110 protein-coding genes, 3 tRNA genes and 8 pseudogenes (1 of these 121 only partly in view) are annotated in these 110,991 nt (G+C 64.6%); 60 read left to right on the top strand and 61 right to left on the bottom strand.

All coding sequences use genetic code 11. The features are described 5' to 3' along the window. From mshD to asd, 7 genes are all read left to right on the top strand, one after another. Positions 1 to 7 carry the end of a mycothiol synthase gene (gene mshD, locus DAD99_RS13650; protein ID WP_193341987.1) on the top strand. It extends 965 nt beyond the left edge of the window, so the window shows 7 of its 972 coding nt (coding positions 966-972); the start codon falls outside the window, past its left edge; its stop codon occupies positions 5 to 7. Between the two features lie 148 nt (positions 8 to 155). Then, positions 156 to 2,405: an RNA degradosome polyphosphate kinase gene (locus DAD99_RS13645; protein WP_193341986.1), complete on the top strand. Its 2,250-nt coding sequence runs from the start codon at positions 156 to 158 to the stop codon at positions 2,403 to 2,405. Positions 2,406 to 2,415: 10 nt separating this feature from the next. Beyond that, entirely contained in the window at positions 2,416 to 3,384 is a 969-nt protein-coding gene (locus DAD99_RS13640) for an NUDIX hydrolase (protein ID WP_193341985.1), read from the top strand. A 215-nt stretch (positions 3,385 to 3,599) separates the two neighbouring features. Further along, complete coding sequence (locus DAD99_RS13635; protein ID WP_193341984.1) at positions 3,600 to 4,403, top strand: thymidylate synthase; 804 nt, start codon at positions 3,600 to 3,602, stop codon at positions 4,401 to 4,403. Then, positions 4,400 to 4,984: a dihydrofolate reductase gene (locus DAD99_RS13630; protein WP_193341983.1), complete on the top strand. Its 585-nt coding sequence runs from the start codon at positions 4,400 to 4,402 to the stop codon at positions 4,982 to 4,984. Before DAD99_RS13635 ends, DAD99_RS13630 begins: the two co-directional genes overlap by 4 nt. Position 4,985: 1 nt before the next feature. Continuing rightward, entirely contained in the window at positions 4,986 to 5,204 is a 219-nt protein-coding gene (locus tag DAD99_RS13625) for an NF038396 family protein (RefSeq protein ID WP_193341982.1), read from the top strand. Positions 5,205 to 5,308: 104 nt separating this feature from the next. Beyond that, entirely contained in the window at positions 5,309 to 6,451 is a 1,143-nt protein-coding gene (gene asd / locus DAD99_RS13620) for an aspartate-semialdehyde dehydrogenase (protein ID WP_193341981.1), read from the top strand. A 90-nt stretch (positions 6,452 to 6,541) separates the two neighbouring features. On the opposite strand, the gene DAD99_RS13615 is transcribed toward asd, so the two are convergent. The 6 genes from DAD99_RS13615 to DAD99_RS13590 all read right to left on the bottom strand — a co-directional run bounded on the left by DAD99_RS13615 (position 6,542) and on the right by DAD99_RS13590 (position 12,489). Further along, positions 6,542 to 7,519, bottom strand: a complete 978-nt coding sequence (locus DAD99_RS13615; protein ID WP_193341980.1) for a type IV toxin-antitoxin system AbiEi family antitoxin domain-containing protein — start codon at positions 7,517 to 7,519, stop codon at positions 6,542 to 6,544. A gap of 207 nt (positions 7,520 to 7,726) precedes the next feature. Further along, a complete protein-coding gene (locus DAD99_RS13610; RefSeq protein WP_193341979.1) occupies positions 7,727 to 8,824 on the bottom strand; it encodes a winged helix DNA-binding domain-containing protein in 1,098 nt (365 codons plus the stop codon). A gap of 384 nt (positions 8,825 to 9,208) precedes the next feature. Further along, the gene (locus DAD99_RS13605; RefSeq protein ID WP_193341978.1) at positions 9,209 to 10,276 is read right to left on the bottom strand and encodes a UDP-N-acetylmuramate dehydrogenase; all 1,068 of its coding nucleotides are present in this window, start codon (positions 10,274 to 10,276) and stop codon (positions 9,209 to 9,211) included. A 26-nt stretch (positions 10,277 to 10,302) separates the two neighbouring features. Further along, positions 10,303 to 11,577, bottom strand: a complete 1,275-nt coding sequence (locus tag DAD99_RS13600; RefSeq protein WP_375372236.1) for a sugar MFS transporter — start codon at positions 11,575 to 11,577, stop codon at positions 10,303 to 10,305. A gap of 4 nt (positions 11,578 to 11,581) precedes the next feature. Next, positions 11,582 to 12,019, bottom strand: a complete 438-nt coding sequence (locus DAD99_RS13595; protein WP_193341977.1) for a MaoC family dehydratase — start codon at positions 12,017 to 12,019, stop codon at positions 11,582 to 11,584. 2 nt (positions 12,020 to 12,021) lie between these two features. Next, a complete protein-coding gene (locus DAD99_RS13590; protein ID WP_058931676.1) occupies positions 12,022 to 12,489 on the bottom strand; it encodes a MaoC family dehydratase N-terminal domain-containing protein in 468 nt (155 codons plus the stop codon). Between the two features lie 101 nt (positions 12,490 to 12,590). Here DAD99_RS13590 and DAD99_RS13585 point away from each other — a divergent pair, with 101 nt between their 5' ends. Both DAD99_RS13585 and DAD99_RS13580 read left to right on the top strand, forming a co-directional pair. Continuing rightward, a complete protein-coding gene (locus DAD99_RS13585; protein WP_193341976.1) occupies positions 12,591 to 12,968 on the top strand; it encodes a metalloregulator ArsR/SmtB family transcription factor in 378 nt (125 codons plus the stop codon). After that, positions 12,965 to 14,626, top strand: coding sequence for a SulP family inorganic anion transporter (locus DAD99_RS13580; protein ID WP_193341975.1), 1,662 nt, complete (start codon positions 12,965 to 12,967; stop codon positions 14,624 to 14,626). The genes DAD99_RS13585 and DAD99_RS13580 overlap by 4 nt, the downstream gene beginning before the upstream one ends. Here the strand turns inward: DAD99_RS13580 and DAD99_RS13575 are convergent. The 6 genes from DAD99_RS13575 to DAD99_RS13550 all read right to left on the bottom strand — a co-directional run bounded on the left by DAD99_RS13575 (position 14,616) and on the right by DAD99_RS13550 (position 19,118). After that, entirely contained in the window at positions 14,616 to 14,840 is a 225-nt protein-coding gene (locus DAD99_RS13575; RefSeq protein WP_193341974.1) for a DUF3188 domain-containing protein, read from the bottom strand. The two genes, DAD99_RS13580 and DAD99_RS13575, sit on opposite strands and share 11 nt — an antisense overlap. 258 nt (positions 14,841 to 15,098) lie before the next feature. After that, positions 15,099 to 15,962, bottom strand: coding sequence for a CoA ester lyase (locus DAD99_RS13570; protein WP_185261265.1), 864 nt, complete (start codon positions 15,960 to 15,962; stop codon positions 15,099 to 15,101). 125 nt (positions 15,963 to 16,087) lie between these two features. Then, the gene (locus DAD99_RS13565) at positions 16,088 to 16,510 is read right to left on the bottom strand and encodes a low molecular weight phosphatase family protein (protein ID WP_193341973.1); all 423 of its coding nucleotides are present in this window, start codon (positions 16,508 to 16,510) and stop codon (positions 16,088 to 16,090) included. Next, positions 16,507 to 17,937 carry an FAD-dependent oxidoreductase gene (locus DAD99_RS13560; RefSeq protein ID WP_193341972.1) on the bottom strand — a complete coding sequence of 477 codons (1,431 nt, stop codon included), beginning with the start codon at positions 17,935 to 17,937 and terminating at the stop codon, positions 16,507 to 16,509. Before DAD99_RS13560 ends, DAD99_RS13565 begins: the two co-directional genes overlap by 4 nt. After that, complete coding sequence (locus DAD99_RS13555; RefSeq protein WP_193341971.1) at positions 17,937 to 18,359, bottom strand: arsenate reductase ArsC; 423 nt, start codon at positions 18,357 to 18,359, stop codon at positions 17,937 to 17,939. The genes DAD99_RS13560 and DAD99_RS13555 overlap by 1 nt, the downstream gene beginning before the upstream one ends. A gap of 84 nt (positions 18,360 to 18,443) precedes the next feature. After that, the gene (locus DAD99_RS13550) at positions 18,444 to 19,118 is read right to left on the bottom strand and encodes a helix-turn-helix domain-containing protein (protein WP_185261269.1); all 675 of its coding nucleotides are present in this window, start codon (positions 19,116 to 19,118) and stop codon (positions 18,444 to 18,446) included. 46 nt (positions 19,119 to 19,164) lie between these two features. Between DAD99_RS13550 and DAD99_RS13545 the strand changes: the two genes are divergently transcribed. The 7 genes and pseudogenes from DAD99_RS13545 to DAD99_RS13520 form a co-directional block, all read left to right on the top strand. Continuing rightward, positions 19,165 to 19,905, top strand: coding sequence for an MIP/aquaporin family protein (locus DAD99_RS13545; protein WP_193341970.1), 741 nt, complete (start codon positions 19,165 to 19,167; stop codon positions 19,903 to 19,905). Positions 19,906 to 20,130: 225 nt separating this feature from the next. Continuing rightward, the gene (locus tag DAD99_RS13540) at positions 20,131 to 21,399 is read left to right on the top strand and encodes an IS110 family transposase (protein ID WP_375372233.1); all 1,269 of its coding nucleotides are present in this window, start codon (positions 20,131 to 20,133) and stop codon (positions 21,397 to 21,399) included. A gap of 195 nt (positions 21,400 to 21,594) precedes the next feature. Next, complete coding sequence (locus DAD99_RS13535; protein WP_193341969.1) at positions 21,595 to 21,945, top strand: metalloregulator ArsR/SmtB family transcription factor; 351 nt, start codon at positions 21,595 to 21,597, stop codon at positions 21,943 to 21,945. 47 nt (positions 21,946 to 21,992) lie between these two features. After that, positions 21,993 to 22,184 (top strand): annotated as a pseudogene (locus tag DAD99_RS21800) (GNAT family N-acetyltransferase); the annotation flags it as partial. Between the two features lie 120 nt (positions 22,185 to 22,304). Beyond that, positions 22,305 to 22,643, top strand: coding sequence for a YnfA family protein (locus DAD99_RS13530; RefSeq protein WP_193341968.1), 339 nt, complete (start codon positions 22,305 to 22,307; stop codon positions 22,641 to 22,643). A 55-nt stretch (positions 22,644 to 22,698) separates the two neighbouring features. Further along, complete coding sequence (locus tag DAD99_RS13525) at positions 22,699 to 23,025, top strand: helix-turn-helix transcriptional regulator (RefSeq protein WP_193341967.1); 327 nt, start codon at positions 22,699 to 22,701, stop codon at positions 23,023 to 23,025. Then, positions 23,022 to 23,652 (top strand): annotated as a pseudogene (locus tag DAD99_RS13520) (cation diffusion facilitator family transporter); the annotation flags it as partial. The gene DAD99_RS13525 and the pseudogene DAD99_RS13520, both read left to right, overlap by 4 nt. Positions 23,653 to 24,191: 539 nt before the next feature. Here the strand turns inward: DAD99_RS13520 and DAD99_RS13515 are convergent. Genes DAD99_RS13515 through DAD99_RS22295 form a run of 3 tightly spaced genes read right to left on the bottom strand, consistent with a single transcriptional unit; the run spans position 24,192 to position 28,599 of the window. Then, the gene (locus DAD99_RS13515) at positions 24,192 to 25,133 is read right to left on the bottom strand and encodes an aldo/keto reductase family oxidoreductase (protein WP_193341966.1); all 942 of its coding nucleotides are present in this window, start codon (positions 25,131 to 25,133) and stop codon (positions 24,192 to 24,194) included. Continuing rightward, positions 25,133 to 26,845 carry a glycoside hydrolase family 13 protein gene (locus tag DAD99_RS13510; protein WP_193341965.1) on the bottom strand — a complete coding sequence of 571 codons (1,713 nt, stop codon included), beginning with the start codon at positions 26,843 to 26,845 and terminating at the stop codon, positions 25,133 to 25,135. Before DAD99_RS13510 ends, DAD99_RS13515 begins: the two co-directional genes overlap by 1 nt. A gap of 53 nt (positions 26,846 to 26,898) precedes the next feature. Next, complete coding sequence (locus DAD99_RS22295) at positions 26,899 to 28,599, bottom strand: extracellular solute-binding protein (protein ID WP_375372232.1); 1,701 nt, start codon at positions 28,597 to 28,599, stop codon at positions 26,899 to 26,901. A gap of 133 nt (positions 28,600 to 28,732) precedes the next feature. On the opposite strand from DAD99_RS22295, the gene DAD99_RS13500 reads away from it, so the two are divergent. After that, entirely contained in the window at positions 28,733 to 29,935 is a 1,203-nt protein-coding gene (locus DAD99_RS13500) for an ROK family transcriptional regulator (protein ID WP_193341964.1), read from the top strand. A 142-nt stretch (positions 29,936 to 30,077) separates the two neighbouring features. On the opposite strand, the gene DAD99_RS13495 is transcribed toward DAD99_RS13500, so the two are convergent. Together DAD99_RS13495 and DAD99_RS13490 are read right to left on the bottom strand one after the other, a co-directional pair. Continuing rightward, entirely contained in the window at positions 30,078 to 30,734 is a 657-nt protein-coding gene (locus tag DAD99_RS13495) for an SDR family oxidoreductase (protein ID WP_193341963.1), read from the bottom strand. Positions 30,735 to 30,808: 74 nt separating this feature from the next. Further along, positions 30,809 to 31,366: a dihydrofolate reductase family protein gene (locus tag DAD99_RS13490; protein WP_193341962.1), complete on the bottom strand. Its 558-nt coding sequence runs from the start codon at positions 31,364 to 31,366 to the stop codon at positions 30,809 to 30,811. Between the two features lie 128 nt (positions 31,367 to 31,494). Here DAD99_RS13490 and DAD99_RS13485 point away from each other — a divergent pair, with 128 nt between their 5' ends. From DAD99_RS13485 to DAD99_RS13475, 3 genes are all read left to right on the top strand, one after another. Next, complete coding sequence (locus tag DAD99_RS13485) at positions 31,495 to 32,880, top strand: protein kinase (protein ID WP_193341961.1); 1,386 nt, start codon at positions 31,495 to 31,497, stop codon at positions 32,878 to 32,880. Between the two features lie 972 nt (positions 32,881 to 33,852). Beyond that, positions 33,853 to 34,503 carry an isochorismatase family protein gene (locus DAD99_RS13480; protein ID WP_193341960.1) on the top strand — a complete coding sequence of 217 codons (651 nt, stop codon included), beginning with the start codon at positions 33,853 to 33,855 and terminating at the stop codon, positions 34,501 to 34,503. Between the two features lie 448 nt (positions 34,504 to 34,951). Then, positions 34,952 to 35,341 carry a heavy metal-responsive transcriptional regulator gene (locus tag DAD99_RS13475; RefSeq protein ID WP_193341959.1) on the top strand — a complete coding sequence of 130 codons (390 nt, stop codon included), beginning with the start codon at positions 34,952 to 34,954 and terminating at the stop codon, positions 35,339 to 35,341. Between the two features lie 13 nt (positions 35,342 to 35,354). On the opposite strand, the gene DAD99_RS13470 is transcribed toward DAD99_RS13475, so the two are convergent. Then, complete coding sequence (locus DAD99_RS13470; protein ID WP_193341958.1) at positions 35,355 to 35,639, bottom strand: DUF427 domain-containing protein; 285 nt, start codon at positions 35,637 to 35,639, stop codon at positions 35,355 to 35,357. 453 nt (positions 35,640 to 36,092) lie between these two features. On the opposite strand from DAD99_RS13470, the gene DAD99_RS13465 reads away from it, so the two are divergent. Genes DAD99_RS13465 through DAD99_RS13455 form a run of 3 tightly spaced genes read left to right on the top strand, consistent with a single transcriptional unit; the run spans position 36,093 to position 38,195 of the window. Further along, the gene (locus DAD99_RS13465) at positions 36,093 to 36,539 is read left to right on the top strand and encodes a thioredoxin domain-containing protein (protein ID WP_193341957.1); all 447 of its coding nucleotides are present in this window, start codon (positions 36,093 to 36,095) and stop codon (positions 36,537 to 36,539) included. A 17-nt stretch (positions 36,540 to 36,556) separates the two neighbouring features. After that, entirely contained in the window at positions 36,557 to 37,255 is a 699-nt protein-coding gene (locus DAD99_RS13460; RefSeq protein WP_193341956.1) for a cytochrome c biogenesis CcdA family protein, read from the top strand. After that, a complete protein-coding gene (locus tag DAD99_RS13455; protein ID WP_309233274.1) occupies positions 37,149 to 38,195 on the top strand; it encodes a DUF3179 domain-containing protein in 1,047 nt (348 codons plus the stop codon). Before DAD99_RS13460 ends, DAD99_RS13455 begins: the two co-directional genes overlap by 107 nt. Before the next feature lie 526 nt (positions 38,196 to 38,721). On the opposite strand, the pseudogene DAD99_RS13450 reads toward DAD99_RS13455, so the two are convergent. The 3 genes and pseudogenes from DAD99_RS13450 to DAD99_RS13440 all read right to left on the bottom strand — a co-directional run bounded on the left by DAD99_RS13450 (position 38,722) and on the right by DAD99_RS13440 (position 40,369). Beyond that, positions 38,722 to 39,502, bottom strand: a pseudogene (locus DAD99_RS13450) (ABC transporter substrate-binding protein). Positions 39,503 to 39,523: 21 nt separating this feature from the next. Beyond that, positions 39,524 to 40,205: pseudogene (locus tag DAD99_RS13445) on the bottom strand (ABC transporter permease); the annotation flags it as partial. Continuing rightward, positions 40,202 to 40,369, bottom strand: a complete 168-nt coding sequence (locus tag DAD99_RS13440; RefSeq protein ID WP_193341955.1) for a hypothetical protein — start codon at positions 40,367 to 40,369, stop codon at positions 40,202 to 40,204. The gene DAD99_RS13440 and the pseudogene DAD99_RS13445, both read right to left, overlap by 4 nt. 107 nt (positions 40,370 to 40,476) lie before the next feature. Here DAD99_RS13440 and DAD99_RS13435 point away from each other — a divergent pair, with 107 nt between their 5' ends. Then, positions 40,477 to 40,743 carry a hypothetical protein gene (locus DAD99_RS13435; protein WP_193341954.1) on the top strand — a complete coding sequence of 89 codons (267 nt, stop codon included), beginning with the start codon at positions 40,477 to 40,479 and terminating at the stop codon, positions 40,741 to 40,743. 74 nt (positions 40,744 to 40,817) lie between these two features. Here DAD99_RS13435 and DAD99_RS13430 read toward each other — a convergent pair. The 4 genes from DAD99_RS13430 to DAD99_RS13415 form a co-directional block, all read right to left on the bottom strand. After that, positions 40,818 to 40,891, bottom strand: a tRNA-Met gene (locus DAD99_RS13430). Between the two features lie 62 nt (positions 40,892 to 40,953). Then, positions 40,954 to 41,025 (bottom strand) — tRNA-Thr (locus DAD99_RS13425). Between the two features lie 235 nt (positions 41,026 to 41,260). Beyond that, positions 41,261 to 43,432, bottom strand: a complete 2,172-nt coding sequence (locus DAD99_RS13420; RefSeq protein WP_193341953.1) for a DEAD/DEAH box helicase — start codon at positions 43,430 to 43,432, stop codon at positions 41,261 to 41,263. 405 nt (positions 43,433 to 43,837) lie between these two features. Then, positions 43,838 to 44,494 (bottom strand): MOSC domain-containing protein, encoded by a 657-nt coding sequence (locus tag DAD99_RS13415; protein WP_193341952.1) that lies wholly within the window; start codon positions 44,492 to 44,494, stop codon positions 43,838 to 43,840. 169 nt (positions 44,495 to 44,663) lie between these two features. Between DAD99_RS13415 and DAD99_RS13410 the strand changes: the two genes are divergently transcribed. From DAD99_RS13410 to DAD99_RS13395, 4 genes are read left to right on the top strand one after another with little or no spacing between them, the layout of a single operon-like run. After that, positions 44,664 to 45,257 (top strand): Tat pathway signal protein, encoded by a 594-nt coding sequence (locus DAD99_RS13410; protein WP_185261284.1) that lies wholly within the window; start codon positions 44,664 to 44,666, stop codon positions 45,255 to 45,257. A gap of 2 nt (positions 45,258 to 45,259) precedes the next feature. Then, positions 45,260 to 46,489 (top strand): glutathionylspermidine synthase family protein, encoded by a 1,230-nt coding sequence (locus DAD99_RS13405; RefSeq protein WP_193341951.1) that lies wholly within the window; start codon positions 45,260 to 45,262, stop codon positions 46,487 to 46,489. Between the two features lie 31 nt (positions 46,490 to 46,520). Further along, positions 46,521 to 48,059 (top strand): APC family permease, encoded by a 1,539-nt coding sequence (locus tag DAD99_RS13400; RefSeq protein WP_193341950.1) that lies wholly within the window; start codon positions 46,521 to 46,523, stop codon positions 48,057 to 48,059. 9 nt (positions 48,060 to 48,068) lie between these two features. After that, on the top strand, positions 48,069 to 49,277 hold the full coding sequence (locus DAD99_RS13395) for an acyl-CoA dehydrogenase family protein (RefSeq protein WP_193341949.1): 1,209 nt from the start codon (positions 48,069 to 48,071) through the stop codon (positions 49,275 to 49,277). Between the two features lie 19 nt (positions 49,278 to 49,296). Here DAD99_RS13395 and DAD99_RS13390 read toward each other — a convergent pair whose 3' ends face one another. Then, positions 49,297 to 49,908, bottom strand: coding sequence for a TetR/AcrR family transcriptional regulator (locus DAD99_RS13390; RefSeq protein WP_193341948.1), 612 nt, complete (start codon positions 49,906 to 49,908; stop codon positions 49,297 to 49,299). 162 nt (positions 49,909 to 50,070) lie between these two features. Here DAD99_RS13390 and DAD99_RS13385 point away from each other — a divergent pair, with 162 nt between their 5' ends. Further along, on the top strand, positions 50,071 to 53,202 hold the full coding sequence (locus tag DAD99_RS13385) for a glycoside hydrolase family 2 TIM barrel-domain containing protein (protein ID WP_193341947.1): 3,132 nt from the start codon (positions 50,071 to 50,073) through the stop codon (positions 53,200 to 53,202). Between the two features lie 3 nt (positions 53,203 to 53,205). On the opposite strand, the gene DAD99_RS13380 is transcribed toward DAD99_RS13385, so the two are convergent. The 5 genes from DAD99_RS13380 to DAD99_RS13360 all read right to left on the bottom strand — a co-directional run bounded on the left by DAD99_RS13380 (position 53,206) and on the right by DAD99_RS13360 (position 58,084). Further along, positions 53,206 to 54,528, bottom strand: a complete 1,323-nt coding sequence (locus DAD99_RS13380) for an MFS transporter (RefSeq protein ID WP_193341946.1) — start codon at positions 54,526 to 54,528, stop codon at positions 53,206 to 53,208. Then, on the bottom strand, positions 54,525 to 55,013 hold the full coding sequence (locus DAD99_RS13375) for a helix-turn-helix domain-containing protein (protein WP_193341945.1): 489 nt from the start codon (positions 55,011 to 55,013) through the stop codon (positions 54,525 to 54,527). The genes DAD99_RS13380 and DAD99_RS13375 overlap by 4 nt, the downstream gene beginning before the upstream one ends. Before the next feature lie 72 nt (positions 55,014 to 55,085). Beyond that, positions 55,086 to 56,249 carry a cystathionine gamma-synthase gene (locus DAD99_RS13370; protein WP_193341944.1) on the bottom strand — a complete coding sequence of 388 codons (1,164 nt, stop codon included), beginning with the start codon at positions 56,247 to 56,249 and terminating at the stop codon, positions 55,086 to 55,088. A 13-nt stretch (positions 56,250 to 56,262) separates the two neighbouring features. Then, positions 56,263 to 57,648 carry a cystathionine beta-synthase gene (locus DAD99_RS13365; RefSeq protein ID WP_185261293.1) on the bottom strand — a complete coding sequence of 462 codons (1,386 nt, stop codon included), beginning with the start codon at positions 57,646 to 57,648 and terminating at the stop codon, positions 56,263 to 56,265. Positions 57,649 to 57,691: 43 nt separating this feature from the next. Then, positions 57,692 to 58,084, bottom strand: a complete 393-nt coding sequence (locus DAD99_RS13360; protein ID WP_193341943.1) for a VOC family protein — start codon at positions 58,082 to 58,084, stop codon at positions 57,692 to 57,694. A gap of 132 nt (positions 58,085 to 58,216) precedes the next feature. Between DAD99_RS13360 and DAD99_RS13355 the strand changes: the two genes are divergently transcribed. The 3 genes and pseudogenes from DAD99_RS13355 to DAD99_RS13345 all read left to right on the top strand — a co-directional run bounded on the left by DAD99_RS13355 (position 58,217) and on the right by DAD99_RS13345 (position 61,023). Continuing rightward, complete coding sequence (locus DAD99_RS13355) at positions 58,217 to 59,188, top strand: DNA-3-methyladenine glycosylase (protein ID WP_193341942.1); 972 nt, start codon at positions 58,217 to 58,219, stop codon at positions 59,186 to 59,188. A gap of 167 nt (positions 59,189 to 59,355) precedes the next feature. Beyond that, a pseudogene (locus DAD99_RS13350) lies at positions 59,356 to 60,361 on the top strand (ATP-binding cassette domain-containing protein). A 68-nt stretch (positions 60,362 to 60,429) separates the two neighbouring features. Continuing rightward, positions 60,430 to 61,023, top strand: a complete 594-nt coding sequence (locus DAD99_RS13345; RefSeq protein WP_309233273.1) for an ABC transporter permease — start codon at positions 60,430 to 60,432, stop codon at positions 61,021 to 61,023. Here DAD99_RS13345 and DAD99_RS13340 read toward each other — a convergent pair. Further along, a complete protein-coding gene (locus DAD99_RS13340; RefSeq protein WP_193341941.1) occupies positions 61,016 to 62,698 on the bottom strand; it encodes a helix-turn-helix transcriptional regulator in 1,683 nt (560 codons plus the stop codon). The two genes, DAD99_RS13345 and DAD99_RS13340, sit on opposite strands and share 8 nt — an antisense overlap. Before the next feature lie 194 nt (positions 62,699 to 62,892). Here DAD99_RS13340 and DAD99_RS13335 point away from each other — a divergent pair, with 194 nt between their 5' ends. After that, positions 62,893 to 63,315: an ester cyclase gene (locus DAD99_RS13335; RefSeq protein WP_193341940.1), complete on the top strand. Its 423-nt coding sequence runs from the start codon at positions 62,893 to 62,895 to the stop codon at positions 63,313 to 63,315. A gap of 35 nt (positions 63,316 to 63,350) precedes the next feature. Here DAD99_RS13335 and DAD99_RS13330 read toward each other — a convergent pair whose 3' ends face one another. Continuing rightward, on the bottom strand, positions 63,351 to 65,027 hold the full coding sequence (locus DAD99_RS13330) for an AMP-binding protein (protein ID WP_193341939.1): 1,677 nt from the start codon (positions 65,025 to 65,027) through the stop codon (positions 63,351 to 63,353). 115 nt (positions 65,028 to 65,142) lie between these two features. Here DAD99_RS13330 and DAD99_RS13325 point away from each other — a divergent pair, with 115 nt between their 5' ends. After that, positions 65,143 to 65,421 carry a putative quinol monooxygenase gene (locus tag DAD99_RS13325; RefSeq protein WP_193341938.1) on the top strand — a complete coding sequence of 93 codons (279 nt, stop codon included), beginning with the start codon at positions 65,143 to 65,145 and terminating at the stop codon, positions 65,419 to 65,421. Between the two features lie 82 nt (positions 65,422 to 65,503). On the opposite strand, the gene DAD99_RS13320 is transcribed toward DAD99_RS13325, so the two are convergent. Continuing rightward, positions 65,504 to 65,950: a co-chaperone YbbN gene (locus DAD99_RS13320; RefSeq protein WP_185261299.1), complete on the bottom strand. Its 447-nt coding sequence runs from the start codon at positions 65,948 to 65,950 to the stop codon at positions 65,504 to 65,506. A 160-nt stretch (positions 65,951 to 66,110) separates the two neighbouring features. Here DAD99_RS13320 and DAD99_RS13315 point away from each other — a divergent pair, with 160 nt between their 5' ends. Both DAD99_RS13315 and DAD99_RS13310 read left to right on the top strand, forming a co-directional pair. Then, positions 66,111 to 67,064, top strand: coding sequence for an ABC transporter ATP-binding protein (locus DAD99_RS13315; protein ID WP_193341937.1), 954 nt, complete (start codon positions 66,111 to 66,113; stop codon positions 67,062 to 67,064). Continuing rightward, positions 67,061 to 67,861 carry an ABC transporter permease subunit gene (locus DAD99_RS13310; RefSeq protein ID WP_185261301.1) on the top strand — a complete coding sequence of 267 codons (801 nt, stop codon included), beginning with the start codon at positions 67,061 to 67,063 and terminating at the stop codon, positions 67,859 to 67,861. Before DAD99_RS13315 ends, DAD99_RS13310 begins: the two co-directional genes overlap by 4 nt. 62 nt (positions 67,862 to 67,923) lie before the next feature. Here DAD99_RS13310 and DAD99_RS13305 read toward each other — a convergent pair whose 3' ends face one another. After that, positions 67,924 to 68,478, bottom strand: a complete 555-nt coding sequence (locus DAD99_RS13305) for a thioesterase family protein (protein ID WP_193341936.1) — start codon at positions 68,476 to 68,478, stop codon at positions 67,924 to 67,926. Positions 68,479 to 68,551: 73 nt separating this feature from the next. On the opposite strand from DAD99_RS13305, the pseudogene DAD99_RS13300 reads away from it, so the two are divergent. Together DAD99_RS13300 and DAD99_RS13295 are read left to right on the top strand one after the other, a co-directional pair. Next, positions 68,552 to 69,094: pseudogene (locus DAD99_RS13300) on the top strand (potassium channel family protein); the annotation flags it as partial. Positions 69,095 to 69,474: 380 nt separating this feature from the next. Then, positions 69,475 to 70,458, top strand: a complete 984-nt coding sequence (locus DAD99_RS13295; RefSeq protein WP_193341934.1) for a LysM domain-containing protein — start codon at positions 69,475 to 69,477, stop codon at positions 70,456 to 70,458. Positions 70,459 to 70,563: 105 nt separating this feature from the next. Here DAD99_RS13295 and DAD99_RS13290 read toward each other — a convergent pair whose 3' ends face one another. From DAD99_RS13290 to DAD99_RS13280, 3 genes are all read right to left on the bottom strand, one after another. Further along, the gene (locus DAD99_RS13290; protein ID WP_193341933.1) at positions 70,564 to 70,995 is read right to left on the bottom strand and encodes a CBS domain-containing protein; all 432 of its coding nucleotides are present in this window, start codon (positions 70,993 to 70,995) and stop codon (positions 70,564 to 70,566) included. 166 nt (positions 70,996 to 71,161) lie between these two features. Further along, positions 71,162 to 71,243, bottom strand: a tRNA-Tyr gene (locus tag DAD99_RS13285). Between the two features lie 180 nt (positions 71,244 to 71,423). After that, positions 71,424 to 71,678 carry a hypothetical protein gene (locus DAD99_RS13280; protein WP_193341932.1) on the bottom strand — a complete coding sequence of 85 codons (255 nt, stop codon included), beginning with the start codon at positions 71,676 to 71,678 and terminating at the stop codon, positions 71,424 to 71,426. Positions 71,679 to 71,904: 226 nt separating this feature from the next. On the opposite strand from DAD99_RS13280, the gene DAD99_RS13275 reads away from it, so the two are divergent. Further along, on the top strand, positions 71,905 to 72,396 hold the full coding sequence (locus DAD99_RS13275; RefSeq protein WP_104061835.1) for a YajQ family cyclic di-GMP-binding protein: 492 nt from the start codon (positions 71,905 to 71,907) through the stop codon (positions 72,394 to 72,396). A gap of 9 nt (positions 72,397 to 72,405) precedes the next feature. Here the strand turns inward: DAD99_RS13275 and htpX are convergent, their stop codons facing one another. Both htpX and DAD99_RS13265 read right to left on the bottom strand, forming a co-directional pair. Then, entirely contained in the window at positions 72,406 to 73,272 is an 867-nt protein-coding gene (gene htpX, locus DAD99_RS13270; protein WP_193341931.1) for a zinc metalloprotease HtpX, read from the bottom strand. A gap of 50 nt (positions 73,273 to 73,322) precedes the next feature. Continuing rightward, the gene (locus DAD99_RS13265) at positions 73,323 to 73,550 is read right to left on the bottom strand and encodes a hypothetical protein (protein ID WP_193342003.1); all 228 of its coding nucleotides are present in this window, start codon (positions 73,548 to 73,550) and stop codon (positions 73,323 to 73,325) included. Positions 73,551 to 73,649: 99 nt separating this feature from the next. On the opposite strand from DAD99_RS13265, the gene DAD99_RS13260 reads away from it, so the two are divergent. The 3 genes from DAD99_RS13260 to DAD99_RS13250 are packed head-to-tail and all read left to right on the top strand — an operon-like array spanning position 73,650 to position 76,129. After that, the gene (locus DAD99_RS13260) at positions 73,650 to 74,129 is read left to right on the top strand and encodes a hypothetical protein (protein WP_193341930.1); all 480 of its coding nucleotides are present in this window, start codon (positions 73,650 to 73,652) and stop codon (positions 74,127 to 74,129) included. Positions 74,130 to 74,148: 19 nt separating this feature from the next. Continuing rightward, positions 74,149 to 74,634, top strand: coding sequence for a Fur family transcriptional regulator (locus tag DAD99_RS13255; protein WP_185261308.1), 486 nt, complete (start codon positions 74,149 to 74,151; stop codon positions 74,632 to 74,634). A 7-nt stretch (positions 74,635 to 74,641) separates the two neighbouring features. Next, complete coding sequence (locus DAD99_RS13250) at positions 74,642 to 76,129, top strand: catalase (RefSeq protein WP_193341929.1); 1,488 nt, start codon at positions 74,642 to 74,644, stop codon at positions 76,127 to 76,129. An 85-nt stretch (positions 76,130 to 76,214) separates the two neighbouring features. Here the strand turns inward: DAD99_RS13250 and DAD99_RS13245 are convergent, their stop codons facing one another. The 4 genes from DAD99_RS13245 to DAD99_RS13230 are packed head-to-tail and all read right to left on the bottom strand — an operon-like array spanning position 76,215 to position 79,681. Further along, on the bottom strand, positions 76,215 to 77,093 hold the full coding sequence (locus DAD99_RS13245; protein WP_193341928.1) for an ABC transporter ATP-binding protein: 879 nt from the start codon (positions 77,091 to 77,093) through the stop codon (positions 76,215 to 76,217). Then, positions 77,083 to 77,856 (bottom strand): ABC transporter permease, encoded by a 774-nt coding sequence (locus DAD99_RS13240; RefSeq protein WP_185261311.1) that lies wholly within the window; start codon positions 77,854 to 77,856, stop codon positions 77,083 to 77,085. Before DAD99_RS13240 ends, DAD99_RS13245 begins: the two co-directional genes overlap by 11 nt. Then, positions 77,853 to 78,695, bottom strand: coding sequence for an ABC transporter permease (locus DAD99_RS13235; RefSeq protein ID WP_309233272.1), 843 nt, complete (start codon positions 78,693 to 78,695; stop codon positions 77,853 to 77,855). Before DAD99_RS13235 ends, DAD99_RS13240 begins: the two co-directional genes overlap by 4 nt. Next, on the bottom strand, positions 78,692 to 79,681 hold the full coding sequence (locus tag DAD99_RS13230) for an ABC transporter substrate-binding protein (protein ID WP_193341927.1): 990 nt from the start codon (positions 79,679 to 79,681) through the stop codon (positions 78,692 to 78,694). The genes DAD99_RS13235 and DAD99_RS13230 overlap by 4 nt, the downstream gene beginning before the upstream one ends. Positions 79,682 to 80,034: 353 nt before the next feature. On the opposite strand from DAD99_RS13230, the gene DAD99_RS22290 reads away from it, so the two are divergent. Then, complete coding sequence (locus DAD99_RS22290) at positions 80,035 to 80,508, top strand: helix-turn-helix domain-containing protein (RefSeq protein ID WP_375372237.1); 474 nt, start codon at positions 80,035 to 80,037, stop codon at positions 80,506 to 80,508. Positions 80,509 to 80,615: 107 nt separating this feature from the next. Here the strand turns inward: DAD99_RS22290 and DAD99_RS13220 are convergent. Next, positions 80,616 to 80,828: pseudogene (locus tag DAD99_RS13220) on the bottom strand (helix-turn-helix domain-containing protein); the annotation flags it as partial. A gap of 128 nt (positions 80,829 to 80,956) precedes the next feature. Between DAD99_RS13220 and DAD99_RS13215 the strand changes: the two are divergent. Further along, positions 80,957 to 81,196 (top strand): MFS transporter, encoded by a 240-nt coding sequence (locus DAD99_RS13215; RefSeq protein WP_193341924.1) that lies wholly within the window; start codon positions 80,957 to 80,959, stop codon positions 81,194 to 81,196. A 221-nt stretch (positions 81,197 to 81,417) separates the two neighbouring features. Here DAD99_RS13215 and DAD99_RS13210 read toward each other — a convergent pair whose 3' ends face one another. Next, on the bottom strand, positions 81,418 to 82,623 hold the full coding sequence (locus DAD99_RS13210) for an IS4 family transposase (RefSeq protein WP_193341923.1): 1,206 nt from the start codon (positions 82,621 to 82,623) through the stop codon (positions 81,418 to 81,420). Between the two features lie 30 nt (positions 82,624 to 82,653). Further along, positions 82,654 to 82,789: pseudogene (locus DAD99_RS13205) on the bottom strand (transposase); the annotation flags it as partial. Between the two features lie 365 nt (positions 82,790 to 83,154). On the opposite strand from DAD99_RS13205, the gene DAD99_RS13200 reads away from it, so the two are divergent. From DAD99_RS13200 to DAD99_RS13180, 6 genes are all read left to right on the top strand, one after another. Then, positions 83,155 to 83,535: an ethanolamine utilization protein gene (locus DAD99_RS13200; protein WP_193341922.1), complete on the top strand. Its 381-nt coding sequence runs from the start codon at positions 83,155 to 83,157 to the stop codon at positions 83,533 to 83,535. A gap of 559 nt (positions 83,536 to 84,094) precedes the next feature. Beyond that, positions 84,095 to 85,714: a sodium:solute symporter family protein gene (locus tag DAD99_RS13195; RefSeq protein ID WP_227008012.1), complete on the top strand. Its 1,620-nt coding sequence runs from the start codon at positions 84,095 to 84,097 to the stop codon at positions 85,712 to 85,714. Between the two features lie 10 nt (positions 85,715 to 85,724). Then, positions 85,725 to 85,856 carry a putative transporter small subunit gene (locus tag DAD99_RS21785; RefSeq protein WP_227008008.1) on the top strand — a complete coding sequence of 44 codons (132 nt, stop codon included), beginning with the start codon at positions 85,725 to 85,727 and terminating at the stop codon, positions 85,854 to 85,856. A 70-nt stretch (positions 85,857 to 85,926) separates the two neighbouring features. Then, positions 85,927 to 86,337, top strand: a complete 411-nt coding sequence (locus DAD99_RS13190; RefSeq protein WP_227008007.1) for a cupin domain-containing protein — start codon at positions 85,927 to 85,929, stop codon at positions 86,335 to 86,337. Positions 86,338 to 86,702: 365 nt separating this feature from the next. Then, complete coding sequence (locus DAD99_RS13185) at positions 86,703 to 87,101, top strand: transposase (RefSeq protein ID WP_193341920.1); 399 nt, start codon at positions 86,703 to 86,705, stop codon at positions 87,099 to 87,101. Positions 87,102 to 87,282: 181 nt separating this feature from the next. Continuing rightward, positions 87,283 to 87,867, top strand: a complete 585-nt coding sequence (locus tag DAD99_RS13180; RefSeq protein WP_193341919.1) for a TetR/AcrR family transcriptional regulator — start codon at positions 87,283 to 87,285, stop codon at positions 87,865 to 87,867. Positions 87,868 to 88,227: 360 nt separating this feature from the next. Here the strand turns inward: DAD99_RS13180 and DAD99_RS13175 are convergent, their stop codons facing one another. Further along, complete coding sequence (locus tag DAD99_RS13175) at positions 88,228 to 88,443, bottom strand: hypothetical protein (protein WP_309233271.1); 216 nt, start codon at positions 88,441 to 88,443, stop codon at positions 88,228 to 88,230. A gap of 299 nt (positions 88,444 to 88,742) precedes the next feature. Continuing rightward, positions 88,743 to 88,958: a hypothetical protein gene (locus DAD99_RS13170; protein ID WP_193341918.1), complete on the bottom strand. Its 216-nt coding sequence runs from the start codon at positions 88,956 to 88,958 to the stop codon at positions 88,743 to 88,745. 204 nt (positions 88,959 to 89,162) lie between these two features. Between DAD99_RS13170 and DAD99_RS13165 the strand changes: the two genes are divergently transcribed. From DAD99_RS13165 to DAD99_RS21775, 3 genes are read left to right on the top strand one after another with little or no spacing between them, the layout of a single operon-like run. Next, complete coding sequence (locus DAD99_RS13165; protein ID WP_309233270.1) at positions 89,163 to 89,339, top strand: hypothetical protein; 177 nt, start codon at positions 89,163 to 89,165, stop codon at positions 89,337 to 89,339. After that, the gene (locus DAD99_RS21780; RefSeq protein ID WP_227008006.1) at positions 89,340 to 89,495 is read left to right on the top strand and encodes a hypothetical protein; all 156 of its coding nucleotides are present in this window, start codon (positions 89,340 to 89,342) and stop codon (positions 89,493 to 89,495) included. Between the two features lie 9 nt (positions 89,496 to 89,504). Beyond that, positions 89,505 to 89,702, top strand: coding sequence for a hypothetical protein (locus DAD99_RS21775; protein WP_227008005.1), 198 nt, complete (start codon positions 89,505 to 89,507; stop codon positions 89,700 to 89,702). 58 nt (positions 89,703 to 89,760) lie between these two features. On the opposite strand, the gene DAD99_RS13155 is transcribed toward DAD99_RS21775, so the two are convergent. The 7 genes from DAD99_RS13155 to DAD99_RS13125 all read right to left on the bottom strand — a co-directional run bounded on the left by DAD99_RS13155 (position 89,761) and on the right by DAD99_RS13125 (position 98,722). After that, positions 89,761 to 91,323, bottom strand: coding sequence for an amino acid permease (locus DAD99_RS13155; protein ID WP_193341993.1), 1,563 nt, complete (start codon positions 91,321 to 91,323; stop codon positions 89,761 to 89,763). Positions 91,324 to 91,499: 176 nt separating this feature from the next. After that, complete coding sequence (locus DAD99_RS13150; protein WP_193341917.1) at positions 91,500 to 91,907, bottom strand: DUF779 domain-containing protein; 408 nt, start codon at positions 91,905 to 91,907, stop codon at positions 91,500 to 91,502. Further along, entirely contained in the window at positions 91,907 to 92,929 is a 1,023-nt protein-coding gene (gene adhP / locus DAD99_RS13145; protein WP_185261316.1) for an alcohol dehydrogenase AdhP, read from the bottom strand. Before adhP ends, DAD99_RS13150 begins: the two co-directional genes overlap by 1 nt. Before the next feature lie 105 nt (positions 92,930 to 93,034). Further along, positions 93,035 to 94,558 carry an aldehyde dehydrogenase family protein gene (locus tag DAD99_RS13140; protein WP_193341916.1) on the bottom strand — a complete coding sequence of 508 codons (1,524 nt, stop codon included), beginning with the start codon at positions 94,556 to 94,558 and terminating at the stop codon, positions 93,035 to 93,037. 126 nt (positions 94,559 to 94,684) lie between these two features. Continuing rightward, complete coding sequence (locus DAD99_RS13135) at positions 94,685 to 96,088, bottom strand: GAF domain-containing protein (RefSeq protein ID WP_193341915.1); 1,404 nt, start codon at positions 96,086 to 96,088, stop codon at positions 94,685 to 94,687. A gap of 115 nt (positions 96,089 to 96,203) precedes the next feature. Then, positions 96,204 to 97,658, bottom strand: a complete 1,455-nt coding sequence (locus tag DAD99_RS13130) for an FAD-dependent oxidoreductase (protein WP_193341914.1) — start codon at positions 97,656 to 97,658, stop codon at positions 96,204 to 96,206. Between the two features lie 68 nt (positions 97,659 to 97,726). Further along, positions 97,727 to 98,722: a DNA topoisomerase IB gene (locus DAD99_RS13125; RefSeq protein ID WP_193341913.1), complete on the bottom strand. Its 996-nt coding sequence runs from the start codon at positions 98,720 to 98,722 to the stop codon at positions 97,727 to 97,729. A 93-nt stretch (positions 98,723 to 98,815) separates the two neighbouring features. Between DAD99_RS13125 and rarD the strand changes: the two genes are divergently transcribed. Then, entirely contained in the window at positions 98,816 to 99,802 is a 987-nt protein-coding gene (gene rarD / locus DAD99_RS13120; RefSeq protein ID WP_193341912.1) for an EamA family transporter RarD, read from the top strand. Positions 99,803 to 99,893: 91 nt separating this feature from the next. On the opposite strand, the gene gabT is transcribed toward rarD, so the two are convergent. Both gabT and DAD99_RS13110 read right to left on the bottom strand, forming a co-directional pair. After that, positions 99,894 to 101,264, bottom strand: a complete 1,371-nt coding sequence (gabT, locus tag DAD99_RS13115) for a 4-aminobutyrate--2-oxoglutarate transaminase (protein ID WP_193341911.1) — start codon at positions 101,262 to 101,264, stop codon at positions 99,894 to 99,896. Between the two features lie 111 nt (positions 101,265 to 101,375). Further along, positions 101,376 to 102,806, bottom strand: coding sequence for a gamma-aminobutyraldehyde dehydrogenase (locus tag DAD99_RS13110; protein ID WP_193341910.1), 1,431 nt, complete (start codon positions 102,804 to 102,806; stop codon positions 101,376 to 101,378). A gap of 158 nt (positions 102,807 to 102,964) precedes the next feature. On the opposite strand from DAD99_RS13110, the gene DAD99_RS13105 reads away from it, so the two are divergent. Then, positions 102,965 to 104,398: a PucR family transcriptional regulator gene (locus DAD99_RS13105; protein WP_193341909.1), complete on the top strand. Its 1,434-nt coding sequence runs from the start codon at positions 102,965 to 102,967 to the stop codon at positions 104,396 to 104,398. A gap of 51 nt (positions 104,399 to 104,449) precedes the next feature. On the opposite strand, the gene DAD99_RS13100 is transcribed toward DAD99_RS13105, so the two are convergent. Then, positions 104,450 to 106,057, bottom strand: coding sequence for a CYTH and CHAD domain-containing protein (locus tag DAD99_RS13100; protein WP_193341908.1), 1,608 nt, complete (start codon positions 106,055 to 106,057; stop codon positions 104,450 to 104,452). Between the two features lie 167 nt (positions 106,058 to 106,224). Between DAD99_RS13100 and DAD99_RS13095 the strand changes: the two genes are divergently transcribed. Both DAD99_RS13095 and DAD99_RS13090 read left to right on the top strand, forming a co-directional pair. Continuing rightward, positions 106,225 to 107,448 (top strand): MFS transporter, encoded by a 1,224-nt coding sequence (locus tag DAD99_RS13095; protein WP_193341907.1) that lies wholly within the window; start codon positions 106,225 to 106,227, stop codon positions 107,446 to 107,448. Positions 107,449 to 107,454: 6 nt separating this feature from the next. Continuing rightward, complete coding sequence (locus tag DAD99_RS13090) at positions 107,455 to 108,135, top strand: FadR/GntR family transcriptional regulator (protein WP_193341906.1); 681 nt, start codon at positions 107,455 to 107,457, stop codon at positions 108,133 to 108,135. A gap of 200 nt (positions 108,136 to 108,335) precedes the next feature. Here DAD99_RS13090 and DAD99_RS13085 read toward each other — a convergent pair whose 3' ends face one another. Then, positions 108,336 to 108,872 carry a hypothetical protein gene (locus tag DAD99_RS13085; protein ID WP_185261328.1) on the bottom strand — a complete coding sequence of 179 codons (537 nt, stop codon included), beginning with the start codon at positions 108,870 to 108,872 and terminating at the stop codon, positions 108,336 to 108,338. Positions 108,873 to 109,020: 148 nt separating this feature from the next. Between DAD99_RS13085 and DAD99_RS13080 the strand changes: the two genes are divergently transcribed. The 3 genes from DAD99_RS13080 to DAD99_RS13070 are packed head-to-tail and all read left to right on the top strand — an operon-like array spanning position 109,021 to position 110,601. Next, the gene (locus tag DAD99_RS13080; RefSeq protein WP_193341905.1) at positions 109,021 to 109,308 is read left to right on the top strand and encodes a hypothetical protein; all 288 of its coding nucleotides are present in this window, start codon (positions 109,021 to 109,023) and stop codon (positions 109,306 to 109,308) included. 2 nt (positions 109,309 to 109,310) lie between these two features. Further along, positions 109,311 to 110,138: a DUF1206 domain-containing protein gene (locus DAD99_RS13075; RefSeq protein WP_193341904.1), complete on the top strand. Its 828-nt coding sequence runs from the start codon at positions 109,311 to 109,313 to the stop codon at positions 110,136 to 110,138. Positions 110,139 to 110,160: 22 nt separating this feature from the next. Then, a complete protein-coding gene (locus DAD99_RS13070; protein ID WP_193341903.1) occupies positions 110,161 to 110,601 on the top strand; it encodes an SRPBCC family protein in 441 nt (146 codons plus the stop codon). 124 nt (positions 110,602 to 110,725) lie between these two features. Here DAD99_RS13070 and DAD99_RS13065 read toward each other — a convergent pair. After that, on the bottom strand, positions 110,726 to 110,991 hold a 266-nt coding region (locus DAD99_RS13065; RefSeq protein WP_193339880.1), incomplete at its 5' end, for an IS30 family transposase.

The raw sequence follows: 110,991 nt of genomic DNA, 5'->3' as shown, positions 1-110,991 counted from the left end.
CGTTTAGGGGAGCCCGGGTGAGTTAGCCCACTCGTGTGACTAACAGCTTCGGATAAGCCCAAATCCAGGGCTCGTGGATGCTGATTGATTGTAAGGTTGGTAGAGAACCGCGCCGGCCGAGGGCCAGCATCAAGCGCCAGGTAAGAGGAGAGACCATGAAACCGGAACCCGCCGGAACAGTCACGTCCGAAGGCGCTTCGGTGCCGGTGCGCGCGCGCTTCGGCTCGTCTGAAGTCCCTGCCTCGCGTGCAACGCAGGACCGGATCGACATCCCCGAATTTGCGCCAAACCCTGTGCCCGAAGGGGACATCCGGCCGGACCGGTTCCTGGACCGCGAGCTCAGCTGGCTGGCATTCAACTCCCGCGTCCTGGAACTCGCCGAAGATCCCGCGCTCCACCTCCTGGAACGTGTGGCTTTCCTGTCCATCTTCGCGTCCAACCTGGACGAGTTCTTTATGGTCCGCGTGGCAGGCCTGAAGCGGCGGATCGCCACCAACCTCGCCGTGCCCTCCCCTGCCGGACTTAGCCCGGTGGAGGTCCTGGAGAAGATCGGCGACGAAGCCCACCGCCTCCAGCAGCGCCATGCGCAGGTCTACGCCGAACAGATCCGCCCCGCCTTGGCCTACGAGCACATCCACCTGATGCACTGGGACGAACTGGACGACGCCGCCAAGCAGCAGCTCAGCGCCATGTTCGCCGAAAAGGTCTTCCCCATCCTGACGCCTCTGGCTGTGGACCCGGCGCACCCGTTCCCCTACATTTCGGGGCTGTCCCTGAACCTGGCCGTGGTGGTTCGCAACCCTGTGAGCGACAAGGAGCTCTTCGCCCGCCTCAAGGTTCCGGACCAGCTTCCCCGCCTGATCTCCATCGACGGTCCGCGGGCCGGAGCTGTCGCGGGACGCGTGGCGCGTTTTATTGCGCTTGAGGAAGTCATCGCCGTCCACTTGGACAAGCTCTTCGCCGGCATGGAAGTCCTGGAACACCACATTTTCCGCGTCACCCGCAATGAAGACCTTGAGGTGGAAGAGGACGACGCCGAGAACCTCCTGCAGGCGCTGGAGAAGGAACTGCTGCGCCGCCGGTTCGGCCCTCCCGTACGTCTTGAGGTCACCCACGACATCAACCCGAACATCCGGGCCCTGCTCATCCGTGAGCTCGGCGTGGAAGAGTCCGAGGTGTACTCGCTGCCGGCTCCGTTGGACCTCCGCGGGCTGTCCGTCATTGCCGGAATTGACCGTGCCGACCTTCATTACCCCAAGCAGCTGCCGCACACGTCCCGGTTCCTGAACGAGTCCGAAACGTCCAAGGCCGCCAACGTTTTCTCGGCCATGCGCCGCCGCGACATCCTGCTCCACCACCCGTACGATTCCTTCTCCACCTCGGTGCAGGCGTTTCTGGAACAGGCGGCCGCGGACCCCAAGGTCCAGGCCATCAAGCAGACCCTGTACCGGACTTCGGGCGACTCCCCCATCGTTGACGCCCTGATCGACGCAGCCGAGGCCGGCAAGCAGGTGCTGGCCCTCGTGGAGATCAAGGCCAGGTTCGATGAGCAGGCCAACATCTCCTGGGCCCGGAAGCTGGAACAGGCGGGCGTCCACGTGGTCTACGGCATCGTGGGCCTGAAAACCCACTGCAAGCTGTCGCTGGTGGTTCGCCAGGAAGTGGACGGGCTGCGCCGCTACTGCCACATCGGCACCGGCAACTACCACCCCCGCACGGCCCGCTACTACGAGGACCTTGGCCTGCTGACCGCCAATGACCAGGTGGGCGAGGACCTTTCCAAGCTGTTCAACCAGCTCTCCGGCTACGCGCCGAAGTCCACGTTCAAGCGGCTCCTGGTTGCTCCCCGCTCCGTCCGCTCGGGGCTGATTGACCGCATCGAGACCGAGATCCGCAACGCCCGCGCCGGGCTGGCCGCCAGGGTGCAGATCAAGGTCAACTCCATGGTGGACGAAGCCATCATCGATTCCCTGTACCGCGCCTCCCAGGCCGGCGTGATGGTGGACGTCATTGTGCGCGGCATTTGCTCGCTGCGTCCCGGCGTCCCGGGCCTCAGCGACAACATCACCGTGCGCTCGGTGCTGGGCCGCTTCCTGGAACACTCACGGGTTTTCGCCTTCGCCAACGGCGGCGATCCCGTGGTGTACATCGGCTCGGCCGACATGATGCACCGAAACCTGGACCGCAGGGTCGAGGCCCTGGTCCAGCTGTCCAATCCTGACGACATCGGCTACGTCCTTGACCTGCTGCGGCGCTACATGGACCCGGAAACAGCCAGCTGGCACCTGGATAACGCGGGCATGTGGAACCGTCACCACACTGCCGACGACGGCAGCCCCCTCGACGACATCCAGTCCTGGCTGCTGGCCTCGCGCACCCGCCAGCGCAGCCTGAGCCGGCGGTAGGGCTACGGCGTTGGCGAGCGACATCCTCGTAGCAGACCAGACAGACCATCCCGGCGAGGCAGTTGCCGTCGTTGCGGCCGGGGCGCTGCCCTGGCGGATCAACTCGGACGGTCTTGAAGTCCTGCTGATCCACCGTCCGCGGTATGACGACTGGTCCTGGCCCAAGGGCAAGCTCGACCCCGGCGAGACCATTCCCGAATGCGCGGCGCGTGAGGTGCAAGAGGAAATCGGGCTTGCCGCGCCCCTGGGCATCCCGCTGCCGCCCATCCACTACCACGTGGCGTCCGGGTTGAAAGTGGTCCACTACTGGGCGGTCCACGTCAACGGTGCCCGCCTCGTTCCCGACGGCAAGGAGGTGGACCGCGTGGTGTGGTGCGCCCCCGAAACGGCTGCCGGTCTGCTGACCAACCCGTCCGACGTCGTTCCCCTCGAGTATCTGCGGGCCGCGCATGACCGTGGTGACCTCAACACGTGGCCGCTGATTGTGGTGCGGCATGCAAAGGCCAAGCCGCGCTCGTCCTGGTCCAAAGCCGAGGGTGAACGGCCCCTCGCCGCGACGGGAATCAGGCAGGCGCAGGCCGTGGGCCGGCTGCTGCAGGCCTGGAAGCCGCCGCGCGTGGTGACAAGTCCCTGGCAGCGCTGCGTGTCAACCGTCGCGCCGTACCTGAAAGCAACGGGGGCCAAGGTCAAACTGGTGGATGCGCTGACAGAACATAAGCACGCCCGGACACCCAAAAAAACCGCTGGCATCATCGAGTCGCTGCTGGAGAAGGCACAGCCCGTCGCCGTCTGCACGCACCGTCCCGCACTGCCCACAGTCCTGGCGCAGCTGGGCAAGCACATGCCGGGCCGTCTGCGCACGCTCCTGCCGGACTCGGACCCTTATCTGTCCCCGGGCGAGATGGTGGTGTGCCACGTGGCCGTCGGCAACAAGCAGCGCATCGTGGCCGTGGAGCAATTCAAACCCTTCGACGACTAAGATTTTCCGCACCAGGCCGGCCGGGGCATCATCGCCGGGCTGGCCACGGGCTTGGCCGCTTTGTTCTGCTGCTTGAGCCTGCCGGGTTGGCTGGGACTGACCGGGCCAGCCGTCATGTGGATCCCGGCGGTGGCCCTCATGGCATACATGACGTTCGTCGGCTTCCTGGCGATGTCGGCGGCGGCCGCGGGAGGAGCGCCCGGTAGACTTTAGCCGTGAGCATCCCGACGCCTTATGAAGACCTCCTGCGTGACGTCCTGGCCCATGGCACGCACAAATCCGACCGCACGGGCACCGGAACCACCAGTGTTTTCGGCCGTCAATTGCGCTTTGACCTTGGCCGGAGCTTCCCGCTGGTCACCACCAAACGCGTGCATTTCAAGTCCGTGGCGGTGGAGCTGTTGTGGTTCCTGCGCGGCGAATCGAACCTAAAGTGGATGCAGGATCAGGGCGTGAGCATCTGGAACGAGTGGGCTGACGCGGAAGGCGAACTGGGTCCCGTGTACGGCGTCCAGTGGCGCAGCTGGCCCACCCCTGACGGCGGCCATATTGATCAGATCGCCGAGCTCGTGGAGAACCTCAAAACCAACCCGGATTCACGCCGGCACATCGTGTCCGCGTGGAACGTCTCCGAGCTCAAGGATATGGCGCTGCCTCCGTGCCACGCGTTCTTCCAGTTCTATGTGGCCGACGGCAAACTGTCCTGCCAGCTCTACCAGCGCTCGGCGGACATGTTCCTGGGCGTGCCCTTCAACATCGCCTCCTACGCTCTGCTCACCTGCATGATTGCGCAGCAGGTGGGGCTGGAGCCCGGCGAGTTTGTATGGACCGGCGGCGACGTCCACATCTACGAGAACCACATGGACCAGGTCCTGAAGCAGCTGGACCGGGAACCGTATGACTACCCGCTGCTGTTGATCACCCGGAAGCCGGCGTCGATCTTCGATTACACGCTCGAGGACTTCGAGGTGGTGGGTTACCAGCACCACCCCACGATCAAGGCCCCGATCGCCGTATGAGTACCGGAAACGCAGCAGACCCCCAGTCCTTCGCGCAGAAGCTTGCCGGTTCCGTGACCGGCGTCGGCTTGGTGTGGGCGCAGACGTCCGGCGGCGTGATCGGCAAAAACGGCGACATGCCCTGGCACCTGCCCGAAGACCTGAAGCACTTCAACCGCCTCACCATGGGGCACCCGGTGATCATGGGCCGCAAGACGTGGCTGTCCTTCCCGGACAAGTACCGTCCCCTGCCGGGCCGGACGAACATTGTGATCACGCGGCAGAAAAACTGGGGCGATTCGCCTGAGGCGGAGGGCGCCGTCGTGGTCCCTTCCCTGGATGACGCCCTCCTGGAGTCTCAGTTCGTCGACGGCGGCGAGACAGTGTGGATCCTGGGCGGCGGCGAAGTCTTCCGCCAGTCCACCCAACTCGCCAACGTCGCGGTGGTCACCACCATCGATGTGGAGGCGGACGGCGACACGTTCGCTCCCGAGCTCGATGAAACCTGGGAGGCGGCGGCGTCCGTCCCGCCGGACGGGTGGCTGACAGCAGCCAACGGAACACGCTACAGGTTTACCAAATGGATGAGGACGCAGGGCTGAGATGTTGAAGAAACCCGAAACACTGTTCGTACTGGGATACATGCTGCTGCCGCTGTTCGCGCTGCTGTCTGCGATCGTTGGCCTGACCATGATCCTGGGCGGCAACAAGATCGCCGGGGCCATCGTGCTGGTGGTGGTCACGCAGGTGTTCGCCTTCGGCGCCTTCTACGCCTTGCGGCTCCGCAAAGCCGCGATGCAGGCGGAAACCAACCGCGGCTGACCTCAGTTTCATGCCGCACGTCGTCGCACGCCGTCCCCACGGGGTATCACGGGGTATGACGTAACCGACTGCGCCTGACCCGTTCCGGCGTCTAAACTGTACGAATGACTACAGCAGCTACCCCCTCCGTCGGCCTGGTCGGATGGCGCGGCATGGTCGGCTCCGTCCTGATGCAGCGTATGCAGGACGAGGGCGACTTCGCCAACATCAACCCGGTGTTCTTCTCCACGTCAAACGCGGGAGGTGCCGCCCCGTCAATTGCCGGTGCTGCCACCGGCGCGGCCGGCAAGCTTGAGGACGCGTTCGACGTCGACACGCTGGCTAAGCTGCCCATTATTGTCACCGCCCAGGGCGGGGACTACACCAAACGCGTGCACACCGAGCTGCGCAGCCGCGGCTGGGACGGCCTCTGGATCGACGCCGCCTCCACGCTGCGCATGAACGACGACTCGATCATCGTGCTGGACCCGATCAACCGCGACGTCATCGACAAGAGCCTGGTCAACGGCACCAAGGACTTCATCGGCGGCAACTGTACTGTGTCCTGCATGCTTATGGGCCTCGGCGGGCTGTTCAAGAACGGCCTCGTCGAATGGGGCACCTCCATGACCTACCAGGCGGCCTCCGGCGGCGGCGCCCGGCACATGCGCGAGCTGCTCAGCCAGTTCGGCACGCTCAACGCCGAGGTCAGCTCCGAACTGGACGACCCGGCGTCCGCCATCCTGGAAATTGACCGCAAGGTCCTGGCCCACCAGCGCACCGACATCGACGCCACCCAGTTCGGCGTGCCGCTGGCCGGTTCCCTGATCCCGTGGATCGATGCGGACCTGGGCAACGGCCAGTCGAAGGAAGAGTGGAAGGCCGGGGTTGAGACCAACAAGATCCTGGGCACGTCGGACGAAAACCGGATCATCATGGACGGCCTGTGCATCCGGATCGGCGCCATGCGGTCGCACTCGCAGGCGCTGACGCTCAAGCTCCGCGAGGACCTGTCCGTGGCCGAGATCGAGAAGCTCCTCTCGGAAGACAACGAGTGGGCCAAGGTCATCCCGAACACCAAGGAAGACTCCATGGCAGGCCTGACCCCCGTGGCCGCGTCCGGCACACTGGACATCCCCGTGGGCCGCATCCGCAAGATGGAAATGGGCCCGGAATACATCAGCGCCTTTACCGTCGGTGACCAGCTGCTCTGGGGCGCCGCCGAGCCGCTGCGCCGCATGCTCAACATCGCCACCGGGAACCTGTAGCCCGGAGCCCCCCCTCCCTCGCGATTTGAACGGCCCTGCCCCGCAGGAACGGTGCCGCACCGCTCTTGCGGGGCAGTGCCGTCCTTGCGCTCAGCCGGTCAGACCTGACGCACGCAAGATCCTGGACCGGTCCATCATGACCAACAGCCGGCGCCGCACTTCGGCCGGGTACGCCAGGTGTCTCCATTCAAGTCGAAGAACCAGCCAGCCTTCTTCGATCAGGGCGTTCTCCCGGCGACGCTCGGCGAGCAGCACTTCCTCCGTCGGTCTGTAGTCGGTATATTTTCCGCTCCCATCAAACTCAATCAGGATGCGGGTTACCGGATCCGCGAAGTCTGCCCGGAATTGTCCACTCGGTGTCTGAATTTCGACCTGTGGAATGAACATGTTCAAACCGAATGACCTCAGCAACAGCCTGGTGCGCGTCTCGCCCACCGATTCCGACCTCCCGTCCAGGGCAGCCAGCAGATCCAGCGCCCGCCGGTTCCCGCGTTTGAGCGGGCTTCCGGCCAGCAGTTGGCGCATACTGTCTATCCTGGCTCCCTTGCGCAGCGCGTGGTCGCCGATCACGGCGGCCTGCTCCAGAGGCATCATCCGGGCGCAGTCCAGGACGGTCCTTTCAATGCCGGTAGTCAGAATCTCTTTGCCATCCATGCTCCACAGCGTTGTCATATCTATGGGTTGCAGGTCCATCCGGTGGGTGCGGACGTCCGTTCCGGTGCTTTTCGTCGAATTGGCGTAGTCCGTAGTGACGTGGACCATGGGCCCGGCATCCCAGACGTGACACTCGTGCAGTCTGGCAGCACTGATATGGCTGTAGCGACTGGCCCCGCCGGTGGACAGGAAGTGCGCCTGTATCCGTAGAGCATCCTTGGTCCATGGCTCCGCACCCTTCCAGTCAGCACTGCGGACGTAGGCGCCGCGTCGAAGGCGCACGAGAATTCCGGCGCGGACCGCCGCCGTCAGGACCCGCTCGTCCAGCCCGGCCGCGTCCAACTGTTGGGTGGAAGCAATGGGGAAGGCTGGCCAGCGCCCATCCAGGAGCACACGGATTTGGTTGCCATTCATGGTCCAAGGTTCTCGGACCAGCAGTGGCCCGGGTAGATTGCAGCCACGTTATGTGGACAACCCCCGACAGAAATATCCGCATCCGAGGCTTCCGGCATCATTCGCTGCCCTGCCCCGCAGGAACGGTGCTGCCCCGCACCGCTTTTGCGGGGCAGGGCAGCTCGTGTTGGGCAGAGCCGTCTTGGCGTCGGCGGCCGCCTTTGCGTGTCAGCTGTCCAGGAACGCGCGGTATAGTTCGGCCGCCTTCTCGAAAGCCGCCTGACCAGCGGGTCCCAGTGGCCGGGTCTCGTCAAAGAGTTCAGGCACGACGGCGGCGCTCCGGGTCCTGCCGGCGCGCGCCCACGTGCCGATCACTTCTCCCCCTGCCACGACTGTCTTCTTGAATACTCCGTTGCCGCCCGGGACGATCTTGTTGGCGTGCTCCGGCGCCAAGACGAGGCTGCGGTCCTGGTAGCCCAGCACAAACTCGTCGAAGCCCGCCAGCAGGAGGACAGACCGCTGTCCGCGCACACCGTCGTCGAGCATTGACGCAGTCTCCGGTGACATCCAATAGCTGGCACCCCCGAATTCAAGCTCCACCAGCTGCCCGCTGACGAGCTCAAACGCCACCCGCACGTCGGTCAGGGGAATCTGCGTCCACCACGCGAAGTCGCGGACGCTGGCAGGGCCGTGGCTGCGGAAGTAACGCAGCATGAACTCAGCGATCGCTTCCCGCTGTTCAAGGTCCCGAGACACCGGGATCCAGTCATCGAAGGCCACCAGCAGCTGCTGGTTCCCGGCCAATAGTCCTTGGACCAACCATCCGTGCCGACACAATGTCCCCAGGATATGGATCCCGCGCTGACCGGTGGTGGGCTGCCCGGCTGCCTCAAACACGTCAAAGGCTTCGGTCCGGCTCACGGGACCGCCGGCCGCGATCCGCTCCAGGGCTACGTCGCGGCATTTCTCGATGTCCGCCCACGTGATGTCCAGTTCCCGGTGCCGGCCGGCAAGGATGCGGCTGAGACGCTCGGTGGTCAGGCCCAGCATCCAGCGCAGATCCTCGGGAGCCACGAAGTGCAGCGTGCCGCGCATCGGCCAGGACCGGACCACGCTGCCACTGTCCAGGGCTGCCCGGACGTCACTCAACCCTGCACCCGGAACGCGGAGGCCGATGGCCCAGAGCGCGGCCTGCAGGTCCTGCGCCTGCGTGGCCGTCATCCAGCGGACCGCATCCTCAACCGAGCCACGTCCGGGGCCGATGAGTCCTTGAGAGGCAAGGCGCAACCTGCCCATCACCTTGGGGCTCACGCGGTTCACGGCCATGTCCTCATCGTAGGACCTTGCCCGATAGGTGTAACCATGACTTTGGGGAGTTTGTGGCACTTGTTCGCGCGCGGAACACAGATATGGCTGCTGGCGGGGAGCATCTCGGTCCTGGCCGGCGTGGCCATCGGCCTGGCCCCGGCCATTGGATTCCAGCCCGGGGGAGGCGGCGGGGCACCCCTGGAACTCTTATTGCCTTCCCTGTTCCTGTCGCTGGGCGGAGGGTACGCCGTACTCTTTCCCGGCATCAGGGTGGGCCGCGGCAAGGTCCGCATTTTGCGCGACTGGAAGATCAATCCCGTCAGCGGCCGGCTGCTCTGGATCCTCGCCCACGCCACCGCCACGATCGGTTTGGTGGCCTGTGTCCTCGCTGGCAGGCTGACGCTAGAGCGCCAGGCCAATGAGCAGCGGTTCCGGGTGAAGTTCAATGCCAAAACGTTCGACGACGCCGGCGCGCACCTCGCGCGCGATGGCCAGCATGTCCGTGGCGCTGGCGGAGCCACGGTTGGTGATGGCCAGCGTGTGTTTCGTGGACAGTGACGCCCGCCCGCCGGAGGCGCTGACCCCCTCCAGGCCATAGCCCTTGCCAAACCCTGCCTGGTCGATCAGCCACGCGGCGGACAGCTTCACCAGCCCGTCCGCCCCGGCGGGGTACTGCGGCGCGGACTCCGGCAGCGTTGCCGCCACGTCCACGGGGACTATCGGGTTGGTGAAGAACGAACCGGTGGAATAAGTGTCCCGGTCGGCCGGGTCGAGCACCATGCCCTTGGAGGCACGCAACCGCAGGACTTCCCGGCGGACATCGTTGGAGTAAGCCCGTTTGCCTGCCTCCACGCCGAGTGAGCGGGCCAGTTCGGCGTAGCGGATGGGCGCGCTCATCCGGCCCAGCGGAAGCTGGAATTCCACGGTCAGCACCACGTAGCGGGGTGAGCCCTCGACAGTGGTCTGCTTCAGGATGGAATCGCGGTACCCGAACTTCAACTCGGAGTTTGTGAAGGTCTTCACCGAGTTCCGGCTCCGGTCCCAGGTGCGTACCGCCGCGATGGTCTGGGAGACGTCAGATCCGTAGGCCCCGACGTTTTGCACCGGCGTGGCGCCCGTGGCGCCCGGGATACCGGACAGCGCTTCAACGCCGGACCAGGCATGCAGCACGGCGTGTTCCACCAGGGCATCCCAATTGTGGCCGGCCTGGACCACCACTGCCACGCCGCCGCAGGAATCCTCGGCGTTGACGGTGAACCCCTGCGAGGCGATCCTGACCACGGTGCCGGGGAAACCGTCGTCGGAAATCAGGAGGTTGGAGCCGCCGCCGATGATGAGGACCTGCTCCCCCGCAGCGTCCGCCGTGCGGACGGCGTCGATGATCTCCGCCTCGCTTGTGGCCTCAATGTACTTGCCGGCGGGGCCTCCGACGGCGGCCGTGGTCAGGGCAGAAAGCAGGGTGGAAGTCACCTATCCACCCTAACTTAGGGGGAACGCTATGAAAGTTTCCGGGCCACCGGTGACAGGAAGAAGGTGGCCACCAGCATCACCATCACGGCCAGCAGCGAGTGCAGGATGCCCACGTGTTCGGCCAGCAGCCCCAAGAGCGGCGGCCCGCACAGAAAGGCACCGTAGCCGATGGTGGAGACCACGGAAACGCGGGCCGCGGCCTTGGCGGGATCGTCGGCGGCGGCGGACATACCCACCGGGAACCCCAGTGAGGCGCCGAGTCCCCAGATGGCCAAGGCCACAAAGGCGATCCACGGAACGGGGGCGAACACAAACACGCCGAGCCCGAACACTGCCAGCGCGGCGCACCAGCGCATCACCGGGACGCGGCCGAAGCGGTCCAGGACCACCGTGCCGGCGAAGCGTCCGATGGTCATGAACGTCACGAAGAACCCGTAGCCCGCGGCGCCGGCAGCGTCGGTCTGGCCGTGCCCGTCGGCGAGGGCCAAGGCCACCCAGTCCCCTGCCGCACCTTCGGCCAGGGCAAGCCCCAATACCATGACTCCGAGCAGCAGGGTGCGCCGGTCGCGCCAGGCCTCCGCGATCTTGCGTTTGTTGTCCAGCGGGGCCCCGGAACCGTCAGCCGGCGCGCCGGCGGTGACAATGGGGATCGGGCCGGTGAACGGGTCCTCGAAGTTGTCCGGGACATACTTCCGCTCCCCCGCGACCGGGGTGACATCTGAACGGAACCAGGCGGCCGCCGTCGTCACCGAGACGGCAACCACGACGCCGGCCGACACCAGGTGCCAAAACACCGGGACGGAGGCGGCTGCGGCCCACGCCCCAAGGCCTGCACCTGCCACGGTGCCGAGGCTGAACGCGCCGTGGAGCCGGGGCATGATGTGCCGGCCCACCGCGCGTTCCACCGAGGCACCCTCAACATTGGCGGCCGTACTCCAGCTGGCGGAGCCCAACCCGATGACGGCAAGACCCGCGGCCACCGCGGCCGGGGTGGCCAGTACCGATGTTCCAAATCCGGCGATGGCCATGCCGCAGCCCACCATGATGGCGCCGGCACGGATGGTCCGTTTGGAACCCAGGCGGAGCACGATCAGCCCCGACGCGGACACCGAGACGAACGACCCCAGCGTCATGCACAGCAACAGCAAGCCCACAGTGCCGGGCGTCAGGTCCAGCCCGTCGCGGATCGCCGGAAGCCGGGATACCCAGGACGCGAAGGCCAATCCGCTGCCGGCGTAGGCAACCACCACGGCATTGCGCCAAGCCGTGACCTCGGCCGAGGCAGTTGTGTTCAGGGTCAAAGGATCATGAAAGCCTGACGACGGCCTGGGCCTTCATCAGCACTTTCTGGCCCGCCGCAACCACGGTGAGGTCAACGCGGGCGGTGCCGGCCTCGGCGTCGAGCTTTCCAATGGCGCCGCTGACCTCGATGATGGCCCCGGCGTCCGGGGTTCCGGTGGTGTCGGTGACCAGGACCGGCCTGGTGAAGCGGGTCTGGAAATCGACGACGGCGGCGGGGTCGCCTGCCCAGTCGGTCACCAGCTGCACGGCGGCACCCATGGTGAACATGCCGTGCGCGATGACGCCGGGCAGTTCCACGCCGGTGGCGAAGGCTTCGTTCCAGTGGATGGGGTTGAAGTCGCCGGACGCGCCGGCGTACTTGACCAGGTCGGTGCGGGTGACCTCGACGGTGCGGCTGCCGATGTCCTGCCCGGCGCTGAGTTCGTGGAAGCTGGGGCTCATGGTTACTGTCCCTCTCCGCGGACCAGGATGGATGACGTGGTGGTGGCGACTGCCTCGCGCGGTCCGTTGCCGCCGTCGGTCAGGGCGAAAATTTCCTGGCGGGTGGTGATCATGGCCCCGCCGCCCATGGCCCGGACACCGTCAACGTGCAGTTCGGCAACCAGGCGGTCGCCGGCAAAGATGGGGCGGTGGTGGATGAAGCGCTGGTCCGCGTGGACCACGCGGGAGAAATCGATGCCGGCATCCGGATCCTCGATCAGTTGGGCATCGGCGCGCTGGGCGATGATGATGGCGAACGTGGGTGGTGCCACCAGGTCTTTGTGCCCCAGGGCCTTGGCGGCCTCGACGTCGAAATGGGCTGGGTGCGTGGCCTTGACCGCGCGGGCGAACTCGCGTATCTTCTCGCGGCCGACGTCGTAAACCTCTGCGGCAGGGTAGCTGCGGCCCTGCAGGTCCGGATTGATAGTCATGGCCTCAAGCCTATCGTTGCCCGGCGTCCGGGAGGGCCTTGCACCACCTTGATATGATGAATTCATCATTCCATCAAGTAGTTTTATCAGGAGCGCCACCCATGTTGTCTCCCGCCCAGGCTCCGCTCTACGAGATCAAGGCCAACCTGTTCAAGGCCCTTGCCCACCCGGCACGGATCCGGATCCTGGAACTGTTGGCTGCCGCGCCGGAGAAAACGGCTGCTGTGAGCTACCTGCTTGCCGAAACCGGACTCGAGGCCTCCCACCTCTCCCAACACCTGGCCACGCTGCGCAAGCACAAAGTGGTCACCTCAGTGCGGTCCGCCAACTCCGTGACCTACCGGCTGGCACATCCGATGATCGCCGAATTGCTGGCCATCGCCCGGATCTTCCTCCTCGACGGCCTGGCCGATTCCAACGAACAGCTCAAACTCGCGCAGGGACTGCCCAGCGAGCATCTGAAGGGTTCCGATTCATGAGTGCCGCACTCGCGCATCTCAGCCGGTTCCTGCCGTCCCGCCGTGACTATGACGGGTTGCGCTCGTCCTGGAAAACGGATCTGCTGGCCGGCATCACCGTGGGGATTGTGGCCCTGCCGCTGGCCCTGGCATTCGGAGTCAGTTCCGGCGTCGGCGCCGAAGCCGGACTCATCACCGCCGTTGTGGCCGGGCTGGTGGCGGCCGTGATGGGTGGCTCCCCTGTCCAGGTATCGGGCCCCACAGGCGCCATGGTGGTGGTCCTTGCCCCGGTAGTGGCAGTCCACGGCACGGGCAGCGTGGCGCTGCTGTCCGTTATGGCGGGACTGCTGGTATGCATCCTTGGAATCAGCGGCCTGGGCCGGGCCGTGGCGTTTATCCCGTGGCCGGTGGTGGAAGGTTTCACTCTGGGAATAGCCGCCATCATCTTCCTCCAGCAGGTTCCGCTCGCCACCGGTACAGCCGGGACCCCGGGGCACAACACGCTTCTGGCCGCCTTCGAGAGCACCTCCCAGGCCACCTTGCCCGCGGTTATTCAGACGCTCGGCGTCGTGGTGGGTGTGGCCGCCGTGATGCTCCTGCTTGCGAAGGTGAACAAGTCCCTGCCCGCGAGCCTAATCGCAGTACTGCTGGCCACTGTGGCGGCTGAGCTGCTGCGGCTGGACATTCCACGGATCGGCACCCTGCCACATTCCCTGTCCGCACCGTCGATGCCGTCCCTTGATCCGGCAGTGCTGGGCGGGCTGCTCATGCCTGCGGTGTCCATCGCAATACTGGCCGCCATCGAGTCCCTGCTTTCCGCACGCGTGGCAGCCGGCATGGTTGGCCCTGACGGGAAGCCCTCCGGGGCGTACAGTCCGGACCGGGAACTCATGGGGCAAGGACTGGCCTCCGTTGCGGCGGGGTTCTTCGGCGGCATGCCGGCCACAGGCGCCATCGCCCGGACCGCGGTCAACGTACGTTCCGGAGCCAAGACCCGGCTCGCTGCGATTGTTCACGCGCTCGTGCTGCTGGCCATCATCTACCTGGCGGCCAGCCTGGTAGGAAAGATCCCGCTGGCGGTCCTGGCCGGGATCCTGATGGTCACGGCAACCCGCATGGTGTCACGGCACACGGTCACCGCCATCATGCGCTCCACCCGGGCCGACGCCTTTGTGTTCATCCTGACGGCGCTTATTACCGTGGCCTTCGACCTGATAGTGGCCATCGAGATCGGGCTTGTCGCCGCGGCCCTCTTTACGCTGCGGAAGTTCGCCACGCTCAGCAGCGTAGAGCGTGAAGAGATTCCAGGACCGCACGATGAGGGGGACGAGCACATCGCGCTCTTCAGGCTGGACGGGGCCATGTTCTTCGGCGCCGCGGAACGCCTCCTGCAGGAAATCAGCCAGGTCCGGGACATCCAGGTGGCAATAATCCGCCTGTCACAGGTCCGGATGCTCGACGCCACCGGAGCCCACATGTTGGTGGAGGTCATCTCCGCGCTGGAGCTGCGCGGCGTGACAGTCCTGCTGAAAGGTGTTCAGCCCCAACACCTCGAGCTCGTGACCAACGTCGGCGTAATCCGCTCACTGCGGCATCACAAGCACCTGTTCACGTCCCTGCCCGAGGCTGTGGAGCACGCCCGCAGCCACGTACGCCGGAACGCTGCCGCTAACGCTTGAGGTTCTTCCGGATGGTCTGGCCGCGCACCACAATCCCGGCGACGTGCAGGAGGAGGCCGAGACCGATCAGGGGCAGGGAAGCTATGGCCAGGCCCTGGTTTCCGGAGATGTTGCCGATCAGGTTCAGGATGATCCCGACGCCGATGAGGCCCATGGCGCCGAACACCAGGACTTTGTACGAGGTGGGCGCTGACTCCCAGAATTCTTTGAGCACCGTGACAGTCTACCGAGCACGTTCCGAACAACGGTTCCTGCACTGCCGGCACGTCCGCCGCGAAGTTCCCCAGGGCGATGGTCCGGGCAGCCGGCCGGCCAACGTCCACCACAAACTCTGGCCAGCAAGCGCGGACCGCGGCCGCGTGCCGCCGTCGTGCCCTAACGACTGCGGGGCGCCATCCCCAAAGACCCCGTGAACCAGATAGCGGGTATCGGTCACGGGGTCTCTCGTGTGCTTTGGGTAAAACGGGTAGCGCTACAGCGCCGGCTGCACGCCGAACGCCACGGCGAGTTTCATGATCTTTTCGGCGCGGCCCAGGCGGGGCAGGTCCGAGCCGTCGCGGATGACGCGGCCGTTGGCCTCGAAGTCGGACATGAAGTCCGTGGCCCAGGCGACGTCGGACGGCGTGGGGCTGATGACCTCGTTGATGACATTCGTCTGATCGATGGCCAGGCACAGCTTGCCGGTCATGCCCATCATCACGGTGATGCCGGTCTGCTCGCGCAGGATGGGGTGGTTGGTGCCGACGGTGGGGCCGTCAATGGGGCCCGGAAGGTTGCCGACGCGGCTGGCAACCACCAGCTTCGCGCGCGGGTAAGCCATGGCCTCCGCGGTTGCCGCCATGCCGGTGTCGCGGCGGAAGTCACCCGAACCGAAGGCCAGGCGGAAGGCACCCTGGGCCTTGGCGATGTTGTTGGCTTCCTCGATGCCGAGCGCAGATTCCACGAGCGGGATGACGGGCGTCTTGCCGTCCATCCGGTGGAAGCTTTCGGTCACCTGGTCAGCTGATTCGGTCTTGGCGAGCATCACGCCCAGCAGTCCCGGCGTCCCGCGCAGCCCTGCAAGGTCATCGGCCCAGAACGGGCTGGTGGCATCGTTGATGCGGACCCAAGCCTGGCCGCCGCCGCTGAGCCAGTCAATCACGTGTCCGCGTGCCTCGTCCTTTTGCGAGGGGTCCACGGCGTCCTCGATGTCCAGGATGATCGAATCAGCGCGCGAAACAGCCGACTGGTCAAACAGGTCGGTTTTCATCGCGTTGACCAGAAGCCACGAACGGGCGATTTCTGCTGGGATGTTGCGCTTAGGCCGTAAGGTCTCGGTGGCGGTGGGTGACGTCATACTGCTACCGTATCTGCCCGGGCCCCGCCAGCGCTAAGCCATGGCACCGGACGTGCCGAACAATACAGATGCGACCGGGTTGCTTCCCACCCGGAGGACGAGCTGACCCACAGGGTTGGGCCGGCTCAATTGCCCGTGAGTTCCGCGTACAGCTTCCGGACGCGGGTGCTGATGTCGTCGCGCACCAGACGCATACGTTCCATGCCTTCGATGCCCCGGGTGGAAGGTTCGTCGGTTTCCCACGTTTCGAAGCGGGTGCCTTTGCGGGGTTCGAGTTTGGCTTCGGTGCCCAGCACGATAACGACGTCGACGGCCTCAAGCACCTCGTCAGTAACGGGCTTGGGGTGCTCCCCCGTAATGTCGATGCCGAGTTCGTTCAGCGAGTCCACAGCCTCGTTGTTCAGGCAGCTGCCCGGCTTGGTGCCTGCCGAGTGAACGGTGACGTCGTTCCCGGCGAGATCCCGCATGAGTCCGGCCGCCAGTTGGGACTTGCCACCGTTCTTGCTGCAAACAAACAGGATGCGGGGAGAGTTGGTGCCTTCGGTCATGAGTTGATGTCTTCTTTCTTTTCTGCGGAGCGGCCGTGCACCAGCCCGGTAAGGAATCCAATGCGGACCGGTTCGGGTGCGGCGCAGCAGCCGCTCTCAGCCGAGCCGCCAAGATCCGCTGCTGAGACCGCGGGGACGTCGCAGCTGGTGCCGCCGTCGGTGGAGCACACCCCGGTTTCGGGGAGCTCCAGGCGAACAGTGTCCGCCGCGGCCTGGTCGCCGGCGAGGGCCGCGGCGACGGACCTGACCTGTTCGTAGCCCGTGGCCAGCAGGAACGTCGGGGCACGGCCATAGGACTTCATGCCGACGATGTAGAAGTTTTTCTCCGGGTGGGCGAGCAGCCCGGCACCGTGCGGCTGGACCGTGCCGCAGGAGTGGAATTCGGGGTCGATCAGCGGCCCCAGCCGGACGGGTGCTTCGACGGCGGGGTCAAGGTTGAGCCGGAGTTCGCGCAGGATGCCCAAGTCCGGGCGGAAGCCTGTGCAGGGGATGATGATGTCCGCGTTCAGGGTGCGCCCGTCGACGGCTTCTACGCTCACGTGGGTATCCAGGGTCTTCAGCGACGAGATCCCCACGCCTGTATGCAGTTCGATGGTTCCGGCCTCGACGAGCCGGCGGAGCCGGGATCCGAGTTGGCCGCGGGCGGGCAGGCCATCGGCGTCTCCACCGCCGTAAACCTTCTCGCCGGAGGCACCGCGCACGGCCCATAGGATGGTGGTTCCTGGCGCTTCCTTGGCGAGGTCGGCCAGATTGATCAGCGTGTTCGCGGCCGAATGTCCGGCACCGACCACAAGCACACGGCGGCCCGCGAAGGAGGCGCTGTCCCGTCCTGTGACGTCCGGCAGCGGAGAGGAGATCCGGCCAGGGGCAGTGTCTTCGCCGATGGCGGGCAGGCCGGAGGTTCCCAGTGGGTTGCGCGTGGACCACGTGCCGGAGGCGTCGACGACGGCGGCCACGGTGTGGTCACGGACCTCGCCACCGTCGTGTTCGACCCGGACGATGAAGGGCGCGGCGTCGCGGCCCCGGACGTGGGTTTTGTCCATGCCCTGGCGTGTCACTGCGATGACCCGTGCGCACGTCTGGAGTCGGGAGGAGATCTCCGGCGTCGCGGCCAGCGGGGCAAGGTAGTGATCAATCAGCTCACCGCCATAAGGCAGTGCCGTCAGACGGGGGGTCTCCCAGCCGGTGGGTTCCAGCAAACGCACTGCTGCGGCGTCGAGGTTGAACCTCCACGGCGAGAACAGCCGGATGTGGCGCCACTGTTCGATGGCAAATCCCGCAGTCAGACCGGCTTCGAAGATCAGCGGTTCGAGGCCGCGTTCGAGCAGGTGTGCCGCCGTGGCCAGCCCAACGGGGCCGCCGCCAATGATTGCGACAGGAAGGTTCTTCGCCGGATCCGTGCCACCCTCTGGTTTTGTCGTTTCCATCAGCTGTTCGCCGGGATCAGGGACTCAATGAGTCCTTCGATGCGGGTCTTGATTTCGTCGCGGATGGGGCGGACCGCTTCGACACCCTGGCCGGCCGGATCCTCCAGGACCCAGTCTTCGTAGCGCTTGCCCGGGAAGTACGGGCATTCGTCGCCGCAGCCCATGGTGATCACGACGTCGGACTCCTCGACGGCCTCTGTGGTGAGAACCTTGGGGATCTCGGCAGACATGTCGATGCCAAGCTCCGCCATGGCCTCGACGGCGGCCGGGTTGACCTTGTCGGCGGGCTGGGAACCGGCGGAGCGGACCTCGATCCCGCCGTTGGAGAGTGTGGCGAGGAAGGCGGCGGCCATCTGTGACCGGCCGGCGTTGTGAACGCAGACGAACAGAACGGAGGGCTTTTTGACGGTTTCGGTGCTCACGTGGTTCTCCTGGGATCAAAACATTGATACTTGTCGATACAGTGAGTATCGGATTATATATTGACGCTTGTCAATATCTAACGACTAGGCGGCGCGCAGTCGGGGCGCCAGGTCCCGGACGCGGTGGGAGATGTCGGTAAAGGCATCTTCAAAGGCCTCCCTGGTGTTCAGTCGCAGTGGATCCGGAATTGACCAATGGATACCGCGACGACCGGAGAGCTCCTCATGGGCGTTGTCGCACACGGTCACAACGAAGTCGTCATCGCGCCCCACATCCTCCAGCCGGCGCGGGGAAACGTGGGCAAGGGCCACGCCGTGGCGGCGGGCGACATCGATGGCCCCCGGGGAAATACTGCCCGCCGGATGCGTTCCGGCCGAGATGCAGGGAATTCCGCTGACCTGATTCCAGAGCGCGGCGGCCAGTTGCGACCGGGCACTGTTCCGCGTGCACAAGAAAAGCACGCGGCTGGCCCCGCGCCCGGCCCCCGGAGCGAGCCCTTCGAGTGCATCGGCGGCGAGCCGGAAGTAGCTGCGCCGCCTGTCCGCTTCTGAGCGGTGGCGGGTCGCCAGGCCCGCCCCCTCCAACGCGCGCAGGTGATGGGAGAGCAGATTTGACGGCATCCCGAGCTCGGCCTGCAGTTCCGTGGGGGAAAGGTCGCCCAGTGTCAGCAGGTCCACGATGCGCAGCCGTGCGGGATCGGCGAGGGCGGCATGCTTGGCAACCCGCGCCTGAAAGGCTTCAGCTGGCTCAGTATTCATTGGTTCAATTTTGACTGAGATAATATCTTGGGTCAAGCTAGTTGGCATGACTTCCAATCAGCCGCCGCTGTGGCGCCGCGCCGTCGCCGAACTGCTGGGCACCGGCCTGCTCGTCACCATCGTCGTCGGCTCCGGGATCGCGGCACAGCAACTCTCTCCGAACGACGTCGGCCTGCAGTTGCTCCAGAACAGCACCGCCACCGTCCTGGGTTTGACCGTATTGATCCTCATCCTCGGCCCCGTCAGCGGCGCGCACTTCAATCCTGTGGTCTCGCTCGTGGACTGGGTCCTGGGCCGGTGCCGCGGAACAGGGTTGACACTGCCGGAGCTCGGCAGCTACGCGATTGCACAAACCGTTGGTGCCATCGGCGGCAGCGTGCTCGCGAACGCCATGTTTGAGGTGGGAACCTCCATCTCGATGAAGGACCGTGCCACCACCGGGCACCTGTTGGGTGAAGTCGTCGCCACCGCAGGACTCGTCCTGCTAATTTTCGCCCTGGCCGCTACCAACCGGGGCGCCCTCGCGGCTCCGGCGGTGGGTGCCTACATAGGCGCCGCCTACTGGTTCACGTCCTCGACGTCGTTCGCGAACCCGGCCGTGACGGTCGGCCGCATCTTCAGCGACACCTTCGCCGGCATCGCACCGGGCTCCGTCCCCGGCTTCGTGGTGGCGCAGCTGCTTGGGGCAGCCGTAGGTCTGGGGCTGCTGCTCATCCTGTTCCCCTCCGCCGCGAACTATGCGGACGACGTCGTTCTGCCGCGCTCGTCAGAAAAGGCCAGCTCCTAGTACGGCGCCGGCCGGGCCGGGCCGGCCTGGCACCCCGTTACCTTTTTAGTAGCCCCTTAACGAGTAAGAATTGGGGTTGTTGGCCTGTCGGTCCCGGCATGATTAAGTCCCCCAGTCATCAATGATCCGGGGGGTGCTGTCACCGGGATTCGATAGGCGCCAGGGGATCGCTAATGGGGACCGGACCAGCGCAATGAAGCACCGCGTAGGTCAGCCGTAACGTGGATGCCGAGCCTTGCCGCCGCAGGACATGCCAACACTGATTTGACGGACACAAATTCTGGGAGGTTTGCGTTGATCAATGACCATGAACTCGTCGACATCTTCATCGGTGTTGACGTCGGCAAGAGCAATCACCACGCGGTCGCCATCGACCGCCAGGGCAAGAAGATCCTCGACCGGGCGCTACCCCAGGACGAGGCCAAATTACGCTCCATCATCAAGGCCGTAGCGGGCAAGGGACGCGTGCTGTTGGTGGTCGACCAGCCCTCCACCATCGGCGCCCTGCCGGTCGCCGTGGCACAGGCAGAAGGCATCATGGTCGGCTACCTGCCCGGTCTGGCCATGCGACGCATCGCGGACCTGCACCCCGGCGAGGCCAAAACGGACGCCCGAGACGCGGCGATAATTGCCGAGGCCGCCCGGTCCCTGCCACACACGCTTCGCTCCATCGTGGTCGCCGACGAGCAGGCCGCGGAGCTGTCGATGCTGTGCGGTTTCGATGATGACCTGGCCAAGCAGGCCACAGCCACCTCCAACCGTATCCGCGGGCTGCTCACGCAGGTCCATCCGGCCCTGGAACGAGTCATTGGCAAGCACCTGGACCACCCGGCCATGGCCGAACTGCTGATCAAATACCCGACGCCGGAGAAGCTGCGCAAGGCCGGCCAGAACCGGGTCGCCGCGATCCTGTCCCGCCATGCTCCGCGGGCCGGCAAGGGTTGGGCTGCCGAGGTGTTCACCGCCTTGAGCGAGCAGACCGTTGTGGTCGCCGGCACCAACGCGGCAGGCATCGTCCTGCCCCAGCTGGCAGCGATGCTCAAGCAGTTACGAACCTCCCGGGACGAGATCCTCACCCAGGTCGAAGCCCTTGTGGAGGCCCACCCTCTTCACACCGTCCTGACCTCCATCCCGGCGGTCGGAGTCAGGACGGAAGCGCGCATCATCACCGAAGTTGCGGGCAAGGAGTTCAAGACCGCCGGCCATCTTGCCTCATACGCCGGACTAGCCCCGGTGACGTGGCGGTCGGGAACCTCAATCCGCGGCGACCACCCGTCCAAAAAGGGCAACAAAAGCCTCAAACGGGCATTCTTCCTCTCCGCTTTCGCTGCACTCAAAGACCCACTCTCAAGGGACTACTACGACCGCAAACGCGCCGAAGGCAAGCGCCACAACCAGACCCTCATCGCCCTCGCACGGCGCCGCTGCGACGTCCTCTTCGCAATGCTCCGTGACGGCACACTCTACGAAGCACCCGGACCCAAGAGCGCCTGAACGGCCGACCTGTCAGCTGGCGGCGACACACCGCTGGCCATTCATCCCTGCCCATAAACAAGTCGAACCATTTGCGAAGAAAACCCGGCCCAACGCTTGACAAAAAACATAGGGACACCCCCCCGGCAGCGGAGCCGCGACGGAACCGCGATGCTCATACATTGATGACGGTCAATATTCGGGCATAATGGGTACATGAACTTGATGCCCCTCCTCGACCAGGCCGCGGACGGCGCCTGCTGCATCCCGGCAGGGCCGACTGCACTGGGGGCCGAGGAAGCGAAGCAGAAAGCCCTGGTCTTCAAGGCGCTGGCCGATCCGAACCGGCTGCGGCTGCTTTCCATCGTCAAGGCCGACGCTTCCGGTGAAACCTGCGTGTGTGACCTGACGGCACCGCTGGACCTGGGCCAGCCCACGGTCTCCCACCACCTGAAAATCCTGGTGGAGGCAGGGCTGCTGCGCCGCGAAAAACGCGGCACCTGGGCCTACTACTCCCTCGTCCCCGGCGCCCTCGACGACGCCGCCGGCATCCTGGGCAACTTATGAACCCCACGGTGATCCTGCGGAACATGGAGCCGTCTGACTGGCCGGCAGCCCGGAGCGCTGGAATCTGGACGATCCAGGCCAGCGTGTTTCCCGAGAATGGACTCAGCCTCCGCCTCCACGAGACCGCCGGTTTCGTTATCGTCGGACGCAGAAACCGCATTGCCCGCATGTCACATGGTCCCCTTAGCGGCCAGTGGCGGGACACGATCTTGATCGAACGCCGCTCCCCCTCCATCTAGTCAGCGAAAAGCCGGCCGGTCCCGGAAAGTACGGACTGCTCATTCCCCAATGACTCCGCATACTCGCGCGCCAGCCATACTGCTGCCCGGAACGCCGGGGCGTCCTGCAATGATGAATCCGTGACTATCGCAAAATCAGTTCTGTTGTTCATCCTCGCCGCCGCGGCCGAAATTGGTGGGGCCTGGCTCGTTTGGCAGTCTGTCCGCGAGGGCAAGGACTGGTGGTGGGCGGGCCTGGGAGTGCTCGCCCTCGGAATCTACGGCTTCGCCGCGACCCTGCAGCCGGACGCCCACTTCGGCCGGATACTCGCCGCCTACGGAGGCGTGTTCGTGGCCGGATCACTGGCCTGGGGCATGATCTTCGATGGGTTCCGGCCTGACCGGTGGGATGTCACCGGCTCCGTGATCTGCCTGCTCGGGGTGGCCGTGATCATGTTCGCACCACGCAACACTGTCTGAAAATCGCCTTGAGTACACATTTTCATGAATACATCCCTGGCTGTACTATGAGCCGATGGAAACCCTTGTGAGTGCCCCGATTCTGGCCCGGTTCGGCTACGCCGTCTCTGACCCTACTCGGGCGCGGATTCTGCTCGCCTTGGCGGATGTGCCCGGATACCCGTCGGACCTGGCCGATTCACTGGGCGTCTCGCGGCAGAGCATGTCCAATCATCTGACATGCTTGCGGGGCTGCGGCCTGGTGGTGGCCGTCCCGGACGGCCGGCGGACCCGTTATGAGCTTGCTGATGCACGGCTGGGCCACGCGATCATGGATCTGTTGGGCGTAGTGCTGGCCGTGGACCCTGCCTGCTGCGCACCCGACGGGACGTGCCTGGTGTGACCACGGAAATTCAAAGTGGGCCGACGGCTGACCGCCGCATTGTCCTGAGCCGCCGCATCCGCCTGTTCGCGGCCGTGACGATCACCTACAACGTCATTGAGGCCGTGGTCGCACTGTGGGCGGGCAACCTGGCCGGTTCCTCGGCCCTCGTCGGATTCGGGCTTGATTCGGTGATCGAAGTCGCTTCCGCGGTCGCCCTGTCCTGGCAGTTTTCCGCGCGGGACCCGGAACGGCGCGAGCACATCACCCTGCGGATCATCGCGATATCCTTCTTCGCCCTTGCACTGTTCGTCGCCGCGGACTCGGTCAGGGCCCTGTCCGGAGGTGACCAGGCACAGCATTCCACTCCCGGTATTCTGATCGCTGCCCTGTCCCTGGCCATCATGCCCGTCCTGTCCTGGCTCCAACGCCGAGCGGGGCGAGAACTCGGCTCCCGAACCGCGGTCGCAGATTCAAAACAGACCCTGCTTTGCACATATCTGTCCGCCGTTCTGCTGGTGGGCCTGGTTCTCAACGGCGCACTGGGATGGTGGTGGGCAGACGCCGGCGCGGCACTGATCATCGCCGGGATCGCCACTCGCGAAGGCCTCAACGCCTGGAAAGGGGACGTCTGCTGCGCCGTCCCCGAGCCGGGCACCGGACCGGTCGATTTGGGTGAACCGGCATCCCGGAAGTCGGGTGTTGCGCAAAGCCATGCTCCCGGGTGCTGCACGGTAGCCGAATCGGGCACCGGCAGGAAAGTGAGAATAGAACTCCTCCACATCGATGACTGCCCGAATGTGGCAAAAGCACTCGAGCAGGTGGAAGCCGCCCTGATCGCCTTGGGTCGCCAGGACCTCCGCGTCCATATGCGGCACATCAAGACTCCGGCAGATACGGCCGGGACGAGCTTTGCCGGTTCTCCAACGATCACGGCAGACGGGGCTGACATCTTCCCCGCCGGGGCGCCCGCCAGCGATCCAGCCTGCAGGATCTACCTCACGCCAGACGGTCTTGCCGGCGTTCCGACCATCGATCAGGTGATGGAAGCACTGACGAACCATGGCCTCTGACGCTTACCACCAGTGTTCCTCCTTGCCGTGGCCAACTCATAAGGCTTCCCCCGTGATCGAGCCTGAAGAGATATCGTCGAAACTTTGGATCTCGACAGGCTCGATCACCGGGGCTCAGGGAAGGTTGCGGCCCCGCGCCGCAATCCACAGCCCGTACCAGTCTGCCCGGGTCATGGCGTCCGCAATGCGGGCGGCGTCCGCGCAGGCCGCGATTCGCGGCGTATTTACGGTGCCGATCACGGGCGCAATGCCGGCCGGATGCTTCATCAGCCATCCGAGAAGGACAGCCTCCCCCGTGGTGCCGTACTGACCGGCAAGCTCCGCAACCATCGCGGCCGCGGCAGTCTCGGCCGCCGTCGGGTTTTCCGGAGTTGCCCCGGTGTACAGGCCCTGCGCCAGCGCACCGTAAGCCTGCACGGTGACGCCGTTGCTGCTGCAGTATTCCAGGGTCCCGTGCGGGAAGCTGTAATCCACCGACTCCGGATGGTTCACCAGCACCTGGCTCTCCAGCCAGGCCCGCTTCAGCAGGCTCATCTCCAGCTGGTTGGCCACCATCGGCACCTCCAGCCGTTCCTGCAGCGCCTCGATCTGCGCGCCGGACATGTTGGACACCCCTAGCGCCCGTACCTTGCCGTCAGCCAAGAGTTGCCCGACGGCGGCTGCCACCTCCGCCAGGTCCGTCAGGGGATCCGGGCGGTGCAGCAGGAGGACATCCACGTAGTCCGTCTGCAGCCTTTTCAGGCTGCCGTCCACGCGCTCCAGGATGGCTTCCCGGCTGAGGTCATAGTGCGTGGCCAGCCCGCGTTCGCGGAGCCGGATGCCGCACTTCGTCTGCAGCCGGATCCGGTCACGCAGTCCGGGCGTTGCCGCCAGCACCTCGCCGAACACCGCCTCAGACTTGCCGCTGCGGTAGATGTCCGCGTGGTCGAACAGCGTAATGCCGGCGTCCAGCGCGGCCTCGACGGCGGCAGCGGCTTCGACCACATGTTCCTCACCATGCGGTTCGTCGGTCCAGCTGCCGCCCAGGCCCATGCAACCGTAGATGAGTTCCTGCATCAGCGCAGCCAGGCGGTGCTGTTGGCGCCCAGCTTGCCGTCTTCCAGCGCAGAGCTGCTCACAAGCAGCGCTCCCGCCGGCAGTTCGACGGCGGTGTCCCCGAAGTTGGTAACGGACTGCCAGCCGCCGGGGCGGCGGAAATGCAGGACATCCGTGGAACCGGTCTCCACCCATTCCAGCTCCTCTCCGGCTTGGAGTTCCCGGCGCAGCTTCAGGGCCGTGCGGTACAGCTCCAGGGTGGAGTTTTCGGTCCCGTCCTGTGCCTCCACCGCGTACTTGCTGAACCAATCCGGCTGCGGCAGGTGCGCGCCGCCCTGGCCGAAACCGAACGATGTCCCCTCGACCTTCCACGGCAGGGGCACGCGGCAGCCGTCACGGCCCACCTCAACGCCCCTGTTCCGGAAGAAGGCGGGGTCCTGGCGCTCGGCGTCCGGAATCTCCGCCACTTCCTGCAGGCCCAGTTCCTCGCCCTGGTACAGGTAGGCCGACCCGGGCACAGCGAGCATGAGCAGGGTTGCGGCGCGGGCACGGCGCTCGCCAAGGTGCACGTCGAGTTCGTCCTTAGGGCCACCGGCCAGCAGCCAGCCCTTGCCGTCCTGGCCCTTGGCGTGCTTCTTGCCCTTGGACGCCTTGGGCAGGCCATAGCGCGTGGCATGGCGGACGACGTCGTGGTTGGAGAATACCCAGGTGGAGGACGCACCCGTCGCGGCAGCCTCAGCGAGGTTGCGGGTGATGATTTCGCGGAAATCCTCGGCATCGAAGTCGGCCTGGAGCAGGTCGAAGTTGAAGGCCTGGCCCAGGCCCTCAGGGCTGGCGTAGCGGGCGCGGCGCGTGGCATGCACCCATGCTTCCGCGACGGCGGTGCGTGGCGGGTTGTATTCGTTGAAGACCTCGCGCCATTCGAGGTAGATGTCGTGGACGTCGTCCCGGTCCCAGAAGGGGTGCGAACCGTCGTCGAACCCGTCCGTCCCCGAGTTGGCCTCGGTCAGCTCCAGCTTGGAGAGAAGCGGCTCGGTGAGGTCCTTGGTGAGGGCATGGGCAACGTCCACGCGGAATCCGTCCACGCCACGGTCGGACCAGAAGCGCAGGGTCTTGAGGAAGTCATCGCGGACCTCGCGGCTGGCCCAGTTCAGGTCCGGCTGCTCCTTGGCGAAGATGTGCATGTACCACTGGCCGGGAGTTCCGTCGGGCTCGGTGATGCGTTCCCAGGCCGGTCCGCCGAAGACGGAGTCCCAGTCCGACGGCGGAAATTCGCCGTTGGGTCCTTTGCCGTCACGGAAGATGTAGCGCTCGCGCGCGGCGGAACCCTTCGGCGAGGCGAGCGCCTCCTTGAACCAGTTGTGCCGGTTCGAGGAGTGGTTGGGGACGATGTCGGCGATCAGCTTAATGCCGGCGGCGTGCAGCGCTTTGGCCATCTCGTCGAAGTCCGCCAGCGTGCCCAGTTTGGGGTCCACGTCGCGGTAGTCGTCAACATCGTATCCACCATCGGCGAGGGCTGACGGGTAGAACGGGCTGAGCCATACGGCGTCGATGCCCAGTTCCCTCAGGTACGGGACCTTGGCCGTGATGCCCTTGATGTCACCCATGCCGTCCCCGTTTGAATCGGAGAAACTGCGGGGATAGATCTGGTAGACCGCGGCCTGGCGCCACCAGTTGGGATCGCTCATGCGGTCAGAGTCGGACAGGGTTGCCAGAGTGGCGATGGTGGGCAAAGGATGATCCTTTTCGCTTTGTTGGGTTGTTGTTGCTGGGTTGATTGATCTGGCTATTTAACGGCCCCGCGCATGACTCCGGACAGTACCCAACGTTGGGCCAGTATGTAAACCACCAGGGTGGGCGCCATGGCCATCAGGTAGGACGCGAACGCGAGGCTGTAGTCCGTGTTGAATTCGCCTTGGAACAGCATTTGGACCACAGGGAGGGTCTGCAGCGTCGGGTCGGCGATCATCATCTGCGGCAGCAGGAAGTCGTTCCACGAACCCAGGAAAGCGAAGATGCCCACCGTGGCGTTCATGGGGGCCAGCAGCGGGAAGATGATCTTGCGGAACACCTGCCACGTGGTGGCGCCGTCAATCCTGGCCGATTCCTCCAGCTCCACGGGTATGGAGCGGACGAAAGCGATGTACAACAGCGCGTTGAACGAGATTCCGCCGAGCACGTGCAGGAAGACGACGCCGGCCGGGTTGTCCAGGCCGAGCAATGCCGTCTGCTTGATCAGCGGCAGGATGATCACCGGGAACGGAATGAACATGGCGGAAAGAAGGTACACAAAGGAGCCGCGGAGCAGCGGAGAGAAGGCTGCGTTCTTCTCGTTGTACGTGTTGACCACAGACGGTTCCAGGAGGTAGACGAGGAACCTCTCCGCCGCGGCCCGTTTGCGCGTGTTCCGGGTGATGGAAAGTGCCATGTCCACGTTGACGCGAACCTTGGTCTGGTCCGGGTCGTTGGTGACCGGCAGCGGAAAAGTGCCGAGCTTGATGTCCTTGTTGGCCTGCACAAGCTGGGACAGCGCCCAGGGCCCCTGCAGGTACATGGCGGCCTGGCCCTTGCCGAATGCGGCATTTCCGTCGGAGTAGTTCCTGCTGGCCGCCCCGTTCTGCGAAAAAGAGGCAAGCTGCAGGATTTTCGGCAGCGAGGAGCGGTAGTGATTGCTGAATGACTCGGGGCCGGACGGCAGGATGTTGGCACCCTTGGCCATCAGGTCCTTGAAGAACCTGCCGACGTCCAGCATTCCTCCGGTGACGTAGTCGAACGCCCCCTGGCGGAGGGTCCAGGCGTCCTTGAACGTCCCGTAGATCGGTGTGATGCCCGCGGCCTTGAAGGTCTCACACGCGCCGATGAACGCGTCCCACGTGGTTGGAACAGCCACGCCGTGGGCGGCGAAGATATCGCGGTTGTAGATGACCCCGGCCGCGGCAATGGAAAACGGCAGGGCGCTGGTTTCGTGCCCGTTGTATTGTCCCCAGGAACTGATGAGGTCCTGGAACTTCGGATCAATGGTCTTGGCCACGGGAAGGCCGGACAGGTCGGCGAAGATCCCTTTCCGGACAAACTCGGCCGTTTCGGTGGCGAATCCCCGGGTGACGACGTCCGGCGGATCGTTGCGGACCAGGCCGGGGACGAAGTTACCCTCATTGAAATCCTGGATGACCCGGATATCCGGGTTCAGTGCTTCGAAGTCCTTGATCACGTGGTTGAAGTAGTCCACCACCTCAGGCTTGTTCTGCATAAATCGCAAGGTGGTGACGCCAGCCTGCTGCCCTCCACCGGCGGCGCAGCCGGTGACGGGAAGCAAGGCTGCTGTGCCGGCCAGGCCGGCCACCCGGAACAGCCAGCGCCTGCTGGGCAGTGCAGCGGCCACAGCGCCGTTCACAGGACGGGGGCCGACGTACGGTAGCCGCGGGGAGAGTGCGGTGGTGAGGGCGGGCAGTGCTTCGGGATGCGGTTCACGGTTGCTCCTTTGCAAGGGCTGAATGAAGGATTTTGGCGAAGGCCGGTGTTTTGGCGGCGGTCAGACCCACCTGGCAAACGTTGTTTATTTTGAATCTAAATTTAGTTTCTCAAGTATTATGTGGTGCAGAACACAGGGGGTCAACACCATGTCCGAAATTTCCGTCGCAACGCCACAGTTGCTCAGGCGCGTGAGTGCCGGAGCCGTCCTGGATTTTATGCGCGCATCGGAGGCCGTAACAGTCACCGAGGTCATGGAATCCACTGGTCTGACACGGGCCACAGCCATATCAGTGTGCGAGGACCTCATGCACCGAGGCTGGATCCGTGAGCTGGAGAACCAGCGGGCCTTCGGCGGCTACCAGAAAGGCAGGCCGGCACGGCGGTTCGAGCTCAACGAACGCGCAGGCTACGTTTTGGGCATGGACATCGGTGTCTCCAAGGCCACCGTGGTGGTGTCCGACCTTCGCGGAAAGGCACTCGGCAGGTCCAGCCAGCCCTTCGCGGAAGCAGACATACCAGCCGAGGAACGAATCGACGTGATTGACCGCACCGCCATGATGGCTCTCCACAGCGTGGGGGCCTCCCCCGATTCCGTTCTGGCGGTCTGCGCAGGCATTGCGGCGCCGGTGGACCGCAACGGCGTAGTGCTCGTGACGCAGCACTTCTGGGGACTGTTCGACGTCGGCTTGAAGTCTGCACTACGGGACCGTCGGGGCTGGACGGTACTGCTGGAAAACGACGCCAACCTGGCCGCGCTGGGCGACCGCTGGCGGGGCGCCGCCGCCGGCGTGGACGACGTAGTGGTCATTCTCGCGAGTGAACGCCTCGGTTCGGGCGTGATCGACGGCGGACGGCTGCTGCACGGCCGCGGCGGCGGCGCCGGCGAGCTCGCCTTCCTCGACATGGTGGAGGGAGTGGGAGATACCTACGGTATCGCCGCACTGGCCAGGAGATGGGCTGCAGATGCGCTCGCCGGCAAGGCCAAGACGTCGCTCCGGGAATACGCCGCCAAAGGCGCCGAAGCAGAGCACGTCTTCGCAGCCGCGGCGGACGGCGATGCCGTGGCGCTGAAGATCCTTGAACGGCTGGCTGACAGGATGGCCAGGGTTATCGGGGCCATCGCCACCATGATAAACCCCGAACTCGTGGTCATTGGCGGGGCGGTAGCGAACTCCGCCGGGGTGCTGCTCAAGCCCATCGCCAGGCACCTTAGGGAGTACACCGTCAATCCCCCGCGGGTGGCCGTCTCTCCGTTGGGGGATTCGGTCGTGACCGTGGGAGCCGTCCGGTGCGCCCTCGACTACGTGGAGAAGAACTCCCTGGACCTGGAGCTCGCGGTTCCGGCCTGAGCCACCCACGCGTAGAGCGCGAACGTACACTTGAGGCCCCAAATCCGCCTCGATTCAGGGCCTCAACTGTACGTTCGCGCTGAACTACTCCGGCGTGATCATGGTCCGCAGGTCCAGCTGGCGCAGTACCCGGTCCCCTCGGCTACGGCTGCGGCTCAAGCGCCGCCGCGATAGGGAGGGTGCCGTCGCGGAATGCGATGGTCTTCCCCGCCGTTTCGGGCAGGTCCAGCACGGCGGCCGCCACACTTGCCGTGTTGCTGCGGGAGGTTGCCCCGCTGCCTTCCCGGCCGGGATCCACCTCGATAAGCCCGGTCCCCGGCTGGTCCGTCAGCGTCCCGGGGCCCAGGATGGTCCAGGCCAGTGTGGTGCCGCGCAGGTAGTCATCCGCCGCTGCTTTGGCGTCTGCGTAGGCAAAGAAGCTGTTCTCTGCCGGGACTCCATGGTCCGGTCCCGCGCCGAGGTAGGACACCATGATGTACCGCCCGACGCCGGCCTCCGCCGCCGCGTCCATGGACCGGATGGCTGCGTCACGGTCCACCGCATAAGTGCGGTCCGGACTTCCTCCCCCGGCCCCGGCGGACCAGACCACGGCGTCATGGTCCCTGAGTGCGTCGACGATTGCCGCCGTCGTCGAATTTTCAAGATCCAGGACTGACGGCGTAGCTCCGGTTGCAGCGACGTCGGCCGCATGGTCCGGGTTGCGGATGATCGACGTGACGCTGTGGCCTTCGGTTGTAAGAAGCGCGGACAGGTGGAGGGCCACTTTGCCGTGGCCGCCGATGATAACGATGCGGGTCATGCCCCCATTCTGCCCCTCGCGTCGGCGGGCCGGCGCATTTGCCGGCGGTATGTGGACAGCGGTCCCGGCCGCCGTCAGGAGAGCGTGCGGTAACGGAGGTAGACCACGCCGTTTCCAAAGGTGTGCTCTTCGAGGAGTTCCAGCCGCAGGCCCAGCCCGTCCGGCAGGAATCGCCGGCCTCCTCCCACTGCCACCGGATTAAGGAACAAGCGGCATTCCTCCACCAGTCCGGCCCGGAGCGCGGCGGCGGCCAGGGTGGGGCCGCCGATGCTGATGTTCCCGTCAGTGATGTTCTTCAGGTCCCGGACGGCCTCGGAAGCAAAAGTCCGCTCAATCCTGGTTTTGGCCGTGGATGCGGCGGTGAGGGTGGTGGAGTAGACAACCTTGTCTGCCCTCTGCCAGATCCGCGCATAGTCCCGGATATAGGCCGGTAGATCGGGAGTATCCATGGTTTCCCACACCGACATGACATTGTACATACGGCGGCCGTAGAGGTAGGTTCCTACGTCGCGTTCGAGATCGTTGACGAAGCTATGCACTTCCTCGTCCGGCTTACTCCAGCTGAAGTTGCCGGCCCGGTCCGCCATATAGCCGTCCAGGGACGCGATGCCTGAGTAGAAAAGTTGGCCCATACGGCCCATTGTGCCGACGCCGCCCGCCGTTGGATAGACACCGCCGGGAACGCGGTATCCGATCCTTGCGGAGAGGCCGGCTAGTGGATGCTTTAGCGCCGGGTAACCCAAGAAAGTAAGGTTGCTGAATGATTACTCCGGACAGCAGCCGCTCAGATGTGTTCCTCGGCGGCCGTTACCGCGTCCTGGAGCGGATAGGCTCCGGCGCGATGGCCACCGTGTATCGGGCCGTGGATGAATTCCTTGAGCGTGACGTGGCTGTCAAAATCATCAGGAAACCAGCCCGCAGCACCGGCGGCGCAGGCGCGGACGACGATGAGGTGAAGATCCTGGCCCGCATGCATCATCACGGCCTGGTCACCCTTTTGGACGCCGGTGTAGACCGCTCCGTCTCTGGCCGGCCCAGGGTCTACCTGGTGATGGAACTGATCGATGGACCGGATCTGAAGCAGCGGCTTGGCAGCGGCCCTCTCGGCGCGCGCCACACCGCACAAATAGGGCGTGACCTCGCGGACGCTTTGGCCTATATCCATCGCAATGATGTCATCCACCGGGACGTCAAACCAGGCAATATCATGATCTTTGACTACCATAATGACGCCGCGAGAATGCGGGCGAAATTGACCGATTTCGGAATCGCGCGCATTTCAGAAACACCCAAAGATGCCGACGGTGCGTTTTTGGGGACCGCGGCCTACCTCAGCCCGGAACAGGCACGCGCTGAACCCGTTACTCCGGCCAGCGATGTCTATTCCCTCGGCCTGGTCCTGCTGGAGTGCCTGACCGGAAAGGCAGCCTACCCCGGGGACCCACTGCAGAGCGCCGTCGCCCGGCTGTTCCAGGACCCTCCCATTCCTGCCGACATGGATCCGGACTGGAAGACACTGCTTGCCGCCATGACCGCGGCCGACCCGTTGGACCGACCCGCAGCCCGCGAAGTGTCCATGTCGCTCGCTGAGCGGGCCTCAGCGGGCCGGGGCAAACGCAAGGTGGACCCCTCCATCATTCCCGACGACGAAGCGGACCGCATGGCCGCGGTGCACCAATACCGGATCCTGGACACCCCGCCGGACGGCGCCTTCGACAGAATCACCGCACTGGCAGCCAGGCTGTTCAACGTCCCGATAGCAATCGTAAGCATCGTCGATCATGATCGCATCTGGTTCAAGTCCCACCACGGGACCACGGTCGCGCAAGTCAACCGGGACCCGGGCCTTTGCGCGTCAGCCATCATGCAGGGCGAGGTCTGGGTCGTGGAGAACGCACCCGAAGACCCACGGACACTCTCCAATCCCCTAGTCGCCGGAGATTTGGGCCTCGGTTTCTACGCCGGCGCACCGCTGAGGACCCGCGAGGGCTACAACCTCGGAACCCTGTGCATCCTCGACATCGCCCCCCGGACGATGACGCTGGCAGAAACGGCCACCCTGCAGGACCTGGCAGCGTTGGTCATGAATGATCTGGAATTGCGGCTCGCAAGCCGAAAACCGGCTCAAACCGTGCTGTCGCCTTAGCCCCGGGCGGTGGGAACTATCAATAGTCGCCAAAAACCCCCGGAATCCCAAGGATTCCGGGGTTTTTCTGTGTAGCGGTGGGGAGGCTTGATCTCCCGACCTCACGATTAGATGGCCACACCTTCCAAAGTTTCCACCGAATGCCGTGTGCCTTTCATTTGTAGGTAAGAACGCGTGTAACACCCTTCTTTGATGTTCGATGTCTTGCCCAGCATTTCAGAGTATTCGTTGGGTAAACGTTGGGTGAGGGGACTGCCGCTGAACATACCGTTCGCGCTTTTCTGTCAGCCTCGAAGGCCCGCCTTCCGGGAATCGCGTCGAGAACATCCGCCAAACAACGCACCACTTTCAGTCAGCTCTTGCGACGCTCACGAGAAAGCATTCTGTCCGCATTCTGGAACCCGCCCCCGGCCTCCTGGCCCGAATCCTTGGCCGAACCTGAGACCGGCCATGACGACCCCTAGCACAGGCACGAGAAGCCCGAACCCGAAGACGGCGCCCGGGGTGGCCCGTCGGCACGGCACAGGCGAGAGGAACTGAACATGGCGCTGTGTGTGCCCGGCTGTGTCTGACTCCTCGTCCCGGCACGCAGGCAGAACTGGGCCGCAGCCGCAATCAAATGCTGCAGGCGTTCAATGGGCCTCGCTCACCCCAACGACTTGCGGGCCGGCTGGCCACGGGGCTAAGTGGAAGCGGCCGCCAGCCAGAGAAGAATTGAACGGCGGTGACCGGCGGACTCAAGTCGGGCTGTCCCGCAACCGGAGGCAGCGGTGCCAGGGCGGACGCGATCGCGCCGGCAAAGCTTTAGCATGCTGGATACCCCACTCGCCTGAACGCCTTCATGGCAGCAGAAGGGTGATGCTTAGGGCTGGCTCTTTTTGTGCGCCAGATTACAGACCAACATTTTGAGCGCGCCTAGGTTGAAACTACAGGCGTGCAGTTGCACGCTCCCGCTTCGATGAGGAGGCTTCAATGCAGTTCAATAGCTCCACGACAGCCCTTGTTTTGACTGATCCGCAGAATGATTTCCTCAGCCCCGCGGGCGTGACCTGGGAGCTGGTGGGGAAGAGCGTTGAGAAAAACAACACGGTCGAACACATCGAGCAGTTGCTTGTCAGCGCCAAGTCAGGCGGCTATGAGGTGTTTGTATCCCCACACTATTACTTCCCGCACGACCACAGGTGGGAATTTGGGGGAACGCTGGAAATGAAGATGCATGAGATCGGGATGTTTGATCGTCCCGGCCCCTTGGACTTGGAGGGTTTCAAGGATTCAGGTGCTGACTGGCTGGACCGGTTCAAGCCCTACCTTGAGGACGGCCGGACGGTTGTGTGTAGCCCCCACAAGGTTTACGGACCGGAACAGAACGACCTTGTCCTTCAGCTGCGCAAGCGGGGTATTAGCCAAGTTATCCTCGCCGGTATGTCCGCCAACCTTTGCGTTGAAAGCCATCTCCGTGAACTGCTTGAACAGGGGTTTGAAGTAGCCGTCGTTGCCGACGCTACCGCCGCGGCGCAGCACCCGGAACTGGGCGACGGCTATGAAGCGGCTCTCGTTAATTTCAATTACATTGCAGGGGCAGTGCTGTCTACGGAGGATGCCGTCCGGGAGCTCGCTGTCTGAGTTAGGGCGGATTGGCAGCTGGCTGGGCGGTGAGGTACGTCGTCGTCGCCTTGCTGATCCTGACCGAGTCAGTAAGGGTGTGATGATGACCTGTAGACCCATAGCAGACTATGGCCTGCTCTCTGACTGCCGCTCAGCAGCCTTGGCGAGTGCCGCAGGGTCTGTGGACTGGCTGTGCCTGCCGCGCTTTGACCTCCGGTAATGGCAGCGAACTTGGGTCCTGGGTTTGGGCGGCGGCTCCTGCATGAAACCCGCCGGACGTCCTTCCCCTGTCCCAGCCTGCATCTTCCCCCGTAGGGGAAGGTCAAGGGAACCAAATTCCTCGGCATTCCCTCGTGTAGAACACTCGTGAGGCCGCGGGTAACCTTTACCTATACTGGAACCTACAGATCGCCGGTGGCCGCCGGACACCCGCACGGCACAAGGGGGCCGGGAAATGAGGTCAGTGATGCTTATTGGTGAAGGTGCCAAAGCCGCAGGGATGACGCCCACGACCCTTCGGTTCTACGACGAACAGGGCCTGCTCCCTCCTGCGCAACGGGGCTCCAATGGTTATCGGCAGTACGGAGGCGACAGCGTAGCCCGGCTCGATTTCATTGCCCGGGGCAGGGCCGCGGGACTGTCAGTGAGCCAGATCCGGAGCATCCTCGCCGTCCAGGAGCCAGGCAACGCTCCCTGTGTCCATGTGCGGGACGTCCTGGCGGGCCAATTAGCCGAGCTCGACCTGAAAATCGCGGAACTGACAGCCCTGAGGGAAGGTGTGGCCGTCTCCTACATGGCTGTCGCAGCCGGCGACCCGGCAACGTGCGATCAGTCCAGAGTGTGCAGCTACCTCTGACCATCCCTACACATCATGCTTCAATCGTCACGCCCCGCCAGAAGGCGATGCGGTCCTTAACCGGCATAGCCCGCTTTTTGGGCTCGCTGTAGAACCAGGCTGCATCCACGTTGACCTGGCCGTCGACTTCCAGTGTGTGATAGCTGGCCTGCCCCTTCCACGGGCACACAGAGTACATGTCACTGTCTTTGAGATAGCGCGGATTCACCGCTTCACGGGGAAAATAGTGGTTGCCCTCGACCATCATTGTGTCCTCGGACTCGGCTATGATTTTCCCGTTCCAGATAGCCCTGACCATATTCTTTACCTTCCACCATTTCTGATTGATCCGGACGCGGCGAGTACAACGTCCATATCACCCGGTAGATCCCATCCCTTGCGTAGGGATTTCGATGCACCCAAATGATGCTTGTTCTGTAGCCATCACGATAGGCGGACAGTGGCCGGACTTCGGCGATCTCGAACACACACCGCCTGCCCCGGCTGTTGAACTCACTGCATCCCCGGGTACAGTCCAGGCGGTGACGGGGTAGTGGCTAGCCGGAGTTCCCGTTGGTGTCACAACATCACGGGCCGACGCCGGCCGGGCGGCTGACTCACCTGCGTGCCCGGCCGTGCGGGCCCGCTCCGAGCATCCCGTCCAAAGCAAAGCGTTCAGTGTTCCTGAACACAGAACTCAGCTGTCCCCGGTTGTTACATTGAGTAGAGGAAACGATTGAGCGACCCACCCGTTGCCGGAAAAGGTGCAACCATGAAGATGCCCTCAGCAGTCTTAGTACTCGCCGGACTGTTCGTGGTGGCGGGGGCAGCATTCTTTGCCCAGTCCGTGAGCGACCCGTTGGGGAAAACCGATGGTCCCGGGCAGGGTTCTTCGTCCCTCGCCGCGTCATCGGCCTACCGCGAGTACTCTCCTGAGGCTGTTTCGTCCGCGTCCGATGGCGACGAAGTCGTTCTGTTCTTCCACGCCCAGTGGTGCGTTACCTGCAAGCTGCTCTCTGATGACATCTCCGCGAACATCGACCGGATACCGCAGGACGTGCGAATCCTTGTGGTCGATTTCGATCGCGAGACCGCGCTGAAACAGCGGTACGGGGTCATGCAGCAGCACACCTTGGTGCAGCTCACCCCTGACGGAGGCCTGGTTGGGAAATGGAACCTGAGCCGCACGCTCGACGATCTGCTCAGCAGAATCTCCTGAGCAGAGGCGGTTGAATCATGGAACTCTTGCCGATCGCCTTTCTCGCCGGAGTCCTGACCGTCCTTTCTCCCTGCGTGCTGCCGCTTCTGCCTGTCGTGCTCGCGGGCTCAGCGGTTGAACCGAGCCGACGCGCCTCGTTTCTCATAATCGGCAGTCTTGCCCTCTCAGTGGTTCTCTTCACGCTCCTGATCAAGGCCACCACTGTTCTGCTGGGTGTCCCCAGCGGTGTCTGGCTGATCATTTCCGGCGCTCTCGTCGCCTTCGTCGGGGCGACGTTGGCCTTCCCCGCTGGCTGGGAGTGGCTGTCCGGGCGCCTGCGCTTCCAGGAGGCTGCCGGGAGCTTCGCGCACCGATCCGGTAAGCACCCGGGGGCGGCCAGGAGTATCCTGCTGGGCTTCTCCCTCGGACCGGTCTTCACCAGTTGCAGCCCTACTTACGGCTTGATTCTCGCCGTCGTCCTGCCCGCCAGCCTGATGATGGGGATTGCGGACATCGTCGCCTACACTCTCGGGCTGAGCGTTGTTATGCTCCTGGCCGCCCTGGGCGGGCGGAAAATCACCAAGCGACTTGGATGGGCCACCGATCCGGACGGAAAATTCCGGCGGGGGGGTGGGCGTCGCCCTGCTCATCGTCGGACTGCTGATTGCGTCCGGTCAGATAAGGAAAATCGAAGCATGGCTGATCGACCGCGGCTTGCTGGGAAGCGTCGTTCTTGAGCAGGGGATCCTCGATTCCATCAACGAACCGCCGCCGTCTGAATCAGGTGTTGATATTCCGAACTTTCTGCGTCAGTCATTTCCTCGCACGGACTGGTCCCGAGCCGATCCTGCCATCGCCGACGCCCTCAGTGGCGGACCGTCCAAGGACGGCATCCCTGCGATCGACGAACCACACTTCGTTCCGATCTCCAGCTTCGCGCATCCCGACAGCGTACAGGCGCTCGTCATTGAGGGCAGCCGCGGGGTGAAGGCGTACCCTTACAACATCCTGATCTGGCATGAAATCGTGAATGACACCGTTGACGGGGTACCCGTTGCCGTGACGTTCTGCCCGCTCTGCGGGAGCGCGGTTGTTTTCGAGCGGGTTCTTCCCGACGGCGAGATTTCCACCTTCGGGGTGAGCGGGGGACTGCTTGAGAGCAACATGATCATGTTCGACCGCACGAGCGAAACGCTATGGCAGCAGAGCACCGGCCAATCCCTCGCCGGTAAGCATTTCGGTCATCGGCTGCCACTGCACAAATTCCAACTGTTGACCGTCGGCGAAACCAAGGCGCAGTTTCCCGCTGCCCTGATCCTGAGCGACAGCACAGGCTATGCACGCGACTACTCACGCAATCCCTACGCGGGCTATGACGAGAGCGAGGGCTTCTACTTTTCCCCCAGCGTGACCGACAAGCGGTATCCCGCCAAGGACATCTTCGTCGCCTTCACCCTCAATGGCACTCCAGTAGCTGCACCCTGGCTTGCTTTGGAGAACGGCCGGACCTATTCACATACTGTCGACGGGCACAGCGTCACCCTCGCCAAAGCGGACAACAAACTGGCCGTTACCGGACCGGACGGATCAGACATTCCCTTCTACTTTGAGATGTGGTTCAGCTGGGCAGTCCAGCACCAGGACGCCGGGGCGGTGTTCGACCCGCGAGGACAATAGCCGGCTGATTCCAGGGACCTTTCCGGCCGGATCTGTTATTACTGTGGGCACGTCTGACACTGCCGATGGCCTGGAAGAACAGTGAGGGCGGCCGCCGAGGCTCTTAATTGAAAATTGTGGTGACCGACAGTGCCATGGCCACCATTGCCCCGACCAGATAGACCAGCCCGGTTGCCGAGGCGGGAATCCCGATGCCGTCGAACGCCAAGGCGACACTCCGGCTGGGTCCGCCGATAGCCGGGGCCGCTCTTCTCCCGGGGCAATCAGGACGGAGCGTTCTGGAGGAGGCGATGGCCTGGTCCCAGCTGTGTCCGGAGCGGTGTAATTACTGGATGTGCAGGGAGGGATTCGGCCAGGGCCAACGGAGCGGCAGATGGTTGAGGGATTTGTTCCAAAGCCTCCCATACGGAGGTGGCTGTGACGGCGCAGGAAACGACCGCAGTGGACCACATTTCGCCGTAAATTGCTATATGCGGATGTTCTTCAGCCGAGACAGACCTGCCTCACGCCCGGGGGGACTCTGCTCTTACTTCGTCAGGCCTTTGTCATTGAGCCAGGCAGCAGCAGCATCCTTCGGATTTTGCTTCTGGCTTCCGCTCACTGCGCGGTTGAGGTTAAGCAGGTCCTCTGTAGTCAGGGTTCGGGACACGGCGTTCAGGGCATCCTTGGCCTTATCCGTCATGTTGGCTTTGTTGTAGAGCGGCAGGACTTGTTGGGCGATGACGTTGTTTTTGGGATCTTCAAGAACCACAAGATCGTTGTCAGCAATCGCTGGTGTTGTGGTGTAGATGTCAGCGACCTGAACCTGGTCATCCAGCAGTGCCTTGACGGTGAGGGGGCCCCCGCCGTCACTGAAGGTGGTACTTTTCCGCAGTTGCCTGGGTGACCACCATGGCGTCCTTGTTCTCGGCTTTGGACGCTTCCAGTACGGCCAAGCCATCCGGCAGCTTCTCTGGCAGCGCCTTCGTTATTTCTTCGGCGGAAATCTGGGTTGCTTCCTTGTCCACGTGCAGGAGAAGGTTGCCGCTGTAGTCCGGGATGACATCAACGGAGCCGTCCTGGACCGCTTTGAAATACACCTTACGTGACCCGATGTTGGGTTTTGTGGTGGCGGTCACGCCAGCGGCATTCAGGGCGCCCGCATTGACTTCGGCGAGGATCTGGCTTTCGGGGAAGTCTGCAGAGCCTATGACCAATGCAGACCCGGAGCCGGCGGATCCGGGGGATTTTGAGGCGGGTGCGCTGCCGAGGGGGTCCGATCCGGCGCAGGCGCTCAATGCAAGCGCCAGGCCTAGTCCGGTGGCCAGGCCACCAAACGCAACCGTGGGCTGTCGGCCCCGGTCAGGTGTGGCGGGCTCTCCCCAGGTGAGGAAGAGCCGCTGGAATATGGCAAGGACAAGGTCGACGGCGATCGCCAGGCCTGCGATCAGCAGGGAGCCCCCAGCATCTGCGGGAGTCGGAGAGCACGAGGCCCTCGAACAGGTATCGTCCGAGGCCTCCGAGGTTGATGTAGGCCACGACGGAGCCGGTGGCGATGACCTGCAGGACAGCCGTTCTGACCCCGCCGAACATAACAGGCAAGGCGTTGGGCACTTCGGCCCTCAGCAGCACCTGGAGTTCTGTCATTCCCATGGCCCGTGCGGCGTCCACAACATTGGGGTCGACACTGGCGACGCCGGCGTAGGTGCCCGCGAGCAGCGGGGGGACCGTCAGTATCACCAGGGCCCAGATGGGAGGCATCAGCCCTATCCCGGCCAGCAGGACAAACAGCGTGAGCAGGCCAAGCGTGGGCAGGGCACGGAGAGCACCGGCAACGGCTACCACCGCCACCCGTCCGCGTCCCGTGTGACCCACGTAGAGCCCAGCAGGGACCGCAATCACAATGGCAATCAGCAGGACGAGTCCTGTGTATTGGAGATGCTCCCCAAGCCTGGCGGGAATGCCGGCGCTCCCGGACCAATGTTCAGAGGAGGCGAGCCAGGCAACAGTGTCGGTGAAGACATTGCTCATACGGAGGCGCCCCCTGACTTTTCATGGGCCAGGCGATTGGCATCTGCTGCGGGCTTGACGTCACTGAGCAACTGGGCGGCAGCAGGGCGTCGACTGTCGGCGGAGGATCCTGCCCGGGTCCAGGGCGCGAGCATCCGCTCAAGGCGCGCCAGGGCGGCGTCCACCGCAGCGTATCCTCCGGCCGCCATCCCCTTGGCAGGAGTTGGGGGCAGCTCTTCAGGCCCTGGGCGAAAGGCTCAACACTCTGCAACAAGTTTCTACAGCCGAAGTGTTGACCGCTGCCAGACGGGAGAGCTCGCTCTCCGTCGAGGAAGTAGTAGAGCAGCTGATTGAGCGTGATGAAATCGTGCTGTTGGCCGCGGAGGCAATTGATGCTGCGAGGCGAACCAGGCTACCCGGGAAGGCAAGGGCTCTGGGCGCATCCCGTGGGTCACTCCTTGCTGAACCGGACGCATTCGGCCAACCGGTCAAAGCCACCACTCTCGGCGCGCAACTCTTCGCCAGACTCTCAGTCGCAGGCCTGGAGGAATCCAATTAGTTGGGTTTCCGTTGGATTCGGCACTTAAGACAGCAGCAGGTCAGGGGCAATATGCCCCTGACCTGCTGTTTTTGTAGCGGTGGGGAGGCTCGATCTCCCGACCTCACGATTATGAGTCGTGCGCTCTAACCAACTGAGCTACACCGCCACGAATGAGAAAAACCTGCGCCAAGCCGGTCAAAAACCGCCTTGACACAGGCTCTCATCCAGAGCCCCCCACCGGAATCGATCCGGTGACCTCGTTCTTACCAAGAACGCGCTCTACCACTGAGCTAGGGGGGCAACGAGTAAATACTCTACCGGAAGATTTGGCCACCAACAAATCGGCTCCAGAACAGTGTCAAAGGGGCCAAAAATGCCGGAAATACGGGCTTCCTGGCGCCTTCGGACGGACGATGCACCGGCCCGGGGACGGATTCCTGAGGAGGTGTGACCAAGCGAACATAAGCGGCAGGGTTAAAGCAGAACGGGCCGGCAGACAGCCGGCCCGTTCTCAGTTCACTTTAGGAAACAGTGGTTACCACTTGTTGCGGGGCTTGAAGCCGCCTTCGGTGCGCGGCTTGCGTGCCGCGTCCGTTCCCACGCTGCGCTCGTTGCGGTCGCTGAAGGAGCGGCCGCCACGGTCAGCGGAGCTACGCTCGCCGTCGGTCTTGCGGAATTCCTTCTTGAACCCGCCGTTGCCCTTGAAGTTGCCGCCACGGTCTCCCCCACGGTCGCCACCGCCGGAGTAGCCGCCGCGGTCGCCGCCGCCACGGTTGCCCTGGTAACCGCCGCGGTCGCCGCCACGGTTGCCCTGGTAGCCGCCACGCTCGCCGTCGCCGGAGGGCTTGCGGCCGTTGTCCAGCTCGAGGTGGATCAGCTCGCCGCCAATCCGGGTGCGGGACAGCGCCTTCAGCTGGTCGGCACTGAGGTCCGCCGGGAGCTCCACGAGGGAGTGGTCGGCGCGAATGTCGATGCCGCCGATGTTGGCCGAGGAGATGCCGCCTTCGTTGGCAATGGCGCCCACGATGGAGCCCGGCATAACGCGCTGGCGGCGTCCGACGGCGATCCGGTAGGTGGCATTGCCTTCGGTGAGCGTACGGGTCGGGCCACGTGAGCCGAAGCCGTCCTTGGAGCGCTCGCGCTTCTGGAAATCGGGAGCTGCAGCCAGTTCCTTGACGAGCAGAGGCTGACCGCCCTGGGCCATCACGGCCAGCGCAGCAGCGATCTCCGAGGCCGGCACGTTGTGCTCTTCCTCGTAGGAGGAGATGAGGTCGCGGAACGCGGCAACGTCCTCGGACTCGAGGGTCTCCGTGATGCGCTCGGCGAACTTGCCCAGGCGCAGCGTGTTGACGGTCTCGGCCGTGGGCAGGTGCATCTGCTCCACCGGCTGGCGGGTTGCCTTTTCAATGGAACGCAGCAGGTACTTTTCGCGCGGCGTCATGAACAGGATGGCGTCGCCGGAACGGCCTGCACGGCCGGTGCGGCCGATGCGGTGGACGTAGGACTCGGTGTCGTGCGGGATGTCGTAGTTGACCACGTGGCTGATGCGCTCAACGTCAAGGCCACGGGCGGCGACGTCGGTGGCCACGAGGATATCGATGCGGCCTTCCTTCAGCGCCTCGACAGTGCGTTCGCGCTGCTGCTGCGGGATGTCGCCGTTGATGGCGGCAGCCTGGAAGCCACGGGCCTTCAGCTTGTCAGCCAGGTCCTCGGTAGCCATCTTGGTGCGCACGAAGGCGATTACGCCGTCGAACTCTTCAACCTCGAGGATGCGCGTCAGGGCGTCAAGCTTGTGCGGGCCCATAACCTGCAGGTACCGCTGGCGGGTGTTGGCGCCGGTGGTGGTCTTGGACTTGACCGAGATCTCGGCCGGGTTGTTCAGGTACTGCTTGGACATCCGGCGGATCTGGCTCGGCATGGTTGCCGAGAACAGTGCAACCTGGCGGTCCGACGGGGTCTGCTGGAAGATCTGTTCCACGTCTTCAGCGAAGCCCATGCGCAGCATTTCGTCAGCCTCGTCCAGAACCAGGTACTGGAGCTCGGACAGGTCCAGGGAGCCCTTGGAGATGTGGTCGATCACACGGCCCGGAGTACCGACAACAACCTGGGCACCGCGGCGCAGGCCGGCGAGCTGGGGGCCGTAAGCGGAGCCGCCGTAGACGGGGAGGACGGTGAAGTCATCGATGTGCTTGGCGTATGAGGTGAAGGCCTCGGCAACCTGAAGCGCGAGCTCGCGGGTCGGAGCCAGGACCAGGGCCTGCGTCTTGCGTGACGGGCCGTTGAGGTCGTGAAGCTCAGCCAGGCGGGACAGCGCCGGTACTGCGAAAGCTGCAGTCTTACCGGTGCCGGTCTGGGCGAGGCCCACAACGTCGCGGCCTTCAAGCAGCAGCGGGATGGTTGCTGCCTGGATGGGGGAAGGCTTTTCGTAGCCGACATCCTGCAGGGCAGCGAGGACGCGGGCATCGATGCCAAGATCGGCGAACTTGACGCCCTCTTCTTCGGCTTCCTCAGCCTTGGCGGGTGCCTCTTCGGACTTAGCTTCCTCAGCCTTGGCCACGGGAGCTTCTTCAACCTTGGCGGGAGCGGCGGGGGCTTCGGTTTCAGTGACGGCGGGCTCTGCTGCGGGGGCAACGGCCTCGGTGAATTCGACGGCGACGGTTTCGACAGTTACTGCTTCAACGGTGGCGTCATTTTGATTTTCGGGCATAGGGAAATTTCCTCATCCATAGGGGGCCAGGCGGCACAACCCGAGGTGAGCGGAGCCGCAGTACGTGTGCCGTGGGTGCCGGGCATACATTGACCGGCCGGTCACTTAGAAGTCCGGCGCTTTCGCAATCCCGTGGCAGGACTTCCCGCTGCATCTCTTGGCTGCTATCTCAGCAGTCTGTACAGCGTTTTCTTTAGCCGGCTCTCCCTATGAAAATGCCCGCATCACAATAGCGGGCCCCAACACTTGCCAGTCCTGCCTCAAAAATTGGGCAGGAATAAGGGATTTCCGGAGTGGGGGATGTTTCAAGTGTAAGGTACAGATCCGCTTTGCGGCTAATTGACCGTACGACGGCGGCGGTGAGCTTGCGCACATGGCTCCCCTGCCAGCCACTCAGCTGGGCCGTTACCCGCGTGAACGCCGCATCAGGGCTTCGAATTTCTGGTTGAATTCGGGCTGCTGCAGGCGGATCTCGCGGTCGGCGTCGGCGTCCCGGAGGAGTTCCATGGACTCCAGGTCGGGCTCGCTGAACCATTTGCCCACCGTAATGCCGTGGTTGGGCACAAAGATGCGGTGGATGTGGTCCCCTGCCTGGATGCTGCCGGTGCGGATCACCCTGAGGTAGGCGCCCACGCGCCCGGCCTCCGTGAAGCGTTTGACGAAGCGGGGTTCGTCAAAGCGCTGTTGGAAGGTGGCGCAGGGCGTGCGCGGGGAGGTAACTTCCAGTTCCACGTCCAGTCCGATCTTCCAGCGCTCTCCGATGATGGCGCCGGTGGTTTCGATGCCGGCCACGCGAAGGTTTTCGCCGAAGATCCCGGGCGGGAGGTCCCGCTGGAGCTCGCCGGCCCAGTAACCTGCGTCCTCCTGGGAGTAGGCGTAGATGGCCTGGTCCTCCCCGCCGTGGTTGATCCGGTCCGCCTGGACATCGCCGTGCAGGCCGAGCCGATGGACACGGACCGGGCCCTCCACCGGGCGCTTGTCGATGGCCGTCACCCCCACGCTCCCCTCAGTGGCGAGGAGCTGGTGGACGCGGCAGATGGCCAGCACAGATGCGGTTTCCATGGCTCCAGTGTAGGTTCCCGGGCCCGCATTGGGACTGGGCGGCAGGGTGGGGACTTCTGCCCCGGTTTCCGCTCGCAGCCAGCCAGGGCAGCGGCTAGGCTGAACTCAGGATTGAGCTTCCGGCGCACAGCTGCGCCCACATTCAGCATGGACTACCAGGGGGGACGTCATGGACCCGGAAAAGGGCCAAGGCAACGGTCCGGACAGAGACCAGCCCAAAGACCAGGGCGCCGGTCAAGGCAAGGATCACGGCGCGCCGAAGCCGCCGCCCTGGCAGGTTCCCAAGCCGGAACTGCGCCCTGAACTCCTGAACGAACCCATTCCCACGGTTGATCCCTTCGCCCGTGACCGCGAGCGCCAGACCCATGATGCGGCCGCCCACAAAAAGCGTTCCCAGCGGCGGACCGTCGTGGTGGGGTTGGGAGTCACGGCCCTCCTTGCCGGCACCATCACCGCTGTTGTGGCCAGCAACCAGGATGAGGCCGACTACGCCCAGGTCTGCTTCAACGACGAAACCGGCGAGCGCGTGGAAGATACGCAGTGCAACAGCTCCGCCGGCCGCAGTGGCGCACTCTACGCATGGTACTTCTACTCCCGCGGCGCCAGCGTTCCCGGGGTAGGCCAGAACCGGTCCTCGTACCCGAGCTACACCAGCACCATCCCCAGCGGCGCCAAGGCTTCCACCGGGTACAGCACCAAGGGCGGAACAGTCAGCAGAGGCGGCTTTGGCAGCAGCTCCAAAGGCGGAAGCACGGGGGGCTAGACGTGAAGCGGCTGTTATCGGAGCCCAGGCCTGACTGGAAGCAGAAGATCGAAGAACAGGGCCTGGTCTTCTCCACCACCACCATGCCCGACGGTAAGAAGATCGAATACTGGAACGAGGCGGCCTACTACGAATTCACCATGGACGAGGTGGAGACGCTGGAGGTCACAGCCGAGGACATGCACAGGATGTGCCTGGAGGCGGCCAGGTTCCTGGCCACCGGCGCCCTGGGGAACATCGGCATCGGCCCGCAGGCACTGGAGCTCGCCGCGGAGTCACTGCAGGCCGCTGACATCGATGTCTACGGCCGCTTCGACTTCATCTACGATGGCCAGGGCGGACCGGCCAAGATGCTGGAGTACAACGCCGACACCCCCACCGGCCTGATCGAAGCCGCCGTGGCGCAATGGTTCTGGCTGCAGGACGTATTCCCCGAAAAGGACCAGTGGAACGGCATCCACGAGGCCCTGATCCGGCAATGGAAGAAAATGCAATACCGCACCGGCATGAGCACGCTCCATATCGCCCACTCCGAGGCCGAGGAGTCCGGCGAGGACTGGATGACGGCCGCCTACATGCGCGACGTCGCCAGCCAGGCAGGCTGGACCACCATCGGCATCAACATGTCCGATATCGGCTGGGATCCCAACCTGAACCGCTTTGTGGACCTGGACAACTTCATGATCAGCACCATGTTCAAGCTGTACCCGTGGGAGCTGATGATGAAAGAGCCGTTCGGGCACCGGCTGCTGCAGCGAGCGCACAATCCCCGCTGGGTGGAGCCTGCATGGAAGATGCTGCTCTCCAACAAGGCCTTGCTGGCCGCGCTGTGGCATCTGTACCCGGACCACCCCAACCTGTTGCCCGCCTACCTCAACGAACCCGGACCCCTGAAAGAATGGGTGGCCAAGCCGCTGCACGGGCGCGAAGGCGACAACATCAAAATCCACGCTCCGGGCATCAGCCTGGAGCAGCCCGGCGGGTACGGCCGTGAGGGGTGGTGCTACCAGCAGTTCCACGCGCTGCCCGACTTCGCCGGCAACCACCCCGTCCTTGGCCTCTGGGTGGTGGACGGCGAATCCGTGGGTTGCGGGATCCGCGAATCGGAGGGCCCCATCACCGACTACTTCTGCCGTTTTGTGCCCAACACCATCGACGCCCCGGCGCCACTTTCGGCGGCGGCCCTGTCCAGCACATCCAGCAAATCAAACAAGGCAGGTATCGCCCTATGAGCCCCCTAACCTTCCCGAGCCCGGTGACCGTATGAGTGCGAAGACGACGACGGCGGCCGGCGCTTCCGGCGGACCCTCCGGCGGTGCCGTCCCCGCCAAGGGCCTCCGGGCGGGGATCCTGGACCTCGGCGACTCGGTCATGCTGGGCCTTGCGTCCACGGCGCCCGTGTATTCGCTGGCCGCCACACTGGGCCTGATCGTGGCCGTCAACGGAAACTACACTCCCCTGATCCTGATCCTGGGGTTCATCCCTGTCCTGTTCATCGCCTACGCGTTCCGGGAGCTCAACAGCGCCATGCCGGACTGCGGCACCACATTCACCTGGTCCCGCCGCGCATTCGGCCCCTGGGCCGGCTGGCTGGGCGGCTGGGGACTGGCCTTGGCGGGCATCGTGGTCCTCGCCAACCTTGCCCAGGTGGCCGGGCAATACCTGTGGCTGCTGATCGGGGACGGCTCACTGGCCGAAAACAAGGTGGTGGTCACGGCCACCGGTGTGCTGTTCATCGTGTTTATGACCCTGGTGAACTACCGGGGCATCCGGCTGGGTGAGCACGTCCAGCGGGTCCTGACGTACGTGCAGTACCTCTCGCTGGGCATCTTCGCGCTGGCCATCATTGTGCGGATCGTGGATGGGGTGCCAGGCGGAGCCGCCACCAGCCAGGCCTTCGACTTCGAGTGGTTCAACCCGGCCGGCGCCTTCGCGGACCCGTTCGCCGTAGTGCACGGTACACTCCTTGCCCTGTTCATCTATTGGGGCTGGGACACCTGCCTGGCCGTGAACGAGGAAACCGAAAACCCGACCACCACGCCGGGGCGCGGCGCCGTCATTTCAGCTTTTGTCCTCGTGGCAATCTACGTCTCGGTAGCCCTCCTCGTGATGATGTACGCCACCGTGGGTACCGAGGGCATTGGCCTGGGCAACGAAGCGAACCAGGCCGACGTCTTCCTGGCCATGAAGGACGTGGTCCTGGGTCCGTGGGGCTGGCTGATTGTGGTGGCTGTGCTGGCCTCGGTTCTGTCCTCCACGCAGACCACCATTCTGCCAACGGCCCGCGGCACCCTGTCGATGGGTGTGCACGGCGCGCTGCCGCCGAAGTTCGGCGAAGTCCACACCCGCAACCAGACCCCCGGATTCTCCACCCAGATCATGGGCGCAGCAGCCGTGGTGTATTACGTGGCCATGAGCTTTCTCAGCGAAAACCTGCTCTCCGATTCCATCAGCGCCATCAGCCTGTTCATCGCGTTCTACTATGCACTCACCGGCTTCGCGTGCTTCTGGTATTTCCGCGGCACGTTCCGGGAATCAGCCCGCAACCTCTGGTTCCGGGGCATCCTTCCGCTGCTCGGTGCACTGATCCTCACCGCGGCGTTTTTCATTTCCGCCGTCCAGATGTGGGATCCGGCCTATGGTGACACCCAGATCTTCGGCGTCGGCGGGGCCTTTGTCAGCGGCGTGGTGCTCCTGGTCTTGGGAGTGGTCCTTGCCGTTGTCTGCCGGTTCCTGCCGTCAACGCGGGAGTATTTCACCGGGAAGCCGACGGCCGCGGCTGCCACACCCCCGTCGGCCTAAGATACTCACATGAGCGACGCTGATGTCACTGCCGAAGTACCTGCCGCACCGGACCCGTCGGACATTCTGGCCCTTGACGCGCTGCTGAGCGCGGACGAGCGTGCACTCAGGCAGCGGATCCGCGACTTCACCGACCAGCGGATCAAACCAAACATCGCCCGCTGGTATGACGACGCCGTCTTTCCGCTGGAGCTCGCTCCCGAGCTCGGCGAGCTGGGCGTCCTGGGGATGCACCTGGAAGGGTATGGCTGCCCGGGCCGTTCCGCCGTCGAATACGGCCTGGCCGCGATGGAACTCGAGGCGGGCGATTCCGGGATCCGGACCTTCGTCTCGGTGCAGGGGTCCCTGGCCATGACAGCCATCCACAAATGGGGTTCGGAGGACCAGAAGCAGGAGTGGCTCCCCCGGATGGCTGCCGGCGAAGTGATCGGCTGCTTCGCACTGACCGAACCCACGGCGGGCTCCGACCCGTCCTCGATGACCACTTTTGCCCGCCGGGACGGTACCGGGGACAACGCCGGCTGGGTCCTGGACGGCGCCAAGCGCTGGATCGGGCTGGCGTCCGTGGCCGGGGTGATGGTGGTGTGGGCCAAAACCGACGACGGCGTCCGCGGCTTCCTGGTGCCGGCCGGCACGCCGGGCGTAACCACCACGCCCATCGCGCAGAAACTCTCCATGCGCGCTTCCATCCAGTGCGATGTGGCGTTCGACGGCGTCCGGCTGGGACCGGAGGCCATGCTGCCGGGCGCGCTGGGTCTTCGCGGACCGTTTACGTGCCTGAACGAGGCCCGCTACGGGATCGTCTGGGGTGCCATGGGCGCCGCGCGTGATTCCTACGAGGCCGCCCTGGCGTATGCGCAGGACCGGCTGCAGTTCGGCAAGCCGCTGGCCGGTTACCAGCTGACGCAGGAGAAGCTGGTGAATATGCTGCTGGAGATCCAGAAGGGCACCATGCTGGCTTACTACCTGGGGCGCCTCAAAGACGAAAGGAAGCTACGGCCCGAGCAGATCTCGCTGGGCAAGCTGAACAACGTGCGCGAGGCCATCAAGATCGCCCGGGAAGCCCGCTCCATCCTCGGCGGCAACGGCATCACGCTGGACTATTCGCCGCTGCGGCATGCTGCCAACCTGGAGTCAGTCCGCACGTACGAAGGCACCGACGAGGTCCACATGCTCGTCCTTGGTCAATACATCACGGGCCTCGGCGCGTTCCGGTAACCCCGCCCGCCCCGCGTGGCTAGTCGGGCAGGATGATCAGCTCAAGGTAGCCACGCAGGCACTTTGCCATATCGACGCTGTCGGGCGACAGCAGCCACTGCGTTTGGATGCCGTCCCACAGGGCAATCAAGGATGCCGCGGCGGCTTCCGGTTCGACGCCGTGCCGCAGCCGCCCTTCATCTGCGAGCTGCGTGAACCGACGGGCGTAGCTCCCCCGCAGCCGGTCAAATCGTTCGGTGAAAAATTCGCGCCCCGGATGGCCGTCCGTCACGGATTCCGCGCACAGCACGGTGTACAGCTCAATGACGCCTGGGATTTCTTCGTTGAAGCGCGTCTGGCGGATCACGGCGTCAACGAGCCCTTCCCCGGGATCGGGCGGCGTTATGCCATCGCCGGTATTCGAGTCGCGCCAGTTGAGCACGGCAAGCAGCAGATCGCTTTTCGACGGGAAGTAATGCAGGAGGCTCGTCTGGCTCATTCCGAGGTGGTCTGCAACATCCTGCAAGGAGCCCCCGCGGTACCCGTGGGCCGCAAAGACGGCGTGCGCGGCAACAAGTATGGCTTGCCGGCGTTCCGCCGACTTCGCATATGGTCCCCGCCGGGACGGCCGCCCCGCCTCGTTTGTGGTCATGGCATGCCAGTGTACAGGCGGAAGTAACCGATCGAATCAAAACTCGAGTGGTCACTCGAATTTTGTGTTAGCCTGTCTCGTATCGACTCCCCATGTGCCGGCCATCACAGTCCCCGGCACGCGCTTCCGGCGCGGCGGGCGTACAGAAGGAGCAGTCAAGCAATGTCCCAGTCCACAGCGTCCGGCCGCGCCGCCGATGTTTCCTATATCACTGACCGCGGACCGGGTTCGGGCCGGCGGACGGCCGCCCGCTCCTGGCTGCACACCACTGCCCCCACCCAGTCGCTCAACGGCAATTGGCGCTTCCGGCTCCTGCCTGGTGCACCCGGAACCCCCGGGGGCCGCGGCGCCCTACCCGCAGGCGAGGCTCTCGACGGCGTCGCCGATGAGACCTTCGATGACTCGTCGTGGGACGAGATCGCTGTCCCGGCCCACTGGGTGCTGGAAGGCGACGGTCGCTACGGGCGGCCCATTTACACCAACGTCCAGTTCCCCTTTCCCACCGATGCACCCAACGTCCCCGACGAGAATCCCACCGGCGACTACCGGCGCACCTTCGAACTGCCGGCGGCATGGACCGAAGCCGAGCGGATTTTGCTGCGGTTCGACGGCGTCGAATCGCGGTACAAGGCATGGATCAACGGGATTCAGATCGGCGTCGGCGTCGGGAGCCGGCTGGCTCAGGAATTCGACGTAACCGATGCGGTGCGCCCGGGATCCAACGTGCTTGCCGTGCGGGTGCACCAGTGGTCGGCGTCGAGCTATGTCGAAGACCAGGACCAGTGGTGGCTGCCTGGCATCTTCCGCGACGTGTCGCTCCAGGCACGGCCGGCGGGCGGGATCGACGACGTCTGGCTGCGCACCTCGTTCAGCGGCTCCGGTCATTCCGGCGCCGGCACCATTGACCCTGAAATCATGGCAGACGGCGACGCCTTTCCGGTGACGCTGTCCGTTCCGGAGCTGGGCATCAACGTCACGTGGAACTCTGCTGCGGACGTTGCCCCGGTGGCGATCCACGCCGTCGAACCGTGGTCTGCCGAGATCCCGCGGCTGTACGACGCGACGGTGAGCAGCGCTGCCGAAACGCTCTCCCTACGCCTCGGTTTCCGCACGGTGGAAATCGTGGGGGACCGCTTTCTCGTTAACGGCCGGCGTGTGGTGTTCCACGGCATGAACCGGCATGAGACCCACCCCGACCGGGGCCGCGTCTTCGACGAAGAGTTTGCCCGCGCCGATCTGGCCCTTATGAAGCAGTTCAACGTCAATGCGATCCGCACGAGCCACTATCCCCCGCATCCCAGGTTGCTGGACCTGGCTGATGAAATGGGCTTCTGGGTGGTTCTTGAGTGCGACCTCGAAACGCACGGATTCCATGCCCAGCAGTGGGCCGGAAATCCCAGCGACGATCCCGCCTGGCGCGAAGCCTTCGTGGACCGAATCGAGCGCACCATCGAGCGCGACAAGAACCACCCCTCCATCGTTATGTGGTCACTCGGCAACGAGGCAGGCACGGGCGCGAACCTCGCCGCAATGGCCGCGTGGGCCCACGCCCGCGACACCGGACGCCCCGTGCACTATGAGGGCGATTACAGCGGTGCCTACACGGACGTCTATTCGCGGATGTACTCCTCCGTGCCCGAGACCGAGGCGATCGGACGGGACGACTCCGGCTCCCTGCTGCTCGGCTGTTCCGCCGCCGAATCGGCACGGCAACGGACCAAACCCTTCATCCTGTGCGAGTACGTTCACGCGATGGGCAACGGCCCCGGCGCCATCGACCAATATGAGGACCTCGTTGACCGCTACCCACGGCTGCACGGTGGATTCGTCTGGGAATGGCGGGACCACGGCATCCGCACACGCACGGAAAACGGAACCGAGTTCTTCGCCTATGGCGGCGATTTCAACGAAGTCATCCACGACGGCAACTTCGTGATGGACGGAATGGTCCTCTCCGATTCGACACCGAGCCCGGGACTTTTCGAATACAAGCAGATCGTGGCGCCGATCCGATTGGGGTTCGGCACCGAGGTGCCCGTTGGAACAGCGTCCGACGGCGGTGCACGGCGATTCTGCACGGTCGCCAACCTGCGGCACTCGGCGGACTCGTCCGACGTCGTGTTCCAGTGGCGGACGGAGGTTGACGGGGTCCGCAGCGACTCGGGCGATCTGGCAGTGGCTGGAACGGCGGGCAAGGCCCTTGCGGCCGGCGAATCAGTGACCCTCGCGCTACCGGAGTTCGCCGTCCCAGGCAACGGCGAGCACTGGCTCACCGTCGAAGCCGTTCTCCGCAAGGACACCGAGTGGGCTCCGGCCGGGCACGTGATTTCAGCGGCCCAGCTGGATCTCTCGGCGCCTGGGCCGTCAGTTCAGGCCCCGCGCCCCCTGGCTTCCGCCGACCGGGCTGGCGCCTCGGGGGCCGGAAGGTTAACCCTCGGGCCCGCCTCGTTCGAGGAGGGACGCCTTTTGTCGCTGGGCGGCCTGACGGTAGCCGGTCCCCGCTTGGAGCTCTGGCGCGCACCAACGGACAACGACGGCGGAGCCGGCGGCGGCAGTTACGACCTCAGCGACCCGTGGCTGAACAACGGAAACGGTGTGCCGGCTCCGACGTCGGCCTCGGTGTGGCGGACAGCAGGTTTGGACCGCATGACTGCCCGGGTAGAAAAAGTCGCGGCGAACGACGAATCCGTAGTGGTCCGGACGCGGTACGCGGCCGCGGACAGCGCCGACTCCGTAACGGTCGAAGAGCAGTGGCAGCTCGCGGATGGGGAGCTGTGGCTGCGCCTGGACATCGTTCCCAGTGCCGGCTGGAACATGATCTGGCCGCGCATCGGGGTCAGATTCGATTTGCCCGGCTCCGTGGACGGCGCCTCCTGGTTCGGCGCCGGACCGCGGGAATCGTATCCGGACAGCATGCACGCGGCACTGATCGGGCTGTATTCGGCAGCAATCGACGACCTCACCGTGCCGTACGCGAAGCCGCAGGAGAGCGGGCACCGCAGTGCTGTGCGTTCACTGGAGCTGAACAACGCGGGCGCGCCCTGGCTGAAGATCGAGACAGTGCCGGATGCCCGCGGGCGCCGACCCGGCTTCACCCTGGCCCGTCACACCGCACAGGAGGTCAGCGCCGCCGCCCATCCCCACGAGTTGCCCCGGAGTGAGCACAGCTACCTTTACCTGGACGCTGCCCAGCACGGTTTGGGTTCACGGGCCTGCGGCCCGGACGTCTGGCCGGACTTCGCGCTTCGTCCGGAGGCCCGCACGCTGACGCTGCGCATCGGGACGGCCGGGTAGCGGTCAAGCCGCCACGGCCACCGTCTCCTTTTGGCCTGCGTCCTTGCGGATGGTCGCGCTGATCACGGCGGCGATGGTGCACATGGCCGCCGCGCCGAACCAGGCGTAGGTGTACTGGCCGGTGGCGTCCCGGATGGCACCGGCGCCGAGGGCAGCAGCGGCCGCGCCCAGCTGGTGGGCCGCGAACACCCAGCCGAACACCACGCTGCCGTCTGCGCCGAATGTCTTCCGGCAGATTGCCGCGGTGGGCGGCACAGTCGCCACCCAGTCCAGGCCGTAGATCACCACAAAAACAATCATGCTCGGCTGGATGGTGGCGCTCAGGAGCAGCGGCAGCACCAGCAGGCCGAGCCCCCGGAACTGGTAATACACGGCCAGCAGGATCTTGGGGTTGTACCGGTCGGTCAGCCAGCCCGAGGCGATGGTGCCCACGATGTCAAAGATCCCGACGACGGCGAGCAGCCCGGCCGCAGTGGTTTCGGGCATGCCGTGGTCGTGGGCGGAGGGGATGAAGTGCGTGCCGATCAGCCCGTTCGTGGTGGCGCCGCAGATCGCGAATCCCGCCACCAACGCCCAGAACGTCCGCACCTTGCTTGCCCGCTTGAGCACCTGGAGGGCGCGCACCGCGGCGTTGCTGCTGCGCCCGCTGTCCACGGCGTCTGCTTCCGCAGCCGGGGACGCAGCCGTTCCCTCCTCAGGTGCCGTTTCACCGTAAGGCAAGGCGCCGACGTCGGCCGGTGAGTTCTTGAGGAACTTCAGCACCAGCGGCACCACCGCCAGCGCGCCGGCGGCGATCAGGAGCGATGCCTGCCGCCAGCCCGGGTCCTGGGCCAGCATGGCGATGAACGGCAGGAAGACCAGCTGGCCGGCGGCGCTGCCGGCGGTGAGGATGCCGATCACCAGGCCCCGGCTCTTGGAGAACCAGGTGTTGGCGATGGTGGCGGCGAAGACGAGCGCCATGGACCCTGTGCCGAGTCCAATCAAAAGGCCCCAGGTCAGGAGGATCTGCCAGGACTGGTTGACCAGCACCGTGAGCGCGCTGCCCGCGCCGATCAGCACCAAGGCGGTGGCGGTGACGGCCCTGATTCCAAACCTTTCCATCAGGGCCGCGGCGAAGGGGGCGGTCAGGCCAAACAGCACCAGGTTGATGCTGACGGCTGCGGACAGGACGGTGGTGGACCAGCCGAACTCCTGCTGCAGCGGCACCATCAGGACGCCCGGGGCAGCACGGAATCCGGCGGCTCCCACGAGGGCCAGGAAGGCGACTGCCGCGACGATCCAGGCGGGGTGCAGGCGCCGACGCCGGGTTGTTTCCGTGGCGCTCACGCGGCGGTGGACAGTTGCACCGGCGCGTCCGTCCGGGTGAGGCTGTGCCAGCTGGTGTTCGCGGCCGTCAGCCGTTCCCCGCAGCCGGTGCAGGTGTCCGCGGAACTGGTCCGCTGGCCGCAGCCGGAATGGATCACGTACATGTGGGCCTGGTCCGAGGGGGCCGGCAGGTGCTTTTCCGCCCACAAAACCACGGCGTTCAGGACCGGGAGGGTGTCCTCACCCTTCGGGGTCAGGACGTACTCCTGGCGGGCGCGGCCCCCGTCGTCGTACGCCTTCTTCTCAAGCAGCCCCGACTCCACCAGACCCGCCAGGCGCCTGGTGAGCACCGAGTCCGCGACGGCGAGCCGGGACCTCATGGCGTCGAAGCGCCCGTTGCCGAAAAAGACCTCGCGGAGCACAAGCAGGCTCCAGGGGTCACCCAAAATGTCGAGACCTCGTGCCATGCTGCAGTTGCGCTGGGACCAGTCGGAGCGGAGTACCATAAAGGCACCCTAGCTAACTTTCTTGAAGAAAGCCAGGGTGCCCTTTGGCTTGTACCCGTGGTTGGAAAGGTGCTACTTGAGGAAGGTGAAGGCCCGCTCCAGGTCGGCGATGAGGTCTTCCACGTCCTCGATGCCGCACGAGAGACGGATCAGGTTGACCGGAACGGCCAGTTCCGTGCCCTTGACCGATGCGTGGGTCATCTCCGAGGGGTAGTTCATCAGTGATTCGATGCCGCCCAGGGACTCCGCCAGCGTGAACACCTGCGTGTTTTCCGCGACCGTGCGGGCCGCCGCCTCGCCGCCCTTGAACTGGACGGACACCATGCCGCCGAACTTCTTCATCTGCTTCTTCGCCAGCTCGTGGCCGGGGTGGGAGGGCAGGCCCGGATACAGGACGGCCTCCACCTCGGGGCGCTGCAGCAGCCATTCGGCCACGGTCTGGCCGTTGTCGCTGTGCCGGTCCATGCGCACGCCGAGCGTCTTCAGGCCACGGGTGGTGAGGAACGCGTCCATCGGGCCGGACACCGCACCCACGGCGAACTGGACAAAGCCGATCTTCTCCGCCAGCTCCGCGTCGTTGACCACAATGGCGCCGCCCACCACATCGGAGTGCCCGCCGATGTACTTGGTGGTGGAGTGGACCACAACGTCGGCACCCAGGGCGAGCGGGGTCTGAAGGTACGGCGACGCGAACGTATTGTCCACCACGAGGAGTGCACCGGCGTCGTGCGCTATCGCCGCGAGCGCCGCAATATCGGTGATCTTCATCAGCGGGTTGGAGGGGGTCTCCACCCAGACGAAGCGGGTCTTGTTCGCGGCCACGGCTTTGCGCACCGCGTCCAGGTCCGCCATGTCCACGGGCGTGTTGCCGATCCCCCAGTCCCCGAGCACGCGGTTGATAAGCCGGTACGTGCCGCCGTAGGCGTCGTTGCCGAGCACAATGTGGTCCCCGGGCCGGGTCAGCGCCCGGATCAGGGAGTCCTCCGCCGCGAGGCCGGAGCTGAAGGAGTAGGCGTGTGTTCCGCCTTCGAGGGCCGCGAGCTGCTCCTGCAGGGCGTCGCGGGTGGGGTTGGTGCCGCGGCCGTATTCGTAACCGTCGCGGAGACCGCCGATGCCGTCCTGGGCGTAGGTGGAGCTGAAGTGCACCGGCGGAACCACGGCGCCGGTTCGGGGCTCGAAGGCTTGGCCGGCGTGGACGGCGCGCGTGTTGAAACCCTGGTTTTCAGAAACAGACATGGAGTTCCTTTAGCTAGTTGCTGAGGTAGGCGAGGAGGTCGTGGCGGGTGAGGATTCCCACAGGGGCACCGACGAACGTCACCATCACGGTGTCCACGTCGGAGAGCAGCTCGCGGGCTGCGGAGATGGTTTCCAGTGAGCCGATGACCGGCAGGCGGGGCCCCATGTGCTCGGAGATCTTGTCCGTCAGCTTGGCTTCGCCGCGGAACAGCTTGGAGGTCAGGCTGCGCTCATCCACGGCGCCGAGGACCTCGCCCATGACCACCGGCGGTTCCTGCGAGAGGACCGGGATGTGGCTGACGCCGAACTCGTTCATGATGTTGATGACATCACGGACGGTCTCGTTGGGGTGGATGTGGACCAGGTCCGGCAGCTCGCCGTTCTTGGTCTTGATGACCTCGCCCACGGAGGCTTCTTCGCCGCCGGAGAGGAAGCCGTAGGAACGCATCCACTGGTCGTTGAAGATCTTGGCCAGGTAGCCGCGGCCGGAGTCCGGGAGGATGACCACCACCACGGCGCTTTCGGGGAGGTCGCGGGCGGTCTCCAGTGCTGCCACCACGGCCATGCCGGACGAGCCGCCCACCAGCAGCCCTTCCTCGCGGGCCAGCCGCCGGGTCATGGCGAACGAATCGGCGTCGGTGACGGCGATGACGTCATCCGGAACGGATTTGTCGTAGTTGGCCGGCCACATGTCCTCGCCCACACCCTCGACGAAGTACGGGCGCCCGGTGCCGCCGGAGTAGACCGAACCTGCGGGGTCCGCCCCGATGATCCTGACCCGGCCGCCGTCGGCCTCCGGACGGTCCGCCGAGATCTCCTTGAGGAAACGGCCGGTGCCTGTGATGGTGCCGCCGGTGCCGGCGCCGATCACGCAGTGCGTCACCGTGCCGTCCGTGTCCTGCCAGATCTCCGGCCCGGTGGACTCGTAGTGGCTGCCGGGGGCGGCAGGGTTGGAGAACTGGTCAGGCTTGTAGGCGCCCGGAATTTCCGTGACCAGGCGGTCCGAGACACTGTAGTAGCTCTGCGGGCTGTCCGGGGCCACGGACGTAGGTGTGACCACTACCTCGGCGCCATACGCCTGAAGCACGGCGCGCTTGTCCTCGCCCACCTTGTCCGGCACCACGAAGATGCATTTGTAGCCCTTTTGCTGGGCAACGAGCGCCAGACCAACACCGGTGTTTCCCGACGTCGGCTCAACGATGGTCCCGCCAGGCAGGAGCTTGCCGGTCCGTTCGGCCTCTTCGATCATTTTCACCGCGATGCGGTCCTTGATGGAGCCGCCAGGATTGATGTATTCCAGCTTGACCAGGACAGTGGCTTTGAGGCCTTCCGTCACGTGGTTGAGCTTGATGAGCGGCGTGTTTCCGATGAGGTCCAGGACGGACTGCGCGTACTTCATAGGTACAAAGTTACCGCCTGCCGCCGCAGGTCCTGCCCGGGGCTCAGCTCCCTGCCGAGGAATCTGTCTGCCAGAGGCCCATGATGTTGCCTTCGGTGTCCTTGAAATAGGCGTAATAGCCCATGCCGGGAACGGCGTCCTTGGCCTGCGCCACGGAGCCGCCGGCGGATTCGACCTGTGCCAGGGCTCCGTCCACGTCCTCCACATCGATGGTGATGATGGGGGTTTTGAGGTTGTCCGTGCGTGGGAACAGGGCGCCGTTGATCGCTCCGGGCGTGCTCGGCATGCCTGTCTGTTCGTCCGACGGCGTAGTGATGGCGCTGGTGTAGTCCATTCCCTGCATGGGGACCAGGGTCCAGCCGAACGCGCTCTGGTAGAAGGTGTTGGCGCGTTCTTTGTCACCGGTGGGGATCTCGAAATGCACAACTCCAGCCACTGCATGCTCCTTTGAATGCGAGGGGAAAAGCGCGGACGCCCCGCGCCACATGTTGGAGTCTAGTCCTGGCACTTTCGGACTGTAAGAGCCTCCGGAAGCTGAGTTGTCAGCCCACCGTGGGACCATGAATACATGACCATCCTTGACGCTCCGGCCCGGCTTGCAGCCGCCGCGGATGCGTCCCTGTGCTGGCATCCGGACGGCCCGTACAGCCTGCACCAAACGCTGGGCACGCTCCTGCGCGGTACCGGAGATCCGTCGTTTTCGTTCGGGACTGACGGGTTATGGACAGCGTTCACGACGCCGGACGGCCCGGTCACACTGCGCCTCACCGCTGCGGCGGCTGGGGCTGTTGATGCCCAGGCCTGGGGTCCCGGTTCCGCCGCCGGGCTCGCCGGGGTGCCCCGGCTCCTGGGCGCCGTGGACGACTGGTCGGCGTTTGACGAGCCGGCTTTCCAGGCCACGCTCCCCCGGCTGGTCCGTGACGCCCGACGCCGGAACCTGGCTGTCCGGCTGCCCTCCACCGGACGGGTGGTTGATTGCCTCGTGCCCACCATCCTCGAGCAGAAGGTCACCGTCATTGAGGCCCGCCGCGGCTACCGGTACCTGATGTACCGGTTCGGCTCACGCGCTCCAGCAGCCGGAAGTGCAGCGCCCGAAGGGCTCCGCGTCCAGCCCACCCCTGAGCAGTGGCTGCGCATCCCTTCCTGGGAGTGGCACCAGGCAGGAGTGGGACCCCAGCGTTCGGCGACCGTCATGCGGGCCCTGCGATCCGCCGTCGCGCTTGAACGGCTGGCGGCTCTGCCGTCCGCGGAGGCGGCAGCAAAGCTGCAGGTGATTCCCGGTGTCGGGGTGTGGACCGCGGCCGAAGTGGTGCAGCGCACGCACGGATGCCCGGACTCCATCGCGGTGGGCGACTACCACCTCGCGGCCTACGTGGGCGCCGCCCTCACCGGCCGCCGGACGGACGACGCCGGCATGCTGGCCTTGCTTGAGCCGTGGACCGGGCACCGGCAGCGGGTGGTCCGGATGATCGGCCTGAGCGGCTTCCGCAAACCGACGTTCGGGCCGCGGATGACCATCCAGGACCACCGCCGGCACTGACGGGTTCCGCAGGGCCAGCGCTCAGGGCCGCAAGTGTCCGTTCACGTGGGACTTACGTCGTCCGTTTTCGTGGCTTTCTTACCGTGGACTCGGGCGCGGATGGGTATAGCGTGGCGCCATGGAGCCCCCACCAGAGCCCCGGAATTCCGAATTCTCTGGAGTCACCCATGATCCACACTGACAAGCTGACCAAAACTTTCGTCGTCAAGAGGGAAACGCTAGAAGCCGTCAAGGGGGTCGACATCGATGTTGCCCCGGGCGAGCTTGTGGCATTCCTTGGGCCGAACGGCGCGGGCAAATCCACCAACCCTCCGCATGCTCACCACGCTGCTCCGGCCCACTTCCGGCACGGCAACCGTCGCAGGCGTGGACGTTTCGGCAGACCCGGCCGGAGTGCGGGCGCGGATCGGCTACATCGGCCAGGGCAACGGCGGCGGGCACAGCTTCCGGGTCATCGACGAACTCGTGATGCAGGGCCGCTTCTATGGCATGAACTCCACGGATGCTGCCGCCCGGGCGCAGGAACTGCTGAAATCCCTGGACCTGGCTGACCTCGCCAAACGCACCGTCGTCAAGCTGTCCGGCGGGCAGCGGCGGCGGATGGACGTGGCCCTGGGCCTGATGCACTCGCCGCGGCTGCTGTTCCTGGATGAACCGTCCACCGGCATGGACCCGCAGAACCGGGCCAACCTGTGGGAGCACATCATGCGGATGCGCGCGGAGCACGGCACCACCATCGTCCTGACCACGCATTACATGGACGAGGCCGATTCGATGTCCGAGCGCGTGATTGTGATTGACCACGGCCAGATCATCGCCGATGACACTGCGGCCCGGCTGAAGGCCAACCTGGCCGGTGACCTGCTCGCCGTCGAGGTTGCGGCGGATTCGGCCGCAGGCGTGCGCGGGCTGCTGGGGCGGGCCGCCGCGGGCGTGCGCGGGCTGCTGGGGCGGGCCGCCCCAGGCGGTGAAGTCAACGAAAACGCGTACGACGGCGTGGTCCGCTTCCGCCTTAGGCTCACCGAAGGCGCACGGCTGGCGCCGGCGCTACTGCAACAGATGGAAGACGCCGGCGCTCCCGCCCAGTCCCTGAAGCTGAAACCGCCCACCCTGGACGACGTGTTCCTGGAACTGACCGGCCGCAACCTGCGGGAAGGAGCAAACCGCTACTGACCGCGCAACGCCCCTTCGAGGAGGCGCAAAAGCCCAGCCTCGGCCAGGTTCTCCGAGACACCAAATACGTGTTCTGGCGCGAGATGCTGCTGCCGCTGCGGGACCCGTTTTTGTTCGGCACGTCCATGACCGGCTCCAACCTGCAGTACGAGCTGATGACCGGTTCGTATGAGCGGATCCTCGCCACGCCGTTGTCCCGTTCGTCGCCGATGATCGGACGGGCGTTGAAGGAGTGGGCGCCTCTGGTGGTGCAGGGACTGCTGATCGCTTTGGTCTGCATCCCGTTCGGCTTTGTGTTCTATCCGCTGCACGTGCTGTTCGGCTTGGTCATCCTGGGGATTTTCGGGATCGGGCTCGGCGCGCTCTCCTACGCGCTGGCCCTGGTATCGCAGAACAAGGAGTGGATCTTCTGGGGCGTGCAGCAGACGCTGCTCTTCCCGCTGATGATACTGTCCGGCATCATGCTGCCCATCGAGGCCGGCCCGGACTGGATGAAGTCCGCCAGCCTGCTCAACCCCCTGACGTACCTGGTCAACGCCGAGCGGGAACTGTTCGCCGGCGGCGTCGGGACCGACACGCTCCTGGGCCTTCTCGCCGCATCGGTGACGGCCGCCGTCGGCCTCGTTGTGGGCGTCCGGGCCATTAACCGCAACATCAATTAGGGCCCTTGCGGGCGGCGTAAACTGCAGCTTCAGCACGGTTGCGAAGGCCGAGCTTCTCCAGCACGCTGCTTACGTGGTGGGCCACCGTCTTGTGGCTGATGAACAGCTGCACCGCAATTTCAGGATTTGAATAGCCCTCCACCAGCAGCCCCAGGATTTCATGCTCTCGCCGGGTGAGAATGCCTGCCTCGCGGGGAACGGACCGGCCCCCGGCGCCCCACGATCGCAACAGTGCCGCTGCCGTATCGGCATCATGGGACGCCCCCAGCTTGTCCAGCGCTGACAGTGCAGCGCGGGCTTCGGAGATGGCGAGCGTGGGCTGGCCTTGGGCTAAAAGACGCGCAAGTTCCAGTCGCGTGCGCGCGGCTTCCAGCGGAAGTTCCAAGTGGCCGAACCATTTGAGGGCGTCTTCAAAGTAACCCGTGGCAGGCTCCAGCCGGCCCTCGGCGGCTGCAACCCGGCCTCTGGCCAGGGCGGCATGCGCGGACACCAAGCGTATTCCTCCGGCGCTGGCGTCAAGGTCGCCAAGGTGCTCGGCGACCACTGCAGCAGCGGCAGGATTGCCTGCTGCCAACTGTGCCTCCACCAGCAGGCTGCGTGCGCCCGCTGTCTCCAGGGAGGTCCGGTGCCCGCCGGCGTGCAGTGGAGGAACGACGTCGCCGGTACCCCCAATTTCCGAACGAAGCCAGCGCTCTGCCAGGGCCACGGCCGCAGCCGGTTCGTTGCTTCCGAGGGCCAGTCCTGCCGCCACCAGGCTGGTCTCGACCGGAGCGCCGATCCTCTCAATCAAGGCCTTGGCCTCGTCGAAGTGTCCTTGGCGCACACGGAGCTCGGCGAGGCTCGCGACGGCCCTGTGGTACATGCGGGGGAAGACGTCCTTTGTACTCGCTGCCGCATGCCGCAGCTCGTCCTCGGCTTCGGCCCAATGACCCGTCAGCAGGAGCACCCGCCCGTGGACCATGCGGCACTGAGCGTAAAGGTAGGGACAGCCGTAGGCCCTCATGTAGTCATCTGCCGCCAGCGACCACTGGGTAGCCCGCCCGAGGTCGCTGAGCAGGTCGCAGACCGTCAGCATCGAGCAACTCGCCATGACCACTGTGTAGAACGTCGTTCCATCGCCACCCAGGGCGCTGGCCATGGCCTCGTCCACGCAGCGAAGCCCGGCCTGGACCTCCCCACCCTTGACCAGGACGACCCCGCGCTCCGCAAGCGCACAGACTGCCAGGTCGGGGTCGCCCAATTCATGCGACATGGCCAGCGCGCGCTCGATCAGATCGCGACAGTGATGGGCATCCGTAGCCAGCAGCGCCGCACAGTAATCAACCCAGGCCCGGGACAGTCCGTCGCCGGGCCCGGCCATGCTCTCCGCCCGGGCAAGCCAGCCCCGCGCCGCAGCCTCGTTGCCGAGGGACATCCCGTAGACAAGGCACAGCCATACAGCGGAATCGATGGCTTCCGGAACATTGCCGGCACGGCGGCTGGCAGCGTAGGCGCGCTCCCGGCAGCGGACGCTTTCACCAAGGTCGCCGATAAAAAAGAGGGCGTCGCCCAAGCCTGCGAGCGCGCCCGCCGATCCGGTGCCCGAGAGGACCTCCTCAAACGCGGCGCGCGCATCCACCCACCGCCCCGCTTCCAGTGCCGCGTAGCCTCTTGCTGTCACTTCCTCCAGCGCCACGATTCAATTAGAGCACTTGACACTGCCGTTCCCTAGGGACGGAACTACGGGCGCGGGCCGCCCCGGATCCGCCTGGTGGGCTCCGCCGGCATTGGCCACAAAATGGGTCATTTGACCCATCCGCCCGGCCTTGGAGCCGGGCAGTCTGAAGTTGTCCCGAATAACGGACAACAGGACCAATAAAGGAGCAAACGATGAGTGCAGACGCAATTGCCAAGTCAGTAGACGCCATGAACTCTCATGATGCGAAGGCCTTCGCCGCAACCTATGCCGCGGACGCGGTGGTCCACGACCCGCTCTACCCGCAGCCGTTGAAGGGGCGGGACGCCGTTGAGCAGGACATGGTGGAACTCCTGCGGGCCTTCCCGGACGTCAGTCTCACCGTGGGGCCCCTGTTCCAGGACGGCGAGACGTTCGCAGCCGAGTACACCCTGCGCGGGACGCATCAGGGACCCTTGGCATCGCCCGGCGGCGAGATTGCCGCCACCGGAAAATCCTTCATCAATAACGCGGCTGTCTTCTCGAAGTTCAATGCTGAAGGGGAAGTCACGGAGGAACGCCGCTACTACGATGTAGCCGGCATCATGGCGCAGCTTGGGGTGACCCCGACAACCTGAGCCCATAACCTCGCCTCGAAGAGACTGCTGGCCCGTCAGAGGCCCAGGCGGGCCACGGCTTCCTCGCGCATCTCGACTTTGCGGATCTTCCCCGAAACAGTCATCGGAAAGCTCTCGCGGACATCCACGTAGCGAGGGATTTTGAAGTGCGCCAGCTTGCCGCGGCAGAATTCGGCGACGGCTTCCACGTCCAGCGGTTCCGTTCCCGGAGCGAGGATGATGCAGGCCATCAGTTCCTCGCCGTACTCGGCATCTGGCACTCCGATCACCTGCACATCCTGGATGGACGGGTGGCTGTACAGGAACTCCTCTATCTCACGCGGGTAGATGTTCTCGCCGCCGCGGATCACCATGTCCTTGATCCGGCCCTCGATGACCACGTAGCCGCCGTCGTCCATCCGGGCGAGGTCGCCGGTGTGCATCCAGCCGTCGGCATCGATGGCTTCCGCGGTCTTGTCCGGCTGGTCCCAGTACCCCTGCATCACCGCGTAACCCCGGGTGCACAGCTCTCCGATCCGGCCCCGCTCCAGCACCTCGCCGGTGCCCGGGTCCACGATCTGGCTTTCCAGCCTCGGCATGGTGCGGCCCACGGTCTCGGTGCGCTGTTGAGGGGTGTCACCGTTCCGGGTCATGGTGGACACCGGGGAGGTCTCGGTCATGCCGTAGCAAATGGCCACATCCACCATGTGCATCTCCGAGATCACCCGGTTCATCACGTCAATGGGGCACACCGATCCTGCCATGACGCCGGTCCGGAGCGTGGCCAGGTCGTAGGAGGCAAAGTCCGGCAGCGCCAGCTCGGCGATGAACATGGTGGGCACGCCGTACAGCGATGTCCCGCCGAAGTCCTGGACCGCTTCCAGCGCGGCCGCCGGCGTGAAGCCGCGGCCGGGGATGATGGTGGCCGCACCGTGGCTGAGGGCGGCAAGGTTGCCGATCACCATTCCGAAGCAGTGGTAGAACGGCACCGGGATCACCACCCGGTCGTGCTCGGTGTAGCCCAGCAGTTCACCGATGGAGTAGCCGTTGTTCAGGATGTTGTGGTGCGTCAGCGTTGCGCCTTTGGGGAAGCCCGTGGTCCCGGAGGTGTACTGCAGGTTGATGGGATCGTGCGGGCCCAGCTCCGCCATGCGGGCCTTCAAGCCGGAATGGCCGACGGCGTCTGCCCGCTTCAGCAGCTCGGCGTACGTCAGCTCGCCTTCGCTTTGGGGGTCCCCGGCGTCGAGCCCGTCCACGCCGTAGTCCGGCAGGAACACCAGTTCCCGCAGGTCCGGGCAGCCGGCGAGCGCCTGTCGCGCCATCCCCACGTAGTCGCTGTTCCGGTCCGTCGGTGCCGTGACCAGCATGCGCATGCCGTTCTGCTGCACCACAAACTCCAGCTCGTGGCTCCGGTAGGCCGGGTTCACATTGACCAGGATGGCGCCGGCCTTGGCCGTGGCGTACTGCAGCAGCGTCCACTCGGCGCAGTTCGGGCTCCAGATGCCCACCCGGTCCCCCTTGGCCACGCCCGAGGCGAGGAGTGCCCTCGCGAGGCGATCGACGTCGTCGTTCATTTTGGTGTAGCTCCAGCGGCGGGCGTCGGCGCCCGGCACCGGTGCGGCTTCGATCAGCGCGTCGTGGAAGGGGAACCGGGCCATCACCCGCTCGAAGTTCTGGCCGATGGTTTCCTCGAGGAGCGGGACGTCAGTGTCCCCGGCTGTGTAAGCGCGCATGCTGGCACGCTACCGCCTGGCCCCCGGCAATGAAAGCGCAAGAGAAGCGCAACAGCAGGGTGTCCGTGCGTAAACAGGGCGGGCCTGCATGCCGAGTCCCGGTATTGTGAAATCCATGAGTGCACCCATCGACCTGCAGGCAACGTTCATCCCCAACGACGGCGAGTTCTTCCGTGTGAAGCTCGCCCTGGAAATCGCCATCGACGAGGTGGTCAACGAAGCCGGCTGCATCCGCTACGAGCTGACCGAAGCCACCGAAGAGAAGCTGGTCCTGACGGAACAGTGGGAATCCGAGGAACTGCTTGCAAAGCACTCCAAGGGCACCGCCGTCCAGGACCTGAACGAATCCCTGAGCGCGCTGCTGGCCGAGCCCGTGCAGCTGGAACGCCTTTAACAAACAAACGCGGGGTCACTCCGCGCCCATCTAACCAAGATTTATGGGCGCGAAGTGACCCCGCGTTGCAGTTAAAGGGCGCTTAGATATCCGGGATCTGTGTGCCGTCCTGGGGGCCGGACGTCCTTCCGGCGGTGGCCGGGTTGCTTTCCGCGGCTGCTGCGGCTTCCGCCTGCGAGCGCGCCACATGGGCGTGGACCTCGTCCATGTCCAGGGCCTTGACGGCGTCAACAACCTGCTCCAGCTGCTGGGCGTTCAGGGCACCCGGCTGGGAGAAGACCAGGACCTTTTCGCGGAACGCCATCAGCGTGGGGATGGACGTGATGCCGGCCTCGGCGGCGAGCTGCTGCTGGGCCTCAGTGTCCACCTTCGTGAACAGGACGTCGGAGTGCTTCTCCGAAGCAGCGCTGTACGTGGGCCCGAACTGCTTGCAGGGACCGCACCATTCAGCCCAGAAGTCCACCAGGACAATATCGTTGCCTTCGATGGTCGATGCGAACTGTTCACCTGTGATATCTACGGTAGCCATGCCTTCAACGGTACGCGAGGGGCAGGCCGATGTCCCGGCTGGGCGTCCCCTGTTCGCTCCCCGCGTCATCGGGAATAGCCGGCGGGGGCCGTATACACCGGGCATTGCGAGGCTTACCCTTGGGGTCATCAGCCGCTGACTGCCGCATCCAGGAGGGTTCATGGCCCAGGCTATCTCCACCCAGTCCCTGACCAAGAAATTCGGCCGGCGCGAGGTGCTCCACGGGGTGGATTTTGCGGTCGAGTCAGGCTCCGTGTTCGGCGTGATCGGCCCCAACGGCGCCGGCAAGACCACCACCATGCGCTGCCTGCTTGACATCATCCGCCCCACCTCCGGGCAGGTCCGGGTCCTGGGCAAGGACCCCCGGGCGGGAGGTCCGGAGCTCCGCCGGCGGATCGGCTACCTTCCGGGCGAGCTGTTCCTCGAGGGCCGCGTCACGGGCCGGACACTCCTGGCCCATTACCAGGCCATCAGCGGTCCGGTGCCCCCGGGCAGGATCGATGGCCTGGCCGAAAGGCTGGGGCTCGACCTGGACCGCCACACGCGCAAGCTGTCCAAGGGCAACAAACAGAAGCTGGGCCTGGTCCAGGCGTTTATGCACGATCCCGAGCTTCTGGTCCTCGATGAGCCCACCAGCGGCCTGGATCCGCTGGTCCAACAGGAATTCCATGCCATGGTCCGCGAGGCGCAGCACAACGGCCAGACCATCTTCCTCAGCTCCCACGTTCTCAACGAGGTCCAGCAGACCGCAGACACGGTGGCCATCCTGCGGGACGGCCGGATCATCGCCGTCGAGTCCGTGAGCGGGCTTCGGGAAGGTGCGGTACGACGGGTCCGGTTCGCCGCGAACGGAATAACAGCGCACGACGCCGGCGCGCTGCTGGCTGGGGTACCCGGCGTCGGGCACGTTGAGGTGCTGGCGACCGACGGCAGCATCACCCTTTCGGCGACCGTGGAGGGGGCCATCCAGCCGCTGGTCAGGGCCCTGGGAACGCTGGATCTGACGGATCTGGTGCTGGCGGAACCGGATCTTGAGGAGTCAGTGCTCAAGATGTATTCAAGTCCTGCAGACGCGAACCCCGCGGACACCGAACAGCCGGAGGCCGTGCGATGAGCACCACGCTGCCGCTGTTCCGCCGGGCCTTCTTGGATTCCTGGCGCTCCACCACGGCATGGGCCGCCGGCCTGGCAGGCGCCACTTTCCTCTACCTGCCGCTGTACCCGTCCATCGGCGGGAGTACAGAGATGCAGGGCATGATCGATTCCCTCCCGGCAGAGATGACCAAGGCGCTGAACTACGACCAGATCGCCACCGGTCCCGGGTACACGCAGGCCACGCTGTTCGGCCTGATCGGCTTCCTGCTGATGACCATCGCTTCTGTCGGTTGGGGTGCCGCCGCAGTGGGCGGCGACGAGGAGTCGGGGCAGCTGGAGCTGACCCTCGCCCACGGGGTGACCCGCGTCCAGGTGGTCCTGGAGCGAGCGCTGTCCCTGTTCCTGCGCTTGGTGCTGCTCGCGGCCCTGGTCTTTGTGCTGGTCAGGCTGCTTAACGATTCCGCCCAGCTGGCCATCAGGCCCGAGAACCTCTTCGGCGCAGCCGTGCTGTTTGCCGGGCTGGCACTGCTGAGCGGAACAGCCGCGCTATGCGCCGGCGCTATGTCCGGAAGACGAACGTTCGGACTGGCCGCGGGCGCCGCCGTCGGCGTCCTTGGATACACCTTCAACGCCGTCGGCCGGCAGAGCGAGGACGTTGAGTGGCTGCTGAATCTGAGCCCATACCACTGGGCTTACGGTAATTCACCGGTGGTCAACGGTGCGGACTGGGCTGCGGCCGGGTGGCTCTGGGGACTTTCAGCAGCTCTGGTGGCCGTGGCCGCGTTCGCTGTGAACAGGCGCGACGTCGGCACTTAGCCTTCCGGGTGACCGGCGGTCAGGGTTGGCGGCGGTCAGGCCTTGGTTCACAGATAAGGAGGTCAGGCGCGGGCGTCCCAATGGTGCGGCGCCGGCGTCCGGCTGCCGGGCAGTGCGTTGGCCTCGCGCCATTCGTGGATCCATTCGGGCAGCACCATGTCCGCCGGGGGCTGCCCGAACTCGCGCAGGATCTCCTCCTGGCTCACGGGCCTGCCCTTGCTGACCAGACGGGTGGCGATGTAGGCACGCGCGTAAATCTCGCCGTCGGATACCATGCGCTGCTCAAAGTAGATGGCCTTGGCATCCAGGCCGATGATCTTTGATTCGATGGTGTACCGCTGCCACAGCTGCAGCGACTTCCGGAAGGCGATGGTCTCCCCCGCCGCCACCGGGGTCCAGCTGCGCCGGCGCATCGTCTTCCACACGCCGCTGCGGACCATCAGGTCGAACCGGCCCAGGTCCATGAGGGAAAAGTACATGCCGTTGTTAACGTGCATGGCGATGTCGATGTCGGTGGGCAGGACGCGCAGCGGCAGGGACGATGTGTCCCAGATGGTCAGCGCAGAACGGCGGGCGGCGGTGAACAGCATCAGGAGCGTTCGCAAAAGCAGGTGCATGCCTCTATGTTACCCGGCAGTAACTTACTGACAAGTTAAAAGAAGTAGGGCAGCCACGTAGTATATGGCCAGAGAGCGACGCCGCTGGTTCCTGTGGAACCTGCACGAACTCCTGATCGTGGCCCTTCCATTCTCACGGCCGCTGCGCCTGCTCCGGCTGGTCAGACTGCTTTCGGTCCTACACAGGACCATCGGCGAAACCCTGAGGGGCCGGGTGGTCACGTACGTGGCCGGTTCGGCGGCGCTCCTGGTATTCGTTGGCGCGCTGGCGGTGCTGGACATTGAACAGTCTGCCCCGGATGCCAAGATCCTGACCTTCGGAGACGCCCTGTGGTGGGCCATCACCACCATCACCACCGTGGGTTACGGCGATATGTACCCTGTGACGCCGATCGGCAGGATGGTTGCCGCGGCCCTCATGATGAGTGGCATCGCCGTGCTGGGTGTGGTCACGGCATCCATCGCTTCCTGGTTGGTCCAGCGCGTCGAGGAGTCCACTGAAGCTGCCGCGGAGTCCATAGAGGAACCCTTGCGGGCAGAACTGGCCGGCCTGGTCACGGAGATCGCTGCGCTGCGGCGCGAGGTGGCCGAGCTCAAGGACCGCCCAACGTTGTAGAAATGTCCAGCTGGCCGGGCAGCCGGACACCGGGTAGCCGCCGCCAGGACTGCGAGTAGGCGCCGCCTCCGGGCCACGTACCCGGCGCAAAAATTCAGGTATCGCCTACTGGTGCAGCGCCCGTCGCAGCTTCCTAGACTCGAAACTCGTAGGGCTGAACAAGTTGCCGGCGCATCCTCCGAGCTGGGGTGGATGATGCCGCTTCATAGCGGAGCATCCGTATCTTCTGGGTATGCGGGCGCTCCCATCATGCGCTTCCGTGCGCGGTTCCGTTCAAAGACCGGGACCGCGCAGCGCATCACACCTCGATCCGTCCCGCATATGTAGTTTGCGGCGGCCTTGCCGCCTCAGTTGCGGGTCCGACCTGCGACGGGCCACCCATGTATCAGTTGAGTCCAAAAATTCCCGAACCACCCCGCCGAAATTTTGAAACCGACGTCCCACGGGCCGATCTCCTCACCGGCCGCCAGCCGATGAGCAACAAGCTGTGGGCCGGCATGGCCGCAGCCGCCGTGATTTCCGCTTTCGGCGTCGGCGCCCTGGCCGGCCCCGCCCCCACGGCAGAATTGTCGGTGCCACCGGGGGCCATAACGACGGCGGCCTCTCCCGTAGTGCGGGTTGCCCGGCCTTTGGCCGCGATGCCCCTGGATGCGCCGTACGTTGGGTCCGTTGAGTTTGATGGTGCGGCAGCCGGCACCGCGCAGCCGGAAGTCGCAGCTGCCGCGCCCGCGCCCCCGGCCGAGGCTCCCCCGCCGCCAGCCCCCGAACCTGCTCCGGCACCTGCGGGCGACACCAACCTCTACACAGTGGTTCCCGGCGACACGGTGGGTGGGATAGCGGCCCGGTATGGCGTCGACGCAAACGCGATGCTGGCCGCCAACGGGCTGGGCCTCTACAGCATCATCGTCCCGGGCCAGACGCTGAAGCTGACGGGACCCGCCGTCGGAGTTTCCGCTCCAGCCCCGGCTCCGGCCGCGGCCGCACCGGCTTCACCGGCCTACAACCCCGCGCCGGCGCCGGTCCAGGCCGCGCCTGCTGTCCGCACCATCTACGTCGCGGGCGCAGGCGGACAGGCCATGCTGGACGCCTGCATCGGGCCCATCCACTACACGCCAAACGACGGCTACTCGCTCTTCATCACGGAGCACGATTTCTGCGGCGGGTGGGCGCGTTTCTCCGGCATCGGCGTGGGCGAGACCATCAGCATCCCGGGCTACGGGACGTACACCGCGACAGCCAGGGGCCAGGTCCCCAACCCGGGAACCACCAACAACGTCATCGCTGTTTTCGGCGGGTTCCCCCGGGCCATCCTGCAGACCTGCATCCCCGGGACCAACCAGATGCTGCTGATCGCACTGAACTAGGCTCCCGCCCGGCCGAGTTCGCGGTCCAGCGTTTCCGAAACTTGTTCGCGGTTCCGAACCTTTAGGGCAAGGAGCCGCGAACAAGGCATGCGGGAATCGGCCTGACTAGGCAGGCATCGGATGGCGTTCCGAAATCTGCTCCACCAGTTCGCCCACGCGTTCCTCGGCGTAGTTGCGAGCGATATCACCCTGGCTGAGGATGCCGACCAATTTGTGGTCGACAATTACCGGGAGCCGACGGACCTGGTGCCGCTCCATGATGTCGATGGCCGCGTCGACACTTGCGTTGGCGTCAACCCAGTAGGGCTTGCCGGTGGCCAGTTCGCCGGCCAGCATCTCGAGGGGATCACGGCCGGCAGCAACGCACCTGAGCACGATGTCGCGGTCGGTAATCATGCCCTTCAGCTTGCCATCGTCGCCGCAGATCGGCAGCGATCCACAGTCCAGATCCAACATCATCCGGGCGGCATCTGTGAGGGACTGATGCTCCTTAATACACTGTGCATCCGTAGTCATGAATTCACGTACAACGCTCATTGGTTCTCCTTCATCGATTGATGTATCGACACAGGGCATCGGGGGCACGTGCGCCGATGTTGCCAGCCTACGCCGGGGCCAAACCGATGTCGACGACGGCCCCTCCCCTGATTTCGGGCACAAAAAAGCCTCCGGAACCTGATGGTTCCGGAGGCTTTTCCTTGGGTGGCAGATGAGGGATTCGAACCCCCGTAGGCGTTGCCAGCTGATTTACAGTCAGCCCCCTTTGGCCGCTCGGGTAATCTGCCGAACTTCAAAAGAAGATCACCCCCGGCTGCAGTGTTCGGAACGTCCGTCTCCGGGCCGTTCCGCTTCCAGTAACCGCGGGCAAGACAACTTTACAGAACTTCTGCCGAAACATCGAATCGGCGCGGCAGACCCCTGAAAAGGCCGCCAGAAGACCCGCAATTCCGCGGAACACGGGGGACTCAGGCGTCGCCGAGAATCCGTCCGGCCAGCCTTGCCTCGAACTTCACGGCCTGCTCCTGGGTGATCTGGTTCAGCTGGACCGCCCGCAGCAGGTCCTCGCTGACACCGTCCATGCGGGCCGAGGCATCCGGGACGGGGCTGAAGATGATGGAGGCGGCGATGGCTGCTGCGGCAACGGAGGTAGCGGCGGTGGCCACGGCGCCGGCTGCTGCGGCGGTGGTTCGGGTGACGTAACGGACGGCGGTGCGTGGCATGGTGTTCCCTTTCGAGCTACTTCCAACTCGTTCAACTCTCCATCGTCCGGCTTCGTTCCCGCAGTACGTCCGCTATGAGGGAACTGTGAATCCGGAAACTTGCCGAATCCACAACTGCGCCGCAACCGCCACAGCGCCACAGCCGGGCGATCCGTATTAGGCTGGAATGCAGAGATCCACGCCCTGCAGAGCCAATTTCAGGGCACCCACCGGCACAAGGAGAATCATGGCAGGCGAGTCAACGTTCGACGTCGTAAGCAAAGTGGACAAGCAGGAAGTGGCCAACGCGCTAAACCAGGCGCAGAAGGAACTGGTCCAGCGCTATGACTTCAAGGGCGTCGGCGCCGAGGTCGAATTCAGCGGCGAAAAGATCCTGATGAAGGCGAACTCGGAGGAACGTGTCCTGGCCGTGCTGGACGTCCTCCAGTCGAAGCTGATCCGCCGCGGCATCTCCCTGAAGTCCCTGGACACCGGCGAGCCTTACCCATCCGGCAAGGAATTCCGCCTGGAAGCCTCCATCAAGGAAGGCATCGAGCAGGACCTGGCCAAGAAGATCAATAAGCTGATCCGCGACGAGGGCCCCAAGGGTGTCAAATCCCAGATCCAGGGCGACGAACTCCGCGTCTCGTCCAAGTCCCGCGATGACCTGCAGTCTGTTATGGCGCTGCTGAAGGACTTCGATGAGGCGGACCTGCAGTTCGTCAACTTCCGCAGCTAGCACCCCTCCTCAGTTCAGCGGCCGGCCGGCAATCCGTTCCAGCCGGGCGATCCTCTCCTTCATGGGCGGGTGTGTGGCGAACAGCTTGGTCATCGCCCCGCCGCGGAAAGGGTTGGCGATCATCAGGTGCGAGGTGTTGACCAGCTTCTGCTCCTGCGGCAGCGGCGCAATCCGCACCCCCTGCTCAATCTTGCGAAGGGCTGAGGCGAGTGCCAGCGGATCGCCGGTGAGCTCCGAACCGTCCTCGTCGGCGTCGTACTCGCGGGTCCTGGAGATGGCCAGCTGGATCAGTGACGCCGCAAACGGCGCCAAAAGCGCCATCGCCAGCATGGCCAGCAGGTTGGAGTTGCGCCGGTCGCCGCCGAAGAACAGCAGCATCTGGCCCACGGACGTGATGACGCCGGCGACGGCGGCCGCCACCGAGGACGTAAGGATGTCCCGGTTGTACACGTGCATCAGCTCGTGCCCCAGAACCCCGCGCAGTTCCCGGGCATCGAGCAGCTGCAGGATCCCCTCGGTGCAGCACACGGCGGCGTTTTTGGGGTTCCGGCCGGTGGCGAACGCGTTCGGGTTCATGGTGGGTGAGAGGTAGATGCGGGGCATCGGCTGGTTCGCCCGGACCGAGAGCTCCCGGACGATCTGGTACAGCTGTGGCGCCTGGGCTTCCGTTACGGGGTAGGCCTGCATGGAACGGATGGCGATCTTGTCGCTGTTCCAGAAGCCGTACGCCGTGGTGGCCACGCCGATCAGGGCCATGATCCAGATGGGCGCTGCACTGCGGGTATTGATCCCGATCAGTCCGCCCAGGCCCAGGAGCACGGCCCACAGGACGCCAAAGAGCGCCGCAGTTTTCAGCCCGTTGTAATGCTTGTGCACGTCCACTCCTCCTCGTCGACCTGACAAAGTTACCCCCACACCGCAAGGTCCTAAGGCACCGGGTCGCGGGCATCGTACTTGCAGAAGCCCGGCTGCAGCAGGACCCAGCCTTCACTCAAAATCTTAGTCCCGCCGCCTGCCAGCATGTCACCCACCCGCGGTCCGGCTGGTTGATGCGGCACCAGAGCAAACGCGCCCGGCAGATCCGCATAGAAGTTGTCCTGCGTGTGCCCGTACACCTCAACCCCAGGGGGCGCCGGCGTCCTGTTCTGTCCCACGATTAGTATCCTCAGGCTGGGAAAGGAATTGCCTTGTGAATGTGTCCACGCGGCTGCTTTTGCCTCGGCTTTCTGGGAGGTTGCCCGGCCGCTGACTGGTTGCACTGCCACACCACTGCCCGGCAGGCACTCGCCAATGTCCTGGGTGCCAGCCGCTGCACCGTGGTGTTTGCGCACCAGTGGCACCCCATCGGGGCGGCCATAGGGGAACCGGAGACGGAATCCTCCACCCCCACCTTCCATTTGTTCGGGCGCTGGGACGCCGAGCCGGTCATGCCCGGCGAACAGCTGCGCCTTCCCATCCAGCGCCGGGTGCCGGCCACAGCGGAAGAGCTCAAAGAGTACGACGACGGCCTCCGCACCGCCCTGCGCTTGCTGGCTGTGACGCACGAGGCAGAGCCCGTCCCGCCGGCGGACGGCACCCTCCCGGCGCTCACTGAGCTGTGTGGTGCCGGAGCCCGGAGCCGGCGGCACGGAAGTCCATGCCGTGGGCCGCTCGGCAGGAGAATCCCTCAACCCCATGCAGGAATTCCTGGATCTGCCGGAAGTAAGCCAAGCCTTATTGTGATCGACTCATAATAAGTGTTTCAATAGAGGCATGACGGAACACTTTGGCGGCCACGATGCATGGGCTGCTGCCCTGCGCGCCCACGGCCGCCGGGTGACCAAGCAGCGGCTCGCCGTGCTGACCGCCGTCGAACATCACCCGCACTCCCCCGCGGAGAGCATCCTGGCCGCCGCGCGCTCCGAGCTTCCGGAGCTGACCGCGCAATCCGTATACGTGGTCCTCGGCGACCTGACCGACCTGCACATGCTGCGCCGCTTCGAACCGCCGCATTCCCCGGCCCTGTACGAGACCCGCGTCGGTGACAACCACCACCACGCCATCTGTATCAGCTGCGGCCGCGTGGAGGACGTCGACTGCGCCGTCGGGCACGCCCCCTGCCTCACTCCGCACTGGGATGAGAACTCCAAGCCGATGACCATCCAGATCGCCGACGTGATGTACCAGGGCATCTGCCAGGACTGCCAGGCGTCCCAAAAACTTCCTTCTGAACGTCCCTCACAAGTAATCGAGAAATAGGAGAAAAATGACTGCGAACATCTCAACAACCCAGTCCGGCGCGCCCGTCACTTCCGACGCGCACGCACAGTCCGTCGGTGCCGACGGCGCCATCATCCTCACGGACCACTACCTGATCGAAAAGCTCGCCCAGTTCAACCGCGAACGGGTGCCGGAGCGCGTAGTGCACGCCAAGGGCGGCGGCGCGTTCGGTACGTTCAAGGCCACTTCGGACATCTCCAAGTACACCAAGGCCGCGTTCCTGCAGCCGGGCACTGAGACCGAGATGCTGATCCGCTTCTCCTCGGTTGCCGGCGAAGCAGGCTCCCCGGACACCTGGCGCGACCCCCGCGGTTTCGCCGTCAAGTTCTACACCTCCGAGGGCAACTACGACCTCGTGGGCAACAACACCCCCGTCTTCTTCATCCGCGACGGCATCAAGTTCCCGGACTTCATCCACTCGCAGAAGCGCCTCCCGGGCAGCCACCTGCGCGACGCCGACATGCAGTGGGACTTCTGGACCCTGTCCCCCGAGTCCGCACACCAGGTCACCTGGCTCATGGGCGACCGCGGCCTGCCGGCCTCCTGGCGTGAAATGCAGGGCTACGGCTCGCACACCTACCAGTGGATCAACGCCGCGGGCGAGCGCTTCTGGGTCAAGTACCACTTCAAGTCCAACCAGGGCGTCAAGACCATGTCCGGCGACCAGGCTGAAGAGCTGGCCGGCTCGGACGCGGACTTCTACATCCGCGACCTGCAGGAAAACATCGCCGAGGGCAACTTCCCGTCCTGGGAACTGCACGTCCAGGTCATGCCGTACGAAGACGCCAAGGGCTACCGCTTCAACCCGTTCGACCTCACCAAGGTGTGGCCGCACACGGACTACCCGCTGATCCACGTGGGCACCATGGAGCTGAACAAGAACCCGGAGAACTACTTCTCGCAGATCGAGCAGGCCACCTTCGCGCCGTCGAACTTCGTGCCCGGTATCGCCGCTTCCCCGGACAAGATGCTGCAGGCCCGCATCTTCTCCTACGCCGACGCACACCGCTACCGCGTGGGCACCAACCACGCGCAGATCCCGGTGAACCAGCCGAAGAACCAGGTCAACAACTACAGCCAGGACGGCGCCGGGCGTTACCACTTCAACGCCCCGTCCGTACCGGTTTACGCGCCGAACTCCTTCAACGGCCCCGCTGCCGTTGAGCCGGCTTCCCCGGCCGGTGGCTGGGAGAACGACGGCGAGCTTACGCTCTCCGCACACTCCCTGCACGCCGAGGACGGCGACTTCGTCCAGGCTGGCACCCTGTACCGCGAGGTGTTCGACGACGGCGCCAAGGCCCGGCTCCTGGACACCATCACCGGTGCTGTGGGCGGCGTGAAGAACGCCGAGATCAAGGAACGCGCCATCCAGTACTGGACCAACGTGGACGCCGAACTCGGCGCCAAGCTGCGCGCCAACCTGGGCACGGGCTCCCCTGATTCCGACGCTGAGGCTGCCAACAAGATCGGCTAGTTCGCCTCCTGTGGCCCGCCGGACCACCTTGAAACACCCCGCTACGGATTATCCGTGGCGGGGTGTTTCGTTTGTTGCGTTGTGGTTATGCCACGTCCGTGCCGGCGGCAAGGGAGTCCGACGGCGGGCGGTCCGCCGTCGGGCCTGCCGCCGCGGGGCGGTGGCCCTTTTTCGCGAGCTGGATCTGCTCGTATACGTGGTGGCGGAGTTCGGTGAAGCGCGGCAGGGACCTGGTCTCCAACTGGTCGCGCTCTGCCGGCAGGTCGATCACTATGTCTTCCTGGACCACGGTCGGGGAGCTGGAGAGGATGATGACCCGCTCTCCCAGGTAGACGGATTCGTCGATGTCGTGGGTCACGAAGAGCACGGTGATCCCGAGCTTCTTCCAGACCGTGCGGATCAGGTCCTCCAGGTCCGCACGGGTCTGCGCATCCACGGCGGCAAACGGCTCATCCATCAGCAGGACTTCGGGCTGGTACGCGATGGCGCGGGCAATCGCCACACGCTGCTGCATGCCGCCGGAAAGCTGCCAAGGGTAGGAGCGCGGGACGTGGGACAGGCCCACGGCTTCGAGCGCCTCGTCCACGAGCTTGTCGCGCTCGGCCTTGGGCATGCCCTGGTTCTTCAGTGGCAGCTCCACGTTTTCCCGGACCCGCATCCAGGGAAACAGTGACCGGCCGTATTCTTGGAAGACAACGGCCATTTTCTTCGGCGGCCCGGATACGCGCTTGCCGTCCAGCAGCACGTCGCCCTCCGTGGGGGCCATCAACCCGGAGATGCATTTCAGCAACGTAGTCTTGCCCGAGCCGGAGGGGCCCACGAGGCAGGCCAGTTCACCTGCGCGCAGGTCGAATGTGAGGTTGCGTACCGCTTCGATGTCGCCGCCGTCGGTCTGGTAAACCTTCTTCAGGCCGCGGACGGAGAGCATCGCCTCCGGCGCCGGGCGGGTGGGGTCAGGCTGCATTTTCTACCTCTTTCTGGCCGTGGTACCAGCGCAGGATATTCCGCTCGGCCCACTGGAAGATAAACGATAAAGCCACGCCCAACAGCCCCAGCACCACAATGCCGGACCACATTTCCGGGATGGCGAAGGACCGCTGGAACTGCACAATGGTGAAGCCAAGCCCCGAGGAGGAGGCGAACATTTCGGAGATGACCATCAGGATCAGCCCGAGGGACAGGGACTGGCGGACGCCGGCCATGATCTGTGGGCTTGCCGAGGGCAGCACCAGATACCGGACCCGTGCCCAGCCGCTGATGCCGTAGGTATGGGCGGAGTCCGAGAGGACGCCATCGACGGCGCGGACCCCTTCGATGGTGTTCAGCAGGACCGGCCAGACGCAGCCGGAGATGATGACCGCGACCTTCATAGGGTCGGTGACGCCCATCACCAGGATCAGGACGGGTACCAGGACAGGCGGCGGGATGGCGCGGAAGAACTCCAGCACCGGTTCCAGAAGTGCCCGGAGCCATCTGACGGAGCCGATCAGCACCCCGCCGACGACGCCGATCACGATAGCCGCGGTGACCCCCAGCAGGAGCCGGCCGACGCTGGGCAGCACATCAGAGAGGAAGCGTGGGCCGAACCAGACCTCGCCGAACTTCCCGACGAGTGTGGCTGGGGTGGGGACAAAGAAATTGACGGCCCCGAGGGTTGAGGCCCACCAGACCAGGACCAGCAGGATGGGCAGCGCCAGCACGTAGCCGAGCGTTGTCAGGGCTTTCATACGATCACCTCGGAACGGACGGATGAATGCCAGGACAGGGTCTTCTTCTCGATGAAGCGCATGAGGCCGTTGATCAGCACGCCGATCAGGCCGGTGGCCAGCACGAGGGCATACATGCCGGAGATGGCGCCCCCGGACTGGGCCAGTGCGATTTCCCGGCCGAGTCCAGGCGAGCCGATCACCAGTTCGGCTGTGATGGCCAGAACGAGGGCGACCGTAGCGGCAAGCCGGACGCCGGTCATCAGGTAGGGCAGGGCGGTGGGGAAAACGACGTAGCGGATCCGCGCCATCCGGCCCAGGCCGTAGGTTTTCGCGGTGTTGTTGGCCACCATGTCGACGTCGGCCACACCGTAGAGGACCTGGATCAGCACTTGCCAGAAGGCAGCATAGGTGATCAGCATGAGGGAAGATTCAATCTTCACGCCGAAGAGCAGCACTGCCAGTGGGATCAGCGCCACCGAGGGAATGGGCCGCAGGAACTCCACCGTGGAGTTGGTCGCCTTCCTCAGGAAGTCGCTGGAGCCTATGACGAAACCCAGCAGTACCGCTAAGGCTATGGCGATGACGAGGCCCAGGAACCAGGCCGTCATGGTCTCGCCGACCGAGATCCAGAATGCGGTCAAGCCGAAGTCCCGCACCAGCGCCACGATGACCTCGCTGGCCGGCGGCAGGTACCGTTCATCGATGATGCCCAGACGGGGGACGAGTTCCCACGTGGCCAGGAATCCCGCGATTCCGGCCAGGCCGAGCAACTGCTTTAGCGGCAGCCGGCGGACGGACCGGCGGTCCCGTCCCACACTGGGGACGGGACCGCCGGAAGTCATTGCGTTTGAACTCACGGGAGGAGGTCGCCTGCGTTCGGGGCCTTGGCCAGCGTGCCGTACTTGGCGGCGGCGTCACCGAGGGTCTTGAAGGCATCCTTATTGAATTCCACGCGGTACCGCGGAAGGATCATCTTGGCGCGCGTGGCTTCGTCGATCTTGGTGTAGGTGCCCACAATGTCGCGGACCTCCTGCGGGTGCTCCTGGGCGTATTCAAGGGACTTGTTCATTGCACGGGTGAACTTCGCTGTCAGCTCGGCCTTGGACTTGATGGTTTCTGCCTTGGTGAAATAGCCCGCGATGTCCAGTTCCGGGCTCATCTCGACGAAGTTCGAGGAGATGATTGTCCCACCCTCGGCCACAGCCTTGGAAAGGAAGGGCTCCAGGATCCATGCAGCGTCCACCTGCTTGTTGGCCAGTGCCGCCGGCGCGTCCGGGAAGGCCACCTCAACAAACTTCACGCTGCCGGGATCGCCGCCGTCCTTTTCAATGACCGACTTGATGGTGGTGTCGCCGATGTTGGAGAGGTTGTTCACTGAAACGGTCTTGCCAGCGAGGTCTTTCGCGGACTGGATACTCGACCCGGCCGGGACGACGACGCCGCCGACGTCGTTCCCCTTTTCACCAGTGGTAGACACTCCGTTGGCGACAAACTTCAGGTCGAGACCCTTATCCTTGGCAACCATGACCGAAATCAGGTTGGAGAACGCGAAGTCGAAGCTGCCGCTGACCACGCCCGGGACAATTGCCGCACCGCCGGTGGCTGTCTGGATGTCCAACTCCAGGCCCTCATCCTTGAAGAACCCCTGCTTGCTGCCCAGGTAGATCGGTGCACAGTCCACGATCGGGATGACCCCCACGCTGACCTTGGTCAGCTGTCCGCTCCCGGCTCCATCGGCAGGGGCCGTTCCATTGCCGGTAGAACTGGGCGAACCGGACCCACAGGCTGACAAGCCCAGAACGGATGCTGCGGCGAGGGCAGCGATAACAGTACGACGTTTCATGTCACTCCTTTGTGCACGAGCAGGGGCAGCAGCACCCCAAACCGACGCTGTTCGCAGTTCGAACAGACGTTCAAAAACAGTCTGAGGCATCGGACGTTGAAGGGTCAACTAGAATCGCCCATTGTTATCCTCATGATACGTAAGCGACCGCATGGCGGACAGAGGTCACCTCCTCTGCAGTTTTGACGTCTGACTGAGACGCTTTCCACATATGCGACTGCCACTCTGGCCGCGGCTACCGGCGGTCCCTGGTGTAGCGTGTCGTAGATTCCTTTGGGTTTGATTGTTTGTCAGACTTGACCCATGGTTTATCTGGCAAGGGCATTGAAATTGCGTGACGGGACCGGGGAACCCTGGAGGCGCTGACTCGCGGGAAGGCATCCACCGCGACAGTTGCCCTGCGGGCGCGTACGGTCTTGTTGGCTGCGGACGGGATGCCGAATATCCAGATCGAGAAGATCACCGGGGTTTCGGCACCCACGGTTTTGAAGTGGCGCAACCGCTATGCCGAGGGCGGGATCGAGGCCCTGTCCGATGTCCAGCGCCTGGGCCGGGAGCGGGAGATCGACGAGCTCGCCCTGACCGCGGACACCCTGACCAACGACAGGAACCCACCGGCGGAGCTGGGATCTCGCACTGGTCCGCCCGCATCATGGCCGAACGCCACGGAATCTCCTTTTCCTCCGTGGCCCGAATCTGGCGGCGTTGGAAAATTCAGCCGCACCGGATCGAGACGTTCAAGTTCTCCACTGACCCCGCCCTGGAGTCCAAGCTCCGGGACGTGGTGGGCCTGTACATGTCCCCGCCGGAAAACGCGGTGGTGGTGAACATCGATGAGTTATGCGAACCTTCGCATAACTCATCTGATGTGGGACCTGCTCCGCATCGTCTTGATTGTGCGACGCTTGGCGCCGGAGAGGTCGGAGAGGTGTCTTCATTCGACCTCGGTCAGGGCCAGCGCCTGGGCGGGGGAGTCGATGACGGCGTCGGAGGCATTGACGTGCTGGCCTTGTTCGAGCCTGGCGTAGTAGTTCACGCTCATGCCGGCCAGCATGGCCACTTCTTCCCGCGGCAGCCCGGATACCCGGCGGGTGCCGTAGTCCATCAGCCCGACGTCGGACGGGGTCACCGCGGCCCGTCGTTTGCGGAGGAATCGCCCATCGCTGCTGTTTAATTCGGATCGCCTCGTCCTTCGCGCTGTGCGCGGCCGGCTTCACTCTGTTCTTCGGCCGGGCCGCTGACCTGTTCGGCCGTAAACGTCTCTTCATCGCCGGCATGGCTGCAGGGTTCACTGCCGGTGCGATCCTCGGTCGGCTCCTGACTGACTTGCTGTCCTGGCGGTCGGCGTTCTTCATCAACATTCCCATCGCCGTCTTCGTCCTGATCCTCGCCCCGAAGCTCCTCACCGAATCCGCACGCGGAAACAAAACGAAGCTCGACGTTCCCGGCGCTGTCACGGTCATCTTCTCGCCGCTGCTGCTCGTCTTCGGCCTGACCCGAAAAGGGCTGGACTGACACCTTGGCCTAGCGCCAATGCCGTTCAGTTAAGTTCCAGAATGTGGACGTCAGGCTCATGGGCGGGCTGCAGGTGCCCGGCGTGATGGGAGCGTTTGGCCGGCCATTTTAGGACTTTGCGTTTCGCTACCCGCGGGTTGAAGCGTGGTCGCCGGGGCGGGTTGAGCCGTTTGCGGAGTTTGCCGATGGCCGTGTTCCAGAGCGCGGTGAGCGTCCCGGTCTCATAAGGGGGGAAAAGCGCCCTGGGCGACCGGACGCCGGGCGATGCGCAGGGCCGCGACAAGCGAGACCCTGTCGGGGTCGTGCCCCTCTTGGGCGGCTACGGCTGCCATGAGGGTCCGGATGGCGTAGTGGCAGCACAGGTGCCCCCAGATTTCCTGGAGGACCAGATCCGGGGACTTGGAGCGCAGCACGGCCCGGGGCCCGCGCTGGTGGGTTTTGAGTTCATCGAAGGTGTTCTCGATCTCCCACCGCTGGGCATAGGCCAGGGCGAGGTCTTCGGCGCCGGCCCCCTCCGGGTCCAGGATCGTGGTCAGCAACCGGTACTCCTCCGGGTTTTCCCGGCCGTCATCGATCGTGTAGTCAATGACCCGCACCGTCAGCGGCGGGTTGTCCCGGCGGTCCTTGGCCGAGGAAGGATTGATCTCGGCCAGCCAGGATCCATCGGGCAAGGTTTCCAGGTACCGCGGCCGCAGGCTTGTCTTGGTCCGCCAGAGCAGGTCAGCGCCCGTGGCCGAGGCCAGCTTCCAGAGGTGGAATCCGTAGAATCCGAGGTCCGCCATCAGCAGCGTTCTCGGCTTCAACCGGGAGAGAAGTTCCCGGGAGAGTGTGATTTCCGAGGTGCTGCATGCGCCGATCTCGGCGTCCAGGATCGCGTGGGTGCCGCATTCGGCCACGGCCACCACCCGGGCCTGCGGAAGCGCGGACTTCTCCCCGCGTCCGATGCCCGGGCGGGAGAAGAACTCCTCGTTCCGGGGCGTGTCGGCCAGATCCAGGCAGGTTCCGTCGACCGCCAGCAGGCGCCGCCCGGCCAGGAAGGAACCGGGAGTGCCGGACATGGCCAAGGGGCGGGCCGCCCGGGTGAACAGGTCACGCATGGGCTCGTAACCCAGCCGCGCCCTCGCCTGGAAGATCGCGGACTTGCTCGGCGGGGCCCAAGATTCAGCGAATCCCGAGGACCAGGAGAGACCGTCGGTCAGATGCTCGAACACATCCTCGTAAGAGCCATCGGAATACAAGGCCATGCCGATGGAGAAATACGCCATCACCCGAGCCGGAAGCGCCCTGCTGCGTTGCTGGGTGCGCCCGGCCATGGCTATCACCTCATCGATCACGTGGGCCGGAAACACCTTCGTCAGCAATCCCACCGAGATGACATCCGGCAGTCGCGTATCAGAGGCTGGTTTCACTTGTCCTGAGCGAGGCATTTCAACACGATACCGCAAACATCCTTAACTGAACGGTATGAACTCCTCCCACGCGTTCTCCCAGAGCCGCACGATCGCCCCGTATTTCCTGCCCCAGCGCTCCGTGAGCTCCTCGAACGCCGCCCTTGGCTGCAGCGGCGTTCGGAGCGGTGCAGATGGGCTCCATCCGCAAGAATCGGCACCGTCAGGCAGCCGATAAGCCCTGAAACCTCAGAAACCAGCCTTCATGAAAGAGCGACGCCAGTGCCACTGCATCCGAATGAGCAGGTTTTAAATCTTCATGTGGACTATTGACTTGAACTACTGTCCCTGTCAAAGTTTACGGGACGAACAAAGTGATTGGCGTCACATTGGCAGTGCTCGAAGAAGAGCTCAGCTGGTTTGCTGCAAATCGTAAGTTTCGGGTTTGCAGGCGATCCCTCCCCGAGCCCCAAGCAGGACTCTTGACCAGATCTCCACTGAAGTCTTGATCTGCGCCAAAGATTGAACAGTTCTAATAAATCTTTCACCACACTATTTATGGGAGTCACCATGGAAACCACCCTCGTAGGAACACTGAGCAAGGCCGGAGCCATCCACAAGGTAGAGAACGGCTTCATCGGCCTGCCGTCGATGGACGAGCCGGGGACGGTCGCCGCGATCGGTGACTCCCTCCACAATCCCGAGGGGTCGGTCATGTGTGCCGGCTTCTTCGAGCTGAAAGCATCAGATCCGTTGGTGTACACGTACACCTACGACGAAATGAAGGTCGTCATCAAGGGCGAATTCATCCTCACGGACCAGACAACAGGCGAGATCACGCGCGCCAAGGAACGCGACGTGCTGTTCTTCCCCAAGGGCACCACCGTGAAGTTCGAGACCCCTGAGTACGGCCTGGGGTTCTTCGCCGGCGACCGCACCTTCGCACCCTAGACTAGGACCCCACCACGCGGTCCGCGTCCATGGTGTTGCGCCTCCGACCCTGGAACCGAAAGGGCTGCATTTTCGGCAACGCGCTCTTTGAGCAAGTCCTTATAGACAGCCCCAGCGGCACCACCACGAGCTGTTTCCGATAGCGATCATGTGCCGTTGCTAGGGGCATTTACGCGTTTGGCTTAGCCCGGAATGTCCTCGAACTGAACACCCTCAACATGTGTGGTTTTTTACTGTCGCTGAGATCGGCTGTTTTCGTTCTTCGGCGGATATCCGCATTACTCATATTCCAGTGTCGCGCCGCCCGAAACGGACATTTCTTACCCCCATTCTCTGGCCCGTTGAAATGGTATAGCTACTTCATCTTGGACCAAGACTTGAGCCTGTTTTCATTTCAAACTTTGAATGCGCCGTGACCTACATCGAACTACGAACGTAAAAAGAGTCGCCCACACGGCTCCTGATGAAAGAGGAAATACAAGTGCCAAACGAGACCGGTTTGTATCAACTAGATGGTTGGGTTGTGGTTCTGCTCTTCGCCCTGGTATATGGAGGCACCATGGTGGTGTCCGCCCGTATCAGCAAGAAGAAAGAGAACGCCGACGGGTACATGACCGCTGGAAACAAGATAGGTTTCGGAATTTCCGCGGCCAGCATGACAGCGACCTGGATTTGGGCGGCATCAATGTACGCTTCCGCCAGCTCTGGCTACACCTATGGCATCTCAGGACCCATTCACTACGGTCTCTGGGGCGCTCTGATGATTCTGTTCATCTATCCGTTCGGTAAGCGCATCCGCGCTGTTGCACCGAAAGCCCACACTCTGGGTGAAATAATGCACGCCCGCCACGGCCGTTCCAGCCAACTCATGCTCGCCGGATCCAACATTGTTGGCAGCGTCATCAGCCTGACTGCCAACTTCATCGCCGGTGGCGCCCTCGTCTCCCTTCTCTCCCCATTCAGCTTCGGCCAGGGCGTCCTGGCCGTTGCTGTCGGCGTTCTCTTATACACTCTGTGGTCCGGTTTTCGCGCGTCGGTGCTCACAGACTTCGTGCAGGTCGTGGCTATGCTGGGTGCCGTCATCATCATCATTCCCGCGGTGTTCTTCGCCGCCGGAGGATCGAACATGTTCGTCCAGGGTGCAGGCAATCTGACCCCGCAGCAGTCCGATTTCTTCTCCAGTGACGCGTTCCTGAACCAGGGCGCTCCCTTTATCGCGGCAGTGCTGGCGTATGCGGTCGGTAACCAGACCATTGCACAGCGCCTCTTCGCCGTACGTGAGGACCTGATCAAAAAGACGTTCGTGACAGCGACAGTAGGCTACGGCGCCACCGTCATCGGAGTTGGCCTGATCGGTGTGATGGCACTGTACCTGGGAATTACACCCCTCGGCGGAGACGTCAACAACCTGATCCCGCAAATGGCCTCCACTTTCCTCGGACCCATTCTCCTGTGCCTGTTCTTCGTAATGATCCTCGGCGCACTTTCATCTACCGCAGACTCGGACTTGTCGGCACTGTCCGCGATCATGATGGCCGACGTTTACGGAAAGAACGTGGCGAAGAAAGCCAACCCGAGGACCATGCTGCTCATCGGCCGGATCACGATGATCGTCGCCACCGCCGCCGCCCTGATTTTCGCCAGCCAGCAAATGAATATCCTCGATCTACTGGTATTCGTCGGCGCGCTCTGGGGCGCACTGGTCTTCCCAGTCATCGCGAGCTTCTTCTGGGGCAAAGTAACCAATAAGGCATTTACGACATCGGTGCTCGTCGCCCTTGCCTTCTTCATCCCGGTTCGCTTTTCCTGGTTCTCGATGGACGGGGCTACCGGCATTCTGTTCGACATCCTCTCGGTCGCCGGAGTCGGCGTAATCCTGGGACTGATGGCGTTCGGATTCTTCGGACTGAAAATTGCCCTGATCACCGGTGCCCTTGCCGCCGTGATCTCGGCCCCGTTCATCATCGGGTTCCTGCACGATTACTCCGTGCTTACCGGATCACTGGTGGCATACGCCGTCAGCACCGTCGTTTGCTATCTCATGTCTTTCAGGAACAAACAGAACTTCGACTTTGAGCTGATCAAGGACAGGGTCGGAGATTACGACCCGCAGGTCGACGGCGACCTCGGGGACTTGGAAGACGACCTCGACAACATGACGGCATCCGCCGGAAAGTAGGTAAATCACCATGGAAATAGTCCTCCTCACCGTGTACGTACTGATCTGGCCGATCATTGTTACAGGGGTCCTCTGGACCATCTGTAGGGCCTTTTTCAAGGAATGGTCAGAAGCCAGGAAGGCAGGCAGGTCCATTATCTAGCCGACGCCGCTTAGATCCATCACTGCATGTCGCCATGCAGACTCCCCACTGAAGAAACGGTGAAAAGACAATGGCCACAACCACCCCTCAAACCCCGACACTGACTACAGGGAAAGCGATAGATTTCTGGCCGGCGCAGTCCATGACTCCCATGAAGGACCAGTGGCAGGGCCTGCGCTGCAGGTTCATAAACGCTAATCCTGCAGGCCCATGGGACGAATTCATACTCTCCGAGTGGGAGCTGGAGGCCTGCGCTTGGGAGGACTTCCACCCCCACACTGAGACGAACTTCGTGCTGGAAGGCGAACTGCACATCGAGAGCGGTGGCGAGACCGTCATCCTGAAGCCTGGCGATTCGGCACGCGTAAATCCAGGACGAATGGGGAGATACTGGGCGCCTGTATACGCCCGGATGCTCACCATCTACGGCCCCAACCCCGAAGGTGAGGAATCGCACTCATTTCGATATTTCGAAGTCTGAGCCCTCACCTTTATCTCAGGGCCCATTAGCGGTTCTGCTGCGGCAGCTGCGTCCGCGCTCTCGCCGCCGACCCCGCCAAGTACGTAGGCGCTGGCTGAGCTCCACAGCAGTAGGCACAATTGAGGGTGTGGTGGGCAAATAGCCACCACACCCTCAAGCACTTAAACCTGCACCCGATGACAATGGTGCGGTTGGGGCCGGCGATGAGGTGCTGGAGCACTTCGAGTTGTGAGCGCTTGAACGCGGCGTTCCAGGCCGACTGATTCTCGGCGCCCATTGCCAATGACGGCAGAAACGCGGATACCCGCAGGCAATCTCGTGAAATTTCTCCCTGCCACGGCGGGTGGGAGTCATACCGTCGATATTTGTTGCGCAGCGTCGATGCCGGGATCAATTTTCCCCACGCCGCCCAGGCTGCCCAAATCACCCGCAAGTCCCGACCGCTCGGGACCCGGAAATGGTCGACGGCGACCGTCTACATCGTCACCTCGCTAACGCCCTCACAAGGGAAACCGGGACTCATAGGATCCTTGATTCGCGGCCACTGGGGAATCGAGAACGGACTCCACTGGCGCAGAGATGTCACCTGGCGAGAGGACGGGAGCCAGGTACGACGGGGAAACGCGCCCCGGGCCATGGCCTCCCTACGCATCGCCATCACCATCCTGCGCCTGGAAGGCGAAACCAATATCGCCAAAGCCACCCGCGTGGCACGCAACTACCCGCACCGCGCCCTCAAACTCGCCGGCCTAAAAATCAACTAAAAGACTTTGCAGACACCCTGCCCGCAGGGGTAACTCAAGACTCTGGTCAGGCGAGCCCATCGTCGGCCCCAAGTCATCCATGGGGAGTACGTCCGTTCCAGTCAATGGTTCAGGACAAATAGTAAGAGAATAGTCTTATGAGGCCATTAGTCTGGCCTAACCTGAGGCCGGAGAGTGAGCTATGCGGATACCTGCAGAAGAACGAAAAGAACAACTGATTTCAGCGACGGTTGAACTGATGCGTCGTGAGGGCGTTCAGGCAGTCACCATCCGCGCCATAGCCAAGGAGGCCAACGCCCCCTTGGCGACCGCGCACTACTGCTTCAGCGGCAAGGATCAAATTATGGACGCGGCGGCCGAGGCATGGCTGAAGAACCTGAGCCGTTTTTCCAGCGACGTCCCGGTCGAATTGGGTCTTCGTAAGGCTGTGGAGCAGGTAGCCGAAGGCTATTGGCACGCACTCGAGGAAGAGCCGGCAAGCATCCTCGCTGAGATCGAAATGATTCTATGGGCAACGCGCAACGTCACCAGCCCGCTGGCCGCGAAAATCTATCCCGCCTACGAAACAGAGTTAGGAAAAATATTCGTGTCCGCGGCCAAGAACAGCAGTGAGAAGTGCCTCATAGGCTTTCCAACGCTTGTGAGGTCTTTCCTGATGATTTACGACGGAGCTGCCATCCAATATATGACCGACCCGAAGGCTGCCGATCATCAGAGCATGTTCTTCATGATGGTTGATGCACTTCTGAACAAGGCCGGCGTCTAAACTTCGCCGCCGCGACCAGGGCCACCAGGACGTAATGCTCCTATCGTTGCCCATCGGCGGACCAACCAAGCCTGCGGGCGAACAGCAGCTTGGGGGAACGGCCGGGCTCCGGGCTCGGCGGGCAGTCGGTGTCGAGCATAACTGGCAACCTATAAGCATGCACCGGCGCAGGTGATTACCGCCATTGACCTGAAGCACCGTGCACGGTCTCAGCATACTATTTTTCTCACGGCCTGCCCGAGTTTAGGCAATACGCCAAAATTTATTCTGATCCGGAAAAGAGGCACTCCCCTAACCGGCATGGCAGCTCGTCGACTTCCCGTCCCGAGCAGTAGTGACAGTCATCAGAACACAGTTCGGTCATGATGCGGCCAGCTGTAGCTCGTAGCCATCCTGAATGTGGAACAGACGGCGGCCATCAACAGGGTCGTGGACCCAAATAATGTCACCGGCCGCTGTCCGGGCGTCCACTAAGCCGACATACTCTGGGCGCCCGCTGCCGAGCAACTGCACCTTGTCTCCAACTTGGACATCGACCCAGCCGGACCCTCCCACTCGATTCATCTCTGAAGTCACAGTTCTCTCCTCTTTGATTGTTTAGCAGCAGCATCTAACGGATTGACTCAAGTGGAAGACGGGGAACCTCTCAATGGAGGAGCTGACGGTGAATTGGGTCATGGCTGTGTGCCACCGTCAATCCCCCTGAGAGCGAAAGTTGAATCAGCCAGCGTACTCAGGCTGGAACTTGCCAGTTTTGAGTTCGATGACCATGGCTGAAGGGGTGGACGGGAAGCAGGCCGAGCCCGGGCGTGTCCGCCAGGAGGGAGATATTGTTGCCGCACGGACCAATCCGGTAGCGAGGCCCGCAACGACGGTCACCGGCCTGTCTGCTCCCAGGTCTCGCCAAACGGAACAGTGTCGCTGAGTTCGAATGTGTACCGGGCGGGATCATGCCGGGTGACCCGAATGCCGGCAGACCCATGGGCCATTGCTGCTTGCCGGAGCAGGGCCTCTGCCTCGTTGAGCAATTCGTAAAGTTCTTCAGGCCTGCCGATGAGGACTTCCAAAGAATCGATGGTCGGACTATTCATGTCAACACTTTCTTGTGATATGGGTCACTATGTCGTAACTATTTTGACATGAACATTAGTTCAAGTCAACTGTTCATTTGTAAGCAAAAATCAGCGCGAGTAACGGTTCTTGGGTTGTAGTTGATGGCGGCAGCTTTGGGGACGGGGGGCCCGGCATAATGTGAAATACCACCTCACCAGCCGCAAAGGCTCTACCACCCGATCGTGGGTGATCTGGACCTGAGCTTCGAGGCCTTTGAACTGGCCGGCGATCCGGGGCTGCGGATCAACGTGTACACGGCAGATCCCGCGACACCCTCAGAAGACGCACTGAAAGTCCTGGCCAGCTGGGCCGCCACCCAGCGCACCGCGGCCGAAACTGCCCTTAAGCAGAAGAAATGAATGACCGTCCCTCCATCGCTCTCCCCGACGGAGTGGACCTACTACGTTCGCATATCTGCGACAGAGAAACAGGAGATCACCATGAGCGACGTCACCGTTGTCATCGGGGGTGGTTCGATCGGCCAGGCCACCGCCCGCCGCGTGGACGCAGGCTAGCACGTTCTGTTGGCCGGCAACAGCCAGGACAACGCCGACGCGGCGGCTGAAGTGTTGAGCAACGCCGGGTTCGACGTCAGCACGATGACCCAGCCAGGCGTCGCCGGCGGACGGAGCCCGGACGAGGTCGGCGCCGTGGCGGCGCTACCGATGGGGCCCCGACGGCGCTTTCATCACCGGCCGCGACTCCAAACGACGTCGATGTAGGGGGGAAGCTCGCGCCTTCGCGCAGCATTACCCAGAGTACGACTCGGGCGCCACCCGCCTACGCGCGGGTGAGGGCTTCGTCCTCGGCAGCGACATCTGCGGCGTCCGCGCTGGCAGTGCCGGCAGTGCCGTCCACGGCGGACTTTGCTTCAGCGAACCTTTCGTTCAGGCGGGAGTGCCGCTGACCGTAGGCGAAATAGATCACCACGCCGATGACCAGCCAGCCGGCGAAGAAGATCCAGGTCTCCACGGCGAGGTTCGTCATCAGGTACAGGCACAGGACGGCGGAAACCACCGGGAGGACCTTGCCGAACGGGACGCGGAAGGACGGCTTCAGGTCCGGGCGCTTCTTGCGCAGCACCAGGATGCCCAGGCTCACCACCACAAACGCGGACAGCGTGCCGATGTTGATCATTTCCTCCAGTAGGTCCACGTTGGTCAGGCCGGCCACAAGTGCCACTGCGGCGCCGCAGATGATCTGGAGGCGGACCGGCGTCGAACGCTTTTCGCTGGTCTTGGACAGTGCGCGGGGCAGCAGCCCGTCGCGGCTCATGGCCAGCACCACGCGGGACAGTCCCATCAGCAGCACCATGATGACGGTGGTGAGGCCGATCAGGGAGCCGAAGGCGATGACCTTGGCCGCTGTGGTGTTGCCGACGGCCTCGAAGGCGGTGGTGAGGGTGGGCGTTTCAGCTGCCGCGAGTTCCGTGTAGGACACCATGCCGGTGAGCGCGAGGGACACCAGGATGTACAGCAGCGTCACCACGGCAAGGCCGCCGAAGATGCCGCGCGGCAGGGTCTTCTGCGGGTTCTTGACTTCCTCCGCGGACGTGGCCACGACGTCAAAGCCGATGAAGGCGAAGAACACCAGGGCGGCGCCGGCGAAGATCCCAAGGGTGCCGTACTGTGCAGGCGCGGCGCCGGTGAGGAAGCCGAAGAATGACTGCTTCAGGACGTCCGCAGCGCCGCCGGCAGTGGGTTCCGCGGCAGGCACAAACGGCGCGTAGTTCTCGACCTTCACGTACGTGAAGCCCACCACGATCACAAACAGCACCACGGCGATCTTAATCAGGGTGAAGACGTTGCCCACGCGGGCGGAAAGCTTGGTGCCCAGAACCAGGAGCACAGTAAAGACGGCAACGATCAGGAACGCGCCCCAGTAGAGGTCCACGCCGCCGAGCGACAGCGCCGGCGGCACGTCGGCGCCCATCAGTGCAAACACCTTGCTGAGGTAGATGCCCCAGTACTTGGCGATCACTGCCGCAGCGGTGAACAGTTCCAGAATCAGGTTCCAGCCGATGATCCACGCGAGCAGTTCGCCCATGGTGGCGTACGTAAAGACGTAGGCCGACCCGGCGACCGGGATGGCGGTGGCAAACTCGGCGTAGCACATGATGGCCAGGGCACACGTCACGGCGGCAACAGCGAAGGACAGCGTCACGGCGGGGCCGGAGAAGTTGGCCGCGGCCTTGGCGCCCACCGAGAAGATGCCGGCGCCGACAGCGACGGCGACACCCATGATCATCAGGTCCCAGCTGCTGAGCGACCGCTTGAGCTTGCGTCCGGGTTCATCGGCGTCTGCGATGGACTGCTCGATGGATTTGGTCCGAAGAAGGTTCATAAGGAGTTCCACAATCCTGATTTGTGTTGGAAACAGACCCATCAACGCTACTTGTCCACGCACCGGACGTTCACACCCGTCCCGCATGGTGAGACGCAACGAATACCGAAGATAATTGCGAAAAGGCCCTCGAAGCCCTCCTTTTGAGGACCTCAAGGGCCTTTCGATCGAACCGTTTAGACGGGCCAGTCCATCAGCTTTGACCGGATCAGGAACCGTTTACCTTCCGGCGACTCAACCGAGAATCCGCTCCCCCGGCCCTGGACCACGTCCACGGTCAGATGGGTGTGGCTCCAGTAGTTGAACTGCTCCTTGGACATCCAGAACTCGAGGGGCTGCGGCTCCAGGCCGTCGGCGATGTCGAACAGCCCCAGGAGGACGTCGGCTTCCGCGGTGATGAACTCCCCGGCCGGATAACACATAGGCGAGGACCCGTCGCAGCAGCCGCCGGACTGGTGGAACATGAGGGGTCCGTGCTGGCCCCATAGTTTCCTGAGCAGTTCCAGGGCCTCGGCCGTGAGCGCCACGCGGGAGATGTCCTCCCCTGGCAGCGTCACTGCCGCGTCAAGCCTCGCCTCCATCATCAGTACTTGATGACGACGCGGCCGTCGATCTTGGCGTGTTTCATCTCGTCAAGAACGGCGTTGACCTCGGAGAGTTCGCGGGTGGACACCGTGGGATGGATCTTGCCCTCGGCGTAGAACTCGAGTGCTTCCTCCAGGTCCTGCCGTGTGCCCACGATCGAGCCGCGGACGGTCAGGCCCTTGAGCACAATCTCGAAGATCGGTGCCGGGAAGTCGCCCGGCGGCAGGCCGTTGAACACAATCGTCCCGCCCCGACGGGCCATGCCGATCGCCTGGCCAAAAGCAGACGGGTGTACTGCGGTGACCAGGACTCCATGGCAACCTCCGGTTTCGCGTTGGATGACTTCGGCGGGATCTTCGTGCAGCGCGTTGACGGTCAGCTCCGCACCATGCTTCTTGGCCAGGGCGAGTTTGTCGTCTGCGATATCCACGGCTGCTACCCGCAGGCCCATCGCCACGGCGTACTGGACAGCAATGTGTCCGAGGCCGCCGATGCCGGAAATGGTGACCCACTGTCCGGGCCTGGCTTCGGTCATCTTCAGGCCCTTGTAGACCGTGACTCCGGCGCAAAGCACCGGGGCGATTTCAACGGGGTCCGAGCCCGCCGGGATGCGTGCGGCAAAGCGCGTGTCTACGAGCATGTACTCCCCGAAGGAACCGTCCACACTGTAGCCGGCGTTCTTCTGTACTTCGCACAGCGTCTCCCAGCCGGTACGGCAGTACTGGCAGTCGCCGCAGGCGGACCAGAGCCAGGCGTTGCCGACGAGGTCGCCGACAGCCAGGTCGGTGACACCCTCGCCCAAGGCAACCACTTCCCCTACGCCTTCGTGGCCGGGGATGAACGGTGGTGTCGGCTTGACCGGCCAGTCGCCCGCCGCCGCGTGGAGGTCGGTGTGGCAGACACCGGTGGTGATGACCTTGACCAGCGCCTCACCCCGGCCCGGGGTTGGAACGGGGAGGGTCTGGATCTGAAGATCCTTGCCGAACTCGGTTACTACTGCTGCTTGCATTGTCGTCGTCATTGGCGAAATCCTTGCGTTGATAAAGCGTTGGAGCGGTGGAGGTGGTGCTGCCTTCCTGAGGGGTGGCCAGGTCGGTGCAGGCGGGGACGGGAGCGCCCCAATCCCTTAGAAGAAGCCGAGCTTGTTCTCGTTGTAGCTGACCAGCAGATTCTTGGTCTGCTGGTAGTGGTCCAGCATCATGGAGTGGTTTTCACGTCCGATGCCGGAGGACTTGTACCCGCCGAACGCGGCGCCAGCCGGGTAGGCGTGGTAGTTGTTGACCCACACACGGCCGGCCTGGATTTCGCGTCCCGCACGGTAAGCGACGTTGCCGTTACGCGACCAGACGCCGGCGCCAAGCCCGTAGAGGGTGTCGTTGGCGATTTCCATTGCGTCGTCGTAGTTGCTGAACCGGGCGACAGACACAACAGGTCCGAAGATCTCCTCCTGGAAGATCCGCATCTTGTTGTGGCCCTCGAAAACTGTGGGCTGAACGTAATATCCGCCGGCCAGGTCGCCAGGCAGTTCGGCGCGGGCGCCGCCGGTAAGCACCTTGGCACCTTCCTGCTTGCCGATGTCAATGTAGGAGAGGATCTTCTCAAGCTGGTCGTTGGAGGCCTGTGCTCCGAGCTGGGTTTCGGTGTCCAGCGGGTTGCCCTGGATGATTTTCTCCACCCGGGCCACGGCGTCGGCCATGAAGGAATCGTAAATGTCTTCCTGGACCAGGGCGCGGGACGGGCAGGTGCAGACCTCGCCCTGGTTGAAGGCGAAGAGCGCGAAGCCCTCCTGTGCCTTGTCATAGAACGCGTCGTCGGACTCGGCAACATCGTTGAAGAAGATGTTCGGGCTCTTGCCGCCGAGCTCCAGGGTGACGGGGATCAGGTTCTGGCTGGCGTACTGGCTGATCAGGCGTCCCGTGGAGGTTTCGCCGGTGAAGGCGATCTTGCGGATCCGCGGGCTGGACGCGAGCGGCTTGCCGGCCTCGACGCCGAAGCCGTTGACCACGTTGAGGACACCGGCGGGCAACAGGTCACCGATGAGTTCCATCAGGACCAGAATGGACGACGGCGTCTGCTCGGCGGGCTTGAGGACCACGGCGTTGCCGGCTGCGAGGGCCGGGGCAAGCTTCCAGACGGCCATCAGGATGGGGAAGTTCCAGGGGATGATCTGGCCGACGACGCCGAGCGGCTCGTGATAGTGGTAGGCGGTGGTGTCGTCGTCGAGCTGTGAAAGCCGGCCCTCTTGGGCGCGGACGGCAGAGGCGAAGTAGCGGAAGTGGTCCGCGGCAAGCGGGATGTCTGCGTTCAGGGTTTCGCGGATGGGCTTGCCGTTGTCCCACGACTCGGCGACCGCGAGCATCTCGAGGTTCTCGTCGATGCGGTCGGCGATCTTGTTCAGGACCGCGGCGCGCTCGGCCACGGAAGTCTTGCCCCAGGACGGTGCGATCTTGTGGGCGGCGTCCAGGGCGAGTTCAACGTCTTCCGCGGTGCCGCGGGCCACTTCGCAGAAGACCTTGCCGGTGACGGGTGTGATGTTCTCGAAGTACTGGCCCTTGACGGGGGCAACCCACTCGCCGCCGATCCAGTTCTCGTAGCGGTCCTTGAACGTGACCTTCGAACCCTCGGTTCCGGGCTGTGCGTAAACAGTCATTGCTAGCTCCTTTGCTGTGCATGAAAGGTGGCGCCTGATGATGGCGTCCGCCGTTGGTTTCAGCGTAGGAGTGTGAAGGTTGCAGTCAGGTTGCGCGGGTGTGAGCCAGCTCACGGCGCCCGGTGGTCAGGCGCTGAGTTCAGCTTCCAGCCGCTCAACGTCGGCGACGACGGCGGCCCGCTTCGGCGAGCGCGGCGGCAGCAGCTTCAGGGCGGCAGTCCGGACGTCGACGTCGTCCCTCGCCTCCGGGAGGGCAGCGTATTTGAGCAGCGTCTCGGCACTGCCGTCTGTCAGGACCGCTTCGCGCATGAGGGAGGAGACCCTGTCGCGGAGGTCGATGATGCCCGGCGCTTCGGAGCGCGGCAGCACGGCGCCGCGGTAGATTTCCAGCGCAATCCGGTGGGCGCCGCGCTGCAGACAGTTCAGCACCTGCCCGCTGTCCGGGACCAGGTCCATGGTGAGTTTGTACGGCCGGGATTCCGGGACGGCGGCCGGGTTGAGCTGCTGGAGGATCTTGCGAAGCCGGACCATTTCCGCTCGGAGCGTCATGGTGGGGCCGTCGCCCGGGTAGAGCAGGAAGCTGAGCTCCTCGGCGCTCAGCCCGGCGGGGTGGGTGCTGAGCAGTGCGAGGATTTCACTGTGGCGGGCGGACAGTGCCACCGTTTTTCCTTCGATGCTGAGCAGCGCCTGGTCGCGGCCCAGAAGCTGCAGGCTGTTGCGGTACAGGCTGCCTTCCTTAGCACCGCCGGTTGCCCCGGCCCGCGCCGAATCCGATCTGGCCGACCGTGACCCTGACGCGGTGCTGGTGTTCCGCCGTCGGGCCGGCCGGCTGGCAAGGGTCGCCGCCAGTTGCAGGCGCTCAACCCGGAGCTGCGCCTGAGCTGCAGCGACGGTCGCCTCGACGAGGGACAGCGTGTGGGCCGCCACCGCACTGGCCTTGCCCGTAATGTCCACAACGCCCAGCAGCGCACCGGAATCCGGATCGTGGAACGGGACGGCGGTGCAGCTCCATGCGTGCACGGACCGCTGGTAATGCTCCGCCCCGGAAATCTGGATCCCGCGGCCCAGGGCCAGGGCAGTTCCGGGCGCGCTGGTCCCCACCGTGGCCTCTGACCAGTCGGCGCCCGGGACGAACATCATGCCTTCGGCGCGGCGCTGCAGGGCGGGATCCCCTTCCACCCAGAGCAGCCGGCCAACCTCGTCACCAACAGCGACGAGCAGGCCGCTGTCGTGGCTGGGCTGGACCAGGAGCTTGTGGATCACGGGCATGATGCTGGCCAGGGGGTGCTGCCGGCGGTATTCCTCAAGTTCGTCCGTGTCCAGGGCAAGGGGTGCTTCGGGGTTGTCCGGGTTGGCCTGCAGTTTGACGGACCGCTGCCAGGATTCCCGGATCAGCCTGCGCAGGCCGGGGATTTCCGGCGCGTCCGGAAACGCTTGGGCGCCAAGCTGCTCATGCGCGGCCAGGGCATCACGCTGGGCCAGCGCTGTCGCTTCGCCGCCGGACGCCGGCGGCAGGATCAGGTTCCTCATCGAACTCCCATTTGCGCTCGGCTTGCAGGCGCGGCACATCGCAGCCGGCCTGGGTTTAGCCCAGTCTAACGCCGCCCCGCACCCGCGCCTAGGGCTGGAGTGAGGGAGGGCGGGGTCAGGCGCGGGAGATGCTGATCATTTCCTCGCGCGGGACTACCTTGATGCGTTCACGCACGACGGCGGCGGTCCCGTCGGCGCCCGGGTCACCTTCGGTCCACGCGGCGCCGAGGGCTGCTTCGTGCGCGTCCAGCTTGATCCAGCCCTCCCACGTGGTGAACTCGATGCCGCGCTCTTCCAGGAGGTCGATGATGGCCTGCGGATCCGGGTTCTCAGCCGGGGGAAGCGTGAGCCGGTCCTCCAGCAGGAAGCCGATGGTTTCCAAGGCGTCCCCCTTGGTGTGCCCGATCAGGCCAACGGGCCCGCGCTTGATCCAGCCGGTGGCGTAGATTCCAGGGACGGGGTTGCCGTCGGCGTCGAGCACGCGGCCGCCCTCGTTGGGGATCACGCCGCGTTTTGCGTTGTACTCCAGCTCGTCCAAGGGCGAGCCGTGGTAGCCGATGGCGCGGTACACGGCCTGGATGGGGTAGTCCACATACTCGCCCGTGCCCTTGACGTTGCCGGTGCCGTCCAGCTCCATGCGCTCAAACTTGATGCCGGCCACCTGGCCGGACCCGCCGTCGTCGGGGTTTTCGTAGACCTCAACCGGGCTGTGCAGGAAGTGCAGGTGCAGGCGGCGTGAGGACGGTTCTGCCGCTTCGGCGTGCTCTTCCACGAGCCAGTTGGTCAGCGTGTTCACCATGGTTTTGATCTGGTTGTTGCTGCGGATGGCGTCGTCGGAGGCCTCGTCGAACTCGAAGTCCTCCGGGTACAGGACAATGTCCACGTCCTTCATGTGGCTCAGCTCGCGCAACTCCAGCGGCGTGAACTTGACCTGCGCCGGGCCTCGACGGCCGAAGACGTGCACGTCCGTGACCGGCGAGTTCTTCAGGCCCTGGTAGACGTTGTCCGGGATCTCGGTGGTGAGGAGTTCGTCGGCGTGCTTGACCAGCATCCGGGCCACATCCAGCGCCACGTTCCCGTTGCCGATCACCGCGATTTCCTTGGCTTCCAACGGCCAGTCGCGGGGCACATCGGGGTGGCCGTCGTACCAGGACACAAAGTCGGCGCCGCCGAATGATCCCGCCAGGTCGATGCCCGGGATGCTCAGATCGGCGTCCTTGATGGCGCCGGTGGAGAAGATCACGGCGTCGTAGAAGGCCCGGAAGTCATGGAGGGTGAGGTCGCGGCCGTACGTGACGTTGCCCAGGAAGCGGATGTCGCCCCGGTCCAGGACCTTGTGCAGGGCGTTCACGATCCCCTTGATGCGGGGGTGGTCCGGTGCGACGCCGTAGCGGATCAGGCCGTACGGGGCAGGGTAGGCCTCGAAAAGGTCGATGCTGACCTCAAAATCGCCGTCCTTAACGCCGTTGGACTTGGTCAGGATGTCCGCCGCATAAACACCTGCCGGTCCCGCACCCACAATGGCAACGCGGAGTGGACGCTTGGAGGTGGTTTCGCCTGGGTTGGACACCGGGAGCCCTTCTGGAACGAGGAGATTGCGACGGAGGTGCGCAGTGCAGTTGCGCACAATGTCCCATTCTAAATGTGTTCCAGCGGCACCACGTCGCCTTCCCGGTACAGCAGCGCCCGGAGCTCGGCCTCCGCGGAGTTTAGGCGTTTGGGGTCGATGGTCTCCCCCGCGGCAAAGTGGTCCAGCAGCCGGGGATCAACATAACTTTTGCGCGCGATGGACGGCGTGTTCCCCAGTACCGCGGCAGCCTCCAGCATGGCCACGCTGATGGCGCCCTTCCGCGCCGAAACTGTCTTCTGCGGGCCGCTGCGCGCCAGGCTGACGGCGGCCGCCACGGTCCCGCGCAGCGTCCGGAAGTCCTTGGCGGTGAAGTCCAGGCCCGTCCGCTCCTTGACGTAGGCATTGATGTCCGCGCTGGTGACCGGCCGCCAGGTCCGGCCCTCCTTGTACGCCAGCAGCCTGGCATTTCCACCGCGGCGCTTAAGCGTTCGCACCAGGGCGGCGAGGTCGGCGTCGTGGATTTCCGATTCCCAGTCCTTGCCGCTCTTGGCCGGAAACTTTAGCTCCAGGCACTCCTTGCGGACGTGGACATGCGCACACAGGAGCGTGGCCAGGCCGCGGCTGCCGTTCTCGTTGGTGTACCGCTCGGATCCCACGCGCAGGGACCCGCTGTCCAGCATCCGGAAAGCCGCCGCCAGTACACGTTCTCGGCTGGGACCGTCGCTGCGCAGGTCCAGAGTGACCATCCGGCGGGCGGTGGGCAGCGACTCGGCCAGTTGCAGGGCGCGGTCAAACTTCACCCGGTCCTTCCGCTCGCGCCAGGCAGGGTGGTAGATGTACTGCCGCCGGCCCATCGCATCGAGGCCGGTGGCCTGGATGTGGCCGTTGTCGAACGGTGCAATCCAGACGTCGGTCCAGGCCGGTGGGATGCCGATGCTCTCCAGCCGGTCCCGGACCGGTCCCTGTGGCAGCGTGGAGCCGTCCAGGTCCCGGTAGCTGAAGCCCGTGCCGGCGGGCACGCGACGGTAGCCGCGGCCGTTCGCGTTGCTGCGGCGGAGCCTCACGGGACGGCCACCTGGGAGTTCATCGGTTCCATGAAGGACAGCGTACTGACTATTGACTGGAATACGAGTCCAACAACTGGTGTTATTGGTTAGGTGCCTACTCCCCCTGAAACGAACTCCTTGCCCAAGACCGTTGTCACCGCTCCATCCGGTCTTAAGGCTGTTGACAAGGAGACGACGGCGGGAGTCCTGTTCGGGTTCGGCGCGTACGGGTTGTGGGGGCTGCTTCCCCTGTACTTCTTTGCGCTGATGCCCGCCGGAGCGGTGGAGATCGTGGCCAACCGCGTGGTGTGGTCCCTGTTTTTCTGCATCGTTCTGATCACCGTCACCCGGTCCTGGCGTGCGCTGGCCGGAGCCTTCCGGGACCGCTCGGTGTTCGGGTCACTGGCGCTGGCGGCTGCCCTCATTGCCGTGAACTGGCTGACGTACACCTATGGCGTCACCACCGGCCAGGCCGTCGAAGCCGCGCTGGGCTACTTCATCAATCCGCTGGTCTCGGTCCTCCTGGGTGTGTTCGTCCTGAAGGAGAAGCTGCGCCCCCTCCAGTGGGCCGCCGTCGGAATCGGTTTTGTGGCAGTAGCCGTGCTGACGGTGAGCTACGGCAAACTGCCCTGGATCGCCCTGACGCTGGCCTTCAGCTTCGGCCTGTACGGGTTTGTGAAGAAGCGCGTTGGCCCGAAGGTGGACGCGGTGACCAGCCTCAGCGTGGAGACCATCGTGCTGGCCCCGATCGCCGCCGCCACCATGGTGTTCCTGAGTGTCAGCGGCTCGGCCACCCTGACCAGCCAGGGCCCCGGGCACTTCTGGCTTCTGGTGGCCTCCGGGGTGATCACCGCGGTGCCGCTGCTGTTCTTCGGTGCGTCGGCCCGCCGGCTGCCCATGACCACCATCGGGCTGCTGCAGTATGTTGCCCCGCTCCTGCAGTTCATCGTGGCGCTGGTGGTGTTCCAGGAAGCCATGACCACCAGCCGCTGGATCGGCTTCGGGGTGGTGTGGCTGGCCCTGCTGGTGCTGACCGTCGACATGCTCCGCGCCACCCGAAAGAACTCGTTGGCAAGGAAGCGGGCCCGCACCTCGTAAAACGAGCGCGAACTGGCAGCTAACGACCTCAATTCAGTGATTTGACGTCATCTGCTGCCAGTTCGCGCTGTGTTCCGTGTGGGGGTGGGTCCTAGACGTTGGCCTTGATGGCCGCAGCGAGGACGTCCAGGCCGTCATTCAGCAGGCCGTCGGTGATGACCAACGGGGGCAGCAGGCGGATGACGTTGCCGTAGGTGCCGCAGGTGAGGATGATGACACCCTCCTTGAGGCAGGCAGCGGCCACGGCCTTGGTCAGCTCGGGGTTGGGTTCCTTCGAACCGGCCTGGACCAGTTCGACGGCCAGCATCGCGCCGCGGCCGCGGATGTCGCCGATCACGGACGTCCCGGCAGATGCCAGTTCGGCCTGCAGTTCCTGCAGGCGTCCCGTAGCGAGCTGCTCGATGTGGCGCGCACGTCCGGCGAGGTTGTATTCCTCCATGGACCCGATCGCGGCCAGCGCGGCGGCGCACGCAACCGGGTTACCGCCGTACGTGCCGCCCAGTCCGCCCGGGTGGACGGCGTCGAGCAGGTCAGCGCGGCCGGTGATCGCGGACAGCGGCATGCCGCCGGCGATGCCCTTGGCCATGGTGATGATGTCCGGGACAACGTCCTCGTGGTTGACCGCGAACCATTCGCCGGTGCGGCAGAAACCGGACTGGACCTCGTCGGCGATGAACACCACGCCGTTGGCCTTGGCCCAGGCGGCCAGTGCCGGCAGGAAGCCCTCGGCGGGGACAATGAAGCCGCCCTCGCCCTGGATCGGTTCGATGATGATCGCGGCCACCTGGTTGCCGCCGATCTGCTTCTCGATCATGGTGATGGCCCGCTTGGCGGCCTCGGCACCGGTGATCGAGGCGTTCTCCTCGCGGTACGGGTAGCTCATGGGCATGCGGTAAACCTCGGGCGCGAACGGGCCGAAGTTGGTCTTGTACGGCATGGCCTTCGCGGTCAGCGCCATGGTCAGGTTGGTGCGGCCGTGGTAGGCGTGGTCGAACGCGACGACGGCGTCACGCCCGGTGGCGAGGCGGGCCACCTTGACGGCGTTTTCCACAGCCTCGGCGCCGGAGTTGAACAGCACGGTCCGCTTCTCGTGGCTGCCCGGGGTCAGACGGTTGAGCTGCTCCGCGAGGGCAACGTAGCTTTCGTAAGGGGTGACCATAAAGCAGGTGTGGGTGAAGTGCTCCACCGCTTCCTTCACTGCCCCGACGACGGCGGGATCGGACGCGCCGACGCTGGTCACCGCGATGCCCGAGCCGAGGTCAATGAAGGAGTTGCCGTCGACGTCATGGATGATGCCGCCGTCGGCGTCGGCAACGTAGACCGGAACGGCGGAGGCGACACCAGCGGCGACCACTGCCTTGCGGCGCTCGGTCAGGGCGATGGACTTGGGGCCCGGGAAGTCGGCCTGGACATGGCGCTTCTGTTCCAGGCGGAAGGTGATTTCACTTGCTGTGGTGCTCATGGGGTTTCCTTTCAGGGCCCGGTGATCGAGCCTGTCGAGATCCAGGGTTTCGACAGGCTCAACCACCGGAAAAGCTGGTTTAGACAGGCTCGACCAGCGGGAGGAGTGTCTTTAGGCGTCGAGTGCGCTCATGACGTGCTTGATGCGGGTGTAGTCCTCGACGCCGTACATGGAGAGGTCCTTGCCGTAGCCGGACTGTTTGAAGCCGCCGTGCGGCATTTCGGCGGTGAGGAGGATGTGGGTGTTGATCCAGACCGCCCCGAAGTCAAGGTCGCGGCTCATCCGCATGGCCGTGCCGTGGTCGGACGTCCAGACGCTGGATGCGAGGGCGTATTCGACGTCGTTCGCCAGCTCAAGAGCCTCCGCTTCGGAGGCGAACTTCTGCACGGTGATGACCGGGCCGAAGGTTTCCTTCTGGACGATGTCGTCGGTCTGCTTGGCGCCGGTGACGATGGTGGGTTCGAAGAAGAAGCCCTTGTCCCCGGCGCGGTGGCCACCGGTTTCGATGCGGCAGTTCTCCGGGAGGTGCTCCACCACGGAGGTGACGGCGTTGAAGTGGTTCACGTTGTTCAGCGGACCGAAGTAGTTCTCTTCGTCGTTCTGCGAGCCGGTGTGCAGCGTCCTGGTGTGCTCCACCATGGCCGCCACGACGTCGTCGTGGACTGAATCCTCAACCAGCACCCGGGTGATGGCGGTGCAGTCCTGGCCGGCATTGAAGAACGCGAACTCGGCGATGGCCGCGGCGCTCTTCTTGATGTCCGCGTCCTTGAACACGATGGCCGGGGCCTTGCCGCCGAGCTCCAGGTGGGCGCGCTTGAGGCCCTTCGCGGCCCCGGAGGCCACGGCGATGCCGGCCCGGACGGAACCCGTGATGGAGACCAGGCCGGGGACCCGGTGCTCCACCATCATGGCGCCGGTTGCGCCGGTTCCCAGAACGACGTTCAGGACGCCGGCGGGCAGGATGTCGCCGGCCAGGCGGGCCAGCACCAGGGTGGACTCCGGGGTGGTGTCGGAGGGCTTGAGGACCACGGTGTTGCCGGCGGCGAGCGCCGGGCCGATCTTCCAGATGGCCATCAGGAACGGGTAGTTCCAGGGGGCAACCTGGGCCACGACGCCGATGGGCTCGCGGCGTACATAGGAGGTGTGGCCTTCGAAGTACTCGCCCGCGGACTTGCCTTCGAGGATGCGCGCGGCACCGGCGAAGAAGCGGAGCTGGTCCGCGCCGGCGGCCACTTCCTCGGACGCGATCAGCGAGCGCACCTGCCCGGTGTTGCGGTGCTGGGCCTCCACAAGTTCGTCGCTGTTGGCCTCAACGGCGTCCGCGAGCTTGAGGAGCATCAGCTGGCGCTGCCCGGGGGTGGCGTGCTTCCAGGTCTTGAAGGCGTCCTTGGCCGCGGTCATGGCAGCGTCGACGTCGGCCTGGATGGACACAGGTGATTGCGCCACAACTTCGCCGTTGGTGGGGTTAACGATGTCCAGCAGGTCGGTGCCCGCGGGCGTGACGAACTCACCATTGATGAAGTTCTGCAAGGTTTGAACCACGGTGTACAACCTCTTTCATAAGGGAACATCAGCTGCGAAGCGGATGGTTGCGACTGCCTTGAGCCTATGCCAGCACCTTCACCCCGGGGAATAGCCACCTGCACACCCTTAGCCGCAATGTTTAGTGCGGTTGACCAGCATCCGTCTATCCTTGGACCATGGCCATCTCCCTCGCCACCCTGCTCGGCGTGCACTCCCTCCACCTATCCAATGCAGGCCTTGCCGAGACCACCTGGCACGAGGACATCAACTGGGTTGCCGTCACGGAACTGGAAGACCCGCAGCGCTTCCTCAGCGGCGGCGAACTGGTGCTCACCACCGGCATGCGCCTGCGGTCCGCGCCCGAGCAGCGTCGCTTCGTCCGGCAGGTCCAGCGCGCCGGAGCCGTGGGCATCGGCTTCGGGACCGGTCTGACGCACGACGCCGTCCCGCCGGCCCTGATTGCCGAGGCCAACCGCTGGGGGCTGCCGATCGTCCAGGTGCCGTACGAGACGCCGTTCATTGCCATCGGCAAACTGGTGGCGGAAGCGCAGGCCGCCGATCATGTCGCGAAGCTTGAGCGCCTGATCGCGGGCCACCAGGTCCTGGCCCGCGCGCTCCTCACCGGCGGCGGCCTCGCCCAGCTCCTGAAGCAGCTGGGCGGGATGCTGCGGACAGAGATTGCCCTCACCCAGTTCACCGCCCACCTGTACAACAGCAGCTCCGAGCTCCCTACCGCTGACACGTGGTCCTCCTACCCCATCCCCACCGGCCGCCGCGATGCCTGCACACTCTGGGTCCGCCAGCCGTTCGAAGATTCAGGGATTATCGGCTATGCCCAGAACCTGATCAGCGTGGAGCTGAACAACATGGTCAAGCAGCGCCAGGCCCAGCGCGCCCTGTGCGGCCAGGTGCTCGAGGACGTCATCCACGGCGCCCTGGAGACCAGCGAGGCCCAGCGGCGCCTCGCCGGCGTGGGCCTGAACAGCACACGCAAAAACGTGGTGCTGCTGGCGGTGTCCGCCGCCCATCACAAGGCGCTGGTGAGCACCTCGGTGCCGCAGCCGCTGGAGAACGCGGTGGCCGCCGTCGTCGGGAAGGACCTGGTGGTGGTGATTAACGACGACGGCGGTGCGGCACCTGCGCTGGCCAGGCGCCTCAGCGATCACCTGGCGGAGGCAGGGATCCACGCGACGATCGGGATCGGCGGCGGGTACACGAAGCCGAACGGCCTGCGCTGGAGCTACTTCGAGGCGCGCGATGCGGCCAGCCGCGGCCTGCCGGTTAACGAGCCGGAACGCCTGAGCCTGACCTCCCTGTTGCTGGCCAGCGAAGACGTTCCGCTGGCTGACATGGCCCACGAGTCGTTGAACCCACTCCGCGCCTTCGACGCTGCCCACGGCGCGGAACTGGTGACCACACTGGAAAGCTACCTGAACAACAACGGTTCCGTGGCCGCCGTCGCCGAAGCCCTGACCCTGCACCGGAACACGGTGCGGTACCGGCTGGCGCAGATCACCGAACTCACGGGCTACGATCCTTCGGTCACGGCGGACCGCGTGCAGCTGTGGCTCTCGCTCGCCGTGTCGCGGCTCGGAGCGCGGCACCCCTGACGACCGCAACGCGGGGTCACATCGCGCCCATGTTACGGCCCCGGATGGGCGCTAAATGACCCCGCGTTGGAGGCGTTTGCGGGAATTCTTGCGTTCTTTCCGGTAGTCGGCTTCGGCGTCGGCCGCGAGCTGTACCTGCCGCGTATGGAGGGTGACGTAGGCCGACGCGACAGCCTCGGGCAGGTCCGACGCCGCCGCCAGCTTGGCCAGCAGGTCCCGGGCCACCACGCTGTCGTGAAAGTCTCCGAGGACCTGCTGCTGGCGGTGCGCGGCCTTGGCGATCTTCGCGGCGCGCTTACCGTGCACCGGCGCTGCGGACTCCGCCACGTGCCGCAGCCGTTTGGCGTCTTTGCGCACGTCGTGAAGGGCTGTCTCGTGGTCCGCTCCCCGGCGTGCACGTTTGGCCGTCCTCGCTGCGCGCTGCAGGCGTTTGGCGGCCTTGGCCACCAGCTTCCCTGCCGCCTTACGGGCCGGGGCTGCACCTTCGGTCCTGACCGGCGGGTGGTCACGGAAGGCTTCCAGGTCATCCAGGAGCCGGAAGTACCGTTCGGAAAGCAGTGCCTTCTGAAGTTTCCGGTAGCCCTTGTTCAATCTGTTGCCGAGTTCATCGTCCAGCCGGCCCTTCACTGCCGAGGCCAGCCCGGGCGGCAGTTCGGCCGTGTGCCCGCGCAGGCGAGCCAGCATCACTTCGGCGTCGCGGGGCGACCCCAGCACGCTGCCGAGCCATTTCAGTTCGTCCCTCAGGCGCCGCCCGGCCACGGGACTGTAGAGCCGGCGGTACGCTGCGAGCGCGGAACGGGCCCGGCGGGTGGCCGAACGCAGATCGTGCACAGCCTCCGGTTCCTCCCGCCGGACGCCGGGATCAAGCGCCAGGATTTCGCGGATCTGCGCGCCCAGGTAGGCGGTCAGGAGATCCGACACAGGCCCCTTCTTGCCAGGACTTGTTGGCCCGTCAGCTGCGCCCGACTCCCCGGCAGGCAGCGCCAGGACTTTAGCCAGCTTGGAGCCGTGTTTCGCCGGGCGCGCCCCCGCGGCGGCCAGGATTTCCGCGGCGGCCGGGAACAGGTCAGGGCTCCCGTGCACCAGCTCGAGTTCCCATTCGCGCCACTGCCGTGTGCGGGTATTGCGGTCAGTGGCGGCTTCCCCGTCGGGCCCGGCCGCGCCGAGCAACACTGCGCTCACGCGGTCATCGGCCAGGTCCGCCAGGTGGACTCCGTCGGCGCCGTACAACGGATAGGTGGTGCGCCGGGTTTCGAGCCGGACCACCGGGGCGGCATCCTCGCCGCGGAGGTATGCCAGCACGTGCGCCAGCAGGCTGTCGGGAACGACGCCGGGCTGGCCCAGCGGGGCGTGCAGCTCGCGGCGCCGCCGGGGTTCGGAGCCGGAGACGCCGGACGCGCCACCGGCCCGGGCGCCGGACCGGGCACCCTCCGCGGTCAGTTTCAGGTGCCAGCCGGCGTCGATTCCGCCGGTGCGGCGGCGAAGGGTAATGTCGCGGGCGGCGAGCGTATGGGCTGCTGTATCGAAGTACACCGCTTCCAGGGTGTCCACGTGTGGCTCCCCCACGCGGGCCACCCCGGGGATGTCCGCGAGCGCCGGCACCTCGGCGTCCGGGCCGACGTCGTACTTCTTTTCGACCTCAACTGCCTGCGAAGCCATGACCGGCCGTCCTTCCACAATGATGGGCGCCAGATCCAGCTGGACAAGTTCTCACGAGTCCGGGACGGAACTCTTGTGGCCCGAGTCTATGCCCGCATCATTAAGAGCCGGGAGAGGTTGGCCACAGAACCCTAGACATCAAACGTCTAACGTCTAACGTTAAGGACATGACTGTTGCCCCTTCCGGTACCCCGATGCTGTCCGACGCGCCGCCCAAGCCGCGTACCGCCGTCGTCTTCGGCGTCATTGCGCTGGTGCTTATTGGGCTGAACCTGCGTGCGGGGATTGCGGCGGCGTCGGCCCTCCTCCACGATTTTCAGCAAGTCCTTGGCTACGGGCCGCTGGTGGCAGCGATCATCCCGTCCATCCCCACGCTCTGTTTTGCGGTGGCGGGGGCCTCGACGTCATGGCTGACCGGACGGCTGGGCGTCGAGAAGGCAATCCTGCTGGCGCTCGGATTCCTGGCCGCCGGGCTGCTGCTCCGGGGGATCCCGGCAACGGGCATGCTGGTGGCGGGCACGGTGGTGGGGATGTCCGGACTGGCGGTCTGCAATGTGGCCATGCCGTCGTTCATCCGCGAGCACTTTGCCAACCGCACTTCAGCGATGACCGCGCTCTACACCGTCACCATGACCACCGGAGCCACAGTCACCGCGGTCGCCGTCGTCCCGCTGGCGTTGGCGCTTGGCTCACCGTCCGCCGCAGTCGGCACCATCGGATTCCTTGCCGTGGCCGCCTTCCTGGGCTTCCTGCCCGTTGTTCTGCATGCGCACCGCAACAGCGTCCGGAACACTGCTGCCCGCATCTCCCCGTGGCCACTGCTCCGCACCCGGAAGGGCCAGCTTCTCACCGCCCTCTTCGCACTCCAGGCGCTGCTCGCGTACTCGCTGATCAGCTGGTTCCCGTCGATATTGATCAACATGGGCATCAGCTCAGCTGACAGCGGCCTGATGTACGGGCTCATGCAGCTGGTGTCCGTACCGGCCGGCATGGTGCTGCTCGCCATCGGCTCGCGGCCCCGGATGCTCCGGCCGGCGCTGTATCTGGTCAGCACCACCATGGTGGCCGGCCTGGCAGCTCTGATGTTCCTGCCGGTGGGCCTGGCCGTCATCCCCACAGTCCTGCTTGGCTTCGGCCTGGGAATTTTCCCGCTGGTGATGGTGATGATCAGCCGGAGCGGGACGAGCACCGCCGAGACCACTGCCCTGTCCACGCTGGCGCAGTCCACCGGCTACCTGCTGGCCACGGCCGGCCCCTTCGGTGCCGGCCTGCTGTTCAGCGGTACTGGCGGCTGGACGCTTCCCCTCGCACTGCTGCTGGGCCTCGCAGTGGTCCAAGTGGTGGTTGCACACCTCATCTCCCGCGCCCCCTTGTCCGGCCTGAAGAAGTAGGACGCCATGAACCTGAGCACCTCACACCGACAGCCCCTCGCTGACGAGGTCACCGCCAAACTCCGGCAGATGGTCCACTCCGGCGAATGGCCCCTAAACCAGCGCATCCCCTCCGAGCCGGAGCTGATGCAGGGCCTGGGCGTCTCGCGCGGCACTTTGCGCGAAGCCATCAAAGCCCTGGCGCATAGCGGGATGCTGGAGGTCCGCCGCGGCGACGGCACCTACGTCCGCGCCACCAGCGAGATGTCCGGCGCCGCCCGGCGGATGTACCAGGACCACACGGACGAACACATCCTCGAGGTCAGGCTCGGCCTGGACACGCAGGCGGCGCGCCTCGCGGCCCGGAATGCAACGGCCGACGACGTCGCCGCCCTGCGTGCCGTGCTCGCCAGCCGGGAAGTCGCCTGGAACGCTGGTGACTTCGAGGGATGGGCCCGCGCGGACTGGGACTTCCACGCGCGCGTTGCCAAAGCCTCCGGGAACCCGCTGCTGCACGAGCTCTACGTCAGTTTCGGCGACGTGTTCCATCAGGACCTGCTCAAACAGCAGCGCAAGGGCAGGCTGGACGGTCTCACGAATGAAGGCCATGGTGCCGTGGTGGACGCCATCGAGGCCCACGACGCCGATTCCGCGGTGGCCAGCGTCAACCAGAACCTGAACACCTGCGCGGAGTGGCTGCGGGCGTAGGTCCTCCCGTTCGACTTCGACGCGGCCAGTTTCGACGCGCAAAGCTAATTTCGAGGCGCAAAATGGCTGGCGCACGGGGAATATCGAGAGCGCCAGCCTTTTTGCGCGTCGCCAGCCAATGTGCATAGCGCCCGACGGCGGTCCGGCACCTGGGTGCCGAACCGCCGTCGGGCGTTACCGCGTCTAAGTGCTGCTGCCGGTCAGGGGCGGAGGCCCTGGAACACGTTCTTAGGCCGCTGCATCTCACCATGCTTGGCACCGAGGATAATCACGGCACCGGCGAAAGCAGGAATGGCCCACTGCAGCATTTTGAGCTGCTGCTGCGCCGACTTCAGCTCATCGGAGGCCCCCGCCCTGGGCTCCGTGGCCCCCTCGCCGCCCTGGTCCGCGAGCTGGTCCACCTTCTTGCCGAGGATCCCGGCGTAAAGTGTCACGGCGGCGCCGGCCACCGTCACCGCCGTCTTGATGACCGTGTCCCGTGCAACGCCGTCCTGCTTCGCGATGCGGTCCTTGTTCTCAAAGGCAATGGCGAGGTCAGCCAGCAAATGCGAGGCGAAAGCCGCAGTCTGGACCGGCGCCCACTTCATCCAGCCTGCACTCGAGAGCCGGGTCCGTTCGGCCGGGTCCTTGGCATCCGCGGCCGCACCGTTCAATCCGATGGCGCCCATGAGTGAACCGCCGAACCAAGCCGCGGCCGTCAGGTCGTGGACGGAGCGGGCAACAAGATTTCCTGCCATGATGTGCTTCCTTACGTTGAGCTGGTTCTGAGGTGCCGCCGGTGCGGTTCTCACTGGTCCATGAAGATCATGCTCACGCCATCGTAAGCACACTTACTAATATTACGGAACCCCGTCTTCAACAGCGGATACGCGTAACATCGTGGCCATGGAAACAGGGACCTTGTTCGGGTGGGCATTTGGCGACCCCGCCCGGGAAAATAATGGCGCATACGTGTCGGGCCTTGAGCATGAAGCGTTGCAGAACGCCACCGCGACGGCCAGGGCCAAGGGGGTCACCGTGGTCAACGGTTCTGAGGTCTTCACCGCACTGAGTGCCAGTGACAGCCTCCTGGAACTCGATCATGCTCCAGGCAAGCTGGTGGTCCGCTGTACCGTGCACGTGACCGGACCAGGTGCACGAAAACTGCACGCCGAAGGACCCATGAACGGCTAACGATGGCAGACGGGGAATCCAGCATCAGCGAAGCGGCAGACGCCGTCGAGGAAGCGTCGGATACCAAGGCGCTGGACATTGTGGCGCGCTCCGGATTTGCCGTGATGGCCCTGTTGCACATCATCGTTGGCGCGATTGCCGTCGCCATAGCTTTCGGGCAGCCGGGCCAGGCAGAAGCCACCGGGGCCATTGAGCAGTTGGGGGCCAACCCGTGGGGACCAGCCGTGCTGTGGTCGTGCGTGGTGGGCTGCACCGGGCTGGCGGCGTGGCAGCTGAGCGAAGCCACGCTCCGATCGCGGCATCTGCCCCGGAAGCAGCGGCTGGGAAAGCTGGTCTCCTCCGGATTTTTGGCAGTTGCTTACGGAAGTGTGGGGCTCAGCTTCGCCGGGTTCGCGGTGGGCGTGCGCGGAGATTCCGGAGACACCACACGCGATTTCAGCACCGCCGTCCTTAATACCCCACTCGGACTGCCTCTGCTGGTGGCGGTGGGCCTGACCGTCATGGGCGTGGGCGTCTACTTTGTGGTGAAGGGGCTGCGGCGCGGATTCAAACCGGAACTCTTCCGCTTCGAGGGCACCCGCCGCGGCAGGCTGATCGACTCCCTCGGCGTCGCCGGGCACGTGGCCAAAGGAATCGCCCTGAACCTGGCCGGTCTGCTCTTCGTGATCGCCGCGGCAAAGCATAGTCCCGAAGAGTCCACCGGCCTGGACGGCAGCCTGAAGGCACTCCGGGACCATATGTTCGGCCCGTACCTGCTCGTCGCGATCGGGGCGGGCTTCATCTGCTACGGCCTGTTCGCGCTGGTCCGGGCCCGGTTCGGCAGGATGTAGCCACCAAGGGAAAGGGAAGCCAATGTCAACCGTGAGCCAACTGTTCAACTCCACGGCCGACGACGTCTGGAAGGTGATCGCCGACGGCTGGCTCTACTCGGGCTGGGTGGTGGGCGCCTCCCGCATCCGGGCCGTCGACGCGCAGTGGCCCGGGACCGGCTCCCGGCTGCACCACTCCGTGGGCGCCTGGCCACTGGTGATCAATGACAGCACCAGTGTGGCCGCCGTCGAACCCGGCCGCTCCCTGGAGCTAGTGGCGCGTGGCTGGCCGCTGGGTGAAGCCAAAGTGGTGATCACACTGGAGGATCTGGGCACGCAATGCCGGGTTTCCATCGCCGAGGACGCCATCCGTGGACCGGGCAAGGTTGTCCCAACAGTGCTGCGCGACGCACTGATCGGCGCCCGGAACCGCGAAACCCTCAGCCGGCTGGAACTCATGGCGGCCGGAGGGGCGGGACGTTAAAGCAACGGGGCCCACGCCCGCAGGGTTCCCTGGCCGAGCTTGCGAGGCTAGGGCGCGGGTGGGGAGGGTCACTTCGCGCCCATCCCAGTGGGGCAAAGTCAACTGGTCGGAGCAACGCCGGGTGTTATGCCGCGGTTAGCAGCTGGTTCAGCCGGTTGGCTGGGGTCTGTAGGTTCAGGGTGGGCCGGGGTCGGCGGTTGAGTTTGGCGGCGACCTGGCGCAGGTCCTCCGGGGTGTGGACGGAGAGGTCTGAGCCTTTCTCGAACCAGAACCGTAGGAGTCGGTTGGTGTTCTCGTTGGTACCGCGCTGCCAGGGCGAGTGCGGGTCACAGAAGTAGAGGGTGGTTTCGAGTGCGGTTTGGATTTTGGCGTACTGCGCGAGTTCGGTGC

Source organism: Pseudarthrobacter sp. AB1 (assembly GCF_014926485.1).
GTDB lineage: Bacteria > Actinomycetota > Actinomycetes > Actinomycetales > Micrococcaceae > Arthrobacter.
This window is presented reverse-complemented; position numbering and strand designations above follow the sequence as displayed.

Bases quoted from the DNA above. Each gene is read 5' to 3' on its own strand.
- DAD99_RS13645 (WP_193341986.1), top strand. From the start codon at position 156: ATGAAACCGGAACCCGCCGGAACAGTCACGTCCGAAGGCGCTTCGGTG.
- DAD99_RS13630 (WP_193341983.1), top strand. From the start codon at position 4,400: ATGAGTACCGGAAACGCAGCAGACCCCCAGTCCTTCGCGCAGAAGCTT.
- DAD99_RS13625 (WP_193341982.1), top strand. From the start codon at position 4,986: ATGTTGAAGAAACCCGAAACACTGTTCGTACTGGGATACATGCTGCTG.
- asd (WP_193341981.1), top strand. From the start codon at position 5,309: ATGACTACAGCAGCTACCCCCTCCGTCGGCCTGGTCGGATGGCGCGGC.
- DAD99_RS13615 (WP_193341980.1), bottom strand. From the start codon at position 7,519: ATGAATGGCAACCAAATCCGTGTGCTCCTGGATGGGCGCTGGCCAGCC.
- DAD99_RS13610 (WP_193341979.1), bottom strand. From the start codon at position 8,824: ATGGCCGTGAACCGCGTGAGCCCCAAGGTGATGGGCAGGTTGCGCCTT.
- DAD99_RS13595 (WP_193341977.1), bottom strand. From the start codon at position 12,019: ATGAGCCCCAGCTTCCACGAACTCAGCGCCGGGCAGGACATCGGCAGC.
- DAD99_RS13590 (WP_058931676.1), bottom strand. From the start codon at position 12,489: ATGACTATCAATCCGGACCTGCAGGGCCGCAGCTACCCTGCCGCAGAG.
- DAD99_RS13585 (WP_193341976.1), top strand. From the start codon at position 12,591: ATGTTGTCTCCCGCCCAGGCTCCGCTCTACGAGATCAAGGCCAACCTG.
- DAD99_RS13580 (WP_193341975.1), top strand. From the start codon at position 12,965: ATGAGTGCCGCACTCGCGCATCTCAGCCGGTTCCTGCCGTCCCGCCGT.
- DAD99_RS13570 (WP_185261265.1), bottom strand. From the start codon at position 15,962: ATGACGTCACCCACCGCCACCGAGACCTTACGGCCTAAGCGCAACATC.
- DAD99_RS13565 (WP_193341973.1), bottom strand. From the start codon at position 16,510: ATGACCGAAGGCACCAACTCTCCCCGCATCCTGTTTGTTTGCAGCAAG.
- DAD99_RS13560 (WP_193341972.1), bottom strand. From the start codon at position 17,937: ATGGAAACGACAAAACCAGAGGGTGGCACGGATCCGGCGAAGAACCTT.
- DAD99_RS13550 (WP_185261269.1), bottom strand. From the start codon at position 19,118: ATGAATACTGAGCCAGCTGAAGCCTTTCAGGCGCGGGTTGCCAAGCAT.
- DAD99_RS13545 (WP_193341970.1), top strand. From the start codon at position 19,165: ATGACTTCCAATCAGCCGCCGCTGTGGCGCCGCGCCGTCGCCGAACTG.
- DAD99_RS13540 (WP_375372233.1), top strand. From the start codon at position 20,131: ATGCCGAGCCTTGCCGCCGCAGGACATGCCAACACTGATTTGACGGAC.
- DAD99_RS13535 (WP_193341969.1), top strand. From the start codon at position 21,595: ATGAACTTGATGCCCCTCCTCGACCAGGCCGCGGACGGCGCCTGCTGC.
- DAD99_RS13525 (WP_193341967.1), top strand. From the start codon at position 22,699: ATGGAAACCCTTGTGAGTGCCCCGATTCTGGCCCGGTTCGGCTACGCC.
- DAD99_RS13515 (WP_193341966.1), bottom strand. From the start codon at position 25,133: ATGCAGGAACTCATCTACGGTTGCATGGGCCTGGGCGGCAGCTGGACC.
- DAD99_RS13500 (WP_193341964.1), top strand. From the start codon at position 28,733: ATGTCCGAAATTTCCGTCGCAACGCCACAGTTGCTCAGGCGCGTGAGT.
- DAD99_RS13495 (WP_193341963.1), bottom strand. From the start codon at position 30,734: ATGACCCGCATCGTTATCATCGGCGGCCACGGCAAAGTGGCCCTCCAC.
- DAD99_RS13490 (WP_193341962.1), bottom strand. From the start codon at position 31,366: ATGGGCCAACTTTTCTACTCAGGCATCGCGTCCCTGGACGGCTATATG.
- DAD99_RS13485 (WP_193341961.1), top strand. From the start codon at position 31,495: ATGATTACTCCGGACAGCAGCCGCTCAGATGTGTTCCTCGGCGGCCGT.
- DAD99_RS13480 (WP_193341960.1), top strand. From the start codon at position 33,853: ATGCAGTTCAATAGCTCCACGACAGCCCTTGTTTTGACTGATCCGCAG.
- DAD99_RS13475 (WP_193341959.1), top strand. From the start codon at position 34,952: ATGCTTATTGGTGAAGGTGCCAAAGCCGCAGGGATGACGCCCACGACC.
- DAD99_RS13470 (WP_193341958.1), bottom strand. From the start codon at position 35,639: ATGGTCAGGGCTATCTGGAACGGGAAAATCATAGCCGAGTCCGAGGAC.
- DAD99_RS13465 (WP_193341957.1), top strand. From the start codon at position 36,093: ATGAAGATGCCCTCAGCAGTCTTAGTACTCGCCGGACTGTTCGTGGTG.
- DAD99_RS13460 (WP_193341956.1), top strand. From the start codon at position 36,557: ATGGAACTCTTGCCGATCGCCTTTCTCGCCGGAGTCCTGACCGTCCTT.
- DAD99_RS13420 (WP_193341953.1), bottom strand. From the start codon at position 43,432: ATGCCCGAAAATCAAAATGACGCCACCGTTGAAGCAGTAACTGTCGAA.
- DAD99_RS13415 (WP_193341952.1), bottom strand. From the start codon at position 44,494: ATGGAAACCGCATCTGTGCTGGCCATCTGCCGCGTCCACCAGCTCCTC.
- DAD99_RS13410 (WP_185261284.1), top strand. From the start codon at position 44,664: ATGGACCCGGAAAAGGGCCAAGGCAACGGTCCGGACAGAGACCAGCCC.
- DAD99_RS13400 (WP_193341950.1), top strand. From the start codon at position 46,521: ATGAGTGCGAAGACGACGACGGCGGCCGGCGCTTCCGGCGGACCCTCC.
- DAD99_RS13395 (WP_193341949.1), top strand. From the start codon at position 48,069: ATGAGCGACGCTGATGTCACTGCCGAAGTACCTGCCGCACCGGACCCG.
- DAD99_RS13390 (WP_193341948.1), bottom strand. From the start codon at position 49,908: ATGACCACAAACGAGGCGGGGCGGCCGTCCCGGCGGGGACCATATGCG.
- DAD99_RS13385 (WP_193341947.1), top strand. From the start codon at position 50,071: ATGTCCCAGTCCACAGCGTCCGGCCGCGCCGCCGATGTTTCCTATATC.
- DAD99_RS13375 (WP_193341945.1), bottom strand. From the start codon at position 55,013: ATGGTACTCCGCTCCGACTGGTCCCAGCGCAACTGCAGCATGGCACGA.
- DAD99_RS13370 (WP_193341944.1), bottom strand. From the start codon at position 56,249: ATGTCTGTTTCTGAAAACCAGGGTTTCAACACGCGCGCCGTCCACGCC.
- DAD99_RS13365 (WP_185261293.1), bottom strand. From the start codon at position 57,648: ATGAAGTACGCGCAGTCCGTCCTGGACCTCATCGGAAACACGCCGCTC.
- DAD99_RS13355 (WP_193341942.1), top strand. From the start codon at position 58,217: ATGACCATCCTTGACGCTCCGGCCCGGCTTGCAGCCGCCGCGGATGCG.
- DAD99_RS13335 (WP_193341940.1), top strand. From the start codon at position 62,893: ATGAGTGCAGACGCAATTGCCAAGTCAGTAGACGCCATGAACTCTCAT.
- DAD99_RS13330 (WP_193341939.1), bottom strand. From the start codon at position 65,027: ATGCGCGCTTACACAGCCGGGGACACTGACGTCCCGCTCCTCGAGGAA.
- DAD99_RS13325 (WP_193341938.1), top strand. From the start codon at position 65,143: ATGAGTGCACCCATCGACCTGCAGGCAACGTTCATCCCCAACGACGGC.
- DAD99_RS13320 (WP_185261299.1), bottom strand. From the start codon at position 65,950: ATGGCTACCGTAGATATCACAGGTGAACAGTTCGCATCGACCATCGAA.
- DAD99_RS13315 (WP_193341937.1), top strand. From the start codon at position 66,111: ATGGCCCAGGCTATCTCCACCCAGTCCCTGACCAAGAAATTCGGCCGG.
- DAD99_RS13310 (WP_185261301.1), top strand. From the start codon at position 67,061: ATGAGCACCACGCTGCCGCTGTTCCGCCGGGCCTTCTTGGATTCCTGG.
- DAD99_RS13305 (WP_193341936.1), bottom strand. From the start codon at position 68,478: ATGCACCTGCTTTTGCGAACGCTCCTGATGCTGTTCACCGCCGCCCGC.
- DAD99_RS13295 (WP_193341934.1), top strand. From the start codon at position 69,475: ATGTATCAGTTGAGTCCAAAAATTCCCGAACCACCCCGCCGAAATTTT.
- DAD99_RS13290 (WP_193341933.1), bottom strand. From the start codon at position 70,995: ATGAGCGTTGTACGTGAATTCATGACTACGGATGCACAGTGTATTAAG.
- DAD99_RS13280 (WP_193341932.1), bottom strand. From the start codon at position 71,678: ATGCCACGCACCGCCGTCCGTTACGTCACCCGAACCACCGCCGCAGCA.
- DAD99_RS13275 (WP_104061835.1), top strand. From the start codon at position 71,905: ATGGCAGGCGAGTCAACGTTCGACGTCGTAAGCAAAGTGGACAAGCAG.
- DAD99_RS13255 (WP_185261308.1), top strand. From the start codon at position 74,149: ATGACGGAACACTTTGGCGGCCACGATGCATGGGCTGCTGCCCTGCGC.
- DAD99_RS13250 (WP_193341929.1), top strand. From the start codon at position 74,642: ATGACTGCGAACATCTCAACAACCCAGTCCGGCGCGCCCGTCACTTCC.
- DAD99_RS13245 (WP_193341928.1), bottom strand. From the start codon at position 77,093: ATGCAGCCTGACCCCACCCGCCCGGCGCCGGAGGCGATGCTCTCCGTC.
- DAD99_RS13240 (WP_185261311.1), bottom strand. From the start codon at position 77,856: ATGAAAGCCCTGACAACGCTCGGCTACGTGCTGGCGCTGCCCATCCTG.
- DAD99_RS13230 (WP_193341927.1), bottom strand. From the start codon at position 79,681: ATGAAACGTCGTACTGTTATCGCTGCCCTCGCCGCAGCATCCGTTCTG.
- DAD99_RS13215 (WP_193341924.1), top strand. From the start codon at position 80,957: ATGGCTGCAGGGTTCACTGCCGGTGCGATCCTCGGTCGGCTCCTGACT.
- DAD99_RS13210 (WP_193341923.1), bottom strand. From the start codon at position 82,623: ATGCCTCGCTCAGGACAAGTGAAACCAGCCTCTGATACGCGACTGCCG.
- DAD99_RS13200 (WP_193341922.1), top strand. From the start codon at position 83,155: ATGGAAACCACCCTCGTAGGAACACTGAGCAAGGCCGGAGCCATCCAC.
- DAD99_RS13195 (WP_227008012.1), top strand. From the start codon at position 84,095: ATGGTGGTGTCCGCCCGTATCAGCAAGAAGAAAGAGAACGCCGACGGG.
- DAD99_RS21785 (WP_227008008.1), top strand. From the start codon at position 85,725: ATGGAAATAGTCCTCCTCACCGTGTACGTACTGATCTGGCCGATCATT.
- DAD99_RS13190 (WP_227008007.1), top strand. From the start codon at position 85,927: ATGGCCACAACCACCCCTCAAACCCCGACACTGACTACAGGGAAAGCG.
- DAD99_RS13180 (WP_193341919.1), top strand. From the start codon at position 87,283: ATGCGGATACCTGCAGAAGAACGAAAAGAACAACTGATTTCAGCGACG.
- DAD99_RS13170 (WP_193341918.1), bottom strand. From the start codon at position 88,958: ATGAATAGTCCGACCATCGATTCTTTGGAAGTCCTCATCGGCAGGCCT.
- DAD99_RS21780 (WP_227008006.1), top strand. From the start codon at position 89,340: ATGACCGTCCCTCCATCGCTCTCCCCGACGGAGTGGACCTACTACGTT.
- DAD99_RS13155 (WP_193341993.1), bottom strand. From the start codon at position 91,323: ATGAACCTTCTTCGGACCAAATCCATCGAGCAGTCCATCGCAGACGCC.
- DAD99_RS13150 (WP_193341917.1), bottom strand. From the start codon at position 91,907: ATGATGGAGGCGAGGCTTGACGCGGCAGTGACGCTGCCAGGGGAGGAC.
- adhP (WP_185261316.1), bottom strand. From the start codon at position 92,929: ATGACGACGACAATGCAAGCAGCAGTAGTAACCGAGTTCGGCAAGGAT.
- DAD99_RS13140 (WP_193341916.1), bottom strand. From the start codon at position 94,558: ATGACTGTTTACGCACAGCCCGGAACCGAGGGTTCGAAGGTCACGTTC.
- DAD99_RS13135 (WP_193341915.1), bottom strand. From the start codon at position 96,088: ATGAGGAACCTGATCCTGCCGCCGGCGTCCGGCGGCGAAGCGACAGCG.
- gabT (WP_193341911.1), bottom strand. From the start codon at position 101,264: ATGAGCACCACAGCAAGTGAAATCACCTTCCGCCTGGAACAGAAGCGC.
- DAD99_RS13105 (WP_193341909.1), top strand. From the start codon at position 102,965: ATGGCCATCTCCCTCGCCACCCTGCTCGGCGTGCACTCCCTCCACCTA.
- DAD99_RS13100 (WP_193341908.1), bottom strand. From the start codon at position 106,057: ATGGCTTCGCAGGCAGTTGAGGTCGAAAAGAAGTACGACGTCGGCCCG.
- DAD99_RS13095 (WP_193341907.1), top strand. From the start codon at position 106,225: ATGACTGTTGCCCCTTCCGGTACCCCGATGCTGTCCGACGCGCCGCCC.
- DAD99_RS13090 (WP_193341906.1), top strand. From the start codon at position 107,455: ATGAACCTGAGCACCTCACACCGACAGCCCCTCGCTGACGAGGTCACC.
- DAD99_RS13085 (WP_185261328.1), bottom strand. From the start codon at position 108,872: ATGGCAGGAAATCTTGTTGCCCGCTCCGTCCACGACCTGACGGCCGCG.
- DAD99_RS13080 (WP_193341905.1), top strand. From the start codon at position 109,021: ATGGAAACAGGGACCTTGTTCGGGTGGGCATTTGGCGACCCCGCCCGG.
- DAD99_RS13075 (WP_193341904.1), top strand. From the start codon at position 109,311: ATGGCAGACGGGGAATCCAGCATCAGCGAAGCGGCAGACGCCGTCGAG.
- DAD99_RS13070 (WP_193341903.1), top strand. From the start codon at position 110,161: ATGTCAACCGTGAGCCAACTGTTCAACTCCACGGCCGACGACGTCTGG.